This is a genomic window from Dankookia rubra, from assembly GCF_004355005.1.
GTDB classification, from domain to species: Bacteria; Pseudomonadota; Alphaproteobacteria; order Acetobacterales; family Acetobacteraceae; genus Paracraurococcus; species Paracraurococcus ruber_A.
The window spans coordinates 1-109,071 of sequence record NZ_SMSJ01000018.1 but is presented as its reverse complement, the minus strand read 5'-3'; the positions used below and the strand labels follow the sequence as shown (position 1 = coordinate 109,071).

At 71.6% G+C, this 109,071-nt stretch carries 109 protein-coding genes and 1 pseudogene (1 of these 110 only partly in view); 67 read left to right on the top strand and 43 right to left on the bottom strand.

From position 1 onward, the window contains the following. The 8 genes in view from E2C06_RS15665 to E2C06_RS15630 are tightly spaced (at most 3 nt apart) and all read left to right on the top strand, a layout consistent with a single transcriptional unit that may run on beyond the window. On the top strand, window positions 1-1,279 hold the 3' portion of the coding sequence (locus E2C06_RS15665; RefSeq protein WP_133289542.1) for a hydantoinase B/oxoprolinase family protein. 476 nt of this gene lie to the left of the window's left edge; 1,279 of the gene's 1,755 nt are visible here — the last part of the coding sequence; its start codon lies off the left edge, out of view; it ends in the stop codon at window positions 1,277-1,279. Continuing rightward, complete coding sequence (locus E2C06_RS15660; RefSeq protein WP_133289541.1) at window positions 1,276-3,360, top strand: hydantoinase/oxoprolinase family protein; 2,085 nt, start codon at window positions 1,276-1,278, stop codon at window positions 3,358-3,360. The genes E2C06_RS15665 and E2C06_RS15660 overlap by 4 nt, the downstream gene beginning before the upstream one ends. Continuing rightward, window positions 3,357-4,418 carry a TRAP transporter substrate-binding protein gene (locus E2C06_RS15655; RefSeq protein WP_165982419.1) on the top strand — a complete coding sequence of 354 codons (1,062 nt, stop codon included), beginning with the start codon at window positions 3,357-3,359 and terminating at the stop codon, window positions 4,416-4,418. The genes E2C06_RS15660 and E2C06_RS15655 overlap by 4 nt, the downstream gene beginning before the upstream one ends. Further along, entirely contained in the window at window positions 4,415-5,044 is a 630-nt protein-coding gene (locus tag E2C06_RS15650; RefSeq protein ID WP_165982418.1) for a TRAP transporter small permease subunit, read from the top strand. The genes E2C06_RS15655 and E2C06_RS15650 overlap by 4 nt, the downstream gene beginning before the upstream one ends. Next, on the top strand, window positions 5,041-6,405 hold the full coding sequence (locus tag E2C06_RS15645) for a TRAP transporter large permease (protein WP_165982417.1): 1,365 nt from the start codon (window positions 5,041-5,043) through the stop codon (window positions 6,403-6,405). Before E2C06_RS15650 ends, E2C06_RS15645 begins: the two co-directional genes overlap by 4 nt. Window positions 6,406-6,408: 3 nt before the next feature. Further along, complete coding sequence (locus tag E2C06_RS15640; protein WP_133289537.1) at window positions 6,409-8,448, top strand: hydantoinase/oxoprolinase family protein; 2,040 nt, start codon at window positions 6,409-6,411, stop codon at window positions 8,446-8,448. Continuing rightward, on the top strand, window positions 8,448-10,079 hold the full coding sequence (locus E2C06_RS15635; protein ID WP_133289536.1) for a hydantoinase B/oxoprolinase family protein: 1,632 nt from the start codon (window positions 8,448-8,450) through the stop codon (window positions 10,077-10,079). Before E2C06_RS15640 ends, E2C06_RS15635 begins: the two co-directional genes overlap by 1 nt. Further along, window positions 10,076-10,552: a MaoC family dehydratase gene (locus E2C06_RS15630; RefSeq protein ID WP_133289535.1), complete on the top strand. Its 477-nt coding sequence runs from the start codon at window positions 10,076-10,078 to the stop codon at window positions 10,550-10,552. Before E2C06_RS15635 ends, E2C06_RS15630 begins: the two co-directional genes overlap by 4 nt. On the opposite strand, the gene E2C06_RS15625 is transcribed toward E2C06_RS15630, so the two are convergent. Then, window positions 10,549-11,484 (bottom strand): Bug family tripartite tricarboxylate transporter substrate binding protein, encoded by a 936-nt coding sequence (locus E2C06_RS15625; RefSeq protein ID WP_133289534.1) that lies wholly within the window; start codon window positions 11,482-11,484, stop codon window positions 10,549-10,551. The two genes, E2C06_RS15630 and E2C06_RS15625, sit on opposite strands and share 4 nt — an antisense overlap. An 80-nt stretch (window positions 11,485-11,564) precedes the next feature. Continuing rightward, complete coding sequence (locus E2C06_RS15620) at window positions 11,565-12,023, bottom strand: hypothetical protein (protein ID WP_133289533.1); 459 nt, start codon at window positions 12,021-12,023, stop codon at window positions 11,565-11,567. A 73-nt stretch (window positions 12,024-12,096) separates the two neighbouring features. Between E2C06_RS15620 and E2C06_RS15615 the strand changes: the two genes are divergently transcribed. The 4 genes from E2C06_RS15615 to E2C06_RS15600 are packed head-to-tail and all read left to right on the top strand — an operon-like array spanning window position 12,097 to window position 16,012. Then, complete coding sequence (locus tag E2C06_RS15615) at window positions 12,097-12,627, top strand: carboxymuconolactone decarboxylase family protein (RefSeq protein ID WP_133289532.1); 531 nt, start codon at window positions 12,097-12,099, stop codon at window positions 12,625-12,627. Next, entirely contained in the window at window positions 12,624-14,291 is a 1,668-nt protein-coding gene (locus tag E2C06_RS15610; protein ID WP_165982416.1) for a thiamine pyrophosphate-binding protein, read from the top strand. Before E2C06_RS15615 ends, E2C06_RS15610 begins: the two co-directional genes overlap by 4 nt. Further along, on the top strand, window positions 14,292-15,251 hold the full coding sequence (locus E2C06_RS15605) for a 3-hydroxyacyl-CoA dehydrogenase family protein (RefSeq protein WP_133289530.1): 960 nt from the start codon (window positions 14,292-14,294) through the stop codon (window positions 15,249-15,251). It abuts the gene before it with no gap. Continuing rightward, a complete protein-coding gene (locus E2C06_RS15600; RefSeq protein WP_133289529.1) occupies window positions 15,248-16,012 on the top strand; it encodes an SDR family NAD(P)-dependent oxidoreductase in 765 nt (254 codons plus the stop codon). The genes E2C06_RS15605 and E2C06_RS15600 overlap by 4 nt, the downstream gene beginning before the upstream one ends. Window positions 16,013-16,022: 10 nt before the next feature. On the opposite strand, the gene E2C06_RS15595 is transcribed toward E2C06_RS15600, so the two are convergent. Continuing rightward, window positions 16,023-16,238: a hypothetical protein gene (locus tag E2C06_RS15595; RefSeq protein ID WP_133289528.1), complete on the bottom strand. Its 216-nt coding sequence runs from the start codon at window positions 16,236-16,238 to the stop codon at window positions 16,023-16,025. 74 nt (window positions 16,239-16,312) lie between these two features. Then, a complete protein-coding gene (locus tag E2C06_RS15590; RefSeq protein WP_133289527.1) occupies window positions 16,313-17,305 on the bottom strand; it encodes an NADPH:quinone reductase in 993 nt (330 codons plus the stop codon). Between the two features lie 101 nt (window positions 17,306-17,406). Here E2C06_RS15590 and E2C06_RS15585 point away from each other — a divergent pair, with 101 nt between their 5' ends. Beyond that, the gene (locus E2C06_RS15585) at window positions 17,407-17,910 is read left to right on the top strand and encodes a cupin domain-containing protein (RefSeq protein WP_133289526.1); all 504 of its coding nucleotides are present in this window, start codon (window positions 17,407-17,409) and stop codon (window positions 17,908-17,910) included. Here E2C06_RS15585 and E2C06_RS15580 read toward each other — a convergent pair. Further along, window positions 17,892-19,121, bottom strand: a complete 1,230-nt coding sequence (locus E2C06_RS15580) for an MFS transporter (protein ID WP_133289525.1) — start codon at window positions 19,119-19,121, stop codon at window positions 17,892-17,894. The two genes, E2C06_RS15585 and E2C06_RS15580, sit on opposite strands and share 19 nt — an antisense overlap. A gap of 156 nt (window positions 19,122-19,277) precedes the next feature. Further along, entirely contained in the window at window positions 19,278-20,975 is a 1,698-nt protein-coding gene (locus E2C06_RS15575; protein ID WP_133289524.1) for an N-acyl-D-amino-acid deacylase family protein, read from the bottom strand. Between the two features lie 109 nt (window positions 20,976-21,084). Between E2C06_RS15575 and E2C06_RS15570 the strand changes: the two genes are divergently transcribed. Next, on the top strand, window positions 21,085-21,894 hold the full coding sequence (locus tag E2C06_RS15570) for an enoyl-CoA hydratase-related protein (RefSeq protein ID WP_133289523.1): 810 nt from the start codon (window positions 21,085-21,087) through the stop codon (window positions 21,892-21,894). 30 nt (window positions 21,895-21,924) lie between these two features. Here the strand turns inward: E2C06_RS15570 and E2C06_RS15565 are convergent, their stop codons facing one another. The 4 genes from E2C06_RS15565 to E2C06_RS15550 all read right to left on the bottom strand — a co-directional run bounded on the left by E2C06_RS15565 (window position 21,925) and on the right by E2C06_RS15550 (window position 26,632). Beyond that, window positions 21,925-24,219, bottom strand: a complete 2,295-nt coding sequence (locus E2C06_RS15565) for a DUF3141 domain-containing protein (RefSeq protein ID WP_133289522.1) — start codon at window positions 24,217-24,219, stop codon at window positions 21,925-21,927. Window positions 24,220-24,452: 233 nt separating this feature from the next. Then, the gene (locus tag E2C06_RS15560) at window positions 24,453-25,529 is read right to left on the bottom strand and encodes a TonB family protein (RefSeq protein WP_133289521.1); all 1,077 of its coding nucleotides are present in this window, start codon (window positions 25,527-25,529) and stop codon (window positions 24,453-24,455) included. A gap of 9 nt (window positions 25,530-25,538) precedes the next feature. Further along, window positions 25,539-25,910, bottom strand: a complete 372-nt coding sequence (locus E2C06_RS15555; RefSeq protein WP_338324212.1) for a DUF6489 family protein — start codon at window positions 25,908-25,910, stop codon at window positions 25,539-25,541. Window positions 25,911-26,314: 404 nt separating this feature from the next. After that, on the bottom strand, window positions 26,315-26,632 hold the full coding sequence (locus E2C06_RS15550; protein ID WP_369126537.1) for a con-10 family general stress protein: 318 nt from the start codon (window positions 26,630-26,632) through the stop codon (window positions 26,315-26,317). A gap of 128 nt (window positions 26,633-26,760) precedes the next feature. Here E2C06_RS15550 and E2C06_RS15545 point away from each other — a divergent pair, with 128 nt between their 5' ends. Next, window positions 26,761-28,164: a CoA transferase gene (locus tag E2C06_RS15545; RefSeq protein ID WP_133289520.1), complete on the top strand. Its 1,404-nt coding sequence runs from the start codon at window positions 26,761-26,763 to the stop codon at window positions 28,162-28,164. 74 nt (window positions 28,165-28,238) lie between these two features. On the opposite strand, the gene E2C06_RS15540 is transcribed toward E2C06_RS15545, so the two are convergent. Further along, window positions 28,239-30,434: a xanthine dehydrogenase family protein molybdopterin-binding subunit gene (locus E2C06_RS15540; protein WP_133289519.1), complete on the bottom strand. Its 2,196-nt coding sequence runs from the start codon at window positions 30,432-30,434 to the stop codon at window positions 28,239-28,241. Between the two features lie 11 nt (window positions 30,435-30,445). Further along, on the bottom strand, window positions 30,446-30,913 hold the full coding sequence (locus E2C06_RS15535) for a (2Fe-2S)-binding protein (RefSeq protein ID WP_133289518.1): 468 nt from the start codon (window positions 30,911-30,913) through the stop codon (window positions 30,446-30,448). A gap of 121 nt (window positions 30,914-31,034) precedes the next feature. Here E2C06_RS15535 and E2C06_RS15530 point away from each other — a divergent pair, with 121 nt between their 5' ends. Then, entirely contained in the window at window positions 31,035-31,991 is a 957-nt protein-coding gene (locus E2C06_RS15530; RefSeq protein WP_165982415.1) for a Bug family tripartite tricarboxylate transporter substrate binding protein, read from the top strand. Here E2C06_RS15530 and E2C06_RS15525 read toward each other — a convergent pair. The 5 genes from E2C06_RS15525 to greB form a co-directional block, all read right to left on the bottom strand. Continuing rightward, window positions 31,976-32,698 (bottom strand): amidohydrolase family protein, encoded by a 723-nt coding sequence (locus E2C06_RS15525; protein WP_133289516.1) that lies wholly within the window; start codon window positions 32,696-32,698, stop codon window positions 31,976-31,978. The two genes, E2C06_RS15530 and E2C06_RS15525, sit on opposite strands and share 16 nt — an antisense overlap. Before the next feature lies 1 nt (window position 32,699). Beyond that, window positions 32,700-33,677 (bottom strand): tripartite tricarboxylate transporter substrate binding protein, encoded by a 978-nt coding sequence (locus tag E2C06_RS15520; protein WP_133289515.1) that lies wholly within the window; start codon window positions 33,675-33,677, stop codon window positions 32,700-32,702. Window positions 33,678-33,723: 46 nt separating this feature from the next. Further along, window positions 33,724-34,590 (bottom strand): alpha/beta fold hydrolase, encoded by an 867-nt coding sequence (locus tag E2C06_RS15515; protein ID WP_133289514.1) that lies wholly within the window; start codon window positions 34,588-34,590, stop codon window positions 33,724-33,726. A 65-nt stretch (window positions 34,591-34,655) separates the two neighbouring features. Next, a complete protein-coding gene (locus tag E2C06_RS15510) occupies window positions 34,656-35,723 on the bottom strand; it encodes an ROK family protein (protein ID WP_133289513.1) in 1,068 nt (355 codons plus the stop codon). Between the two features lie 41 nt (window positions 35,724-35,764). Then, window positions 35,765-36,292 carry a transcription elongation factor GreB gene (gene greB / locus E2C06_RS15505; RefSeq protein ID WP_165982414.1) on the bottom strand — a complete coding sequence of 176 codons (528 nt, stop codon included), beginning with the start codon at window positions 36,290-36,292 and terminating at the stop codon, window positions 35,765-35,767. 176 nt (window positions 36,293-36,468) lie between these two features. Between greB and E2C06_RS15500 the strand changes: the two genes are divergently transcribed. Next, a complete protein-coding gene (locus E2C06_RS15500; protein WP_165982413.1) occupies window positions 36,469-37,017 on the top strand; it encodes a GAF domain-containing protein in 549 nt (182 codons plus the stop codon). Next, window positions 36,902-39,061 carry a hybrid sensor histidine kinase/response regulator gene (locus E2C06_RS37600; RefSeq protein WP_165982412.1) on the top strand — a complete coding sequence of 720 codons (2,160 nt, stop codon included), beginning with the start codon at window positions 36,902-36,904 and terminating at the stop codon, window positions 39,059-39,061. The genes E2C06_RS15500 and E2C06_RS37600 overlap by 116 nt, the downstream gene beginning before the upstream one ends. A 146-nt stretch (window positions 39,062-39,207) precedes the next feature. Here E2C06_RS37600 and E2C06_RS15480 read toward each other — a convergent pair whose 3' ends face one another. Next, window positions 39,208-40,293, bottom strand: a complete 1,086-nt coding sequence (locus E2C06_RS15480) for an SbmA/BacA-like family transporter (protein ID WP_165982411.1) — start codon at window positions 40,291-40,293, stop codon at window positions 39,208-39,210. Between the two features lie 126 nt (window positions 40,294-40,419). On the opposite strand from E2C06_RS15480, the gene recO reads away from it, so the two are divergent. From recO to E2C06_RS37595, 4 genes are all read left to right on the top strand, one after another. After that, a complete protein-coding gene (gene recO / locus E2C06_RS15475) occupies window positions 40,420-41,157 on the top strand; it encodes a DNA repair protein RecO (RefSeq protein ID WP_133289510.1) in 738 nt (245 codons plus the stop codon). Between the two features lie 38 nt (window positions 41,158-41,195). After that, entirely contained in the window at window positions 41,196-41,687 is a 492-nt protein-coding gene (locus E2C06_RS15470) for a hypothetical protein (RefSeq protein ID WP_133289509.1), read from the top strand. Between the two features lie 70 nt (window positions 41,688-41,757). Continuing rightward, the gene (gene parC / locus E2C06_RS15465) at window positions 41,758-44,073 is read left to right on the top strand and encodes a DNA topoisomerase IV subunit A (RefSeq protein ID WP_133289508.1); all 2,316 of its coding nucleotides are present in this window, start codon (window positions 41,758-41,760) and stop codon (window positions 44,071-44,073) included. Window positions 44,074-44,351: 278 nt separating this feature from the next. After that, window positions 44,352-44,525 carry a hypothetical protein gene (locus E2C06_RS37595; protein ID WP_165982410.1) on the top strand — a complete coding sequence of 58 codons (174 nt, stop codon included), beginning with the start codon at window positions 44,352-44,354 and terminating at the stop codon, window positions 44,523-44,525. Between the two features lie 36 nt (window positions 44,526-44,561). On the opposite strand, the gene E2C06_RS15460 is transcribed toward E2C06_RS37595, so the two are convergent. From E2C06_RS15460 to E2C06_RS15450, 3 genes are all read right to left on the bottom strand, one after another. Beyond that, a complete protein-coding gene (locus E2C06_RS15460; RefSeq protein ID WP_133289507.1) occupies window positions 44,562-44,936 on the bottom strand; it encodes a DUF202 domain-containing protein in 375 nt (124 codons plus the stop codon). 31 nt (window positions 44,937-44,967) lie between these two features. Further along, window positions 44,968-45,735, bottom strand: coding sequence for an arginyltransferase (locus tag E2C06_RS15455; RefSeq protein WP_133289506.1), 768 nt, complete (start codon window positions 45,733-45,735; stop codon window positions 44,968-44,970). An 83-nt stretch (window positions 45,736-45,818) separates the two neighbouring features. Further along, window positions 45,819-48,179, bottom strand: coding sequence for a penicillin acylase family protein (locus tag E2C06_RS15450; RefSeq protein ID WP_241671301.1), 2,361 nt, complete (start codon window positions 48,177-48,179; stop codon window positions 45,819-45,821). 154 nt (window positions 48,180-48,333) lie between these two features. Between E2C06_RS15450 and E2C06_RS15445 the strand changes: the two genes are divergently transcribed. Then, window positions 48,334-49,383 (top strand): zinc-dependent alcohol dehydrogenase family protein, encoded by a 1,050-nt coding sequence (locus E2C06_RS15445; RefSeq protein WP_133289505.1) that lies wholly within the window; start codon window positions 48,334-48,336, stop codon window positions 49,381-49,383. Between the two features lie 43 nt (window positions 49,384-49,426). On the opposite strand, the gene E2C06_RS37590 is transcribed toward E2C06_RS15445, so the two are convergent. The 4 genes from E2C06_RS37590 to E2C06_RS15430 all read right to left on the bottom strand — a co-directional run bounded on the left by E2C06_RS37590 (window position 49,427) and on the right by E2C06_RS15430 (window position 52,730). After that, entirely contained in the window at window positions 49,427-49,588 is a 162-nt protein-coding gene (locus E2C06_RS37590; RefSeq protein WP_165982409.1) for a hypothetical protein, read from the bottom strand. A gap of 429 nt (window positions 49,589-50,017) precedes the next feature. Further along, window positions 50,018-50,338, bottom strand: coding sequence for a hypothetical protein (locus tag E2C06_RS15440; protein ID WP_133289504.1), 321 nt, complete (start codon window positions 50,336-50,338; stop codon window positions 50,018-50,020). Window positions 50,339-50,343: 5 nt separating this feature from the next. Beyond that, a complete protein-coding gene (locus tag E2C06_RS15435; protein WP_133289503.1) occupies window positions 50,344-51,855 on the bottom strand; it encodes an aldehyde dehydrogenase family protein in 1,512 nt (503 codons plus the stop codon). A gap of 179 nt (window positions 51,856-52,034) precedes the next feature. Further along, window positions 52,035-52,730 carry a GntR family transcriptional regulator gene (locus E2C06_RS15430; protein WP_133289502.1) on the bottom strand — a complete coding sequence of 232 codons (696 nt, stop codon included), beginning with the start codon at window positions 52,728-52,730 and terminating at the stop codon, window positions 52,035-52,037. Between the two features lie 179 nt (window positions 52,731-52,909). Between E2C06_RS15430 and E2C06_RS15425 the strand changes: the two genes are divergently transcribed. The 5 genes from E2C06_RS15425 to E2C06_RS15405 all read left to right on the top strand — a co-directional run bounded on the left by E2C06_RS15425 (window position 52,910) and on the right by E2C06_RS15405 (window position 59,109). Beyond that, complete coding sequence (locus E2C06_RS15425; protein ID WP_133289501.1) at window positions 52,910-54,421, top strand: malonyl-CoA decarboxylase; 1,512 nt, start codon at window positions 52,910-52,912, stop codon at window positions 54,419-54,421. 30 nt (window positions 54,422-54,451) lie between these two features. After that, window positions 54,452-55,777, top strand: a complete 1,326-nt coding sequence (locus E2C06_RS15420) for an SLC13 family permease (protein WP_133289500.1) — start codon at window positions 54,452-54,454, stop codon at window positions 55,775-55,777. 72 nt (window positions 55,778-55,849) lie between these two features. Further along, window positions 55,850-57,055, top strand: a complete 1,206-nt coding sequence (locus E2C06_RS15415; RefSeq protein ID WP_133289499.1) for a CaiB/BaiF CoA transferase family protein — start codon at window positions 55,850-55,852, stop codon at window positions 57,053-57,055. A 144-nt stretch (window positions 57,056-57,199) separates the two neighbouring features. After that, window positions 57,200-58,039, top strand: coding sequence for an alpha/beta fold hydrolase (locus E2C06_RS15410; RefSeq protein WP_133289498.1), 840 nt, complete (start codon window positions 57,200-57,202; stop codon window positions 58,037-58,039). 71 nt (window positions 58,040-58,110) lie between these two features. After that, window positions 58,111-59,109 carry an alpha/beta fold hydrolase gene (locus E2C06_RS15405; RefSeq protein WP_133289497.1) on the top strand — a complete coding sequence of 333 codons (999 nt, stop codon included), beginning with the start codon at window positions 58,111-58,113 and terminating at the stop codon, window positions 59,107-59,109. Between the two features lie 140 nt (window positions 59,110-59,249). On the opposite strand, the gene E2C06_RS15400 is transcribed toward E2C06_RS15405, so the two are convergent. The 3 genes from E2C06_RS15400 to E2C06_RS15390 all read right to left on the bottom strand — a co-directional run bounded on the left by E2C06_RS15400 (window position 59,250) and on the right by E2C06_RS15390 (window position 62,433). Beyond that, window positions 59,250-60,041 carry an SDR family NAD(P)-dependent oxidoreductase gene (locus E2C06_RS15400; RefSeq protein WP_133289496.1) on the bottom strand — a complete coding sequence of 264 codons (792 nt, stop codon included), beginning with the start codon at window positions 60,039-60,041 and terminating at the stop codon, window positions 59,250-59,252. A gap of 74 nt (window positions 60,042-60,115) precedes the next feature. Next, window positions 60,116-61,135 (bottom strand): porphobilinogen synthase, encoded by a 1,020-nt coding sequence (gene hemB, locus E2C06_RS15395; RefSeq protein ID WP_133289495.1) that lies wholly within the window; start codon window positions 61,133-61,135, stop codon window positions 60,116-60,118. Then, a complete protein-coding gene (locus tag E2C06_RS15390) occupies window positions 61,132-62,433 on the bottom strand; it encodes an O-acetylhomoserine aminocarboxypropyltransferase/cysteine synthase family protein (RefSeq protein ID WP_133289494.1) in 1,302 nt (433 codons plus the stop codon). Before E2C06_RS15390 ends, hemB begins: the two co-directional genes overlap by 4 nt. A gap of 190 nt (window positions 62,434-62,623) precedes the next feature. Here E2C06_RS15390 and E2C06_RS15385 point away from each other — a divergent pair, with 190 nt between their 5' ends. The 13 genes from E2C06_RS15385 (at window position 62,624) to thiL (ending at window position 73,660) form a co-directional block, all read left to right on the top strand. Then, a complete protein-coding gene (locus E2C06_RS15385; RefSeq protein ID WP_133289493.1) occupies window positions 62,624-63,460 on the top strand; it encodes an acyltransferase family protein in 837 nt (278 codons plus the stop codon). Further along, window positions 63,385-63,708, top strand: a complete 324-nt coding sequence (locus E2C06_RS37585; RefSeq protein ID WP_165982408.1) for a hypothetical protein — start codon at window positions 63,385-63,387, stop codon at window positions 63,706-63,708. The genes E2C06_RS15385 and E2C06_RS37585 overlap by 76 nt, the downstream gene beginning before the upstream one ends. A gap of 201 nt (window positions 63,709-63,909) precedes the next feature. After that, window positions 63,910-64,362 (top strand): ribose 5-phosphate isomerase B, encoded by a 453-nt coding sequence (gene rpiB / locus E2C06_RS15380; protein WP_133289492.1) that lies wholly within the window; start codon window positions 63,910-63,912, stop codon window positions 64,360-64,362. 23 nt (window positions 64,363-64,385) lie between these two features. Continuing rightward, the gene (gene glyA, locus E2C06_RS15375; RefSeq protein ID WP_133289491.1) at window positions 64,386-65,687 is read left to right on the top strand and encodes a serine hydroxymethyltransferase; all 1,302 of its coding nucleotides are present in this window, start codon (window positions 64,386-64,388) and stop codon (window positions 65,685-65,687) included. 91 nt (window positions 65,688-65,778) lie between these two features. Continuing rightward, window positions 65,779-66,231: a transcriptional regulator NrdR gene (gene nrdR / locus E2C06_RS15370; protein ID WP_133289490.1), complete on the top strand. Its 453-nt coding sequence runs from the start codon at window positions 65,779-65,781 to the stop codon at window positions 66,229-66,231. A 51-nt stretch (window positions 66,232-66,282) separates the two neighbouring features. Further along, window positions 66,283-67,311 (top strand): alpha/beta fold hydrolase, encoded by a 1,029-nt coding sequence (locus E2C06_RS15365; RefSeq protein ID WP_133289489.1) that lies wholly within the window; start codon window positions 66,283-66,285, stop codon window positions 67,309-67,311. 257 nt (window positions 67,312-67,568) lie between these two features. Continuing rightward, window positions 67,569-68,546 (top strand): Bug family tripartite tricarboxylate transporter substrate binding protein, encoded by a 978-nt coding sequence (locus E2C06_RS15360; RefSeq protein ID WP_133289488.1) that lies wholly within the window; start codon window positions 67,569-67,571, stop codon window positions 68,544-68,546. A 90-nt stretch (window positions 68,547-68,636) separates the two neighbouring features. After that, window positions 68,637-69,770, top strand: coding sequence for a bifunctional diaminohydroxyphosphoribosylaminopyrimidine deaminase/5-amino-6-(5-phosphoribosylamino)uracil reductase RibD (ribD, locus tag E2C06_RS15355; protein WP_241671300.1), 1,134 nt, complete (start codon window positions 68,637-68,639; stop codon window positions 69,768-69,770). Continuing rightward, on the top strand, window positions 69,752-70,384 hold the full coding sequence (locus E2C06_RS15350; protein ID WP_133289487.1) for a riboflavin synthase: 633 nt from the start codon (window positions 69,752-69,754) through the stop codon (window positions 70,382-70,384). Before ribD ends, E2C06_RS15350 begins: the two co-directional genes overlap by 19 nt. Window positions 70,385-70,400: 16 nt before the next feature. Continuing rightward, entirely contained in the window at window positions 70,401-71,540 is a 1,140-nt protein-coding gene (ribB, locus tag E2C06_RS15345; RefSeq protein ID WP_133289486.1) for a 3,4-dihydroxy-2-butanone-4-phosphate synthase, read from the top strand. After that, window positions 71,537-72,019 carry a 6,7-dimethyl-8-ribityllumazine synthase gene (ribH, locus tag E2C06_RS15340; RefSeq protein ID WP_133289485.1) on the top strand — a complete coding sequence of 161 codons (483 nt, stop codon included), beginning with the start codon at window positions 71,537-71,539 and terminating at the stop codon, window positions 72,017-72,019. The genes ribB and ribH overlap by 4 nt, the downstream gene beginning before the upstream one ends. Beyond that, the gene (gene nusB, locus E2C06_RS15335; RefSeq protein ID WP_277751833.1) at window positions 72,019-72,684 is read left to right on the top strand and encodes a transcription antitermination factor NusB; all 666 of its coding nucleotides are present in this window, start codon (window positions 72,019-72,021) and stop codon (window positions 72,682-72,684) included. Before ribH ends, nusB begins: the two co-directional genes overlap by 1 nt. Further along, window positions 72,620-73,660, top strand: a complete 1,041-nt coding sequence (thiL, locus tag E2C06_RS15330; protein WP_133289484.1) for a thiamine-phosphate kinase — start codon at window positions 72,620-72,622, stop codon at window positions 73,658-73,660. The genes nusB and thiL overlap by 65 nt, the downstream gene beginning before the upstream one ends. A 72-nt stretch (window positions 73,661-73,732) precedes the next feature. Here thiL and E2C06_RS15325 read toward each other — a convergent pair whose 3' ends face one another. Then, window positions 73,733-74,281, bottom strand: a complete 549-nt coding sequence (locus E2C06_RS15325; protein ID WP_133289483.1) for an outer membrane protein assembly factor BamE — start codon at window positions 74,279-74,281, stop codon at window positions 73,733-73,735. A 75-nt stretch (window positions 74,282-74,356) separates the two neighbouring features. Between E2C06_RS15325 and E2C06_RS15320 the strand changes: the two genes are divergently transcribed. From E2C06_RS15320 to E2C06_RS15300, 5 genes are all read left to right on the top strand, one after another. After that, entirely contained in the window at window positions 74,357-74,914 is a 558-nt protein-coding gene (locus E2C06_RS15320; protein WP_133289482.1) for a ubiquinol-cytochrome C chaperone family protein, read from the top strand. Next, complete coding sequence (locus E2C06_RS15315) at window positions 74,904-75,404, top strand: YceD family protein (RefSeq protein WP_133289481.1); 501 nt, start codon at window positions 74,904-74,906, stop codon at window positions 75,402-75,404. Before E2C06_RS15320 ends, E2C06_RS15315 begins: the two co-directional genes overlap by 11 nt. A gap of 115 nt (window positions 75,405-75,519) precedes the next feature. Further along, window positions 75,520-75,720 (top strand): 50S ribosomal protein L32, encoded by a 201-nt coding sequence (gene rpmF, locus E2C06_RS15310; protein WP_133289480.1) that lies wholly within the window; start codon window positions 75,520-75,522, stop codon window positions 75,718-75,720. A 35-nt stretch (window positions 75,721-75,755) separates the two neighbouring features. Continuing rightward, a complete protein-coding gene (plsX, locus tag E2C06_RS15305) occupies window positions 75,756-76,805 on the top strand; it encodes a phosphate acyltransferase PlsX (protein WP_133289479.1) in 1,050 nt (349 codons plus the stop codon). 14 nt (window positions 76,806-76,819) lie between these two features. Continuing rightward, window positions 76,820-77,800, top strand: a complete 981-nt coding sequence (locus E2C06_RS15300; RefSeq protein WP_133289478.1) for a beta-ketoacyl-ACP synthase III — start codon at window positions 76,820-76,822, stop codon at window positions 77,798-77,800. Window positions 77,801-77,809: 9 nt separating this feature from the next. Here the strand turns inward: E2C06_RS15300 and E2C06_RS15295 are convergent, their stop codons facing one another. After that, a complete protein-coding gene (locus tag E2C06_RS15295; RefSeq protein WP_133289477.1) occupies window positions 77,810-79,702 on the bottom strand; it encodes a putative bifunctional diguanylate cyclase/phosphodiesterase in 1,893 nt (630 codons plus the stop codon). A gap of 5 nt (window positions 79,703-79,707) precedes the next feature. Further along, window positions 79,708-80,430, bottom strand: coding sequence for an FIST N-terminal domain-containing protein (locus tag E2C06_RS15290; RefSeq protein ID WP_133289476.1), 723 nt, complete (start codon window positions 80,428-80,430; stop codon window positions 79,708-79,710). A 216-nt stretch (window positions 80,431-80,646) separates the two neighbouring features. Here E2C06_RS15290 and E2C06_RS15285 point away from each other — a divergent pair, with 216 nt between their 5' ends. The 3 genes and pseudogenes from E2C06_RS15285 (at window position 80,647) to folE (ending at window position 82,447) form a co-directional block, all read left to right on the top strand. Next, complete coding sequence (locus E2C06_RS15285) at window positions 80,647-80,961, top strand: integration host factor subunit alpha (RefSeq protein WP_133289475.1); 315 nt, start codon at window positions 80,647-80,649, stop codon at window positions 80,959-80,961. Between the two features lie 46 nt (window positions 80,962-81,007). Then, a pseudogene (locus E2C06_RS15280) lies at window positions 81,008-81,284 on the top strand (MerR family transcriptional regulator); the annotation flags it as partial. A gap of 554 nt (window positions 81,285-81,838) precedes the next feature. Continuing rightward, window positions 81,839-82,447 (top strand): GTP cyclohydrolase I FolE, encoded by a 609-nt coding sequence (folE, locus tag E2C06_RS15275; RefSeq protein WP_133289473.1) that lies wholly within the window; start codon window positions 81,839-81,841, stop codon window positions 82,445-82,447. Between the two features lie 60 nt (window positions 82,448-82,507). Here folE and E2C06_RS15270 read toward each other — a convergent pair whose 3' ends face one another. After that, on the bottom strand, window positions 82,508-83,776 hold the full coding sequence (locus E2C06_RS15270; RefSeq protein WP_133289472.1) for a family 1 glycosylhydrolase: 1,269 nt from the start codon (window positions 83,774-83,776) through the stop codon (window positions 82,508-82,510). Window positions 83,777-83,910: 134 nt separating this feature from the next. Between E2C06_RS15270 and E2C06_RS15265 the strand changes: the two genes are divergently transcribed. The 5 genes from E2C06_RS15265 to E2C06_RS15245 all read left to right on the top strand — a co-directional run bounded on the left by E2C06_RS15265 (window position 83,911) and on the right by E2C06_RS15245 (window position 86,111). Further along, on the top strand, window positions 83,911-84,315 hold the full coding sequence (locus E2C06_RS15265; RefSeq protein ID WP_133289471.1) for an AtzH-like domain-containing protein: 405 nt from the start codon (window positions 83,911-83,913) through the stop codon (window positions 84,313-84,315). A 124-nt stretch (window positions 84,316-84,439) separates the two neighbouring features. After that, entirely contained in the window at window positions 84,440-84,907 is a 468-nt protein-coding gene (locus tag E2C06_RS15260; RefSeq protein ID WP_133289470.1) for a RidA family protein, read from the top strand. A 17-nt stretch (window positions 84,908-84,924) separates the two neighbouring features. After that, window positions 84,925-85,608: an alpha/beta fold hydrolase gene (locus tag E2C06_RS15255; RefSeq protein WP_133289469.1), complete on the top strand. Its 684-nt coding sequence runs from the start codon at window positions 84,925-84,927 to the stop codon at window positions 85,606-85,608. Between the two features lie 45 nt (window positions 85,609-85,653). After that, window positions 85,654-85,908 (top strand): YqaE/Pmp3 family membrane protein, encoded by a 255-nt coding sequence (locus E2C06_RS15250; RefSeq protein ID WP_133289468.1) that lies wholly within the window; start codon window positions 85,654-85,656, stop codon window positions 85,906-85,908. A 2-nt stretch (window positions 85,909-85,910) separates the two neighbouring features. Next, a complete protein-coding gene (locus E2C06_RS15245) occupies window positions 85,911-86,111 on the top strand; it encodes a hypothetical protein (protein ID WP_133289467.1) in 201 nt (66 codons plus the stop codon). A 222-nt stretch (window positions 86,112-86,333) separates the two neighbouring features. Here E2C06_RS15245 and E2C06_RS15240 read toward each other — a convergent pair whose 3' ends face one another. Continuing rightward, window positions 86,334-87,614, bottom strand: a complete 1,281-nt coding sequence (locus E2C06_RS15240) for a M20 family metallo-hydrolase (RefSeq protein ID WP_133289466.1) — start codon at window positions 87,612-87,614, stop codon at window positions 86,334-86,336. A gap of 111 nt (window positions 87,615-87,725) precedes the next feature. Here E2C06_RS15240 and uraH point away from each other — a divergent pair, with 111 nt between their 5' ends. Genes uraH through wrbA form a run of 3 tightly spaced genes read left to right on the top strand, consistent with a single transcriptional unit; the run spans window position 87,726 to window position 89,673 of the window. Next, window positions 87,726-88,082: a hydroxyisourate hydrolase gene (gene uraH, locus E2C06_RS15235; protein ID WP_133289465.1), complete on the top strand. Its 357-nt coding sequence runs from the start codon at window positions 87,726-87,728 to the stop codon at window positions 88,080-88,082. A gap of 59 nt (window positions 88,083-88,141) precedes the next feature. Then, window positions 88,142-88,981 (top strand): arylamine N-acetyltransferase family protein, encoded by an 840-nt coding sequence (locus E2C06_RS15230; protein ID WP_133289464.1) that lies wholly within the window; start codon window positions 88,142-88,144, stop codon window positions 88,979-88,981. A gap of 56 nt (window positions 88,982-89,037) precedes the next feature. Beyond that, entirely contained in the window at window positions 89,038-89,673 is a 636-nt protein-coding gene (wrbA, locus tag E2C06_RS15225; protein ID WP_133289463.1) for an NAD(P)H:quinone oxidoreductase, read from the top strand. Window positions 89,674-89,824: 151 nt separating this feature from the next. On the opposite strand, the gene E2C06_RS15220 is transcribed toward wrbA, so the two are convergent. Further along, window positions 89,825-91,291, bottom strand: coding sequence for an LVIVD repeat-containing protein (locus E2C06_RS15220; protein ID WP_206664552.1), 1,467 nt, complete (start codon window positions 91,289-91,291; stop codon window positions 89,825-89,827). Window positions 91,292-91,573: 282 nt separating this feature from the next. Here E2C06_RS15220 and fusA point away from each other — a divergent pair, with 282 nt between their 5' ends. The 4 genes from fusA (at window position 91,574) to E2C06_RS40310 (ending at window position 96,162) form a co-directional block, all read left to right on the top strand. Then, window positions 91,574-93,685 (top strand): elongation factor G, encoded by a 2,112-nt coding sequence (fusA, locus tag E2C06_RS15215; RefSeq protein ID WP_370451440.1) that lies wholly within the window; start codon window positions 91,574-91,576, stop codon window positions 93,683-93,685. 94 nt (window positions 93,686-93,779) lie between these two features. Then, complete coding sequence (gene rfaE1 / locus E2C06_RS15210; RefSeq protein WP_133289549.1) at window positions 93,780-95,219, top strand: D-glycero-beta-D-manno-heptose-7-phosphate kinase; 1,440 nt, start codon at window positions 93,780-93,782, stop codon at window positions 95,217-95,219. A gap of 119 nt (window positions 95,220-95,338) precedes the next feature. Beyond that, a complete protein-coding gene (locus E2C06_RS15205) occupies window positions 95,339-96,043 on the top strand; it encodes a sensor histidine kinase (protein WP_133289461.1) in 705 nt (234 codons plus the stop codon). Beyond that, on the top strand, window positions 96,031-96,162 hold the full coding sequence (locus E2C06_RS40310; RefSeq protein ID WP_277751832.1) for a hypothetical protein: 132 nt from the start codon (window positions 96,031-96,033) through the stop codon (window positions 96,160-96,162). Before E2C06_RS15205 ends, E2C06_RS40310 begins: the two co-directional genes overlap by 13 nt. Here the strand turns inward: E2C06_RS40310 and E2C06_RS15200 are convergent. Together E2C06_RS15200 and E2C06_RS15195 are read right to left on the bottom strand one after the other, a co-directional pair. Next, window positions 96,152-96,598, bottom strand: a complete 447-nt coding sequence (locus E2C06_RS15200; protein WP_133289460.1) for a MaoC/PaaZ C-terminal domain-containing protein — start codon at window positions 96,596-96,598, stop codon at window positions 96,152-96,154. The genes E2C06_RS40310 and E2C06_RS15200 overlap by 11 nt on opposite strands. 159 nt (window positions 96,599-96,757) lie before the next feature. Continuing rightward, on the bottom strand, window positions 96,758-97,540 hold the full coding sequence (locus E2C06_RS15195) for an SDR family oxidoreductase (RefSeq protein ID WP_241671298.1): 783 nt from the start codon (window positions 97,538-97,540) through the stop codon (window positions 96,758-96,760). Between the two features lie 136 nt (window positions 97,541-97,676). Between E2C06_RS15195 and E2C06_RS15190 the strand changes: the two genes are divergently transcribed. Together E2C06_RS15190 and E2C06_RS15185 are read left to right on the top strand one after the other, a co-directional pair. Beyond that, a complete protein-coding gene (locus tag E2C06_RS15190; RefSeq protein ID WP_133289459.1) occupies window positions 97,677-98,615 on the top strand; it encodes an SPFH domain-containing protein in 939 nt (312 codons plus the stop codon). After that, window positions 98,600-99,025 (top strand): NfeD family protein, encoded by a 426-nt coding sequence (locus E2C06_RS15185; protein WP_133289458.1) that lies wholly within the window; start codon window positions 98,600-98,602, stop codon window positions 99,023-99,025. Before E2C06_RS15190 ends, E2C06_RS15185 begins: the two co-directional genes overlap by 16 nt. On the opposite strand, the gene E2C06_RS15180 is transcribed toward E2C06_RS15185, so the two are convergent. Continuing rightward, window positions 99,022-99,477, bottom strand: coding sequence for an EF-hand domain-containing protein (locus E2C06_RS15180; protein ID WP_133289457.1), 456 nt, complete (start codon window positions 99,475-99,477; stop codon window positions 99,022-99,024). The genes E2C06_RS15185 and E2C06_RS15180 overlap by 4 nt on opposite strands. Window positions 99,478-99,838: 361 nt before the next feature. On the opposite strand from E2C06_RS15180, the gene E2C06_RS15175 reads away from it, so the two are divergent. Then, window positions 99,839-100,558, top strand: a complete 720-nt coding sequence (locus E2C06_RS15175) for a hypothetical protein (RefSeq protein WP_133289456.1) — start codon at window positions 99,839-99,841, stop codon at window positions 100,556-100,558. Between the two features lie 16 nt (window positions 100,559-100,574). Here E2C06_RS15175 and E2C06_RS15170 read toward each other — a convergent pair whose 3' ends face one another. Further along, on the bottom strand, window positions 100,575-102,314 hold the full coding sequence (locus tag E2C06_RS15170; RefSeq protein ID WP_241671297.1) for an L-lactate permease: 1,740 nt from the start codon (window positions 102,312-102,314) through the stop codon (window positions 100,575-100,577). 298 nt (window positions 102,315-102,612) lie between these two features. Here E2C06_RS15170 and E2C06_RS15165 point away from each other — a divergent pair, with 298 nt between their 5' ends. The 3 genes from E2C06_RS15165 to E2C06_RS15155 all read left to right on the top strand — a co-directional run bounded on the left by E2C06_RS15165 (window position 102,613) and on the right by E2C06_RS15155 (window position 104,968). Further along, window positions 102,613-102,975 carry a hypothetical protein gene (locus tag E2C06_RS15165; RefSeq protein ID WP_193560462.1) on the top strand — a complete coding sequence of 121 codons (363 nt, stop codon included), beginning with the start codon at window positions 102,613-102,615 and terminating at the stop codon, window positions 102,973-102,975. 427 nt (window positions 102,976-103,402) lie between these two features. After that, window positions 103,403-104,374, top strand: a complete 972-nt coding sequence (locus E2C06_RS15160; RefSeq protein WP_133289455.1) for a tripartite tricarboxylate transporter substrate binding protein — start codon at window positions 103,403-103,405, stop codon at window positions 104,372-104,374. Window positions 104,375-104,449: 75 nt separating this feature from the next. Next, a complete protein-coding gene (locus tag E2C06_RS15155; protein WP_133289454.1) occupies window positions 104,450-104,968 on the top strand; it encodes a hypothetical protein in 519 nt (172 codons plus the stop codon). Between the two features lie 24 nt (window positions 104,969-104,992). On the opposite strand, the gene E2C06_RS15150 is transcribed toward E2C06_RS15155, so the two are convergent. The 5 genes from E2C06_RS15150 to ppa all read right to left on the bottom strand — a co-directional run bounded on the left by E2C06_RS15150 (window position 104,993) and on the right by ppa (window position 108,746). Beyond that, on the bottom strand, window positions 104,993-106,081 hold the full coding sequence (locus tag E2C06_RS15150) for an LLM class flavin-dependent oxidoreductase (RefSeq protein ID WP_241671296.1): 1,089 nt from the start codon (window positions 106,079-106,081) through the stop codon (window positions 104,993-104,995). After that, entirely contained in the window at window positions 106,078-106,470 is a 393-nt protein-coding gene (gene vapC / locus E2C06_RS15145) for a type II toxin-antitoxin system VapC family toxin (RefSeq protein ID WP_277751834.1), read from the bottom strand. The genes E2C06_RS15150 and vapC overlap by 4 nt, the downstream gene beginning before the upstream one ends. Continuing rightward, a complete protein-coding gene (locus tag E2C06_RS15140; protein ID WP_133289453.1) occupies window positions 106,470-106,724 on the bottom strand; it encodes a type II toxin-antitoxin system VapB family antitoxin in 255 nt (84 codons plus the stop codon). Before E2C06_RS15140 ends, vapC begins: the two co-directional genes overlap by 1 nt. A gap of 41 nt (window positions 106,725-106,765) precedes the next feature. Continuing rightward, window positions 106,766-108,079: a DUF445 domain-containing protein gene (locus E2C06_RS15135; protein WP_133289452.1), complete on the bottom strand. Its 1,314-nt coding sequence runs from the start codon at window positions 108,077-108,079 to the stop codon at window positions 106,766-106,768. A 133-nt stretch (window positions 108,080-108,212) separates the two neighbouring features. Next, window positions 108,213-108,746, bottom strand: a complete 534-nt coding sequence (gene ppa, locus E2C06_RS15130) for an inorganic diphosphatase (protein ID WP_133289451.1) — start codon at window positions 108,744-108,746, stop codon at window positions 108,213-108,215. Window positions 108,747-109,071 lie beyond the last annotated feature (325 nt).

The following is a 109,071-nucleotide window of genomic DNA, read 5'->3' as shown; positions in this document are numbered from 1 at the left end:
GGTGCCGAATGCCACGCTGCACCTGCTGATCGAGCGCAACGTGCGGGTGCCCGTGAAGGTCTTCGGCGACCTGCGGGCGCAGCTCGCCGCCTGCACCATCGCCGAGCGGGCCTTCAAGGACCTGGTGGCGCGCACCGGCCTCGAGCAGACGCGCTTCTACATGAACGAGCTGCTGGACTATGCCGAGCGCCTGACCCGCGCCGCGCTGCGCGACCTGCCGGACGGGGAATGGCGGTTCGAGGACCATATTGACGACGACGGCGTCGAGGTGGGCCGGCCCATCCCGCTCCGCGTCCGCATCGAGAAGCGCGGCGACCACATGCTGGTGGACTGGACCAGCTCGAGCCCGCAGGTGAAGGGCGCCATCAACAACACCTTCAGCTACACCCGTTCGGCCGCCTATTGCGCGGTGAAGTCCATCCTGCCCGCCAACATCCCGAACAACGAGGGCTATTTCCGGGCGATCGAGGTGATCGCGCCCAAGGGCACCATCGCCCATGGCGAGCTGCCGGCGGCCTGCGCGGCGCGCGGCCTGACCGGGTTCCGGATGGTCGATTGCCTTTTCGGCGCGCTGGCGCAGATGCTGCCGGACCGGGTCGGCGCGGCGGGGGACGGCGGCAATATCGGCGTCTCGATCGGCGGCTACACGCCGCAGCGGCAGCCCTTCATCTACGTGGACTTCACCTGCTCCGCCTGGGGCGGCCGGCCCTTCGCCGATGGCTGCGACGGCAACAGCCACATGTTCGCCAACATGGCCAGCCCGAGCATCGAGGTGACCGAGACCGAGCAGCCGATCCAGATCCTGAAATACGAATTCCTGGCCGACACCATGGGCGCCGGCCAGTACCGCGGCGGCGCGCCCTTCTGCCGCGAGTACCGCTTCCTTGAGGCCGAGGGCGTGCTGCAGGTCCGCGCCGACCGCCGCGCCTATCCGCCCTTCGGCCTGCAGGGCGGTGGCGCCGGCGCGCCCTCGATGAACTGGCTGACGCGGGACGGCGCGACCGAAGCGCTGCCCTCGAAATTCTGCATCACGCTGCAATACGGCGACGTCTTCCGGCTGGAGGTCCCGGGCGGCGGCGGCTGGGGCGATCCCTTCGCGCGCGACCCCGCAGCGGTGCTGGCGGACGCGCGCAACGGCCTGGTCTCGGTTGCGGCGGCCCGGGCGGAATACGGCGTCGCCATCGCCGCCGGCTGGACGGTGGACGCCGCCGCCACCACGGCCCTGCGCGCCGGGCCCCGCGCGCCGCTGGCCGCCATCAGCCGGGTGCGCGCGGCATGAGCTGGCGCGTCTCGGCCGATATCGGCGGCACCTTCACCGACCTGGTCGCCATCGGCCCCGGCGGCGCGCTGCGGACGAAGAAGGTCTCCTCCAGCGTCGGCGACTACGGCCGCGCCATCGTCGAGGGGCTCGACGAGCTGTTCGCCGAGGCCGGCTTCGTGGCGGCGGAGGTCGAGGAGGTGCTGCACGCCACCACCGTCGCATCCAACGCGATCCTCGAGCACAAGGGGGCCAGGACCGGCCTGATCACCACGGCCGGCTTCCGCGACGTGCTGGAGATCCGCACGCTGCGGATGCCGCGCCTCTACGACCTGGGCTGGGAGAAGCCGGCGCCGCTGGTGCCGCGCCACCTCCGCCTCGGCGTCGCGGAACGAGTAAACGTGCGGGGCGAGGTCGAGACTCCTCTGGACGAGGCCGGCGCCGTCGTCGCGGTCGATGAACTGCTGGCCGAGGGCGTCGAGGCGATCGCCGTCTGCTTCCTGCACTCCTATGCCAATCCGGCGCATGAACGCCGGCTCGGCGAGATCATCGCCGCCCGCGCGCCGGGCCTGCCGGTCTCGCTCAGCGTCGACGTCCTGCCTGAGATGAAGGAGTACGAGCGCACCTCGACCACCGTCATCAACAGCTATATCGGCCCGGTCCTCGGCCGCTACCTCGCCTCGCTCGCGCGCGACTTGGCCGGCGCCGGGCTGGCGGCGCCGCTGCTGCTGATGCAGAGCTCGGGCGGGCTCATGCCGGCAGCCGAGGCGGCGCGCCTGCCTGTCCATGTCGTGGAGAGCGGCCCCGCCGCCGGCGTCGTCGGCGCGCAGGCCCTGGCGAAGCGGATCGGCGTGCCGGACGCCATCTCCTTCGACATGGGCGGCACCACCGCGAAGGCCGGCGTCATCGAGGGCTACGAGGTCACCCGCGCCGGCGAGTACAGCGTCGGCGGCGGCATCATGGTCGGCTCCCGCCTGCTCTCGGGGGCCGGCTACCAGCTGAAGGTCCCGGCGATCGACCTGGCGGAGGTCGGCGCTGGCGGCGGATCGCTGATCTGGCTCGACGCCGCCGGCGCGCCGCAGGTCGGGCCGGAAAGCGCCGGGGCAATGCCCGGCCCGGTCTGCTACGGCCGCGGCAACGCGCAGCCGACCGTGACCGACGCGAATGTCGTGCTCGGCTATCTCAATCCGCATGCGCTGGTCGGCGGCGCGCTGCCGATCGATGCCTCGGCGTCGCGCGCCGCGATCATCGCCAAGATCGCCGGCCCGCTCGGGCTGGGCGCGGAGGACGCGGCGCACGGCGCGCACCTGATCGCCGCATCGAACATGATCCGCGCGATCAAGGCGGTTTCCTCGGAACGCGGCCGAGATCCGCGCGGCTTCGCCCTGGTCGCCTTCGGCGGCAACGGGCCGCTGTTCGCCGCCGGGATGGCGCGGGCACTGGGCATGACGCGCGTGGTGGTGCCGCCCTCGGCCGGCGTCTTCTCCGCGCTGGGCTTGCTCGCCTCGGATGTCGAGGTGCACCTGTCGCGCTCCTGGCGCCGCCTTGCGCGCGGCCTCGACCCCGCCGCGCTGGAGGCTGCCGCCGCGGCGCTGGAAGCGGAGGCGCGGGCGCGGCTGGCGGCGCAGGGCTTCCCGCCCGCGCGCATCGGGATCCGACGCGCCGCGACGCTGCGCTACCAGGGCCAGTCGTTCGAGTTGCAGGTGGGCTTCGCCGCCGGAGAGGGGCCCGGCGTCGTAGAGGAGCGCTACGGTGCCGAGCATGAGCGCACCTATGGTCACCGCGCCGGCGCCGAGGAACCTGTCGAGTTCGTCACCCTGCAGGTAATCGGCATCGGCCTGCCCGACCGCCCGCGGCTGCCGGACCGCCTTTCGCCGCACGCGATCGCGCCGACGCAGCCCTCGCGTCCCGCCTTTTTCGGCCGTGCGCTCGGCTGGCGCGAGACGGCGGTCATCGCCCGTGGCGCGCTCGTCGCGCCCCGGCCGGGCCCAGTGATCATCGAGGAATACGACTGCACATGCCTGGTGCCGCCCGGCGCGACCGCATCGCTCGACGGCTTCGGCAACATCGTCATCGACATCGAGGGGGAGCCTTCCGCATGAGACACCTGCTTCTGGGCGCCGTCACGGCGCTCGCGCTGGACGCAAACGCATCGGCGCAATCCGTCCCGGCCGGACCCAAGGTCAGCGTCGTCGCGGTGACGCAGCCGCTGCCGACCCAGCCGCAATATACCCGCGTCGATATCCCCGTGCTGAAGGAAGGCCTGGCGGCGAAAAGCGGCGGCCGGATCGAGGTGCAGCTTTCGACCCATGCCGAGCACAACCTTTCCGGCACCGAGCTCGTCCGCCTCGTCCGCTCCGGCCAGGCCGATATCGCCGCCGCCACGCTGACCACGCTCTCGGGCGACGTGCCGATCCTCGACGGGGTCGACCTTGCCGGCCTGGCGCCAAGCATCGACGGCGCGCGCAGGATCGCCGAGGCGATGCTGCCGGTGGTGAACAAGGACCTGGAGCGCTTCGGCGCGCGGCTGATGGTGATCTATCCCTTTCCGGCGCAGGTGGTCTACTGCCGCGCGCCCTTCGCCAGCCTCGCCGACCTCAAGGGCCGCAAGATCCGCACCTTCGGCAACTCGCTGGTGGATTTCTACACCGCGCTCGGTGCCCAGCCGGTCTCGATCGGCTTCCCCGAAGTCTATTCGGCGCTCGAGCGCGGCGTGGTCGATTGCGCCATCACGGGGACCGGCAGCGGCGTCGCCGCCCGCTGGCCGGAGGTGACGACGCATGTATCCAACCTGCCGGTCTCCTGGGCGCTGGCCGGCTACATGGTCAACCTCGCCTGGTGGAACAAGCTGGACCCGGTGGTGCGCTCGGTGCTTGAAGCGGCCTTTGCCGAGGTCAACGACAAGCAATGGGCGCTCGGCGATGCGGCGACGCGCGACGGGCTAGATTGCGCGACCGGCAAGGCGGAAAGCTGCAGGATCCACACCCTGGCGACGCGGCCGATGACCGAGGTGCCGGCGACCGAGGCCGACCGCGCGGCCACGCGGGAGATCCTCGACAAGACCGTGCTGCCCGGCTTCGTCAGGCGTTGCGGCGCACGTTGCGGCGAGGTCTTCAATCAGGTGATCGCGCCGATCGCCGGCGTGCGCTTCGGCGGGTGAGCGGGACGGCCACGCTGCCTGCGCCGCTCCGTGCGGCGCAGGCCTTGCGGGCTGGCGTCTCGACGCTCGCCGCCTTCATGGCGCACGTCGCCGGCTGGAACTACATCGCCTGCGCGCTTTTCATCACCTTCGACGTCGTTGCGCGCAGCCTGTTCGGCTTCTCCTCCAAGGCCACCATCGAGGTCACCGGCTACATGCTGGCCGGCGGCATCGCCTGGGGGCTGGCGCATACCCTTGCGCGGCGGGCGCATATCCGCGTCGATGTCTGGGTGAACCGACTGCCACTCGGCCTCCGTGCCGCCCTGCACCTGGTCGCGCTGCTGCTACTCGGCGGCTTCGCCGCATTCTGCGCCTGGGCCGCCTATGGGCTGGTGGATGAAAGCCTGATGTTCGACGCGCATGACAACAGCGCGCTGCGCGTGCCGCTCGCGGTGCCGCAGGGCATCTGGACCTTCGGCATCCTTGCGTTCTGTGTCATGATCCTGGTGCTGGCGATCGAGTCCGTACTCTCGCTCATCCTCGGACGCCGCGAGGAGCTCGACCGCCTGCTCGGTTCCCGCACCCTGGAGGACGAGACGGCCGAGGCGCTCGAGGCGGTCGAGATGGCGCGGGAGGGTGCGCGGTGATCGCCGTCGTCTTCCTGCTGGTGTTGCTCGCGGCCGCCATTTTCGCCGCGGCAACCGGCGGCCAGGCGGTGCCGGTGGCGGAGATCCTGGCGCTGACCGGCGCCTTCCTCGTCTTCTTCGGCGCCGGCGTCTACATCGCCGCGGTGCTGGGACTGCTCGGCATCCTGATTGGCCTTACGTTCTCCGACCGGCCCTGGTGGGCCTTCGCCGGCCAGACCTTGTGGGGGCCGTCCTCCAACTTCGTGCTGGTCGCGGTGCCGCTTTTCCTGCTGATGGGGGAGATCCTGCTGCGCGCCGGACTTTCGGACCGGTTGTATCGCGCGCTGAACGTATGGCTGAACCGGCTGCCCGGTGGGTTGCTGCACACCAACATCGTCTCCTGCGCGGTGTTCTCGGCGATCTCGGGCAGCTCGGTGGCCACCGCCGCGACGATGGGATCGGTCGCGCTGCCCTACTTCAACGATACGCCCTACAGCCAACGCATGGTGCTCGGCTCGCTGGCGGCGGGCGGCGCGCTCGGCAACCTGATTCCGCCTGGCATCACCTTCATCATCTACGGGCTGATCACCGAGACCTCGGTCGGCGCGCTCTATATTGCCGCGCTGCTGCCCTCCCTGCTGGTCACCGGGCTTTTCATCGGCGTGATCCTGATTCACGGGATGGCTCATCCCATGGAGAAGCCGGCGCGGCTGCCGCTGGCCATGAAGCTTCGGGCGCTGGTCGATCTGGTGCCGACCCTGCTGCTGATGCTGCTGGTACTCGGCTCGATCTATGCCGGCTTCGCAACGCCGACCGAGGCGGCGGCGCTCGGCGTGGTCGGCGCCGCCTTCTTCGCCGCGGTCGAGGGCAAGCTGTCCTTCCGGCTGCTGAATGCCAGCGCCGAGGCGACCGCGCGCAACACCGCGCTGCTCGGGCTGATCATCTTCGGCGCCTACCTGCTGAACTACCTGCTGACCGCGATCAATGTGCCGCAGACCCTGGCCGGCTTCATCGGCGGGCTGCCGCTGCCGCCCTGGGCGATCATGGCCTGCATCCTGGCGCTCTATCTGGCGCTCGGCACCTTCATGGAGGGCTTCTCCATGATCATCACCACGGTGCCGGTGGTCTTCCCCATCGTGACGGCACTCGGCTACGATCCGATCTGGTTCGGGGTGATGGTGACGATGCTGGTGGAGATCGCGCAGATCAGCCCGCCGGACGGCACCGTGATGTACGTGCTGCAGGGGATGCGGCCGCGGCCCGGGCCGATCACCGATGTCTTCGTCGGCGTGACGCCCTTCCTGGCCGCCTATCTGTTGGCGGTGGCACTGCTGATGATCTGGCCGGGGATTGCGCTCTGGCTGCCACGGGTTATGGGGTGAGCCATGAGCGAGCGACCGGTCCGCATCGCCGTCGACATCGGCGGCACCTTCACCGACCTTCAGGTGCTCGACGCGCGCGATGGCAGCGTGCGCGCCTGGAAGACGCCGACGACGCCGGACGACCCGAGCATCGGGCTGTTGCGCGGCGTCACCGAGGCGGCCGAGCGTTTCGGCTTCGCGCTGGCCGATGTCGGGCTGCTGCTGCACGGCACCACCATCGCCACCAACGCGGTGCTGGAGAGGAAGCTCGCCCGCGGCGTGCTGCTGACCACGGCGGGCTTCGAGGACGTGCTGGAGATCACCCGGCACGTCCGGCGCGAGCTCTACAAGGTCGATCCGGATCCCTTTCCCTGCCTGATCGAGCGGGACCACCGCATTGGCGTGCCGGAACGCATGCGGGCGGACGGCACCGCGGAGCAGCCGCTGGACGAGGCTGCGGTGCCGGCGCTGCTGGCGCGGATGGATGCGCTGGGCGCGGAGTCGGTCGCGGTCTGCCTGCTGCATGCCTATGCCAATGCCGCGCATGAACAGCGGCTCAAGGTGCTGATCCAGGCGGCGCGGCCGGCCTTGCCGGTCTCGCTGAGTTCGGAGATCAGCCCGGAGATCCGCGAATACGAGCGCAGCAGCACCACGGTGCTGAACGCACTGCTGATGCCCGTGGTGAAGGTGTATCTCGACAAGCTCGAGGCGCGGCTGGGGGAGGGCGGCTTCCACCCGCTGGTCTTCCTGGTGCAGTCGAACGGCGGCGTCTGCAGCCTGCGACACGCGGCGGAGCAGCCGGCGCGGCTGCTCCTGTCCGGCCCTTCGGGCGGTGCCCTGGCGGCGGGACGCATCGCGCAGCTGCTGGCGCGGCCGAACCTGGTCGCGGTGGACATGGGCGGCACAAGCTACGACGTCTCGGTCGTGCAGGATGGCCGGGTTTCCGTCGTGACGCAGGGCGAGATCGATCGGCTTCCCGTGCGCCTGCCGATGGTGGAGATGCGCACGATCGGCGCAGGCGGCGGCTCGATCGCCAGCGTCGATCATGGTGGGCGGCTGACCGTCGGGCCGCGCAGCGCCGGCTCGCGCCCCGGCCCGGTCGCCTATGGCCGCGGCGGGTTCGAGCCGACGGTGACGGACGCCAACCTGGCACTTGGCCGGCTGGATCCGGAGTATTTCCTGGGCGGCATGATGAAGCTCGACATGCCGGCGACGCGCGTGGCGATCGCGGCAAAGGTCGGGACGCCGCTCGGGCTTGCGGTCGAGCCGGCGGCGCTCGGCATGCTGACGGTGGTCAATGCCAATCTCGGCGCCGCGGTGCGGCTTTCGCTGTTCGAGAAGGGGCTCGATCCGCGCGAATTCTCGCTGCTGTCCTTCGGCGGTGCCGGCGGCCTGCATGCGACCGATGTCGCGGCCGAGATGGGCATCCGCGAGGTGATCTTCCCGCGTGAGCCCGGGACGCTCTCCGCCTATGGCATCCTTTATAGCGACCTGGTGCAGGACATCGCGCGGTCACGCGTCATGGCCGCGGTGCCGGCAAGCCTGCCGGCCATCGCGGCGCTGGTAGCGGAGCTGCGCGCAGAGGCGGATGCCGGGCTCGCGCGGGACGGCGTGCCGCCGGAGCGGCGCGCGATCGCCGTGGCCGCCGACATGCGCTACCACGGCCAGGCCTTCGAACTGCTGGTGCCCTGGCCCGACGCATTGGACCTGCCGGCCTTGCTGGCGCGCTTCCATGCGATGCACCGTCAGCGGTTCAGCTATGCGGACGAGAAGGAGGCGGTGGAGATCGTGACCCTGCGCGCGATCGCCACCGGTCGCCTGCCGAAGCCGGATGCGGCGGAGCCCGCGCCGGCTACGCGTGCCGCGTTGAAAGGCACGCGCCGCGTCTTTGAGGACGGTGCCTGGCGCGACGTGCCGGTCTGGGACCGTGAGGCATTGCCACCGGAGGACCGCATCACCGGCCCCGCATTGGTCGAGGAGCCCTTCGCCACCCACTGGATCGGCCGCGGCTGGACCGCGAGCCTCGGCGCCGCCGGCGCGCTGATTGCCCGGAGTGATGCGTGATGCTGGGACCGATCGAGATCGAGGTCATCCGCAATGCCCTGACTGCTGCCGCGGCGGAGATGGACGTGACGGTGTGGCGGACCTCTCGCAGCACAATCGTGCGCGAGCTGCTGGACTATTCGACCGCCGTTTTCGACGCCGAGGGCAACAATCTGGCGCAATCGGCGCGTATCCCGAGCCACCTGAACAGCATGTCGCATTTCCTGCGCGAGCTTCTGGACAGGTATGTCGACCCTGCGACATGGGGGCCGGATGACGTCGTCATCTCGAACGATCCCTATTGCGGCGGCCAGCACCTGCCGGACATCTGTGCCTTCAAGCCGGTCTTCCATGATGGCCGGCGCATCGCGTTCGTCGGTACGCTTTGCCACCATATCGACGTCGGCGGGCTGGTTGCCGGCAGCTATGCTGCCAAGGCGATCGAGATCTTCCAGGAAGGCCTCCGCATCCCGCCGCTGAAGCTGATCGAGAACGGCGTCCGGAACGAGGGTGTCTGGGCGATGATCCGGCAGAATATCCGGAAGCCCGACCTGCTGCTCGGCGACCTGCAGAGCCAGATCGCCTCGCTCGAGGTCGGCGCCGCGGCCCTGCGCCGGCTGGCGACGCGCTACGGCGCGGAGGGCATGCTGGAAGCCGGACGGCGGATCCTCGACATGAGCGAGGCGGCGATGCGCGCGGCAATCGGCCGCATGCCGGACGGCACCTATCAGTTCACCGACTGGCTCGACGACGATGGGATAGAGCTCGACAAGCCAATCAAGCTGCACGTGGCGCTGACGATCAAGGGCGAGGAGATCTCGGTCGACCTCTCCGGTTGCTCGCCGCAGGTGCAGGGCCCGACCAACGCGACGCTGGCCAGCAGCAATGCCGCGGTGATGTTCGCGGTCATGTGCGCCTGCGACGAGCCCTTCGCCGCCAATGCCGGCTGTTACCGCCCGATCAGCACCTTCGCCCCGGAAGGCCTCGTGGTGAATGCCCGCCACCCCGCCCCGGTGGTGCATCGCATCGCCGTCACGCATCGCCTGCTCAACGCCATGTTCGGTGCGCTGCACCAAGCGGTGCCGGACCGCATTCCGGCCGCCTATTACGGCAATTCCTATGTCTGCACCTTCCAGACCGTCGCGGCCGATGCGAGACGGGAGGTGCTGGTTGAGATCGAGATCGGTGGCACCGGCGCGCATCCCGCGAAGGATGGCGTCAATGCACTGTCCTCGGGCATGCACAACAACAGCAACATCCCGATCGAGATGATCGAGGCGCAGGCACCGCTGACCGTCACGCGCTACGAGCTGCTGGCAGATTCCGGCGGCATCGGGACCCGGCGCGGGGGGCTTGGTTTGCTGCGGGAGTGGCGGGTCGACAGTCCGCGCTGCTTTTTCACCGCCAACATGGACCGCTTCGTCCATGCGCCATACGGGCTGGCCGGCGGTGGCCCGGCCGCGACCGGTCGGCTGGTGCTGACGCGCGATGGCGCCGAAAGCCCGCTGCCGCCGAAGTCGGACAACGTGCCGCTGCAGCGGGGCGATCGGGTGCGGCTGGAAACCTCGGGCGGCGGCGGTTTCGGCGATCCGGCCGCGCGCGACCCGGCAGCGCGGGCACGCGACCTGGCCCTCGGCTACGTCACGCGATGAGCTTCGATCCGCGGGCTCATCGCTTGGTGCCGGAGCAGCGCTGGTTCGGCGACTTCGTCCTCGGCGAACGCTTTCCGCTGCCGAGCCGCACGATGACCAGCGGCTTGTTCGCCGCCTTCCAGGCTGCCTCGGGCGACAACCACCCGATCCACTACGATGCCGAATACTGCAGCGCGCATGGGCTGTCGGGGATGCTCGCGCATGGCTACCAGGTGGCGATCCAGACCTGCGCCGGCGCCGGGCTCTTCCCGCACATGGTTGAGGATTCGCTGAAGGGCTTCCTCGAGCAATCCAGCCGCTTCCTGCACCCGGTGGTGCTCGGCGATACGCTCTATCCCCTGCTGGAAGTGGACGAGCTGACACCGCAGCGAACCACCGGCATCCTCGGCCTGCGGGCGACCGTCCACAACCAGCACGCGGTGCAGGTGCTGGAAGGCCGCCACCGCTACCTGCTGCGGATGCTCCCGGTCTAGTCGGCCTGGCGCAGGCCGGACGCGGCGATCAGCTCGGCGTATTTCCCTACCTCGGCGCGGACGTAGCGGCCGAACTCCGCGCGGTTCAGGTAGCGGATGGGATGGGCGGCGCGGGTCATCGTTTCCACCACGCTCGGCGTGCGCAAGGTGCGCGCGCAGGCGCCGTCAAGGCGGTCCAGCACCGTATCGGGCGTGCCGGACGGGGCGAAGATGCCGGTCCAGAGCGGGAAGACCAGATCATGGCCGAGCTCCCGCAGGGTCGGCGCGTCCGGCGTGTCCGCGCTGCGCCGCTCGGCGAAGACGGCTATGGCGTGCAGCCCGTATTGCTGCACCAGGTTGGCTTCCGCCGTCAGCATCAGCACCGTGCCCTGCTGCATCGCGAGCACGCTGTCGCCCGAGCCGCGGAAGGGTACATGGTTCATCTCGATGCCGAGCGCGCGGGTCAACCCGGTCATCGCCAGGTGGCCGAGCCCGCCGACGCCACCCGAGGCATAGGGCACCTGGCCCGGTGCAGCCCTGGCCCGCGCGGCGATGTCGGCCACCGTGCGGAGGCCGGAGGTCTTCGGCGTCATCAGCGTCGCCGGCGCCTCTGCCACCAGGCAGACCGGGGCGAGCTGGTCGGCCCTGTAGGGCGCGTTGGCGCGGAAGCTCGGCTGGATCGCCACCGCCGCCATGGAGGTCAGCAGCAGGGTGGTGCCGTCGGGCTTGGCACGCACGACCTCCGCAGTGCCGATGGTGCCGGTGGCGCCCCCGACGTTGCGGATGATGAGCTGGACGCCGAGTTCCTCGGCGAGCACCGGCTGCACCAGCCGTCCGATGATGTCGGTGCCGCCGCCGGCCGGCCAGGGGATCACCATCTGGACCTGGGCGCTGGCCTGGCCCGACAGCAGCAGCCCGGCCAGCATGGCGGCCAGGCGCGATGCGAGTGGCACCTTTTCGTCTCCTCTCCCAGCGGGCCCGCTTGTCGCCGCGGGTCCCGTGCGGAGAGGCTACCGAGGGCGCTGCCGGGATATCAAGCAATCAGCTTGCGGACGTAGCGCCGCGTGCCGCGGAACAGCGGCCGGATGCGCTCGCACCAGGCGGTGCTGCGGCCGGCGATCCACTCGGGCGATTGGTTCACCTCCGGCCGCTCGAACCGATAGGCGGCCAGCAGGTTCGGGCGGCCCTCGTCGAGCCGCTTGTAACGCGTGCCGCCGATGCAGCCGGGCACGCTGGTCAGCAGCGGCAGGTGCTCCTTCTCGTACCATTCGTAGACCGCCGGCAAGTCGGCCTCGGCGATATCGAGCTCGACCGTGTAGAGGAAGGGCGCTGGGCGGCTCACGTCGCCGAGCGAGGCGATGAAGGCATAAGGGATGCCGTCTGTGGCGCTGGCCGGCGGGTTCTCCAGCCAGTGCCAGGTATCGGCGGGGTTCTCCAGGTCCTGGTAGCGCGTGCCCGCGCCGCGTCCAGGCTGGATCAGCAGGTCGGCCATCGGGTTTCCTCCTGTCGTTTGTGGGGGCAGTATCGCCGGCAACGCGCAAACGACAAGCGGAGGACACATTGCCATGGCCCGCATCCCCTATGCCGACCCCGAGGCGCCGGAGAACCGCGAGGCGGCGGCCTATATCGTCGCCAGCCGCAAGAAGCTCGGCCACCTCCACCGCATGCTGCTGAACAGCCCGCCCGTGGCGAAAGGCTGGATCGACCTCTATGACGCCATCCGCTGGAAGACCGAGCTTTCGGGCAAGCTGCGGGAGCTGGCGATGTGCCAGGTCGCCGCCATCAACGGGGCGAAATACGAATGGGCGGCGCATGCGCCGATCGCGCTGAAGGAAGGCGCCACACAGGCGCAACTGGATGCATTGCCGGATTGGTCCACCCAAGGCGGGCTGTTCGACGCGGCGGAGACGGCGGCGCTGGCGCTCTGCGACGCCATGACGCGCCACGTGCACGTGCCGGAGGTCATCTTCGCCCAGGTGAAGGCTGCGCTGCCGCCGCGCGAGGTGGTGGAGCTGGTGGTCACCGTCGCCGGCTACAATTGCGTCTCCCGCGTGCTGGAAGCGCTGGAGATCAACGGCGAGGACCCGCTGTCGTGAAGGGCTTCGAGTGGCTGGCGCGCAGCCTGAAGGAATCCGGCCAGACGCATTTCTTCTTCGTCGATGCGGTGCTGCGGCGGACCCTGCTGGAGCTGGAACGGGTCGGCGTGCAGCCGGTGCTGGCGCATACCGAGAAGGCGGCGGTCTACATGGCCGATGCCTATGGCCGTGTCTCCGGCCGGCCTGGCGTGGTGGCGGCGCAATCGGTCGGTACCGCCAACCTCGCGGCCGGGTTGCAGGATGCCTGGCTCGGCCGCAGCCCGGTGCTGGCGCTGACCGGACACAAGCCGACCGGGCACCAGCACCGCAACGCGTACCAGGAAGTGGCGCATGCGCCGCTGTTCGCGCCGGTCACCAGGCACGCGGCGCAGGTGCATGACGCCGCCGATCTGCCGCGGCAGTTCCGCCAGGCCTGGGCGGCCGCGGTCGCCGCGCCGCCACGGCCGGTGCATCTCGACCTCAATGGCCTGATGGGCGAGTTCGTCGAGACCTCAGAGACGCCGGAGCCGCCCGCGGCGCTCGGCGCCTGGACCGCGCCGCGGTACCGGCCGGGCGCGGACCCGGCAGCGGTGCGGGCGGCCGCGGCGGCGCTGCTGTCCTCCCGGCGCGTGGTCATCGTCGCTGGCGACGGCGCGGCGCTGTCGGCCTGCGGGGCCGAGGTGCTGGCCTTGGCGGAGGCGCTGCGGGCGCCGGTCGCGACATCGCTCGGCGCACGCGGCATGATCTCCACGCGGCATCCGCTGCATGTCGGCGTAGTGGGCAACTACTCCGCGCCGCCGGCGAACCGGGTGGTGCATGCGGCGGAGCTGGTGCTGTTCATCGGCTGCGACACCGGCGACCAGGTGACGCATGCCTGGCGGGTGCCGCGACCCGGCACGCGGGTGGTGCAGATCGACGCCGACCCGCTGGAATTCGAGCGCAGCTACGCGACCGAGGTGGCGCTGCTCGGCGACCCGCGCGCGGTGATCACGGCGCTACTGGCGGCACTCGGCACGCCGGCACGCGATGACGGCTTCCTGGCCGAGGCGCAGGCGACCATGGCCGCCTGGCGCAAGGAGATCGCGCCGCGGCTGGCGAGCGACGCCGTCGCCATCGACCCGGCGCGGCTCTGCGCCGAGCTCACCCGGGCGCTGCCGGCGGACGGCATCCTGGTCGCGGATACCGGCTATTCCGGCATCTGGACCGGCACGCTGGTCGAGCTCGAGCCGAGGCAGACCTACCTGCGCGCGGCGGGGTCGCTCGGCTGGGCCTTCCCGGCCTCGCTCGGCGCGAAATGCGCCGCGCCCGATCGCAAGGTCGTCTGCTGGTCGGGCGATGGTGCCCTCTACTACCATCTGCCGGAACTGGAGACGGCGAAGCGGCGCGGCATCGCGGTGACGCTGGTGGTGAACAACAATTCGGGCTTCGGCCAGGGCTGGCCGAGCTACCTGAAGCAGGCTGGCAACCGGCCGGTGGCGGCGGAGCAGGTGCTGCGCTTCGGCCCGACCGACTTCGCCGCGGTCGCGCGGCAATTCGGCCTGAAGGGCATCCGCGTCGAACGGCCGCAGGACCTCGCCGGCGCTCTGGCCGAGGCGATGGCCGGCGACGAGACCTGCGTGGTGGACGTCGTCACCGACATCGATTGCCGCGCGCCCGAGCCCTGGACACCGAAGGAGGAAGTTTGAATGGCACGCATAGCGGTCATCGGCGCCGGCACCATGGGGCATGCGCTGGCGCTGGTTTTCGCGCTCGGCGGGCACCGGGTGCGGCTGACCGACAGCAACCCGGCGACCCTGGCGAAGGCGCAGGTGCTCATGGAGACGGCACTCGCTACTCTGGTGCAGGGTGGCGAGGCACCAAAGGACTGGACCTCGGGCCACCTCGCCCAGGCGGTGACCCGGCATGACAGCCTGGAGGAGGCGGTGGACGGCGCCGAGCTGATCGTCGAGGCGATCATCGAGGTGCCGGAGGCGAAGCGCGAGCTCTATGCGCGGCTCGATGCCTGTGCGCCGGCCGAGGCGATCCTCGCCAGCAACACCAGCCACCTGGACGTCTTCCCGCTGATCCCGGAAGCCCGGCAGGCCAAGGCGCTGATCGCGCACTGGTACACGCCGCCCTACCTGGTCGACCTGGTGGACATGATCCCCGGCCCGAAATGCGAGGCGGCGGCCTTCGACACCGTCTTCTCGATGCTGAAGACCATGGGCAAGCAGCCGCTGGGCCTGAAGAAATTCGTCCCCGGCTATGTCGCCAACCGCATCCAGGCGGCGATCGGGCTCGAGGTGCAGAACCTGCTCGACGAGGGCGTGGCGACGGCGCCCGAAATCGACGCGGCGATCATCCATGGCTTGGCGCTGCGGCTGCCCGTCCTCGGCTTCTACGCGAAGGCGGATTTCACGGGCCTGCCGCTGATGCAGGCGGTGGCGCGGAACAAGAGCTACACGCCGCCGGTACCGAAGGGTGGCAGCCCGGTGCTCGACAAGTTGATCGAGCAGGGCCGTACCGGCGTGCTGGCCGGCGCCGGCTACTACGACTGGCCGGGCGATCCGGCGGCGCTGTTCGAGGCGCGGGACCGGAGGCTCATTCAGCTGAAGCAGGCGATGCGCGAGATTGGGACGATGGCCGGGCTGGAGCGAAGCGAATGATCCGCTACGAACTCACGGGCAAGACGGCGCTGGTGACCGGCGGTGCCTCCGGCATCGGGCTGGCGCTGGTGACGCAGCTGGCACGCAACGGCGCCAAGGTGGCGATCAACCACCTGGCCGAGGACGCGCGCGGGCCGGAACAGGTAGAGCGGCTGCGGGCCGAGGGACTCGACGTGATCGCCGCTCCCGGCAATGTCGGCGACGCCGCGGATGGCGTGCGGATGGTGGAGCAGGCGGTCAAGGACCTGGGCCGGCTGGACTTCCTGGCGAACAATGCCGGCACGCCGGGCAGCCGGACGACGATCGCGCCGAAGGAGCTGGACCGCATCACCGAGGAGCTCTGGGACACGTTGCTGCAGGTAAACCTGGTCGGCGTCTTCCGCTGCACCAAGGCGGCGGCGCCGGCACTGCGGGCGGCGAAGGGCGCGGTGGTGAACACGGCGTCGATCGCCGGGCTGGGCTCGGTCGGGTCGTCCATGGCCTATGGCGCGACCAAGGCGGGCGTGGTGAGCCTCACCAAGAACCTGGCGCGGGCGCTGGCGCCGGAGGTGCGGGTGAATGCCGTGGCGCCGGGTGCGGTCGACAGTTCCTGGATGATCGAATGGTCGAACGAGCAGCGCAGCGGCTCGATCGACAAGGCGCTGCTGAAGCGCCGCTGCACCACCGACGACCTGGCGGAGGTGATGCTCTTCCTGCTGGCCGGTGCGGCGATGGTGACCGGGCAGACGGTCACGGTGGATGGCGGGCTGACCCTGGGTTAGGCCGGAGGGCTCAGCTGCAGCTGCCGCCATCCCCGCAGCTGCTGCTGTCGCCGCTCCCGCCGCCGCCTGCGTAACCGCCGCCGTTCATGCGCCGAAGGCCGGTGCCGGCATAGCCGCCACCGTCCAGGCGGCGGTAGCTGGCCTTGGGATCGGAGCTCGGAATGCCGCGGGTGAGCAGCCAGACCAAGCTGGCGAGGGCGACGAGGAAGACAACAGATCCGAGCATGACGTGCGGGCTCCCATCATTCGTCGTTTCGCCAGCATGACCGAAACGGCGCATGACGAAGCATTTCCGTGCCGTCAGGCCTGAGGCAGCACCACCACCGTGCCGCGCTTGGTGCCGGCTTCCACCGCCTCGTGTGCCGCCGCCGTCTCGGCCAGCGGGAAGGTGGCGGCGACCCGGTGCAGCCGCCTACCCTCCCGCAGCCAACGGGTGATGTCCTCCATCGCCTGCCGCCGCGCCGGGGCCGGGGCGCTGTTCAGCACCACGCCGCGCAGGTTGACGTTCTTCCGCATCAGCGTGCCGGAGACCGGGATCGGCGGCGTCGGCCCGCCGCGGCTGGCATAGCCGATGACGCTGCCGTTCAGCGCGACCACCGCCGACCAGAGCGCGAGGTTGCCGGCGACATCGACCTCGACGATGCGGTCGACGCCGGCACCGCCGGTCGCGGCCAGGATCTGGTCGGCGCAGTCGGGCGCGCGGTAGTCGAAGACTGCCTCCGCCCCGGCCGCCGTCGCATCCGCCGATTTCCAGCCGCCGCTGGCCGTGGCCAGCACCTGCGCCGCGCCGCCCCAGCGCGCCAGCTGCACCGCATAGTTGCCGACCGCGCCACCGCCGCCCGAGACCAGCACCCGGAGCCTCGCGACCGGCCCGTCGGCGAAGAGGCAGCGATGCGCCGTCATGCCGGGGATGCCGAGGCAGGCGCCGACCTCGAAGGGGATGTCCTCCGGCAGGTCGTGCACGCAGTCCGCCGGGACACAGGTGTATTCCGCCGCGGTGCCGAAGGGGCGGAAGCGCTGCGCGTTGTAGAGCCAGACGCGGCGGCCGAGCAGCGCAGGGTCAGCGCCGTCGCCCAGCGCCTCGACAAAGCCGGCGCCGTCGCTGTTCGGGACGATCAGTGGGAATTCGTTGGCATAGGAGGTGCCGGCACGGCGGTAGGTATCCGCCGGGTTGACGCCGGAGGCGAGCAGCCTGACCCGCACCTCGCCCGGGGCGGGAAGGGGCAGGGGGCGCTCGCCGACATGCAGCACCTCCCGCGCCGGGCCGGTCCGCTCGTACCACACTGCGCGCATGCTTCGCCCTCCCGCATTCTTGGCGCTATCCTGCGGCAGGCGCGCGGGGTTTGACATCCCGCCCGTCCCCCGGCTTGCTTGCGCGGAAGGAGGATCCCGCCATGTCCCTGTCCGTCGAGGAATTCGCCCGGCAATGCCGCCAGGCCCTGGTCGCCGATCCCGGCCCCGCCGGCCGCGTCCATGTGGTGGAACTGGTGCAGGCCGCCTTGAAGGATCCCGGCTTCGTTGCCGCCGCCCTGCCCGAGGGCACGCCGGAGCGGAAGGTGCTGTATGAGGATCCCGATCTCGGCTTCACCATCCTCGCGCATGCCTACCAGGGCGCAAAGAACAGCAGCCCGCACGACCATGGTCCCTCTTGGGCCATCTATGGCCAGGCGGAAGGCGAGACGGTCATGACCGACTACGACTGCCTGGCGCGGCCCGAGGGCGACCGGCCCGGCAAGGCGAAGCGCACCCAGGACTACGTCCTGAAGCCAGGCGATGCCTACCTGTACGAGCCGGGCGTGCTGCATTCCCCGCGCCGCGACGGCGCCACCCGCCTGCTGCGGATCGAGGGGCTGAACATGGACAAGGTGAAGCGCCAGCCCTACGTCGCGGTCGAATAGGCAACCGGCTCCGCCTGCTGCGCGCCGCCGCCGCGCAGCAGGGCGATGCCGACCAGCAGCGCCGGCAGTCCGCAGACCACGAAGCCCATGCCGTGGCTGCCGGTGAGGCTGAGGCAGGCGGCGTAGGCCAGCGGCAGCAGGAAGGCGCCGACCTGGCCGAAGGAGAGCACGCCGCCGGTCGCCGCACCGTGCATGTTGGCCGGCGCCAGCCGTGCCGTCTCCGCCAGCAGCACGCCGTGCCAGGACATTGCCGTCGCGCTCAGCACCATCCCGGCGGCGGCGATCGCCCATAGCGGCCAGCGATGGCCGAAGACCCCCAGCAGCCCGGTGCTGGCCGCCATGCCGAAGGCAAGACCCGCCATCATCAGCCGTGGCGCGACGAAGCCGCTGCCGAGCCAGCCCCAGAGCACGCGGCAGGGCAGCGCGACGACCATAGCCAGCGAAAAGATCGCCCCCGCCGCCGCCAGGTCCTGGCCATGCGTCGTCAGGAAGATGATGAAATAGGCGGTGAAGACGGTCTGCAGCCCGTTGAAAGCGAAGCAGGCCATGGACAGCGTCCGCAGGTCGCGCGTCGCGGTGACAGTGCCGAGCGTGGTGCCGAAGTCGCGCAGGTGGAAGCGGCGGCTCGGTTGCCGATCGGAATCGAATTCGCGGCGCAGCGGCTGCAGCACCAGCACGAAGCCGAGGCAGACCGCGGCGGCAACCAGGAAGGTGCCGCGCCAGCCGGTCCCGCCGATCAGTGCCGGGCCCAGCAGCCCCGCCAGCAGCAGCCCGGCCGGCACCGCGGTTTGCTTGATGGAATAAACCAGCGGCGCGGTGCGCGGCGGGCAGTAACGGCCCAGCAGGTGCGAGCTGGCGGGTGTCGAGACCGCCGCCCCGCCGCCGCCGATCACCGCGGAGATGACGAAGAGCAGCACATTGCCGCTGGCCGCGGCGCCGAGGCCGATGCCGAGCATGACCAGCGCCACCTGGCTCATGCGGAGGGCACCATGGCGGATGAGGAAGCTGCCGCAGCCGAGCTGGAAGGTCAGCGCCGCCAGCGCGGAGAGGCTGACATAGGTGCCGAACCAGGCGGAATCGAAATGCAGGTCGGCCATGACCGCGGGCGCCACCACCGCCGGCAGACCGCGGCCGATGGAGGCGAAGGTCTGCTGCGCGAACATCGCCCCGAGCGCCAGCAGCAGCAGGCGGAACTGGCGCTCCATGGCCATTGTTGAACTCCTCAGCAGGATCGGGGAGGGAAACGTATTCCCGCCTCAAACCCCACCCTTCCTTTTTGTGGGCTTGGCACTCGCGGCGCAGAGGGTCTGGACTTGCAGAAATAGATGAGGGGGCCGGGGAGAATACCTGCTCCCCGGCCTTCATTGTCAGGCCGGGCAGCGCACCAGCTTGCCGGGCAGCGCGCCGGTCGCCTCGCCGTGACGGTAGGTCACGGCCCCGGCGACGATGGTGGCGTCGTAGCCGCGCACCGTCTGCATCAGCCGCCGCCCGCCGCCCGGCAGGTCGTAGAGCATCCCCGGCCGGTCCAGCGCCAACGCGTCCCAGTCGATGACGTTGATGTCGGCACGCAGGCCCGGCTTCAGCAGCCCGCGGTCGTGCAGCCCGGCGGCACGGGCGGTGTCGCTGGTCTGCCGGCGCACGAGCTCTTCCACCTTCATCCCGCGCCGCTTGCCCCAATAGGCCAGCAGGTGGCTGGGAAAGCTGCCGTCGGAGATGAAGCCGACATGCGCGCCGCCATCCGAGAGACCGACAATGGTGTTGGGGTGGCGCAGCAGCTCCTCGCTGGCATCGACGGTGTAGTCGGCATAGTTGGTCAGGGCGCAGAAGATGAAGCTCTGGCCCTCATCGGCCAGCAGCATGTCGTAGGCGACCTCCTCCGGCGCCCGGCCCTCGCGCGCCGCCTGGGCGCCGATGCTGCTCTCCTTCGGCGGGGTGTAGTCGGGCGGGTCGCCGAAGGGGAACATGCGGTCGAAGGAGAGCCGGGTCAGCAGCGGGAAGTTGCTGCCGGCGAAGCGGTCCTCCGACAGGATGCGGGCACGGGTCGCCGGGTCGCGCATCGCGGCGACGCGCTGGTCGACCGGCAGATGCGCGATCGCCTTGTAGGAGGGCGCGCCGCTGAACGGGTTCTGGCTGCCGAGCAGCCCCATCAGAATGCCGATCGGCCGCGGCGGGAAGACCGGGCGGATCTGCACGCCGTCACGCGCCGCCTGGTTCGAGAGCGCGAGCAGCTCCTTCCAGACCTCGGTGCGGTCGTGCCGCTGCGTCAGGGAGAAGACCGCCGGCCGGCCGCTGCGTTCCACCACGCGGCGGATCAGGCCGAACTCGGTCGCCGGGTCGGGCTGGTTGAAGTCGGAGACGAATTCCATGAAGCCGCGGCCGACGGCGCGCAGCCCGTCGGCGATGCCGGACAGCTCCTCCTCCTGCGCCCGCAGCGTCGGGGTGAAGTCGCCCTTCAGTGTCTTGTGGCTGATGGTGCGGCTGGTCGAGAAGCCGAAGGCGCCCGCCTCGACTGCCTCGGCGACGAGGCGGCGCATTTCGGCAATGTCGCCCTGGTTGGCATTTTCCAGCGCCAGGGCCCGCTCGCCCATTACGTAGACCCGCACGGCGGCGTGCGGGACGAGGGCACAGATGTCGATGTCACGCGGCTTGGCGTCGAGCACCGCGAGGTATTCGGCGAAGCTCTCCCATTTGAAGTCGAGACCTTGGGAAAGGACCGGGGCGGGGATGTCCTCGACACCCTCCATCAGCTCGATGAGCTGCATCTCGGTGCCCGGGCGGACCGGCGCGAAGCCGACGCCGCAATTGCCCATCACCGCGGTGGTGACGCCGTGGATGGCCGAGGGCGCGAGATGGCTGTCCCACACCGCCTGGCCGTCGTAATGCGTGTGGATGTCGACGAAGCCCGGGGTGACCAGGCGGCCGCTCGCGTCGATCTCCTCGGCACCGCGCGGCAGGCCCTCGCCGATGGCCGCAATCCGCCCATCCTTGATCGAAACGTCCGCCCGCCGGGCCGGGGCGCCGCTGCCGTCGATGACGCTGCCGCCGCGGATTACCAGGTCGTCCATGGTCCGTTTCCCTTTGCCTGTTGTGTAGCAGGCTAGGCTTTTTTGGATGGGGTTCCAAGCCCGGCGGTGGGGGCGTAGCGTCCCGCCCCCTTGACCGAGGAGACCCATCATGCAGCTCGCCGCGCTCGACCGCGCCTTCCATACCCTGCTGGTCCAGGAGCCGGCCGAGCATATCCTGCAAGTGACGCTGAACCGCCCGGAACGGGCGAATGCCTTCACCAGCCAGATGGGACGCGAGCTCATCGAGGTCTTCCAGGCGCTGGAGGCGACCCCCGGCGCCTATCGTTGCGTCGTGCTGACCGGGGCGGGGGAGCGCGCCTTCTGCGCCGGGGCCGACCTGAAGGAGCGGAACGGCATGACGGATGCCGATTTTTCCGCCCAGCATTACCTGTTCGAACGCATGGCCCGCGCCGTGCTGGCCTGCCCGCCGCCGCTGCTCGGCGCGATCAACGGCGCCGCCTTCGCCGGGGGGCTCGAGCTCGCGCTCTGCTGCGACTTCGCCTATGCGGCCGAGACGGCGCGCTTCGCCCTCACCGAAGTGACGCTCGGCATCATGCCGGGCGCCGGCGGCACGCAGAACCTGCCGCGCACCATCGGTGAGCGGCGGGCGAAGGAGGTGATCCTGACCGGACGGCCCTTCTCGGCCGCCGACGCGCTGGCCTGGGGCATGGTGAACAAGCTCCATCCCGCGGCCGAGCTCCTTCCGGCGGTGCTGGAAACCGCGAGGACCATCGCCGCCAATGCGCCGTTGAGCGTCCGGCAGGCCAAGAAGTCGATCACCCAGGGCCTGCAGATGGACCGCGCCAGCGGCATGCTCTTCGAGATCGAGGCATACTACCAGCTGATCCCGACCGAGGACCGGATCGAGGGGATCAAGGCCTTCAACGAGAAGCGCAAGCCCGACTTCAAGGGGCGGTAAGGGGAGGGACGCCGGCGCCCCCCCGGCGGCTCAGTCCGGCACGGCCGCCACCTCGTAGCCGACCGGCACCAGCCCGCCGCTCAGCCCGAGCGCGCTGCGCAGCTGTCGCAGCATCGCCAGCGCCGCGTCGCCCAGTTCCTCCTCCGGCCCGGCCACGTCCTCGACCGAGGCCATGGCACGGCGGCGGTCGGCCAGCTTCGGCAGCAGCCTCGGCAGGGCGGCCAGCGCCTCGGCCGGAGCCATGCTGGCGATCACGGTCTGCTCGCGGATCAGCGCCTGACGGGCGCTGGCGGTCATCTCGCTGAAGGGCGTCTCGTTCTGCATCAGCGCATTGGACCGGGCGAGGCGCGAACGCCGGACGCCGCCGCGGGCCTGGGCCAGCAGGATCATCATCCGCACCACCGCCTCGGCATAGCCGCCGGCGGCAATGCGCGAGAGCGCCTGGCGGACTTCCGGCGCATCGGCCAGCGACGCGGCGGAGGGCGCCTCCTCCGGCGTCTCGCCGCCGGCCACGCCGACCGCGGCCAGCGCGCCATAGACGCCGTGGAAGGCGATCTCCGTCCAGGCATCGCGCCAGTCGCGCCAGGTATCCAGGCTGCGCTCGACGCTCTCGGCCCAGAGGCTCTCCCAGGCGAGGAAGGGATTGTCCGGCCGCGCCGGGCGGCGGTTCCGCTTCACCTGCTCGGCCAGTGCGGGGACCGGCGCCATCAGCGGGTTCTTGTCGCTGACCAGGGTCCGACGTAGCCGCAACGGGTGCATCTGCCGGCGCGTCTCGGCGCTCTCCTCGGTCGCCATCTGCCGCACCACCGGCGCGACGAAGAGGTCGTACATCGACTGGTTCAGCGCCGAGATCTTGGCGACCGCCGGGAAGGCCTCGTTCTTGGCTTCTCCGCTGCGTGCGCGGATATCCGCCATGGTCCTTTCCTTCAGCTCCACCTGCCAGGCGTTGCTGTCGGTCTCGCGGGTGATCAGCATTTCGTAGAGGCCGGGCGCGACGCTGTCGATGATGGTCAGCAGCTCGGCGATCTCGGAATGCTCCTTCAGCGCCACCGCGCCGGAGACGAAGATGCCGAGATGGCCGATGTCGTCATGCATCAGGTAGACGATGGTCTGGCCGAGCGCCTTGATCTCCTGCTCGTCGCGGTAGACGTCGGCGATCCAGCGCAGCGCCTGGCCGGGCGGGGTGATGTTGTCGCCGGCCGAGGCGAAGACCACCACGGGCGAGCGGACGGCGCGCATGTTGAAGGTGGCGCCACCGCCGGCGCTGATCTCGCCGCGGGCGAAACGGTCACCAATGAAGAGGTTCTCGACGATCCAGCGGATCTCGTCGCGGTTCATCAGGAAGTAGCCGCCCCACCAGCGCTCGAACTCGAGGAAGCGCTCGGCCTCGGTATCGGCCTTCTGGAACAGGTTGTAGTACTTTTTGAACCAGGTATTGGCCGGCGACAGGCTCTCGAAGTTCAGCACCAGCCCGGCGCCGTCGAACTTGCCGTTGCCGAGATCGGCCATCAGCGCCGCGGGCCATGACCCGCCGGCGAGGCCGCCGAGGTAGCGCATCGGGTTCCGCCCGCGCTCACCCGCCCAGTAGGAGAGCGGCGCGCCGTTCAGCACCAGCGCGCCGGTGAGCTCGGGCTGCGAGGCGCCCAGCATCATCACCGCCCAGCCGCCCTGGCAATTGCCGATCACCACCGGCTTCGGCGCCTGCGGATGCGCCTCGTGCACCTTCTCAAGGAAGATACCCTCGGCCCGGGTGATGTCGAGGATCGTCTGGCCCGGCTCCGGGTCGCGGAAGAAGATCACGAAGTAGACCGGGTGGCCGCGGCGCAGCGCGACGCCCACCTGGCTGTCCGACTTGAAGCCGCCGATGCCGGCGCCGTGGCCGGCGCGCGGGTCGATGATGACGAAGGGCCTGAGCTTCGGGTCGGTCGGCGGGCAATCCTCCGGCACCTGGATGCGCACCAGGGCGTAGTTGCAGGGCCGCGACAGGGTGCGACCGTCGACCACCATCTCGTAGTCGAAGAACAGCACCGGCGGGCAGCCGGCCTCCTCGTGCTCGGTGAAGGTATTGCCGGCCTGGTGCATGGTGTCCCAGAACAGGACGGCGCGCTGCGCGGCATCCACCGCGTATTCGGCGGCGTCGCGCGCCAGCGTGGCGGGATTGGCGGGCGGCGGCGGCGCCTTCGGCGGGGCGAAACCCGGCCGCAGCGCCTCGGCCTGCCGGCGGGTAACATCCGCCAGGGCGCGGGCCTGGTCCATCACGCGGGACATGGTCTCGGCCCCGCGCATCATGAGCTCGCGGGCCGGGGGCGGAGGCAGCATAGTCATTGGTTAGGCGTTCCTTCCTCGCGGCCTTATGTTGCGCCGCAGCATAAGCCAGGTCCAGACAATTGCACACCCGAGAGGGGCTTGCGGCGGCAAGCAGCCATTCCGGCAACCCGGGCGGCCATCGCACCCTGCCCGGAGCCCTCGCGGTAACGCTGGCCGCGACGACAGGCTCCCGCCTGGTGCACAGCCGATGCGTCCCGCCGCGGCGCCGCCTTGGCGCGCGGTTGGCCGGCCTATTGGCGGATGATGTTCCAGTGGACGGTCAAGTTGATCTCCACTCCCTCGGGATCCGCGCCTGGCGGGAAGGCGGGCAGCACCGCATTGCGGAACGGACCCTCCAGCCCGGCATCCAGCCAGACCGAGCCGGAGCGCCGCACGATGCGCCAGGACTTCACTCGCCCGTCGGGTGCCACCAGCAACTGGATGCGGTTCACCCCCTCATCCCCCACGGCGGCGGCATTGGCGGGGTAGCGCACGTTCTCGTCGAGCCAGCGGCGGAAGCCGCGGCGCCAGTCATCCCCGACATTGGCGCCGCGGACGCTGACCTGCGGCTCCGGCCGATAGCGGCCGATGACGGACAGGGTGTCGAGCGAGAGGTCCATTCCCCGGCGCGCCGGAGCGTCCGTCCGCGGCGCGGGCGAGGGTGCCAGCCTTGCGCCGTCCGGCAGCCAGAGACCGGGCAGGCGTTCGGTGGGCGGCGGCGCCGGCCTGGCCGGGCGCGGCGGGGCAATGACCGAGGCTTCCTGCTGCGACTGCTCCTGGCGGGGTGGCGGGGGCGGCGGCAGGGGCAGGGCATCGGGCTGGGCCGGCAGCGGCGGCGGAGCCTCGGCGACGCGTAGGTCGGGTAACGGTGGAACGGGCACCGGTGGCGCGGCCGGTACGGCGAGGCGCGGCGCCGTCGGCGCCAGCGGCAGCGGCGGGGGGGCCACGTCCCGCTGCGGCTGCGGGGGGCGCGGCGGCGAGGGCGGGGGCGGCGGGGGCGGGACGGACTGGGGGATGGACTGCAGTGGTGCCGGCGGCGTCGGCGGCCCGCCGGGCGGGGCATCCTCGGGCGGCATGAACTCGACCGCGAAGCCCTCGGTCGAACCCGGCTCGCGCGGCGGCGCCCGGGTCATCACCGCCAGCACGATCAGCGCGAAGAAGCCGCCATGTAGCAGGGCCGAGGCCGCCAGCCCCGGCCGCAGGCCGCCGCGCCGGGTGCGCCGGGCGCGCGGCCGCGCCGCGGGTTCGGCCACGACCCGCGGCCAGGCCAGCGGCGGGCGCGGCGCTATGGCGGGCCGTTCGATCGCCGGTGGCTCGGTGGCTCGCACGCCTGGCGGTCAGCCCGGCCCGGACTTGCCGCCGGCGCCGCCACCGGGGGTGAACATGCGGAACATCGCCGCCATGGCGTCGCGCATCTGTTCCGGTGATTGCGGCGCCAGCGGCATCCAGGTCTTCAGCAGGCTCTCGGGCGACAGGACGTTCACGGCGTCCAGCATCTGCTGCTGCACCTTGGCCATGACCGCATCCTGCATCGGCCGCAGGTCGGGCAGGCCAAGAAAGCGCCGGGCCTCCTCCGGGGTGCAATCGATCTCGACATTGACCTTCATGTGTCGCGCGCTCCGCCGCGTTGCGGCCCAGCCCGCCATATGGACCCGACGGCGGGCTGCCGCCAGCACCCGGTCCGCCAGGCGCTGGCGATCGGCGGCCATGTCCGGGCAGCACGCTGCATCTTGCCCGCGGGCGGGAAAGCGCCGGGAAGCGGGACGCGCGCCGCTCCATTGGGTCCTCGGGCCAACGGTGCGGCAGGCCCGGCGCCGCAGTTGAACCGGTGATCAGACCGCCGGCATCCGACCTCAGCAAGGCGGCGAATGCCCGCGGCGCAGGGGTGGATTCATTGCCGCCCGCAACTGAAGCGATTACCGCAAGGGTGAGGATGGCGGGCGCCAGGAGACGATATCTGTCCGCTTCGCCGGCTGGCCGGGGCTTGCGGCGCCGGGCTGTTCCGGCGCCGCGCCCTAGCAACGGCGTCATGCGTCAACACGAGGCACGCCATCCTGCAATGCCCGGGATGCGGAATGACGGCCGTGGCCCGCGCCTGGCTCTGCGATCCGTCCTAGGTCGCAGGTCCCTTGCTGTCGGCCTTTTGCGCGCTGCCATGCCCGCCATGGCTGTGCTGGCCGCCCTTGCGCCCTGCCTCCGCCGCCTTCTGCCGGTCATTGGCGAAGTTGCCGGGATTGGTCGCCTTGCCCTGGTGGGTGCCGCCGGCGCGACCGGCCTCACGCGCCTTTTCCCGGTCATTGGCGAAATTGCCGGGATTGTTCCTGCCGCCACCGCCAGACTGCTGCTGATTGGCCATGGTCGTTTCCATTCGTCTTGCTTCGTGAGGGAAGTGTCGCAACGACGCTTCCACACGTAAAACGCGCAGCGGCATCGCTGTTTCCATCAGTTACTTAGATTATTCGACGTTAGCAGAACGGTTGCAGCGCCAGCCGCCCACGACCGCGCGGGTTCCGGTCGGTGCAGCAGCGTCCTAGGCTCGGTACAGGGCAGGAGGCGCAAATGGCGGGACCGGCGGTACGGGCGATCCTGGACGGGCTTTGGCAGGGCGTGGGGCTGGCGGGCGAGGCGCCTGCCAGGCTCGCCGGGGCCGAGCCGGCGCTGCCCTCCTCCTTCCGCATCGGCGCCGCGGCGCAGGCCTCGATCGCCGCGGCCACCGCGGCGGCGGCCGAGATCCACCGCCGGCGCGGCGGCCCGGCGCAGCAGGCCGAGGTGGACATGCGTCACGCCGCGCTGGAATTCGGCTCGGAGCGCTACCTGCGGCTCGGCGACGCGGCGGCGCCGGCGCGCTGGGACGATATCGCCGGCACCTATCTCTGCGGCGACGGTCGCTGGGTCCGGCTGCATACCAACTTCCCGCACCACCGGGCCGGCGTGCTGCGATTGCTGGGCTGCGAGGCCAACCGCGCCGCGGTCGGGGCGGCGCTGCGCGGGTGGGAGGGCTTCGCCTTCGAGCAGGCCGCCGCCGAGGCGGGGATGTGCGTCGCCGCCATGCGCAGTTTCGCCGAATGGGACGTGCATCCGCAGGGCCAGGCAGTGGCGGCGCTGCCGCCGGTCAGGCTGGAGCGGATCGGCGAGGCGCCGCCGACGCCGCTGCCGCCGCGCGGCGTCCGCCCGCTGGAGGGCATCCGGGTGCTGGAGGCGACGCGGGTCATCGCCGGGCCGGTCTGCGGCCGGACCCTGGCGGCGCACGGCGCCGACGTGCTGCACGTCAGCGCCGCGCACCTGCCGGGCTTCGACGACCTGCTTCCGGATACCGGCCGCGGCAAGCGCAGCGCGGCGCTCGACCTGCGGGACGAGGCCGGGCGGGCGGTGCTGCGCGGCCTGGCCGCCGGGGCGGATGTCTTCGTCCAGGGCTATCGGCCGGGCGCCGTCGCCTCGCATGGCTTCGGGCCGGAGGCACTGGCGGCGCTGCGGCCGGGGATCGTCTGCACCTCGCTCTCCGCCTATGGCGAGGTCGGGCCCTGGGGCGGACGGCGCGGCTTCGACAGCCTGGTGCAGACCGCCAGCGGCTTCAACCATGCGGAGGCCGTGGCCGCGGGCGCCGACCCGGCCGACCCTGACCCGCGCGTGCTGCCGGCCCAGGCGCTCGACCATGCCTCCGGCTTCCTGCTGGCCTTCGGCACGCTGGCGGCGCTGCTGCGACGGGCGGCGGAGGGCGGGTCCTGGAAGGTGACCGTATCGCTCGCCGGGACCGGGCAGTGGCTGCGCGGCCTCGGCCGGCTGGAGGACGGCTTCGGGGTGCCGGTGCCGAAGCTCGAGGAGCTGGGCGACCTGCTGGAAACCGCGCCGAGCGGCTTCGGCCGCCTGACCGCGCTGCGCCATTCCGGCCGCCTGCCGGAAACCCCGCCGCATTGGGCGCTGCCGCCCGTGCCGCTTGGCACGCACCGGGCGGAATGGGCGTGATCCCGGGGGCGGCATCCGACCGGCAAAAGGGCAGCCGGGGGCTCGGGGAGGATGTGCTTAACCTCCCCCCCGCCTCATGCCCCCTGCAGCGCCGCCCGCACCTTGGCCGGGCTGAAGGGCACGCTGCGCAGGCGGACCCCGGTCGCGTCGTAGACCGCGTTGCTCACCGCGCTCGGCACGATCGCCGCGGCGGGTTCCCCGGCGCCCCAGGGCTTCTCCGCCGGGCGGTCGATCAGCTCGACCGTGATCTTCGGGACTTCCGGAAAGGTGATCGTCCTGTAGCTCGCCCAATCGAGGCTGGTGACGGTGCCGCGGTCGAAGGTCAGCTCCTCCTTCAGGGTGCGGCTGAGGGTGGAGACGACGTTGCCCTCGATCTGCGCCGTCACCGCATCCGGGTTGATGATCTGGCCGCAGTCATGCGTGCAGAAGAACTCCGTCACGCGGATCTCGCCGGTGCGGCGGTTCACCTCAACCTCGGCGACGCCGGCGACATAGGTCCGCACCAGCTCGTACTTCACGTAGGTCACGCCGCGGCCGCGCAGGATCTCGCCGGACTGGTCGCGCTGCGGCGAGGGGCGGGCCTGCCAATTTGCCAAGCGGGCGCAGCGTTCCAGCACCTCCCGGCCGCGCGGGTCGTCGAGGTTCTCGAGGCGGAACTGCAGCGGGTCCTTGCCGGCCGCCGCCGCCAACTCGTCGAGGAAGGCCTCGCTGGCATAGGTGTTCTGCATCCGGCCCGGGGTGCGGATCCAGCTTGGGCGGAATGGCGTGCTCTCCAGCCGCAGGCAGGTGGTGCGCACCGCCGGAAAGCCGTAGGGCACCGCCAGATTGTGGACGATGTTGCCGGGGCTGAGCAGGTTTTCCCGCGGCAGCCCGCCGAGCTCGGCGGCGACGAGGTCCACGTTGCCGCCGGCGCCCTTCGGGATGAAGGCCTCGCTTTCCCAGCCCACCACCTTGCCCTGCGCGTCGAGCCCGGCGCGCAGGTCGATCAGCGTCGGTGGGCCCTTCGGATCCCAGCCATGCTCTTCCGCCCGCATCCACTGCACGCGGACCGGCTTGCCGACCGCCTTGGCCAGCAGCACGGCGTCGGCCGCCGCGTCCTCATGCCCGTTGCGGCCGTAGCAGCCCGCACCTTCCTGGTAGATGCAGCGCACCTGCTCGACCGGCTGGCCCAGCATCAAGGCGAGCTGCTTGCGCAGGTTGTGGGTCGCCTGGCTAGCGGTCCAGACTGTCAGGCGGCCATCCTTGAACTCGGCGACGGCGCAGGACGGACCCATCGAGCCATGGGTGTGGATGGCGAAGTCGTAGCTTGCCGAGAGCGTCGTCGCGGCGCCCTTGATCGCCGTTGCCGGGTCGCCCTTCTCGCTGGTCACCTGGCGCTGCGCGACGGGCGTCGCCCGTACATGCTCCCAGAGCTTTGCCTGCTCCGGCAGCCCGGCCCAGGCGGACCAGCGCACCTTCAGCGCCGCCTGCGCCTTGATCGCCGCCCATTCGGTCTTGGCGACGACGCCGACGAAGCCCTTCTCGTGCACCACCTTGACGATGCCGGGGATGCCGGCGACCGAGGCGGCGTCCACCGCCTCCGCCACCGCGCCCATCGCCGGCGGCCGCACCGCGCGGCCGTGCAGCATGCCCGGCAGCTTGAGGTCGTGGACGTAGGCGAAGCGGCCCATCACCTTGTCGGGGATGTCGACGCGCGGCACCGGCTTGCCGACGACCTTGCGCGCCTCGGGCGGCTTGATGGTGGCGCCGGGGTCGACGGCGCGGGAAAAAGCCTTGCCGCCGACCAGGGCGGCATAGGCAATGCGCCGCCCGTCCGGGGCGATCGCCGCGCCGTCCTCGGTCCGCAGCGTCTCCGCCGGCAGGCCGAAGCGGGAGGCGGCCTCCGCCACCAGCAGGGCGCGCGCGGTCGCCGCCGCCTGGCGCAGCTGCACGCCGCCGATCTGGATGCCGAGCGATCCGTAGGTCGGGCCCTGGTCCGGCGTCAGCGCGGTGTCGCCCTCGACCACCGAAACCGCAGTCATCGGCACGTCGAGCTCGTCGGCGGCGATCTGCGCGAAGCCGGTGCGCAGGCCGGTGCCGAGATCGACCTTGCCGACATAGGTGGTGACGCGCCCCTGCGCGTCGATCGCCAGGAAGCTGTCCACCTGCTCGAGCGCCACGGGCTTTTCGGTCCAGGCCGCGGCCGGCTTCGCGCCGCCCAGGGCGAAGGAGACCACGAGCGCGCCGCCGGTTCCGAACAGGCCGCGGCGGGAGAGCTGCATGCCGTCCATGATCGCCTCCCTCAGGCCTGCGCCGCGGCGCGCAGCACGGCGCGCACCACGCGCGGCTGGGTGCCGCAGCGGCAGATATTGCTGGCCAGGGCTTCGCGCACCTGCGCCTCGGTCGGCTTCGGGGTCTGCGCCAGGAAGGACGCGCTCTCCATGATCATGCCGTTGGCGCAGTAGCCGCATTGCACCGCCTGCTCGGCAATGAAGGCGGCCTGGACCGGGTGCGGCTTCCCGGCGGTGCCGAGGCCCTCCAGCGTGGTGATCCGCTTGCCCGCCATGGCGCCGACCGGCAGCTGGCAGGACCGCGCCGCGACGCCGTCCACATGCACCGTGCAGGCGCCGCACTGGCCGAGACCACAGCCGTAATGCGGCCCGGTCAGGCCGAGGTCGTTCCGCAGCGCATAGAGCAGCGGCATCTCGGGGTCGTCCACGGTGACGCTCACGGCACGGCCGTTGACGGTCATGGCCAGTGTCTGGCTCATCTTTTTCCTCCCTCGTCCTCGGATTGAAGCCGGGCTTGCATTCCGGCGCTTAAGGAAGCCTAAAGCGCGGCCTGCGTCCATTGCCGTGGCAACGGGCGCCACCGCCGGGAGGACACGAACCATGACACGACTTGCCCTGGGCCTGCTCGGCCTGCTCGCCGCCCTGCTGCCCGCCGCGGCGCAGACCTGGCCCGACCGGCCGGTGCGGCTGGTCGTGCCCTATACCGCCGGCGGCGCCACCGATGTCGGCGCCCGCGTCCTGGCGGAAGCGCTGACGCAGGTCCTGCCGCAGCCAGTGGTGGTGGAGAACCGGGTCGGCGCGGCCGGCATGATCGCCGCCGAATTCGTCGCCCGCGCCCCGGCCGACGGACATACGATCCTGTTCAACAATACCAGCCACGCGGTGCTGCGCGTGGTGGTGCCGAACGCGCCGATCGACCCGATCAAGCAACTCTCGCCGATTGCCATCCTGTCGGAGATGCCGATGGTGATGCTGGTTTCGAACGACTTCCCGGCCAAGGACGGGCGGGAATTCCTGGCGCAGGTCAGGGCCGCGCCCGGCAAGTTCGACTATGGCAGCACCGGCGGCGGCGGGACGCTCGGGATGGCGGCGCTGCTGTTCCTCAAGACCACCGGCCTTGCGATGAACGAGATCCCCTACCGAGGCGGGGCGCCGGCGACGCTCGACCTGGCGGCGGGGCGGATCCAGTTGGTCTACGACATCGCGCTGACCGGGCTGCAGACCGCGAAGGGCGGTCAAGCACGGGCCTTCGCGGTGACCTCTCCGGCCCGCAGCGCCGCGGCGCCGGATGTGCCGACCTGGCGGGAAATCGGCGTCGATTCCGAGATGGTCGTCTGGCAAGCGGTCTTCGTGCCGGTGGCGACTCCGGCGCCGACCAAGCAGGCGCTGCATGCGGCGATCGCCCGGGTGCAGGGGACCGAGGCGATCCGGAAGAAATGGACCGAGCTCGGCGTCGACCGCGTGCTGGCGACGCCGCCCGAGGAGTCTGAGGGGTATGTCGCCCGCGACGTGGCGCGCTGGGAAGGGCTGATGGCGGGGGCTCAGCCGGCCCGGTAGAAGGCGGCCGCCGTGTCGTGCACCAGGACCGCGCGCAGCAGGTCGATATCGGCCGGCGCGAAGGGACGCGCGGCGCGGACCGAGGGCAGGTCGCTGCCGAACATCAGCGCCTCCCGCGCGGCGGCAGCGATGCGCTCCAGCGCCCGCGGCACGTCGAGCGCGACTCGGCCGAAGCCGCTGGCCTTCACCTTGGCCCCGGCCCGGGCAAGGTCGAGCACCACCGGCAGCCCTGCCTCGGTCATGCCGAGATGGTCGATCACCAGCGCCGGCAGGCGGGCTAGCGCTGCGACCGCCGGGGCCAGCACCGCGGCGTCCGCATAGACCTGGGCATGCAGGCCGCAGCCCGCAGCGCGTGAGGCATGGTCGGCGACGGCATGCGGATCGGCCCATTGGCCGCGATACAGGCTGTAGCGCAGCCCACGCACGCCGGACGCCGCCAGGGCGCGCATCGCCGCCTCGTCCTGCGCTGCGTCCGCCTGCGCCACCACGACGAATCCGGGGCCGAGCGCCGCCGCGGCCTCAAGCAGCGGCCGCGGATCGCCGCCCTGCACGCTGCCGGCGACGTTCACCCCGCCGGTGATGCCGAGCTTCCTGGCCCGGGCGCGGTATGCCTCGACCCCGAAGGGCGGCGGGACGAAGCCGGCATTTCCCGGCATCGGCCCGCCGGCCGCGAAGATGTGGAAATGCGCATCGAAGATCGGCTCCATCTCAGTCAGCGGTGATCTTCGCGTCGCGCACCAGCGTCTCCATGGACGCGCGTTCGGTCTTCAGGAAGGCGGCGAAATGCGCCGGGTCGGTGCCGAGACCGATGGCGCCGAGCGTCGCCAGTCGCTGCTGCACCGCCGGATCGGCCAGCGCGGCCAGGCAGGCGGCATGGATGCGCGCCACCGCTTCGGCCGGCAGCCCGGCCGGGCCATAGACGCCGTTCCATTCGGCCTGATCGTAGCCTGGGAAGCCCAGCTCGGCGACGGTCGGCACGTCGGGCAAGGTCGCGACCCGCTGCGCGGTGGAGACCGCTAGTGCCCGCAGCTGCCCCTGTTGCACCAGGGCGGCGGAGGAGGCGACGGTGGCGAAGCCGAAATCGACATCGCCCGACAGCACCGCCTGCAGCGCCGGCCCGCCGCCGCGATAGGGCGCGTGTGTCAGTTCCACCTTCGCCCGGCTGGCCAGCAGCGCGGTGGCAATGTGATTGGAAATGGCATTGCCCGAGGAGGAATAGCTCAGCCGTCCCGGCGCTGCCCGTGCCTGCGCCAGCAGCGCCTCCAGCGATGCGAGCTTGCTGTCGGCCTTCACGACCAGGATCAGCGGGTAGACGGTGACGCGGCTGATCGGGACGAAGGCGGTGGCGTAGTCGAAGGCCAGGTTGCGGAAGATGAAGGGCGCCACCGCCTGGTTCGCCGCATCGACCAGCAGCGTGGTGCCGTCCGGCGCGGCGCGGGCGACCTCCTGCGCGCCGATGGTGCCGCCGCCGCCGGGGCGGTTCTCCACCACCGCGGGCTGGCCGAGGAAGTTCGTGAAGCTGGGCGCGAAGAGCCGCGCCGTGGTGTCGGCGCCGCCGCCCGGGGTGAAGGGCACCACCAGGCGGACCTGCCGCGGCGGCGCCCATTGCGCCCGGGCCGGCGCTGCGGCAAGCGCGGCGCCGGCGAAGAGGGCACGGCGGCCCAGGGTGATGGCATGCTGCGTCATGCTGGCCTCCCGATCCGCTCAGGATAGGGCAGGGCGGGCGTGCCGCCTACGACCCGATCCGGCGGCGCAGCATGTCCAGCAGCATGGCGGTGAATGTCGCCGCCGCCTCATAGGCGACCCAGTGGCCGGCGCCTGGGACGACGCCGGTCCAGGCCTCCGGCTGCACGCTCCGCAACGCGGCGAAGCGGAGCTCGAGCTCCGGCCAGGCGATAGCGTCGCGTTCCCCATACAGAAGCGCCACCGGGCAGCGCGCCTGGGCGATGCTGTCGCGCAGCCCGGTGCTGCCGGCAAAGCCGCGGCTGACGAAGCGGGCGTGGCGGGTGTTCCATTCCTGGATCGCCAGGGCCAGCGGGTCGATCTTCGCCGGGTCGGCGAACATCAACGCGGCTAGATTGTGACGGTGCGCGGCGATGCGGGCCTCGCCCTCCAGGCTGCGCACCTTGGTCAGCTCCGTCACCTGCCGCTTCGGGCCGAGCGCGCCGGCGCCGACCAGGGTCACGCTGCGCAGTTCCTCGCCCGCCTGCGCCGCGACATGGCCGGATAGCAGCGCGCCGTAGGAAAAGCCGCAGAGGTCGTAGCACTGCGCCGCGCCCAGCACCTGGCCGATCCCGGCGCGGATGATGGCGGCGACCGGGGCGGGGCTCTCGGCCTGCGGCGGCATGGCGCTGTCGCCGAGGCCGGGGATGTCCGGGCAGACCACCATCCGGTGCTGCGAGAGCGGGCCGATGTTGCGCGCCCAGTGCCGCCAGGACCCGCTGCCGCCATGCAGCAGCACCAGCGGCTCACCCTCGCCCCAGATGTGCCAGGCCATGGTGCCGTCGCCGCAGGGCGTCTTGAGCCGCCGGGCATCGGCCTCCAGCCCCGCAAGCCACGCCTCGGGCGCCTCGGTGGTGGTGCTGAGCCCGTCCTGCATCGCGTCCTGGTCCCGCTGTCCCGTGCCTCGGCCGATTTGTCGGCCCGGCGGGGCAGGCTGTCCAGCTACCGCTCCCGGTTGGTGAAGCAGGCATTGCCGAGGCCGGTGCCGATGGTCAGCACGCCCCAGTGCTTCACGTCGCCCATCCAGGGCACCTGGCTCAGCCCCTGCACAACGGCGTCGTTGTGCATGACCACCACCGTCTCCTGGCCGTCGATCTCCGGCAGAGTGCTGCGCAGCCGCTCCGGTAAGTTGAAACGACTGCTCTCCCAGTTCCCGGGCAGGTTCTGGGCGCCCTTTGCGATGCTGCCGTCGGCCTCGATATGCCCGGGACAGCCGACACCGATGAAGGGCGCAAGGTGCAGCCCGCGCTTCTCCGCCTTGCGCAGCAGGTCGCCGAGCATGTCGCAGAGCCGGTCGATCGCCGCCTCCCGCGCCGGCCGGTCGGCGCGGTGCTGCCAGATCTCGCATTCCCAGATGCAGGCGGCCGAAAGGTCGGAAGCCTTCTTCAAGTGCGGCCGCACCAGCCCGGCACGGATGTTGGACCCGCCGATGTCGACTGCCAGCAGCGCGTCATGCCCCTTGAAGATCCAGGGCGGCGCGAGCTGGACGACCCCGATCATCCCGGCTTCGTCCGGATCGTGCCGGATCGGCTGCAGGTCGACGTCGATCTCCTCGCCCTTCAGGATCATCGCGGTGCGGCCGATTGCCAGTTCGCCGACCCGGCTGCTGCGCATGCCGCCGCCGACCACGATGCGCTCGACCTTGCGCCAGTGCTTTTCCTTCAGCAGGGCGCGGACCACGGTCGCCAGGGACTGGGCGAACTCCTCGACCACGCCGTGCACCAGCCCGGCGGCCTCGGTGTCGCCATTGGCGAGCAGTTCATCGAGCTTCCTGCGAGGGATGTCCTTCGTGGGCGCGTCGCCCAGGGGGTCATCCTCGGCGCTGTCGCGGATGCGCTTGCGCCAATGGTCCAGCAGCGCCTTGAAGGCACGGCTGCTGGCGCGGTCGCCGAGGAAGCCCTCCGGCGTGCGCAGCTCGGCGTTGTAGCCGTCCAGGATCACCGCCGGCAGCGTCGCCGCCCCGTGGTCCTGGAAACGGGGCGGGGCGGGGTGGCCGGACGGTTCGCTCATGATACGGCAAACGCAAGCTCGGGCCGGTCGTTCACGCCCGGTCAGGGATCGGGATAGCGGATCGCCACCACCTCGATGCTCTCCGTGCCCTGTGGCGTGCGCAGCTTCGCCTCGTCGCCGACCTGCCGGCCCAACAGCGCGCGGGCGATCGGCGAGACCCATGAGATCCGCCCGGCCGCGCTGTCGGCCTCGTCCACGCCGACGATGGTGACCGTCACCTCACGGTCGTCCTCCCGCGCATAGGTCACCGTCGCACCGAAGAACACCGTGCCGCGTTTGGTCTGCGCCGCCGGGTCGACCACCTGCACCCGCTCGAGGCGCTTGCGGATGAAGCGGACGCGGCGGTCGATCTCGCGCAGCCGCCGCTTGCCGTACTGGTAGTCGGCATTCTCCGAGCGGTCGCCGAGCCCGGCCGCCCAGGAGACCACCTCCACCACCTTCGGCCGCTCGTCGTACCAGAGGCGGCGCAGTTCCTCGGCCAGCGCGGCCTGGCCGGCGGGGGTCATGTAGAAGGGGGTGCCGGCGGGCAGGCCGGGCGGGCCCTCATCGTCGTCGTCGTCGTCGTGCATGGCCATGCCGGGGGTGTAGCGTCGAACCGCTCATGGCGGCAGTCCGCATCGGGTTGGTTGCATGGCCGACCGAGGCGCTCCGGTCCCCGGCTGCAAACCGGCTCCGGGATAGCCTTCCCTGCCAGACGGGTCGGCGTCACCGCAAGGTGCCGGCTTGCAGCGCATGAGAACACGGCTTGACCAGCGCAGACCATGGCTGGAACCCCGACCAGCTTCGACATCATTCCGCACAACAGTCCGCCCTGGCGCGCTTCGGCCAGCAGGCCCTCGGATCCGAGGGCCTCGACGAGATCCTGACCGAGGCCTGCCGCCTGGTCGGCGAGGCGCTCGGCACCGGGCTTGCCAAGGTGATGGAGATCCAGCCGGACGGCGAGACCCTGCTGGTACGCGCCGGCGTCGGCTGGCCGCCCGGCGTGGTCGGGCAGGCGAGCACCAAGGCGTCCGAGCGGAACTCGGAGGGCCATGCGCTGAAGACCAAGCGACCGATGATCTCCCCCGACAGCGCCACCGAGACGCGCTTCAGCTACCCGGAATTCCTGGTCAAGGCCGGGGTCAAGGCGGTGGCCAATGTCGTCATCGGCGTGGCGAAGGGCGACCGGCCCTTATGGGGTGCTGCAGATCGACAGCCGCGTGCCGCGGCAGTTCAACGACAGCGACACCGCCTTCTTCACCACCTACGCCAACCTGATCGCCGCGGCGGTCAACCGGCTGCACGCCAATCGTGACCTGCGCAACCGGGAGACGCGGCTGCGCCGCAGCGGGAAGCGGTTCCGCCGCATCGCCGAGGTCGCGACGGTCGGCGTGGTCTTCTTCACCTTCGACGGCCGTATCACCGATGCCAACGATGCCTTCCTGCGCATGAGCAAACAGGGGCGGGAGGCGCTGGAGGCGGGCCGGCTGCGCTGGGACGAGCTGACGCCGCCGGAGTGGATGCCGAAGACCCTGCGCGCCATGGAAGCGCTGAAGACGGAGGGCCATGGTGCACCCTTCGAAAAGGAAGACTTGCGCCCCGACGGGTCGCGCTGGTGGGGATCTTTTGCCGGCCGCATGCTGGACGACGGCACCGCGGTCGAGCTGGTGCTCGACATCACCGACCGGAAGTGGGCCGAGGCAGCGCTGCGCGACAGCGAGGCGCGGCTGCGCTCGTTGGTCGAGGGCATCCCGCAGCTCGTCTTCCGCTCGCGCAGCTCGGGCGAGCGGATCTGGGGCAGCTCGCAATGGCTGAGCTATACCGGGCAGACCGAGGCCGAGAGCGTCGGCCGCGGCTGGCTCGACGCCATCCACCCCGACGACCGCGCCGCGACCGTGGCCGCCTGGGCCGAAGCGGAGGCGCGCGGGCTCTACGCCGTCGAGCACCGGACCTTCCATGCCGCCGACCGGAGCTGGCGCTGGTTCCAGACCCGCGCCACCCCGGTGCGCGACGCCGCCGGTGATGTCGTCGAGTGGTTCGGCACCTCGACCGACATCGACGACCAGGTGCGCGCCCGCGAATGGCTGGCGCGCAGCCGCGAGGAGCTTGAGGCGCGGGTCGTCGGGCGTACCGCCGAGCTGCGCCGGGCGCTCGACGGCCTGCGGGCGGAGATGGCGCAGCGCGAGCGGGCAAAGGCGGCGCTGCGCCAGGCGCAGAAGATGGAGGCGGTCGGCCAGCTCACCGGCGGCATCGCGCACGACTTCAACAACATGCTGCAGGGTATCGCCGGCAGCCTTGATGGCTCGGCGGCGGGCCGGGGAGGGCCGCCTGGCGTAGGTCGAGCGCCACCTCGAGCCGGCACGGCAGGCGGTGGACCGGGCGGCCGGCCTGACCCGGCGGCTGCTGGCCTTTGCCAGGCGGCAGCGGCTGGAGCCCAAGGCGGTGGATCCGGATTCACTGGTGGCGGGGACGGCCGACCTGGTCCGCCGCACCGTCGGCCCGGCGATCCGGCCGGAGCTGCATCTGCGCGACGGCAAGGCCCGGGTGGTCTGCGACCCCAGCGAGCTGGAAAGCGCCCTGCTCAATCTCTGCATCAATGCCCGGGACGCCATGCCGGAGGGTGGCCGGCTGACGATCGGCACAGAGGACATCGTGCTCTCCGCCGCCGATCTCCTTGGGCAGGAATCCGGATTGGGCAGGAATCCGGGCGGGAGGCCGCGGCACCCGACGAATACGTGGCGATCCCGGTCGTCGATACCGGCAAGGGGATGCCTCCCGAATTGGTGGATCGCGTCTTCGAGCCCTTCTTCAACACCAAGCCGCAGGGCCAGGGGACCGGTCTCGGGCTGAGCCAGGTCTACGGCTTCGTCCGGCAATCCGGCGGGCTGGTGCGGATCGAGAGCGTGCCGGGCCGGTGCACCACCGCGCGGCTCTGCCTGCCGCAGACGCTGCCCTTTGGCGTCAGGGAACAGCCGATCGATGCCCCGGCCCCGGCCCGGGCCGGCGCGCATCGCTCCGTGCTGCTGGTGGACGACGAGCGGATCGCCCGCGAGCTGGCCGCCGAGCGGCTGCGCGAGCTCGGGTACCGGGTGCTCGAGGTGGCAGACGGGCCAGCGGGGCTGGACCTGCTGGAGGGCGGCGCGCAGGTGGACATGCTGGTGACCGATGTCGGCCTGCCGAACGGCATGAACGGCGGTCAGGTCGCTGAGGCGGTGCGGGCGCGGCTGCCGGGCCTGCCGCTGCTCTTCATCACCGGCTATGCCGGCACGGAATTGCTGCCGGGCAGCGCCGCGACCGACAAACCCTTCGACCTCGACACGCTGGCGCGCAAGGTGCAGGCGGCGCTTGCAGACCCGTGAGGGGGCGCCAGAGCGGGGGGGGGAGGGGCACCATCCGCTCCGGGCCGAACCTCGACATCGTTATTCGGCACCCGCGGCACGGCCGATGTCCGAGGCGCCTGAAGGAGGAGAAACTAGGGGGGGATAGGTTTTTCCGCCGAGCCCTCCTACTCCGCGGGCACCGGCAGGGCGGCCGCCGGCAGCCGTGCCTCCTGCTCGGCAAGCGCCGCCTCCAGCGCCAGCACGCGCTCGGCCGAGGCACCCCAGGTGGCGATGCGCTCCATGCTGGTCACCGGCCAGGTCAGCGCCGCGGCCAGCTGCTGGAAAGCCTGGGCGCCCTGCATCAGCCCGCCGAGGGTCATCACGCCCTGAAAATAGCCGGGCAGGCCGGCGAGGATGGGAAAGGTCGTCGTCACCCGACCATGCCCGGCATTGTAGCCGGCCAGCCGCGCCATGCTGCGGGTCTGGCCGTCCCAGGTCCGCCCGACCATGGCGAAGAGCGGCCGCAGCCGGTCCATGCCGCCGCGCCGCGCCGCCGACGGGCTGTCCCGTAGATGCACCAGGGCGACGCGGAACTCGGCCTCGGCGGCCTGCCGCCGGTCCGTCGCCGGCACCAGCGGCCGTCCCAGCGCGAAGGCGGCGACGCCGCTGACCAGGGCGTAGAGCAGCGCCAGCCAGACCAGGTAGCCGCTGATGGTCACGTCGCGGCCGAACAGGTGGAAGGTCGGGCTGCCGGACAGCTCCCAGAGCAGCCCGCCGAAGACGACCAGCAGCAGCGTCGCCTGCCAGAGCGAGCCGCAGAGCTCGACCGCCTCCTCGGTGGCGATGCGGATGTCCTCGGCGATGCGGCCGTCGATGTTGGCGGCGCCCGGGTCGGTCTCGGCCGGGGCGGCGCGGTGCAGCCAGGCGCCGGCCAGGCGATCGGTCAGCCAGCGCCGCCAGCGCAGCTGCAGCGCCCGCCGGCAGGTCAGGTGCAGCCCGGATTGCAGCCCGAAGCCGAGCACGAGGGCGGCGAGCACCGCGCATTGCGCCGGCAATTCCGTCGCGGCGCGGCGGTCCAGCACGTCGAAAAGCTCGCCCAGCCATGTGTTGAACCGGACCGAAAGGGCGATCTCCGCCGCGGTCAGGCTGAACAGGATGGCGGTCAGCGCCACCGCCTGCCAACGGGTCGGGCCGGACCAGAAGCCGCCGGCCAGCCCGGCGAAGCGGAACGGCAGGGGGCGCAGGCGGGCCAGCTCCTCGGTCTCCGCCATCGTGCTCGGTCCCCCGCTCTCCCGAATGATGGAACAATGCGGACCGGCCCCGGGTTGCTCCCGACCGTTGCCGCAATGCAGCGCGCACGGTGTCCTGAAGCGCACGGCTTCCCATATGATCCCGCGATGGAATGGCAGGCCCCCGCCGTGGTGCTGGACGCCCGCCCGCTCGGCGAAAGCGGCGCGGTGGTCTCGCTGCTGACCGAGGCACACGGGCGGCATGCCGGCCTCGCCAAGGGTGGCGCCTCCCGCGCCCAGGCGCCCGTCTGGCAGCGCGGCAACCTGGTGGAGGCGCGCTGGGTGGCGCGGCTGCCCGACCAGCTCGGCGCCCTGACCGGGGAGCTGGTGCACCCCGCCGCGGCGCTGGCGATGGAGGACCCGCTGGCCCTCGCCTTGCTCTCGGCCGCCTGTGCCGTGGCCGAGGCCGCCCTGCCGGAGCGGGAGCCGCATCCGCGCTGCTTCCAGGGGCTGGTCTCGCTGGTTGCCCGCCTCGGCAACGGCGCCGGACCGCTGCTGCCGGACTATGTGCGTTGGGAGGCGGAGCTGCTGACGGAGCTCGGCTATGGCCTCGACCTCGCCCGCTGCGCCGCGACCGGCACGGCGGAGGACCTGGCCTGGGTCTCGCCCCGCACCGGCCGGGCGGTCTCGGCCGTTGCGGGTGAGCCCTGGCGGGACCGGCTGCTGCCGCTGCCGCGCTACCTGCTGGGGCAGTGGGGCGGGGAGGGGCCGCCGGAATGGCTCGCCGGCCTGCGGCTGACCGGGCATTTCCTCTCGCGCGACGTTTTCGGCGACCGGCCGGGCGGGCTGCCCCAGGCGCGGGCGATGCTGGCCGATCGGGTGGGCGCGCTGGGCGCCGGGTTGTGATAAGTTTTCAAAGGTTCACCCGCAGCGGGAGGCGGCGCGTGCCGGCCAGTCGCGTCACACCCTTGCTTTGCCTCGCTGCCATTGGTCTGGCTGACCTCGGCCTGGCTGCCATGCCGGCAGATGCCGCGCCGGACCAGGTTTTCCCCACCCCCTCCGGCACCTTCATCGACCTCGCCCCGCCCGCCGGGCAGGGGCCGGTCCGGCTGGCCGTCGCGCAAGTGGTCCGCATCGGCCGGCTGCAGGGCGAGACGGTGATCGACACCGCCGCCTGGGTGCAGCAGCGCACCACCGAGCCAATGGAGAGCCTGGTCCGGCGCCTCGCCGCCGCCGGGCTGCGGCTGGTGCCGCTGACCGACCCGAGCGGCCAGCGCACCTGGCTGGCGGCCGAGCGCATCGTGCTGATCCGCGGCTCCGAGGCCCGGCATGCCGAGGGCGCGCGGACCGCGCTGGTCATGGTCGGGCTGCTCTATACGCGGGACGTCGCGGTGCGGGAGACGGTCGAGGAGGTCATGGCGGCGCTGGCCCGCTGACGCCATGGCGGTGGCGCCGGGCGCCCCGACCGGCTAGAAGGGAGGGGAACGAAGCGCGAATCCCTGACCCATGCCCGACCAGACCAAGGCCCCGCCCGCGTCGCCGGACGGCGGCACCATCAAGGACCAGACGCTGGCGACCGCCCTGTCGGAACGCTACCTGGCCTATGCCATGTCCACCATCATGTCCCGTTCCCTGCCGGATGTGCGGGACGGGCTGAAGCCGGTCCACCGCCGGCTGTTGTGGGCCATGCACCAGCTCAAGCTGGACCCGGCGGCGGGCTTCAAGAAATGCGCCCGCATCGTCGGCGACGTGATGGGCAAGTACCACCCGCATGGCGACGCGGCGATCTATGACGCCATGGTGCGGCTGGCGCAGGAATTCGCCGCCCGCTACCCGCTGGTCGAGGGCCAGGGGAATTTCGGCAATATCGACGGCGATAACGCCGCGGCCATGCGCTACACCGAGGCGCGGCTGACCGAGGTCGCCCAGGCCATGCTCCAGGGGATTGACGAGAACACCGTCGATTTCCGCGCCACCTACGATGGCGAGGAGCAGGAGCCGGTGGTCTTGCCGGCGGCCTTCCCGAACCTGCTGGCCAACGGCGCCAACGGCATCGCGGTCGGCATGGCGACCTCCATCCCGCCGCACAATGCGGGTGAGCTCTGCGCCGCCGCCCTGGCGCAGCTGCAGGTCTTCCGCGACCGGAAGCTGGGCCTCGAGCAGGTGGCGCTGCATGCGGACGGCACGGCGCGGGCCGAATTCCTCGATGCCTCGCTCGCGCCGATGCTGGCGGCGATCCCCGGCCCCGACTTCCCCACCGGCGGCGTTCTGGTGGAACCGCCCGAGGCGATCCGCGAAGCCTACCGCACGGGACGCGGCGGCTTCCGGCTGCGCGCGCGCTGGGAGAAGGTCGCCGCGAAGAACGGCACCTGGCACGTCATCGTCTCCGAGATCCCCTACCAGGTGCAGAAGGCCAAGCTGATCGAGCAGATCGCCGCCCTGCTGGAGGAGAAGAAGCTCCCGCTGCTCGGCGACATCCGTGACGAGAGCACCGACATCGTCCGCCTGGTGCTGGAGCCGAAGAGCCGCACGGTCGACCCGGCGGTCATGATGGAGACGCTGTTCCGCGCGACGGACCTGGAAACGCGGCTGCCGCTCAACATGAACGCGCTGGACGCCGAGCGCACGCCGCGGGTGATGGGCCTGCCCGAGGTGCTGTGGTCCTGGCTGGAGCACCGGCACGTCGTGCTGGTGCGGCGGACCGAACATCGCCTGGCGGCGATCGCCCGGCGGCTCGAGATCCTCGACGGCTACCTCGTTGTCTATCTCAATCTCGACGAGGTGATCCGCATCGTCCGCGAGGAGGACAAGCCGAAGGAGGCGCTGATGGCGACCTTCTCGCTGACCGAGCTGCAGGCCAACGCCATCCTCGACATGCGGCTGCGCGCGCTGCGCAAGCTCGAGGAGATGGAGATCCGCCGCGAGCACACCAAGCTCAGCAAGGAGCAGAAGGGCCTGCAGGCGCTGATGGGCTCCGAGCCCAAGCGCTGGGCAGCGATCGAGGCGGAGATCGAGACGACGCGGAAGGCCTTCGGCGATGGGCCGCTCGGCACCCGCCGGACCGAGACGGGGCGGCTGTTGCCGGCGGTGCTGGTCGACGAGGCCGCCTTCGTCGAGCGCGAGCCGATCACCGTCATCCTCTCGGAGAAGGGCTGGATCCGCGCGCAGAAGGGCCATGTCGCGCCAGAGGCCGAGCTGCGCTTCAAGGAAGGCGACCAGCTGCACACCTGGGTACATGCCCAGAGCACCGACCGCGTCGTGCTGTTCGCCACCAACGGCCGTGCCTATACGTTGAAGGCCGAGACGATCCCGCGCGGCCGCGGCGACGGCCAGCCGGTGCGGCTGATGGTCGACATGACCAACGAGGACACGATCATCCGCATGTTCGTGCATGCCGAGGGCCACCGCTTCCTGGTCGCCGCCACCGATGGCCGCGGATTCCTGGTGAAGGGCGAGGACCTGCTGGCGGAGAAGCGCACCGGCAAGCAGGTGCTGGTGACCGAGCCGGGCAAGGAGGCCGCGGTCTGCGTCGAGGCCGAGGGCGACCATGTCGCGGTCATCGGCACCAACCGCAAGCTGCTGGTCTTCCCGCTCGACCAGGTGCCGGAGATGGCGCGCGGCCGCGGCGTGCAGCTGCAGAGCTACAAGGACGCGGACACGATCTTGGCCGACGTGAAGGTCTTCACCCGGAAGGAGGGGCTGACCTGGATGCTGGGCGACCGGCAGCGGCTGGAGACCGACCTGACGACCTGGCGCGGCAACCGTGCCGGGGCGGGCAAGGCGCCGCCGAACGGCTTCCCGAAGAGCGGGCGGTTCGGGTAGGCCCGACGCCCTCGCAGCCTTGTTCCGCCCGGCGCGGCGGGGCGGCTGCTGGTCTTGGTCGCCGACGCGCGGTCCCGTCGCCGCATCGCCCACCCGGCGGGCGGTCCCGGCCGCGCCAGGCGAAAGGGAGACGGCGCCAGCCGCATCCGGCGCCGGCCGTCGCCGCGGGTGACGGCGCCCTGTTATCCCGGCTCGCCCGGGACGATCGGCGGAATGCCGGGTTTGCGCGTGCCTGAACGCAAGCACCGCGAGGCGTCGAGCGCGGGGAGCGGGTCCCGATGTTCGGCGACGACGCCGCCTATGCCTTCTCCACCATCACGATCGCGCAGGCCACTGGCGCCTCCCGCCTCGACGGCATCAACGACCACGGCGATATCGTCGGGAATTCCGACATGATGCTGGCGCCCGCCGCCTTCCTCGTCACGCCCGCGCGGCACGGCCACAGGGACTGACGAGCCGCGGGATCGGCGCAGCCTGGCGGGTGGTGTTCAGCCGCCGCCCGTCCGGCCGAACCAGACGCCGAGCAGCGCCCCGAGCGCCACCAGCAGCAGCCCGCCATTCACCACCGCAAGCACCCCGGGCGGGATGCGCCAGACATCCGATCGCGCCGGCGAGTCATGCCCCGGCCGGAGGTCGCGCCAGACCGCGACGGCGAAACAGAAGCCCGAGAACAGCACCAGCAGGGAGGCGAAGAACAGGATCGCCCATTCCGGCAGGGTGCTGCCGAGCGAGGTCTTCGCCCCGACGCCGGCCGCGAGCGAGACCAGCCCGGTGCGGACCCAGGCCGCATAGGTGCGCTCGGCCGCCAGCACCGTGCGGTCGGCGGCATAGGGGACACGGGGGTCGTCGCTGGCATCCGGCATGCGGGGGCAACGCCGCAGCGGCCCATCGGTGCTACCCGGCGGTCACCGGCACCATGGCGCTCTCGGCCGGCACCATGCTGTCCTCCAGCACCCGCCAGGTACCGCCGACCAGCACCTCGCTCGGCCGGTAGCGCGACTTGTAGGACATCTTCCGGCTCTCCGGCACCCAGTAGCCCAAGTAGACGTAAGGCAGCCCCAGCGCCCGGGCCCGCGCGACCAGCCAGAGGATGGCCCAGGAGCCCAGGCTGCGCCGCGCCTCGGCCGGGTCGAAGAAGGAATAGACCGCCGAAAGCCCGTCGCTCAGCCAATCGGTCAGGCAGGCGCCCAGCAACCGGTCCTGGCCGTCGCGGAACTCGATCATGCCGGTGGTGATCGGGGTGTCCTCGACCATCGCCCGGTAGTCGTAGAAGCCCATAGCCGCCATGTCGCCGTCGCCGTGCCGGGCCTGCTGGTAGCGCTGGAAAAGCTGGAACTGCTCGGCCGTGGCGCGCGCCGGCATCTCGAAGCCGGCGACGTCGGCGTTGATCTTGTTCAGCTTGCGGTGCGCCCGGTTGGGCTCGAACTGCGGGACCAGGATACGGATCGGGATGCAGGCGGCGCAGCCGGGGCAGACCGGCGAATAGGCGATGTTGTGGCTGCGCCGGAAGCCGGCGCGCGACAGCCGGTCGTGCAGCGCCTCCGCATCCGGGCCGGTCAGCTCGGTCACGATCTTCCGCTCCGTCCGGCCCGCCAGGTAGGGGCAGGGCAGCGGGGCGGTGGTGTAGAAGAACTGTGGACGGCGGGTGGGGCGGTGCAGCATCGGCCTGGAAGGTTCGACGGGGACAGTGTCGGGGGGGAAGCCGCTGAAATCAACCGCTTCGGCGCAACGGGGTTCGCCCTACATCAAGGAGTGAGCGTAATGCGGCCCTCCAGCGCCTCGGGCGCCTTGCTGAGCGCCTGCATCCGGCCATCCCGCCAGGCTGCCAGCAGGTCGCCCCAATGGCGGGAGGCGGGGTTGCCGGACTGCCCGGTGGCGATGATCGCCAGTGTTGCATCGGGGTCCGCCAGGTCCGCCACCAGCCGCAGCCCGGCGCCATGGACATGGGTGAAGGGGTCTGGCCCATAGCCGCGGATGCCGCCGCGGGAGACGGTCCATTCGTCGCCCCCGGTCGGCGCGGCAAGGCCGGTCAGCCAGCCGAGCCCGGGCAAGGCGCGCAGCAGCGGGTGCTCGAAGCGCGCGACATGCAGGGCGCCCCAGCGCCAGGCGGCGGGATCGGACCCCTGGGTCGCGGCCAGAGCCGCCACCGCCTCCTCCAGCGCCCTGCCGGCCAGCACGGCGCAGTCGCCGGCGCACCAGGCGGCCCCGGCGCCGTCGGGCGAAAGCAGCAGGCGGAGGAAGGCGGCGCGCGGCGTCCAGGCGCCCTCCGGCACCCCGCCCGCTGCCAGGGCAAGGTCACCGAGCCGCTCGATCCAGGCATTGAAGACCAGCCCCTCCGGCCGGTCGGCCCGGACGTTGCCGTCCCAGGCCAGCAGCAGGTCGAGCGCCGTGCCGGCCGCTCCCGCCGGCCGCGGCAGCCGGCGCAGCAGCGCCCGCGGCCCCAGCAGGTCGCGGGCGAAGATCGAGACGGTATCGACCTGCATCGCGGCGAAGCCTGCCGCGTCGTGCCGCGGCCGGTCCCCGAGCATTTCCCCGATGCGGCGGAAGCGCCCGTCATCCGGCCAGTCGCGGCCGAGATAGACCGGGCCGTCCGGCGGGGCGGGGCGGTTGTTGGCATTGGCGATGGCGCCGCCGGCGGGATCCTCGAGATGCGGCATGGCGTCGTAGGGCACCCAGCCCGTCCAGTCATGGCTGCCGTCCCAGCCCGGGGCCGGCAGGCTGCCGTCGCCGGCGCGGCGGGCCGGGGTGCGGCCGGTCAGGAACATCCCGATCCGCCCGGCCCGGTCGGCGACCATCAGGTTCTGCGGCGGGCTGCTGATCAGCGCCGCGGCGCTGCGCGCCTCGGCCAGCGACCCGGCGCGGTTCAGCGCCAGCAGCCCGGCCGCGGCGCTGTCGGCCGGCGCCAGGTTGGCCATGGCGACGGCCAGCACGCGGTCGGCGGGCGGCGCCTCGTCGAGGTCGGAGATCACCGGACCGTGCCGCGTCTCCCGCACGCGGAGCACCACCGGGGCGGCGCCGCGTACGCGGATCACTTCCTCCCGCACCGCGAATGGCTTCGGGCCGTCCGGCGTCTCGTAGGCGTCGGCGCCGGCCAGGCGCTCGATAAAGACGTCCTGGGTATCCGACTGGGTCGTGGTGACGCCCCAGGCGAGGTCGGCATTGCGGCCGATCACCAGGAAGGGCACGCCGGGGCTGGTAGCCCCGGCCAGCATCCGGCCGCCGCCGAGGTCGATCCGCGCGAGGTACCAGAGGACCGGCGCCTGGAAGCCGAGATGCGGGTCGGAGGCCAGCAGCGGCGCGCCGGAGGTTGAGCGCCCCGCGCCGACCGTCCAGGCATTGCTGGCGGAGCCGGGCAGGGTGCCGGGTTCCGGGAAACGCGGCAGGGCGGCGGCGAGGCGGCCGAGATGGCCGGGATCGAGCCCCGCGAGATCGGGCCGGCCCGCGGTCGTGTCCTCCGGCCAGAGCTCACGCTGCCGCGCCTCCGGCAGGATCGCCGCCAGCCGGGCGCGGTCGAGCTCCGCCCGCCAATTGCCCGATAGCCAGATGCCCATGATCTTGGCCCAGTAGAGGCTGTGCTCGGGGCGCCAGGGCTCCGGCGCGCCGAGACCCAGGAATTCGGGCGCGGCGAAACGGCCCCGCTCGGCGATCCAGGCATTCACCCCGGCGGCATAGGCCTCCAGCAAGGCCCGGGTATCGGCCGGCAGGGCCTCGAGGTCGGCGGCCGCGCGGCGGGCAAGGCCCAGCGCGCGGGCGAAGCGGTCGGCCCTGAGCGTCGCCGGTCCGGCGAGTTCCGAGAGCCGCCCGGCGGCGCCGCGCCGCATCAGGTCCATCGCAAAGATCCGGTCGCGCGCATGCAGCCAGCCGAGCGCCATGGCGGCATCCGCCTCGGTGCCGGCGGCGATGCGGGGGATGCCGTGCGCATCGAGCGTGACGGTGACGCGGGCGGCGAGGCCGGGCAACCGCAACGTGGCGTCGCGTGCCGGGACGGTCCACCAGACCGCGCCGGCGATCCCACCCGCGGCCAGCAGCACCAGCACCAGGGCGCCGAGCAGCAGGCGGCGCAGCCAGCGCCAGCCGCGCGGGGCATGGGTCACGCCGCCGAGCACGCGATCGGATGGATCATGGCCTCCGACCTAGCGCAACGGCACCGCCGGCGTCCATGCGCCATGGCTTTCGCCGCGCGCGTCGTGAAGACGGGTTTCGTCCCGCGCCGGGTCGCCCTAGCATTCCCGGCAAGAACCGAAGCCATGGAGGAAGCCAATGCGCGGAGTCTGTTTCACCGGTGACCGTGAGCTGGAGATCCTCTCCTTCCCCGACCCCACGCCGGGCTTCGGCGAGGTGGTGCTGGAGATGAAGGCCTCCGGCATGTGCGGCAGCGACCTGAAGCAGTATCGCCGGCCGCGCGGCGTGCGGCAGAACAACGGCCTGGCGACGCCGGAAGGCCCGACCATCGCCGGCCACGAGCCCTGCGGCGTGGTCGCAGCCATCGGCCCCGGCGTCGACCCGCGCCTAGCCCGCGAAGGCGCCCGGGTCATGGTGCATCACTACCAGGGCTGCACCACCTGCGGCCATTGCCGCACCGGCTGGCAGCAGCTCTGCCAGAAGACCTCGGTCAAGGTCTACGGCAACAACGCGCATGGCGGCCACGCGCAGTACATGTGCGTCCCCGCCAATACCCTGGTCCCGCTGCACGAGGCGCTGACCTTCCAGGCGGGCGCTGCGATCTCCTGCGGCACCGGCACCGCCTGGGGGGCGCTGCGGCGGATGAACATCTCCGGCAACGACACCATCGCCATCTTTGGCCAGGGGCCGGTCGGGCTTTCGGCCACGCAGCTCGCAACGGCAATGGGCGCGCGGGTCATTGCGCTCGATATCTCGCCGCAGCGGCTGCAGCGCGCGAAGGAGTTTGGCGCGGCCGAGACCATCAACCCGTCCAATGCCGACCCGGTCGAGGCGATCCGCGAGCTGACCCATGGCCTCGGCGCGGAGCTGACGCTCGACACCTCCTCCTCGCCACAGGCACGAGTCCAGGCGATCCGGTCGCTGAAGGTCTGGGGCACCTGCTGCTTCGTGGGCGAGGGCGGCGAGGTGACGATCGACGTCTCGCCCGACATGCTGCGGCGGCAGGCGACCGTCGTTGCCTCCTGGACCTTCTCCAGCGTGGGGCAGGAGAAATGCGCGCAGTTCATCGTTGACCGCGGGATCAAGGTGGACGACCTCTTCACCGAAACCTGGAAGCTCGACCAGGCGGAGGAGGCCTACAAGCTGTTCGACCAGCAGAATACCGGCAAGGGCGTCTTCCTGATCTGAGCAGCCTGCGGGCGCCGTTCTTCACGGGCGGCCCGGGTGGGGGTCAATCCGCCACCCGGGCCATCCGCTCCGGCTGGTCCAGCGAGGCGACGTGGTCCGGCAGTACCGCGACACAGGCGCCGACGACGAAGAGCCAGAAGCCGATGGCGCCGGCCGCGAGCAGCGCCGGCTCGGCGGGCTTGCGGCGATGGGAATGCTGGGTCATCCGGGGGCCTCCTTGCGCGGGCAGGATCGCCGGATCCGGCGTGCCTCACCGTGCTGTACGGCACCATCTGACGAGCGGATGCAGGATATCCCGCCCGTCGCTAGTTTCCACCCTGCTGCCCACGGTCATTCGCCGAGCCGGAGCGCTAGATCCATCGCCGCGACGTGCACCGGCGTGGCAACCACTTCGAGGCCGCAGAGCAGAAGCACGACGGGCAGGGCAATCAGGACCGCGAGACGCCGCCCCGGAGCGCGATCCGCTGCTGGCGCGGGTACCGGCGGGCAGGGAACGGGTTGCGGCTTTATCGGTGGCATCTCCATCCCGGTATTCGGAACGGTTGCGATGGATCGGGTCGGGCCGGGCGCGCCGTGCGGCAACGCACAGACGCGCCGCATCACTTGCTGCATGCGCCGGCCCGCGCCCGGTTGGTCAGCCGCAGAGCACCCGGTCGACCCGGCCGTCGCGCAGCAGCAGCGTCGCCCGCTCGGGGCGGTAGTCGCGGGTCATCGGCGCGCCCGGCCCCGCGACCCGCAGTGTGCGGATGCCGGGCATCCGCTCGATCGCGGCGACCGCCGCCGCCTCGGTCAGCCCGGCCAGGGCCGGGAACTCCGATTCATAGGCGGCGCAGCCGCCGCTGCCGGGCGCGCCCTCGGTCTGCGCCGAGGCGGCACCAGCGAGCAGGCACATGGCCGCGGCGAGCACGCCCGGCCGCAGCCGGGGCGCGTCACGCCGCCGCGCGACCCGGGCCATGAGCGTCAGCCCATGTTCACCATGATCGTCTTCTTGTGGGTGAAGTGCTCCAGCATCGCCTCGAGGCTGGCCTCCTTGCCGAGACCGCTCGACTTCACGCCGCCATAGGACAGGTTGGCCTGCACCACGAGGTTCTGGTTGATCTGCACCAGGCCCGCCTCCAGTCGGTGCGCCAGGTCGAGCCCAACCTTCAGGTTGTTGGTCCAGAGGCTGGCGGCCAGGCCGTATTCGCTGTCGTTGGCCTCGGCCAGCACGGCTTCCGGCTCGTCGAAGGGGGCGATGACGGTGACCGGGCCGAAGATCTCCTCCCGCACCAGCCGGCTGTCGGCGCCGAGGCCGGTGAAGATGACGGGCTGGATGAACAGGCCCTTCTTCAGCGCCGGGTCGGTCGGCATGGCGGAGCAGACATGCGCGGTGGCGCCGGCGGTCCCGGTGCCCTCCTCGATGAAGCCGCGCACCTTCTCGAGCTGGCCTTCCGAGACGATGGTGCCGATATCGGTCTTCTCGTCCAGCGGGTCGCCCATGACCATCCGGTTCACGGCATCCTTCATGGCGGCGACGAAGCGGTCGAAGATTGGCCGTTCCACGTAGATGCGCGAGGCGGCGGTGCAGCTCTGGCCCTGGCGGGTGAAGCGCATCGAGGTCAGCGCGCCGGAGACGGTCTTCTCGAAGTCGCAATCGGCGAAGACGATCATCGGCGACTTGCCGCCGAGCTCGAGCGTGACGGGGATCAGCTTCTCCGCCGCGGCGCGCGCCACGATCTTGCCGGTCTCGACACTGCCGGTGAAGGTCACCTTGCGGACCTTGGGGTGGGCCACCAGCGGTGCGCCGCATTCCGGGCCGAAGCCGGACAGCATGTTGAAGCAGCCGGGCGGCAGGATGCGGTTCATCAGCTCGCAGATGCGCAACACCGCGAGCGGCGCCTCCTCGGCCGACTTCACCACCACCGTGTTGCCTGCCACCAGCGCCGGCGCGACCTTCAGCGCCATCAGCAGCATCGGCACGTTCCAGGGAATGATGGCGCCGACGACGCCGAGCGGCTCCCGCACCGTCACGCTCAGCACGTTGGGCGCGAAGGGCACGCTCTCGCCCTTCAGCTCGCTCCCGAGGCCGCCGAAGAACTCGAAGACGTCGGCGACGACGCCGGCCTCGACGCGGCTCTCGGTGCGCAGCGCCTTGCCGGTCTCGAGCGCGATGAGGCGCGCCAGCTCCTCCTGGTGCTCCTTCAGCAGGGCGGCGCAGGCATGCACCATGGCGCCGCGCTTGCGGGCGGGGACCTTGGCCCATTCTTTCTGCGCGCGGGCAGCGGCCTGCACCGCCACGTCGACGTCGTCGGCATCGCCCTCGGCGGCACGGGCAACCTCGATGCCGGTCGCCGGGTTCACCACGGCGAAGCTGCGGCCGTTGCGGCCCGGGACATAGCCGCCGCCGACGAAGTGGAAGCCCGACAACGCCTTGGCCAGCGCGAAGGGGTCGAGGCAGGGATCGGCGGGGGTGGGGTGCGGCCGGTCGAGCATTGGGGGTTCCTCCCGAAACGGAATCTGGCGGTATGGCTGGCCGCAAGATGATCGCGGCGCGCCGGGGCGGCAAGCCTCGGGCGGCGGGTCGCGGCCGTGGTTCGGCATGCCGCCCCAGGGCCGCCGGCATGCACGGCGGATGCACCGCGCCGGGCGGTGCCGCCCGCCGGCGGCCCGCGTCAGCCAGGCGCCCGCATCGTGCTGGCCAGGCTCGCCCCGGCGGTCAGCATGTGCGCCCGCATCTGCCGCCCGGCCTCCTCGCCGTCGCCGCGCAGCACTTGGTACAGCACCGCCTCGTGCTCGGCGAAGCTGCGGCGCAGCCGGTCCTCGCCGAGGAATTGCGCGCGGCGGAAGGGCGCCAGCCGCAGCCGCAGCGCCTGGGCGTGCTCGGCCAGGAAGGCATTGTGGGTGCAGCGATAGATCGCAGAGTGGAATTCCCGGTTCAGCGCGTCGTAGCCGCCGACATCGCCGGCGCCGACCGCGGTGGCGGACCGCTCGTGCAGCGCCTGCAGCGCGAAGCGCTCCGGCGCAGTCATCCGGTGGGTTGCGAGCCGGGCGCACATCGCCTCGGTCTCCGCCATGACCTCGAACATCTCGCCCAGGCGTTCCAGGGTGAGGGCGGCGACCCGGACGCCGCGGCGCGGCTCGATCGTCACCAGGCCAGCGGCGGCCAGTTCGCGCAGCGCCTCGCGGACCGGGGTGCGGGAGGCGCCGAAGCGCTCCGCCGCCTGCTGCTCCTCGATCTCGGTGCCGGGGGCGAGGCGGCCGGTGATGATGTCCTCGCCCAGGGCGACACGGATCGTCTCGGCCAGCGTCGTGGCGGCGGCGGCGAGGGGGACGATGTTGGCGTCTTCGGCGTTACGCCCACGCGACATGAAGCTTGCCTCCCGCTGCCGTCCCGATCGGCCGCCGGGGTGATGATGCCCGCGGCCGGGGCGGTGGTCGAGCCTCGATGAATATACCGAATAGGAGAAATCTGCGGGTTGAGCATACGAAAATCTTGTGAAACATAGTCTGTGAATACTGAGGGGCAATGCCGCCCCGGGGAGAGCGCATGCAGGATGCCGCGACGCAGGTCACGCCGGACCCGGACGCCACGCCGGCCCCCACTGCGGGCCCCACGGGGGTTTCCGAAACCCGGGGCTGGCTGGAACGGCTCTGGTCCAACATCGCCGATCGCGGCCGCGCCTATGCCGATGTCCCGGGCCCCGGCCTGCCGCCGCTGGAGCGCGCCCGCCGGCTGACCAAGGCGATGCTCTCCGAACGTGGCGAGGCCTCGGGCGCCGCCGTAGCGCGGGAACTGCAGGAGAGCCTCGCGGCGCTCGGGCCCGAGGACCGGCTCGCCTTCTTCCGCTTCCTCGCCGAGGGCTTTACCCCGGACGGCGGGAAGCTGCGGAGGGCGGCCGAGGCTTGGCTGGCAACGCCGAGCGCCGAGTCCGCCGCCCGGCTGGCCGATGCCGCCGAGCCGCCGCGCCAGGAGCTTCTCCGGCGAATGAACATGGCTCCCGGCGGCACCGCGGCGCTGGTCCGGATGCGGGAGGAGCTGGGCGGCCCGGCCCGGCAGGATCCAGTGCTGAAGCTGCTCGATGCCGATCTGCGGCATCTGTTCGCGTCCTGGTTCAACCGCGGCTTCCTCGAGCTGCGCCGGATCGACTGGCAGACCCCGGCCGCGGTGCTGGAGAAGCTGATCCGCTACGAGGCGGTGCACGAGATCCAGGGCTGGGAGGACCTCCGCCGCCGGCTGGAGGCCGACCGCCGCTGCTTCGCCTTCTTCCACCCGGCCCTGCCGGGGGAGCCGCTGATCTTCGTCGAGGTCGCGCTGGTCCGCGGCATGGCGGAGGCCGTGCAGCCGCTGCTGCAGCGCGACCAGGCACCGGCCAGCGCGCGGGAGGCCGATACCGCGATCTTCTATTCCATCTCCAACTGCCAGGAGGGGCTGCGTGGCATCTCCTTCGGCAATTTCCTCATCAAGCAGGTGGTGGAGGAGCTGAAGGCCGAGCTCCCCCAGCTCACCCGTTTCGCCACCCTCTCGCCTGTGCCGGGCTTCCGGCGCTGGCTCGAGCGGCAATTGGCCAGCCCGCCGGAGGGCGGTCTGTTCCGGCCGGAAGAGGCCGCGGCCTTTGGCGGGACTGATCCGGTCGAGGGCTTCAAGGCGGTAACGGCCGGCGCCTGGTGGGAGGACGAGCCGCGCCGGGAGGCGCTGCGCGCGCCGCTACTGCGGTTGGCCGCGACCTACCTGACCCGGCCGAACAGCGGCACCGGCGGCATCGACCCGGTGGCGCGCTTCCACCTCGGCAACGGTGCCCGGCTGGAACGCATCAACTGGCTCGGCAATACCGCCAACCGCGGCATGCGCGAAAGCTATGGTGTGATGGTCAACTATCTCTACGACCCTGACGCCATCGAGGCCAACCACGAGGCCTTCGTCCATTCCGGCCAGGTGGTCCGCTCCGCCGCCGTCGACGGGCTGTTGTCGCTGCCGCGGGTGACCCCGGCCGCGCCCTCGCGTTCCGCCCTCGCGCGGCTGCTTGGCGGCGAGGAAAAACCGGCCCCGAAACCCAACTGAGCGACGACGCCGACCCGGGAGGAAACAAGGATGTCCCCGCAGACCGGCTCGATCCTGGGGCTCGTCGTGATGTTCATCGTCGCCACCGCACTGCCGATCAACATGGGCGCGCTGGCGCTGGCGATGGCCTTCATCATCGGCACCCTGGCCGTCGGCATGTCGTCAAGCGCGATCATCGCCGGCTTTCCCGGCGACCTCTTCGTCACGCTGGTCGGCATAACCTATCTATTCGCCATCGCGCAGAAGAACGGCACCATCGACTGGCTGGTGCATCAGGCAGTGCGGGCCGTCGGCGGGCGGATCGCGGCGATCCCCTGGATCATGTTCGCGGTGGCCGCGGCGCTGACCGCGGTCGGCGCCGTCTCGCCGGCCGCCTGCGCCATCCTGGCGCCCGTCGCCCTGCAATTCGCCCGGGCCTATGCGATCAGTCCGCTGATGATGGGCCTGCTGGTGATCCACGGCGCCCAGGGCGGCGGCTTCTCCCCCATCTCCATCTATGGCGGCATCACCAACCAGGTCGTGGCGCGGTCCGGCCTGCCGGTGGGAGAGGTCTCGCTCTTCCTCGCCAGCCTCGGCTTCAACCTGCTCTGCGCGCTCGGCGTCTTCTTTGTCTTCGGCGGCGCGGCGCTGCTGGGGCGACGGCAGGTCGCGCCGGTGGCGGCCGGGGGCGGGACTGCGGTCACCCATATCGAGATCGAGGGCCATGGCAGTGCCGCCGACGCCAGCATCGCCGCGCCGACGCATCCCGCCACGGCGCGGCTCGACCTGCAGCAGATGGCGACGCTGGTCGGCCTCGGAGCGCTGGCGGTGGGTGCGCTGGCCTTCGGGTTGAATGTCGGACTGGTGGCGGTGACCGTCGCGGTGGCGCTGACCCTGCTGGCGCCAAACGAGCAGAAGGGCGCGGTCGACAAGATCGGCTGGTCCACCATCCTGCTGGTCGGCGGGGTCATCACCTATGTCGGCGTGCTGCAGAAGTCGGGCGCGATCGACAGCGTCGGCCAGGGCGTCTCCGGCATGGGGGCGCCGCTGCTGGCGGCCTTGCTGCTCTGCTACATCGGCGGCGTGGTCTCGGCCTTCGCCTCCTCAGTGGGCGTGCTCGGCGCCATCATCCCGCTGGCGGTGCCCTTCCTGCAGCAGGGGCAGATCGGCACGGGGGGGATGATCGCCGCGCTCGCCGTGGCCTCAACCGTGGTGGACGTCTCGCCCTTCTCGACCAACGGCGCGCTGGTGGTGGCGAATGCGGCGCCGGAGGAGCGGGACACGGTCTACCGGCGTTTCCTCATCTACAGCATCCTTGTGGTGCTGGCCGGGCCGCCGCTGGCCTGGCTGCTGTTCATCGTGCCGGGATGGATGTAGGCGGGGTGGCTATGAAGCCGCGGCGCACTGGTGCATGAGACGCGTGAGATTCGATCGAAAGGGGAGTGGACGATGCAGGACAATAGCGGCCCGCTGAAGGGCATCCGCGTACTCGACCTGACGCGCGTGCTGGCCGGCCCGACCTGCACCCAGATGCTCGGCGACCTCGGCGCCGAGATCATCAAGATCGAGCGGCCCGAGGCCGGCGACGACACCCGCGGCTTCGCCCCGCCCTTCATCCCGAACACCAAGGAATCCGCCTACTTCGTCGGGGTGAACCGCAACAAGAAGTCTGTCACCGTCGATATCGGCAAGCCTGAGGGCCAGGCGCTGATCCTGAAGCTGCTCGAGCACTGCGACATCCTGGCGGAGAACTTCAAGGTCGGGGCGCTTGCCAAGTACGGCCTGGGCTACGAGCAGCTGAAGCTGAAATTTCCGAAGCTGATCTACTGCTCCATCACCGGCTTCGGCCAGACCGGCCCCTATGCGCCGCGTCCGGGCTATGACGCGCTGATCCAGGCGATGGGCGGCGTGATGTCGCTGACCGGAGAGCCCAAGGGCTCGCCGCAGAAGGTCGGCGTGCCGGTCGCCGACCTGTTTGCCGGGCTCTATGGCTGCATCGGCATCCTTGCCGCGCTGAACCACCGCAACGCGACCGGGGAGGGGCAGCAGATCGACATCGGCATGCTCGACACCCATGTCGCCTGGCTGGCCAACCAGGGCATGAACTATCTCGCCACCGGCGAGAACCCACCCCGGCTCGGCAACCAGCACCCGAACATCGCGCCCTACCAGGAATTCCCGACCAAGGACGGCTACATCATCCTGGCGGTCGGCAACGACCCGACCTTCGAGCGCTTCTGCAAGGCCACGGGCCAGGAACACCTGTTGTCGGACCCGCGCTTCGCCACCAACCCGATCCGCGTTGCCAACCGCGACCACGTGACGGCCACGCTGACGCCGGTCATGCAATCGAAGACCACGGCGGAATGGATCACGCTGCTGGAGGCGCAGAAGATCGGCTGCGGCCCGATCAACACGCTGGAGCAGGTCTTCGCAGACCCGCACGTCATCGCCCGTGAGATGGTGGTGGAGATGCAGCACCCGACCGGCGAGCCGGTGAAGGTCATCGCCAACCCGGTGAAGCTCTCCGCCACCCCGCCGACCTATCGCAGCCCGCCGCCGGTGCTGGGCCAGCACACCGGGGAGGTGCTGGGCGGCCTGCTGGGAATGACCGAGGCCGAGATCGCCGGGCTGCAGCAGAAGGGCATCACCTGATCCCGGCCGCGCCGGCGTGCCTTCCCGGCGCCCCGACGCCGGGCTAGATACATGAAAAGGGAAGGAAACATCCGTTCGGCTCCCGGCGCGGACTGCGCCGGGGCATCACGGCCGCCGGACAGCCGGGACGAGACGGGGATTTCCATGCGTCGCCACCAACTGCGTTACCTGCTGCCGCAAGGCTTCTTCGCCCTGGCCTGGACCGAATGGGGCCCGGAGGACGGCCTGCCGGTCCTCTGCGTCCATGGCCTGACCCGCACCGGGCGCGACTTCGACTCACTGGCCGCGGCGCTCGCGCTGGAAGGGCGACGGGTGCTCTGCCCGGACCTGCCGGGGCGCGGCGCCTCCGACCGACTGCCCGATCCGGCGATGTACGTCCCGCCGACCTATGTCGCTGCGCTGTCGCACCTGCTGGCGCGGCTGGACGGGCCGGTGGATTGGGTCGGCACCTCGCTCGGCGGCATCTGCGGCATGGTGGTGGCGGCGACGCCGGGCCACCCGGTCCGCCGGCTGGTGCTGAACGACATCGGCGCCTTCGTGCCGAAGGAATCGCTCGCCCGGATCGGCGACTACCTGGGCGAAGTGGGCGATTTCGCCGACCTGCCGGCCCTCGAGACCTATCTGCGGACGGTGCATGCGCCCTTCGGCGTGCTGACCGACGCCGAGTGGCGGCACCTGGCCGAGACCTCCGCACGGCCCGGGGCGGATGGGCGCGTCGCGCTGCACTACGACCCGGCGATCGCCGCGCCCTTCCGCGGCGCCGAGCCGGTGGACATGGACCTTTCGCCGATCTGGACGCGGGTCACGGCGCCGGTGCTGCTGCTGCGGGGGGTCGAGAGCGATCTGCTGACAGCCGAGACGGCGCGGGCAATGGCCAAGCGCCCCGGCGTCCGGCTGGCGGAGATCCCCGGCTGCGGCCATGCCCCGGCACTGATGGACCCGGGCCAGATCGGCCTGATCTCGGACTTCCTGTCGACCGTTTGAACCCGCGGACCCGTCAAGACAGACGGCGGTCATGGGGGAATACCTTCCCCCAGTCCTGCGTTGCCGCTTGCATGGTCCCTTTCCACCCCCGCCCCCCCTGGCTGACCGGTCGTCTGCAGACCATCCGCGCCCTGCGCTGGCCGATCCCCGCATCGCTGCCAGGCGGCCACCGGCTTTGGCTGCCGCTGGCTGATGGCGATGCCCTCGCTGCCATGCTGCATATCCCGGAGACCGCGCATCCAGGGCCGCTGGCGGTGCTGGTGCACGGCCTTTGCGGCTCGGAGGACGACCCCTATCTGCGGGAAGCGGCACAGGGCTTGCTGCGGCGCGGCTTCCGCGTGCTGCGGCTGAACCTGCGCGGCAGCGCCCTGAGCCAGCCGCGCAGCACCAGCCACTACCATCTCGGCCGGTCGGAAGACCTGGCCCAGGCGCTGACGGCGCTGCCGGCCGCTCTGACCGGGGAGGGGGTGGTGATCGCCGGCTGGTCGCTCGGTGGCGCGCTGACGCTGCTGCTGCTGGGCCGGGCGGCGGAGATCCCGGGCCTGCCGCGCATCCTGGGCGGCGCCGCGATCTCCCCGCCGCTGCAGCCCGAGCTGGCGCATGCGACGATCGACGCCGACCCGATCCTCGGCCGCGTCCTGCTGGCGCAGTACCGGCGGGAGGTGCTGGCGGTGCCGGCGCGCGACCTGCCGCCGGTACTGCGCCAGGCGGCGCGGGAGGCTGCCTCTCTGCAGGAATTCGAGGCACGGGTGACCGCGCCGCGCTTCGGCTACCCGTCCTATGGCGTGTTCTGCGAGGTGAACCGCCCGGCCGCGATGCTGCCGCGCATCCGCGCGCCCACGCTGGTGATGCTGGCCGCGGACGATCCGCTGGTGCCGCTCGGCTCGATGGAGGGGATTGCGTGGTCGGGCTGCCCGGCGGTGCTACCGCTGCCGGTCTCCGGCGGCGGGCATTGCGGCTTCTGCGACTGGCGGGCGGAGGCGATGTCGGTCCGGGCGATCGGCGGGTTCTTCGAGGGGGCGGCGGCGGGGCGGGACCTGCCGGTCGCCGCGCTCGGCCAGGCGGCCTAGGCGTCAGCCCATGCAGTGTCGGGGAGACGGTGTTCTCCCCGAACCCTTCACCGGCATGCTGCGAGTTGGCACCCGGCGCGCGACGACAGCCAACGCACCGACAGGAGGGGACATCTTTCCTTCCCGGCCCTTGCCGTCGCTCAGAAGCCCGGCCGCGGGGTCAGCTCCATCATAACCTGATCCAGCCCGCCATCGACCAGGATCTCGCCGCCGTTTACGTAGGAACTGCGCGGGCTGGCAAGGAAGACCACCGCATCGGCGATGTCCTGCGGCGCGCCGATGCGCCGGCTCGGCAGCATCCGCTCGCGCCGCTCCTTCACGTCGGGTTGCTGGTAGAAGGCTTCCGACATCGGGGTGCGGATGAAGCCGGGGCTGACCACGTTGCTGCGGATGCCGTCCGGCCCCCATTCCAGCGCGAGCTGGCGCGACAGCATCGCCGCGGCCGCCTTGGATGCGCTGTAGGCGCCGCTGCGCGGCTGCGGGTTGGTCGCGGCGATCGAGGCGATATGCACCATCGCGCCGCCGCGGCCGATCATCTGGTGGCGGAAGGCCTGGGCACAGAGCAGATAGCCGGTGAGGTTCACGTTGAGCAGCGTGTTCCATTCCTCGAGCGGCAGCGTTGCCAACGAGCCCGGCCGCAGGATGCCGGCATTGTTCACCAGGATATCGGCGGCGCCGAGCCGGTCGGAACTGGTCAGCGCGGCATCGGCGATGCTGCCCTCGCTGCCGGTGTCGCAGAGGATCGCGGTGACCCGGCCGCCGGCGTCGAGCAGCTGGCGCTCGAGCGACTTCAACGCATCGAGCTCGCGGTCGAGCAAGGCGACCGCGCAGCCCGCCTCGACGAAGGAGGTGGCGATGGCGCGGCCTATGCCGCCCGCGGCGCCGGTGACGACGGCGATCTTCCCGCCGAGGCCCAGCCAATCATTGTTCATATTTCCGGCTCCCCATCCCGGCGCATGAGACGCACCGCGACGGGGCAGGTCAAGGGGAGGGGGGCCGCGCCTCCTCAGCCCGTGCGCAGCAGCTGCGCGGCCTGCACGGCGAAATAGGTCAGCACGCCGTTGGCGCCGGCGCGCTTGAAGCCGAGCAGGCTTTCCAGCATGGCCCGGTCGTGCTCGAGCCAGCCGTTATTCACGGCCGCCATGATCATCGCGTATTCGCCGCTGACCTGATAGGCGAAGGTCGGCACGCCGAAGCGGTCCTTCACCCGGCGGACGATGTCGAGATAGGGCATGCCCGGCTTGACCAGGACCATGTCCGCGCCCTCGGCAAGGTCGAGCGCGACTTCACGCAATGCCTCGTCCGTATTGGCGGGATCCATCTGGTAGGTCTTCTTGTCGCCGCGCAGCGCCTTGCCCGACCCGACCGCGTCGCGGAAGGGACCATAGAATGCGCTGGCATACTTTGCCGCATAGGACATGATCCGCGTGTCGATCAGCCCGCGGGCGTCGAGCGCCTCGCGGATCGTACCGATGCGGCCATCCATCATGTCCGACGGCGCGATCACGTCGATGCCGGCCTCGGCCTGGTTCACCGCCTGGGTGACGAGGATCGAGACGCTGTCGTCATTGTGGACATACTCGCCGGCCCGCGTGTCGCGGATCACGCCGTCATGCCCATGGTCCGTGTAGGGGTCGAGCGCCACGTCGCCGACCAGGCCGAGATCGGGGAATTCCCGCTTCAGCAGGCGCGCCGCACGGCACATCAGGTTCTCGGGGTTGAGCGCCTCGGTGCCCTCGGCATCCTTGATGCCGGGCGGCGTCATCGGAAACAGCGCGATCGCCGGGATGCCGAGCGACGCCGCCTTCTCGACATGCCCCGCAAGCCGGTCGAGCGTGACCCGCACGACGCCGGGCATCGAGCCGACATCGGTGGTCTGGCCGCTGCCCTCGCGGATGAAGATCGGCCAGATCAGGTCGTCGACGCTCAGCGTGTTCTCGGCGACCAGCCGGCGGGTCCAGGCGTCCCGCCGGGTGCGGCGCATGCGGGTATTGGGGAAGCTCCCCGTGGGCGTGCCGATGCTCATGCTGCTGCCTTCAGGGCCTGGTCCAGGTCGGCGATGATGTCGTCGATATGCTCGATGCCGATGGACAGGCGGACATAGCCCGGCGTCACGCCGGTCTGCGCCTGCTCCTCGGCCGAGAGCTGGCTGTGGGTGGTGCTGGCGGGGTGGATCGCCAGCGACCGTGCGTCGCCGATATTGGCCACGTGGTAGAACATCTGCAGCGCGTCGATGAAGCGCTTGCCGGCCTCCATCCCGCCGGCCAGCTCGAATCCCATGAGGCTGCCATAGCCGCCCTTCAGGTAGGCATCGGCGCGGCGCTTCGCCTCGCCGCCCTGCAGGCTGGGGTGGATCACCCGCGTGACGCCGGGCTGCTCGGCCAGCCAGCCGGCGACGCGGATGGCATTGGCGCAGTGGCGCTCCATCCGCAGCGGCAGGGTTTCCAGCCCCTGGATCGCCATGAAGGCGTTGAAGGGGGTGGTCGCGGCGCCAAGGTCGCGCAGCAGGCAGGTGCGCATCCGCAGGATGTAGGCGATCGGGCCGAGTGGCTTCACCGCCTCCGTCCAGACCGCGCCGTGGTAGCTCGGGTCCGGGCTGTTCAGCGTGGGGAAACGTGCGCCGCCGGCCTCCCAGTCGAAGTTGCCGCCATCAGCGACGATGCCGCCGATGCTGGTGCCATGGCCGCCGATGAACTTGGTGGTCGAGTGCATCACCACCGCGGCGCCGTGCTGCAGGGGCTTGCAGAGGATGGGGGCGGCGGTGTTGTCCATGATCAGCGGCACGCCGAGCTTGCGGCCGATGGCCGCGACCTCGGCGATCGGGAAGACCTGCAGCTTCGGGTTCGGCAGGACCTCGGCGTAGTAGGCGCGGGTGCGGGCATCGGTCGCCCGGGCGAAGGCCTCGGGGTCCGTCGGGTCGACGAAGCGGACCTCGACACCCATCTGCTTCATCGTATTGGCGAAGAGGTTCCAGGACCCGCCATAGAGGTCGGTCGAGGAGACGATGTTGTCGCCCGGGCCGGTCAGGTTCAGCACGCAGAAGGCGGTGGCCGACTGGCCGGAGGCGACGGCCAGCGCCGCGACGCCGCCCTCGATCGCCGCCACCCGCGTCTCCAGCGCATCCTGGGTCGGGTTCATGATGCGGGTGTAGATGTTGCCCAACTCCTGCAGCCCGAACAGCCGCGCCGCATGGCCGGTGTCCTGGAACTGGAAGCTGGTGGTCTGGTGGATCGGCACGGCGACCGAGCCGGTGGTTGGGTCGGCCCGGTGGCTGCCGCCGTGCAGGGCCAGGGTCTCCGGGCTCGTCCAGACGGGCTTCGACATGCTGGGTCTCCGTATTCTTTCGCGGGATCTCGCGGGCGTTTCCGGCGCAGTCGTCGCATTTCCGGCGGCATCGCGGAAGGGGCGCCGCCGCTCGCCCGGTGGTGTAGCGCACTAATGGCGTCGTGAAGGTACCTGGGGCTGTTACGACCTTAGATTGACCGCACCGAACGGGCCGGCGGGACCGAGGGGAATGGGCGCGGAAAAAGGCGAGCAGGCGGGCGGGGGCGCGGCGCCCCGGGTCCGAAAGGAAAGGCTGGCCTGGCCGGACCTCGCCCGTGGTGCCTGCATGGTGCTGGTGGTGCTGCTGCATATAGACCATGCGCTGCGTCATATCGGTCAGAATGACGAATACCTGCACCTGCTGAACGAGCTCTTGGTGCCGCTGCGCCAGCCGCTGTTCTTCCTGATCTCGGGCGTGCTGGGGGCGGGCATCCTGTCGCGCGGGGCGCGCGGCGTGCTGGTCCACCGGGTCGGCCGCTATCTCTGGCTGCTGGTGCTCTGGTGGGCTTTGGGGCGCTTCCTGCAACTCCGGCTCGACGCCTTCGGGCCGCCGGGGATGGAGCCGATCTTCACCAGCCCGCCCAACCTGGCCCGGTTGTTCGCCACGGCGCAGGACGATCACTGGTTCTTCTATGCGCTGGCGACCTTCTTCGGCCTGGCGGTGGTCCTGTCCCGGCTGCCGGGCTGGCTGCACGCCGCCGTCGCGCTGCTGCTGGCGGTGCCGGGGCTGCTGGACTGGGGCGGGCCAGCGGCATCACCGCCATCGACCAGCTCTGGTACTACCCGTTCTTCGCCTTGGGAGCGAGGCGCTCGGCTTGGCTTTGGGCGCTGGCGCCGCGGCTCGGCGCCTGGCCGGCGCTGCTGGGCATCGGGCTGCTCTGGGCCTTGGCGACGCGTTACGCGGTGCGGGTCGACCCGCTGCTCGGCACGCCGGTCACCGCGGCGCTGGCCATGCTCGCGGTGCCGTCGGGGCTCGGCTTGGCGGTGCGGCTGGCGGCCTGGGGCGGACCGGCGGCGCGCGGGCTGATCCTGGTCGGCCGCAACACCCTGCCGATCTACGTGCTGCACCCGCTGGTCATGCGGGTCTTCTTCCTGGCCTTCCACCGGCCCGAGGCGCTGCCGAGGACCGCCTGGGTCCTGCTGGCGACGGGAACGGCGGTGGCCGTGTCACTGCTGCTGGGGCGGGTCCTGGGCCGGATTCCCGGCCTGTTCGGCCTGCCGCCAATACCCGCCGGGCTGGCCGGGATGCTGCGGCCGGCGCGCGACCCGGCCTGATCCGGCCCAGCTTGGTCCGGCCGAGCCTGGTCCCGGCCGGCGGCGCCGTCGCCTGCATGGCCGCCTTGCGTAGGGCGGCAGTGGCGCAACCGGCATCCCGCTGCCATCTCGCGGGCAACGAACGCCCAGGCCCCCGGAGGGGGAACACAAACCTTGGGGGTTTGCCATCGCCCCACCCCCTGTGCATGGTAGGTCTGCATCATGAGCCCCGCGCCCCTCACCATCGCCATTGGCGGCGACCATGCCGGACTGCCGCTGAAGGCCATCCTGCAGGAAGCCCTGGCCGCCGCCGGGCATGCCGTGGTCGATTTCGGCACCAATGCCACCGCCAGCGTCGACTACCCGGATTTCGCCCACCAAGTCTGCGCCGCGGTCGAGGCGGGCAGGGCCGCTTTCGGCGTGCTGGTTTGCGGCACCGGGATCGGCATGCAGATTGCCGCCAACCGCCATGCCGGTATCCGCGCCACGGTCCTGCACGGCACCACCGAGGCGCGGCTGACCCGCGCCCACAACGACGCCAACGTGGCCTGCTTCGGCGCCCGGACCACCGGGCCGGAGGTGGCGCTGGACGCCCTGGCCGCCTTCCTGGCCACCGCATTCGAGGGCGGCCGCCACCAGCGCCGCCTCGACAAGATCAACCCGCCCGTCTCCTGACCGCTTTTCCCAGGGCCGATCCGATGAACGAGACCACCGCCTACCGCATCCCCGAGCGCTTCTTCTCCGCCTCCCTCGCCGAGGCCGACCCGGAACTGGCCGCCTCGATCGGCCAGGAACTCGGCCGGCAACAGGACGGTATCGAGCTGATCGCCTCGGAGAACATCGTCTCCCGGGCGGTGCTCGAGGCCCAGGGCTCGGTCATGACAAACAAGTACGCCGAGGGCTATCCCGGCCGCCGCTACTATGGCGGCTGCGAATATGTCGACGTCGCCGAGACCCTGGCGATCGAGCGGGCGACCAAGCTTTTCGGCTGCGGCTTCGCCAATGTGCAGCCGCACAGCGGCGCCCAGGCCAACCAGGCGGTCTTCCTCGCCCTGCTCCAGCCCGGCGACGCCTTCATGGGCCTCGACCTTGCCGCCGGCGGCCACCTGACGCATGGCTCGGCCGCCAACCTGTCGGGCAAGTGGTTCAAGCCGGTGCCCTACACGGTCCGCCGGGAGGACCAGCGGATCGACATGGCGGAGGTCCGCCGCATCGCGCTGGAGAACAAGCCGAAGCTGATCATCGCCGGCGGCTCGGCCTATGCCCGGGTCTGGGACTTCAAGGCGTTCCGCGAGATCGCCGACGAGGTCGGCGCCTGGTTCATGGTCGACATGGCGCATTTCGCCGGCCTGGTGGCGGGCGGTGCCCACCCGTCGCCCTTCCCGCACGCGCACGTGGCGACGACCACGACCCACAAGACCCTGCGCGGCCCGCGCGGCGGCATGATCCTGACGAACGACGAGGCTCTGGCCAAGAAGTTCAACAGCGCGGTCTTCCCCGGCCTGCAGGGCGGCCCGCTGATGCATGTGATCGCCGCCAAGGCGGTCGCCTTCGGCGAGGCGCTGAAGCCCGAATTCCGCAGCTATGCCCGCGCCGTGGTCAGCAATGCCGCCGCGCTGGCCGAGGAGCTGAAGCGCCAGGGGCTCGACCTCGTCACCGGCGGCACCGACAACCACCTGCTGCTGGTCGACCTCCGGCCGAAGACGCTGACCGGCAAGGCCTCCGAGGCGGCGCTGAACCGCGCCCACCTGACCTGCAACAAGAACGCGATTCCCTTCGACCCGGAGAAGCCGATGGTGACCTCGGGCGTCCGCCTGGGCACCCCGGCCGGCACCACGCGCGGCTTCGGCGAGGCGGAGTTCCGCGTGGTCGGCAGACTGATCGGCGAGGTGCTGGACGGGCTGGCCCGGGCCAACGACGCCACGGCCAACTCGGCGGTGGAGGAGGGGGTGAAAGCCCGCGTCCTCACGCTTTGCCAACGTTTTCCCATCTACAAGTGAGGCAGGGGCCGGCCGGGTCACGCCGCCGTGCCCTGCGGCGCTCCGGCGATCGGGCGGCCGGCGCCCAGGACCTGACAGGAAGGGCATTGCGATGAGGTGCCCCTTCTGCGGGAGCGACGATACCCAGGTGAAGGACAGCCGGCCGGCGGAGGACAATGCCGCCATCCGCCGGCGCCGGTCCTGCCCCGCCTGCGGCAGCCGCTTCACCACCTTCGAGCGCGTCCAGCTGCGCGAGATCACCGTCCTGAAGACCGATGGCCGCCGCGTGCCCTTTGACCGGGAGAAGCTCGCGCGCTCCATCCGCGTCGCCCTGCGCAAGCGCCCGGTGGACGAGGACCGCATCGAGCGGATCGTCAACGGCATCCAGCGCAAGCTGGAGACCGAGGCGGAGTCCGAGGTGACCTCCCGCCAGATCGGCGAGATCGTCCTGCTGACGCTGAAGGAGGTGGACCAGGTCGCCTATGTCCGCTTCGCCAGCGTCTACCAGAACTTCGGCGAAGCGAAGGATTTCCGGGAATTCCTCGGGAAGATGGACGGCGGCTAGCGGCCGTCCCACTCTCCGGCCGGGACCGACGATCCCCGGGGAGAGACATCCATGGACCAGCCTTGGCGCGAGGGCGTCGTGCGGACGGCGCGCCACACGAGCTTCTACCTCGACTGCGGTCCGGCGGATGGGCCGCTGCTGATCTTCCTGCATGGCTGGCCGGAACTGTCGATCAGCTGGCGCCACCAGCTGCCCTGCTTTGCCGCCATGGGCTTCCGCTGCATCGCCCCGGACATGCGCGGCTATGGCCGCTCCTCCGTCCATCCCGCGCCGGCCGACTACGCGCTGGAGCCGATCGCCGCCGACATGGTCGAGCTGCTGGCGGGGCTGGGGCGGGAGCGGGCGGTCTGGATCGGCCATGACTGGGGCAGCCCGGTGGTCTGGAGCCTGGCGGCGCACCACCCGCACCGCTGCCTGGCTGTCGCCAACCTCTGCGTGCCCTACCTCCCCGCGGGCTTCGCCCTGCCCAACCTGGTCCCGCTCGTCGACCGCCGCACCTACCCGGCGGCCGAGTACCCGGCGGGGCAATGGGACTACCAGTTCTTCTACGAGGAGAACCCGGCCCGGGCGCGGACGGTCTTCGAGGCCGACGTGGACGCGACGGTCCGCGCGCTGTTCCGCCGCGGCAACCCGGCGGCGCGCGGCAAGCCCGGCCGCACGGCCACCATCCGCCGCGACGGCGGCTGGTTCGGTGGCGCCGACCGCGCCCCGGACGTGCCGCTGGACGAGGCGGTGCTGACCCCGGCCGACCACTCCCGCTACGTCGCCGCGCTGTCCCGCACCGGCTTTGCCGGACCGGATTCCTGGTACCTCAACCACGCCGCCAATGCCGCCTATGCCGCCCGCGCCCCGGACGGCGGCCGCTTGGCGGTGCCGGTGCTGTTCCTGCATGGCGCCTACGACACCACCTGCGAGACCATGGATAGCGATCTCGCCCGGCCGATGCGCCAGGCCTGCGCCGACCTGACCGAGGCGGTGGTGCCCTCCGGCCACTGGATGGCGCAGGAGCGTCCGGCGGCGGTGAATGCCGCGCTCGCCCGCTGGCTGGCGCAGCGCGTACCGACGGCCTGGCCGGGCTGAGTACCCGGTCGGAAAGGAATAGAGAAGCCTGGGGAGGAAAGCATTTCCTCCCGAGATCCCTCCCTTGCTTTCCGTGAGGCGGCTGCCACCACGCGGAGGGTGCCAGACTCCCAGGAATAAATGAGGGGGTTCGGGGAGAATACCTTCTCGCCGACCTTGCTTCGCCCGAGGCAAGGACGACAACAGGCACCCGGCGTGGTGCTGGACGCCGCCCCGCGGCTCTGGTCTGCTCCCACGAAACGGGAGGAACCGAGGCCATGCCGCCGCTCCGCCGGCGCGCCCTGCTGGGCGCGCTCGCCGCCAGCCCGCTCGCCGCGCAGGCGGCCGATGCCTGGCCCAGCCGCCCGGTCCGGCTGATCGTCGGCTATCCCGCCGGCGCCTCCACCGACCTCTGCGCCCGCATCCTGGCCGAGGACATGCGCACCCGCATCGGCCAGCCCGTCCTGGTCGAGAACAGGCCGGGCGCCAATGGCAGCCTCGGCGCCGCCGCGGTCGCCGCGGCCGAGCCGGACGGCCATACCCTGCTGGTCAGCAATACCAGCACCATGACGGTCAACCACCTGCTCTACCGCGACATCCGCTACGACCCGTTGCGCGACCTGCTGCCGGTCGCCTCCATCACCCTCAGCCCCTTCATCCTGACGGGCAGTCCGAAGAGCCCGCGGACACGATCGGTCCGCACGGTGTCGGAGTTGCTGGCCCTGGCGCGGGCCAACCCGGGCGGGCTCAGCTACGGCTCGGGCGGCAACGGCAACCTGCAGCATCTGTACATGGAGCAGTTCGCCGCCGTGGCCGGGATCCGGTTGCTGCACGTCCCCTTCCGCGGCGCCGCGCCGGCGGAGAATGCGCTGGTCGCCGGCGACGTGGACCTGGTGCTGGAGACGCCATCCTCGACCCCGCTGATGCGGTCCGGCGCGCTGATCCCGATCGCCGCGACCGGCACCACCCCCTGGCGCGACCTGCCGGAGGTGCCGACCCTGGCCGCGTCCGGCTTCCCCGACTTCGTCGCCAGCTTCTGGAACGGCCTGGTCGCCCCGGCCGGGCTGCCGCCGGCGGTCCTCGACCGGCTGGTCGGGCTGATGGAGGCCGCCGCCGCGGCGCCCGCCACCCGCCAGCTGCTGCTCAGCCAGGGCGAGGTGATGGTGCTGCGGCCGGAGGCCTTCCGCGCCCGCATCGCCGCCGACATCGAGCGCAACGCCGCGGTCATCAAGGCCGCCGGGATCGAGATGCAGTAGGCATGGCCACTTCCTCCAGCGCCCCCTTTCCCGCCGCCCGCGGCTGGGCCAGTTATGCCGGCATGATCGCCTTCCCCGCACGCTGAGCCGATGCCCGACCCCGAGGCCGACCGCGCCCATATGGCGGCCGCCCTGTCCGTGGCGCGGCGCGGCCTCGGCAATACCTGGCCGAACCCGGCGGTCGGCTGCGTGCTGGTGCGCGATGGCCGGGTGGTCGGCCGCGGCTGGACCCAGCCCGGCGGCCGCCCGCACGCTGAGACCGAGGCGCTGGCCCGGGCCGGGGAGCAGGCCCGTGGCGCCACCGCCTATGTTACGCTCGAGCCCTGTTCGCACTGGGGCCGCACCCCGCCCTGCTGCGACGCGCTGATCCAGGCAGGCGTCGCCCGGGTTGTGGTGGCAACCGGCGACCCCGACCCGCGGGTGGATGGCCGCGGGCTGCAGCGGCTGCGCGACGCCGGGGTGATCGTCGAGCTCGGCCTCGGCGGCGCCGAGGCCCGCGCCGTCAATGCCGGCTTCGCCCGCCGTATCACCCGCGGCCTGCCCCTGGTCACGCTGAAGCTCGCGACGACACTCGATGGCCGCATCGCCACCGCGGGCGGCGAAAGCCAGTGGATCACCGGACCCGAGGCGCGGCGGGAGGCGCATGCGATCCGCGCCCGGCATGACGCCATCCTGGTCGGCAGCGGCACCGTGCTGGCGGACGACCCCGAGCTGACCCCCCGCCTGCCGGGGACCGCCCGGGTACCGCTGGCCCGGGTGGTCGCCGATGCCCGCCTCCGCACCCCGCTCGACAGCCGGCTGGTGCTGACGGCGCGGCAGGTGCCGACCTGGATCGCCACCCGGACCAACCAGCGCCCGGGCGTCCTCGCCCCCTACCTGGAGGCCGGGGTTCAGATCCTCTCGGTCCCCCGCACCCGGCCCGGCCTCGACCTCGGCGCCCTGCTCGGGGCGCTCGCCCAGCGCGGCGTGACGCGGGTGATGGCCGAGGGCGGGGCAGGGCTTGCCGCCGCCCTGCTGCGCGGCGGCTTCGTCGACCGCATCGCCTGGTTCCATGCGCCGGGAATCATGGGCGGGGACGGGCTGCCGGCCGTCCAACCCTTGCCGCTGGCCACGCTTTCCGCCATGCCACGCTTCCGTCGCGTGGCAAGCCGCCCCGTCGGCACCGACTGGCTCACCGAGTTGCTGCGCGAGGAGGACCAAGAGGCATGTTCACCGGGATCGTGACGGACCTCGGCACGGTGCGGGAAGTCCAGCCGCTCGGCGATGGCAACGACATGCGCCTCGTCATCGGCACCTCGCCGGCCTTTCTTTCGCAGCCGGCGCCGGCGGTGATCGGCGCCTCGATCGCCTGTTCCGGCTGCTGCCTGACCGCCGTGCAACTCGGCGGCGACTGGTTCGCGGTGGATGCCTCGGCCGAGAGCCTGTCGAAGACGACGCTCGGCCTGCTGCGCGCCGGAAGCCGGATCAACCTCGAACGCTCGCTGCGGCTCGGGGACGAACTCGGTGGGCATTTGGTATCCGGCCATGTCGATGGCGTTGCAGAGGTTCTCGCGGCGGTGCCGGAGAATGCCTCCGTGCGCTGGCGCTTCCGCCTGCCGCCGGGCCTGTCGCGCTTCGTCGCAGCGAAGGGGTCCGTTGCGATCGACGGCGTTTCGCTCACGGTCAACGAGGTTGACGGGGACGTGTTCGGGGTCAACATCATCCCGCATACCGCAGCCGTCACCACCTTCGCGACCCTGCAGCCGGGCGGCCGCGTGAACATCGAGATCGACACCCTGGCGCGCTACGTCGCCCGGCTGGTGTCGGCAGACCAGGGCGCCGTCCCGACGCGCGCCTGATAGGGGAATTCCGAGCATGACCGCCGCCGCGCCGCAACGCGTCAACTTCTCCGACTTCGTCAGCCCGACCGAGGAGCTGATCGAGGAAGCGCGCCGCGGCCGCATGTTCATCCTGGTGGACGACGAGGACCGGGAGAACGAGGGCGACCTGGTCATCCCCGGTCAATTCGCCACGCCCGACGCCATCAACTTCATGGCCCGCTTCGCCCGCGGCCTGATCTGCCTGGCGATGACCCGGCACCGGGTCGACCAGCTCGGCCTGCCGCTGATGGCCGCCGCCAACGGCACCCGACACAGCACCGCCTTCACCGTCTCGATCGAGGCGAAGGAGGGGGTCACCACCGGCATCTCCGCCGCCGACCGCGCCCATACAATCGCCACCGCAATCAACCCGGAGATGGGCCGCGAGCACATCGTGACGCCCGGCCATGTCTTCCCGCTGCTGGCGCGGGACGGCGGCACGCTGGTCCGCGCCGGCCACACCGAGGCCTCGGTCGACATCGCCCGCCTGGCGGGGCTGAACCCGTCCGGCGTGATCTGCGAGATCATGAACGACGACGGCACCATGGCCCGCATGCCGGACCTGGTCGCCTTCGCCCAGCACCACGGCCTGAAGCTCGGCACCATCGCCGACCTGATCGCGCATCGGCGGCGGACCGAGCGCCTGGTGCGGCGGGTGCAGGAAGGCCAGATCGAGCACCAGATCGGCGGCGACTGGCGCCTGGTGGTCTATGCCAATACCCTGGAATACGCCGAGCACCTGGCGCTGGTGAAAGGCGACGTCTCCGCCCCCGGCCCGGTGCTGGTGCGGATGCATGCCGCCAACCTGCTGCATGACATCGTTGCCGGCGACGGCACCGCGGACCTGCATGATTCCATGCGCATGATCAACGCCGCGGGCCGCGGCGTGGTGGTGGTGATCCGCGACTGGCGCCTGACGAACATGAGCGAGCAGGTGAAGCGCAACAAGGATCGCCGGGTCTCGCCGCCCGAGATCCGCGACTACGGCATCGGCGCGCAGATCCTGGCGGATCTGGGCGTCCGCGACATGGTGCGGCTGTCCAACAACCCGCGGCCGATCGTCGGCCTCGAAGGGTATGGGCTGCGGGTGGTCGAGACCCGGCCGCTGACCAGGACGAGCAAGGACATCGCATGAGCACGATCGACGCGCCGGAGCGCGCGGCCCAGCCCATCCCGGGCCCGGCCCCGCGGCTGCTGACCATCCAGGCGCCCTACTACGACCAGGTGGTCGGCGGCATGCGGCGCGGCGCCGAGCGCGTCTTCGCCGAGGCCGGCGCGCTGCACCAGACCGTCGACGTCGCCGGCGGCTATGAGCTGCCGGCGGCGCTGCGCATGGCGCTGTCGCAAGGCGCCGAACGCTATGACGGCTTCCTGCTGCTCGGCGCCGTGGTGAAGGGCGAGACCGACCACTACACCTTCATCTGCGACGCCATCTGCAACGGCGTGATGCAGATCAGCGCCGAGACGGGGGCGGCCATCGGCTTCGGCCTGCTGACCGTCGACACGCTGCAGCAGGCGCTGGCCCGCGCCGCCGACGACAAGCACAACAAGGGGGCCGAGGCGGCGCATGCGCTGCTCGGCCAGGTGGCGCTGCGGCGCCGCTGGGGCCTCTGATGCCCGAGCCAAAGACCGAGATGAGCGAGCTCGACCGGTTGCGGGCGGAGCACGAGGCGGAGCAGCGGGCGCAGCAGACCCCGGCGCAGCCGCCGCGGCCGCCGGCGACCGGGCAAGCCCCGGCAGGTGCCGCGCCCAAGCCCGGCAGGAAGCCCTCCCCGCCGAAGCCGCGCGGCCGGCCTCGCACCGGCGCCCGCGTCGCCGCGGTGCAGGCGCTGTTCCAGAGCGAGCAGAACAACGAGCCGGCCGAGGTCGTGGTCAGCCAATTCCAGCGCCACCGGCTCGGCACCCAGCCCGGCGATGGCGGTTTCGAGGAAGGCCGGGTGCCCGAGGCCGACGCGCCGCTCTTCTCCTCCATCGTCATGCTGGTGGCGCGGAATGCCGAGGCGGTGGACAAGACGGTCGCCGCGCATCTCGACCCGTCCTGGCCGCTCGGCAAGCTCGACCCGGTGCTGCGGGCCCTGCTGCGCGCCGCCTGCGCCGAGCTGCGCGAGCCGCCCGCGGCCGCGCCGCCCGCCAAGGTGCTGATCAACGAGTATCTCGACATCGCGCACGGGTTCTTCGGCGGCGACGAGCCGCGCTTCGCCAACGGCGTGCTGGATGCCATGGCGCGCAGCGTGCGCGCGGAAGAATTCGCCGGCCCGCCGCGCCGCCGCGGTGGCTGAGAACGGGGCGCCGCTGCCGGGCGAGTTCGCCCTCATCGCCCGGCACTTCCGCCGGCTCGCCGGGCCGGGCGCGCTCGCCCTCTCGGACGATGCGGCGCTGCTCGACCCGCCCGCGGGTCGGCACCTGGTGCTGGCCGCCGATGCCATGGTGGCCGGGGTGCATTTCCTGCCCGAGGACCCGCCGGAGACGGTCGGCCGCAAGCTGCTGCGGGTGAACCTCTCGGACCTCGCCGCCATGGGGGCGGCGCCGCTCGGCTACCTCATGACCACGGCGCTGCCGCGCGACCTGCCGGCCGACTGGCTCGGCCGCTTCGTCGACGGGCTGGCGCTGGACCAGGCGGAATTCGGGCTTTCGGTGCTGGGCGGCGACACGGTCTCGACACCGGGGCCGGTCTCGCTGTCGCTGACCATCCTCGGCACGGTGGCGCCCGGGGCGGCGCTGCGGCGGGGCGGTGCGCGGCCGGGCGACGATCTCTGGGTATCCGGCAGCATCGGCGACGGGGCGCTGGGCCTTCGGGTGCTGCAGGGCAGGCTGGCGGATGATTCCGCGGGGCACCTGGCCGGGCGCTACCGGCTGCCGCGGCCGAGGCTGGCGTTGGGGCAGGCGCTGGCGGGCCTGGCGCGGGCGGCGATGGATGTCTCGGACGGGCTGGTGCAGGATCTCGGCCATCTCTGCCGCGCGGCGGGATGCGGCGCGGTGCTGCAGGCGGCCGCGGTGCCGCTCTCGCCGGCCGCGCGGGCCCTGGTCGCCGCCGACCCGGCCCTGCTGGCGCTATGCCTCACGGGGGGCGATGACTACGAGCTGCTCTTCGCCGCGGCGCCCGAGGCTGCGACCCGGGTCGAGCAGCATGCCGCTGCCGCCGGCGTCGCGGTTACTCGCATCGGCCGCTTCGAGCCCGGCGCTGCGGAGGTGACGGTGCTGGACGCCGCACACCTGCCCATGGCGATGCCGCAGGGCGGCTGGAGCCATTTCTGACCGCTGGCCCCGCCGGCGGACCGGGAACCATGGATGCGGACCGGGGAAGTGCCTTCCCCGGCCTTGCCTTTGCTACCGCGCGATCCCGCTGCCGCTGCCGCCACCCGGCGCGGCCGCGGCGCCTGTCGGCAGCCCGCCGCCCGGCCCGAACCGGCCGACATTGCCGAAGAGCGCCTGCAGCAGGGTGCGGTCGTTGCCCGGCGTCGGAGTTTCCCGCGACACCATGGTGACGTCCTGCGCCTGGTCCGCGCCGACCCGCCTGATCTCCTGCACGGTGCCCCGCGCATCGAAGGTGACCACCACGGTTTCCTGGTCGGTCACCGACAGTGCCCGGCCCGGCCGCTGCCTGGTCTTGCTGCTGATATAGTACCAATTGTTGTCGCCGAAGGTGCTGGTCTGGGTCGGCGAGCCGAGCACCGCCTGGACATCCTGCCGGGTCTGCACCCCCGGCGTGATTTCCTTCAGCTGCTCCTCGGTGATCCGGTTGCCGCGCTGGATGGTCGGCGCCTGGAAGAAGCTGCAACCCGGAACTGCCAGGACGGCGGCAAGGGCGAGGACCGCGCCGCGCAGGGCGCGCGGAGAGCGGGGGGGCGCGTTGACCGGGCGAGAGGGGCGATCCATGTCTGCGGCCGAATGCCACCTTGCCGCGCCCCGGTCAACCGCGGCGCGGCCCCCAGCCTGAAGGACCCCGCCCCGATGGGCCTCTCCGCCCTGTTCCGCCGCAAGCCGCATGAGCGGGCCGGATTCGAGCTCTACGGCAAGGCGGTCGCCGCCGCCCGCGATCCCTGGTTCTTCGGCCCGCTCGGCGTGCCGGATTCGCTGGACGGACGCTTCGACCTGGTCGGGCTGCATGTCGCGCTGCTGATCCGCCGGCTGCGGAAGGACCCCGACAGGCGCGGCGCGGCCCTCGCCCAGGCGGTTTTCGACGCCATGTTCGCCGACATGGACATCAACCTGCGCGAAATGGGCGTCAGCGACCTTTCCGTGGGCAAGCGGGTGCGGGCGATGTGGGAGGCCTTCCATGGCCGCGCCCAGGCCTATGAGGCGGCGATCGAGGCGGGCGATGCCGCGGCTCTCGCCGCCGCCCTGCAGCGCAACGTCTGGCGGGCCGAGGGTGACGCCACGCCCGAGGCGCGGCTGCTGGCGGGCCAGGCGATGCGCGTTGCCGCCGCCCTGGCGGAGCAGCCCTTCGCGGCGCTGCTGCGCGGCGAGGCACGCTTCCCTGTGCCGGAGGTGCCCGCCGATGCCGCCTGACAGACTCGAATTCTCACGCCCCCTGGCGCTCGGGCGGGTCGGGCCGGAAGGGCGGACGGAGGTGCTGGAGGCCAGCGGGCCGGAGCGCGCCGCGCTGGCCCGCCGCTTCGGCATCCCCGCGGTCGACAGCTTGCGAGCCACGCTGCGGCTGGTGCCGGAGGAGGATGGCGCCGTCATGGTCCACGGCCGGCTGGAGGCAGCCGTGGTGCAGGATTGCGTGGTGACGCTGGAGCCGGTGCCGCAGCAGGTGGCCGAGGACATCGCCTTCCGCCTGCTGCCGGAGGGGCGGGAGCCCGCCGAGGGCCCGGACGAGCCGGACGAGATCGAGACGGAAGGCGGTATCGCCGAATTGGGGGAGGCGGTGGCGGAACAGCTCGCGCTGGCGCTCGACCCTTATCCGCGGGCGCCGGGGGCGGAGTTGCCGGCCGAGGCGACGGACGAAGCGGCCGGGGCCTTCGCCGCGCTCGCGCCGCTGCGGGGCAAGGTATAGGAAGGGCTGCCGGCCGGTCGTTCCCGGCCGTGATGCTTGCGTATGGGGGGGGGCGGTGCTACAGCCGCCCGCTCCCGCAGACCCCTGCTGTTCGTGACAAGAAAGGCTCGGCACCATGGCCGTTCCGAAGAAGAAGGTTTCGCCCTCCCGCCGCGGCATGCGCCGGGCCCATGAGGCGTTGCCGACCCAGGCACATGCCGAGTGCCCCAATTGCGGCGAGCTGAAGCGCCCGCACCATGTCTGCGGTTCCTGCGGCCATTACGATGGCCGTGAGGTCATCGCCGCCGATGCCGTGAAGGGCGTGGTCCGCACCTGAGCCGCCGGGCCCCGGCCGGCAAGGAAACGCAGATCGTGTCGCACGCTTTCTCCCTGGCAATCGATGCCATGGGGGGTGACAACGCACCCGATATCGTACTGGACGGGCTGGAGCTTGCCGCCGAGCGGCATCCGCAGGCCCGCTTCCTGCTAGTCGGCGACGAGACCCGGATCGGCGGCCTGCTGGCCCGCCGGCCGCGCGCGGCCAAGGCCTGCATGATCCGCCACGCGCCCGACGTCATCTCCGCCGAGATGAAGCCGACCGCGGCGCTGCGGCAGGGCCGCAACAGCTCCATGCGCATCGCCATCGACAGCGTCGCCGCCCGCGAATCCGCCGGCGTCGTCTCGGCCGGCAATACCGGCGCCCTGATGGCGCTGGCCAAGATCGTGGTGAAGTCGCTGCCGGAGATCGACCGGCCGGCGCTGGCCGCCATCATGCCTTCCGCCCGCGGCGACGTAGTGATGCTGGACCTCGGCGCCAATGTCGCCTGCGACGCGCGCAACCTGGTCGAATTCGCTGTCATGGGCGAAACCTTCGCCCGCGCGGTGCTCGGCCTGACGACGCCGAGCTTCGGCCTGCTCAATGTCGGCTCCGAGGAGCTGAAGGGCGACGACCGGGTCCGTGCCGCCGCCGATATCCTGCGGGAGAGCCATATCGGCGCCGGCTTCCACGGCTTCGTCGAGGGCCATGACATCACCGCCGGCACCGTCGACGTGGTGGTGACCGATGGATTCACCGGCAACGTCGCGCTGAAGACCGGCGAGGGCGCGCTGAAGCTGATGCGCGACCTGCTGCGCCAAGTCTTCACCAGCAGCGTCCCGGCCCGGCTGGGCTACCTCCTCGCCCGCCCCGCCCTCGACCGCTTGCGCGAGTGGATGGACCCGCGGCGCTACAACGGCGCCATCCTGCTCGGGCTGAACGGCGTTGTGGTCAAGAGCCATGGCGGGACCGATGCGTTGGGCTTCGCCCATGCCGTGGACGTTGCCATGGACATGGTGACGCACCACTTCAACGATCGCATCCGGGAAGGCCTGTCCCGGCTTTCCACCGTGCCGGCCGCGCCGCTGGCACCCGCCCGGCCCTGAGGATAGAGACCGCCATGGTGACCCGCGCCATCATCGCCGGCTGCGGCGGCTACCTGCCGGAACGGGTCGTCACCAACGACGGGCTGGCCGAGGCCTTCGGGATCGAGACCTCGGACGCCTGGATCATGGAGCGCACCGGCATCCGCCAGCGGCACATCGCCGGGCCCGAGGAGACCGCCTCCTCGCTCGGTGCCATGGCCGCGAAGCGGGCGCTCGAGCGGGCGGGGATCCCGGGCGAGGCGGTCGATCTGGTGGTCTGTGCCACCGCGACGCCGGACAGCGCCTTCCCGGCGACGGCCGTCCGCATCCAGGCCGCGCTCGGTTCGACGCGCGGCTTCGCCTTCGACGTCTCGGCCGCCTGCACCGGCTTCGTCTACGCGCTGGGCCTGGCCGATTCGCTGATCCGCACGGGACAGGCGCGCTGCGCCGTCGTCGTCGGGACCGAGGTCTTCTCCCGCATCCTCGACTGGACCGACCGCGGCACCTGCGTGCTGTTCGGTGACGGCGCCGGCGCGGTGGTGCTGGTGGCCGGGGAGGGCCGGGGCGACGCGTCCGACCGCGGCATCCTCTCGACCCACCTGCATTCCGACGGCCGCTTCGGCGACATCCTGCTGGTCGATGGCGGCGCCGGGTCGAACGGCGAGGCCGGCCGCCTGCGCATGGCCGGCAAGGAGGTCTTTCGCCATGCGGTCTCGAAGCTCGCCTCGGTGGTCGACGAGGCGCTGGCGGCCAATGCGCTGGTGCAGTCCGACATCCGCTGGCTGATCCCGCATCAGGCGAACCTGCGGATCATCGACGCCATGGGCAAGAAGCTCGGCCTGCCGAAGGAGCGGGTGGTGGTCACGGTCGACCGCCATGCCAATACCTCGGCCGCCTCGATCCCGCTGGCGCTGGCCGATGCCGATGGCCGCGGGCTGATCGAGCGCGGCGACCTGATGGTGCTGGAGGGCATCGGCGGCGGGCTCACCTGGGGCGCGGCGCTCGCCCGCTTCTGAGCTGCGGCGTCAGGCGGCGTTCGATTCGACGACCCCGGGCGCGGCCTGCAGCAGCGACCGGACCGCGCTGGCCGGCAGCGGCCGGCCGAACAGCCAGCCCTGGCCCTCGGTGCAGCCATCGGCGCGCAGCTGCTCCAACTGCTCCGGCGTCTCCACCCCCTCCGCGCTGGTCCGCATGCCGAGGCTGTCGCCGAGGCCGGAGATGGCGCGCACGATCGCCCGCGCATCGCCGCGCTTTTCGATGTCCCGCACGAAGGACTGGTCGATCTTGATCTTGTCGAAGGGGAAGCTGCGCAGGTAGCCCAGCGACGAGTAGCCGGTGCCGAAGTCGTCCATCGAGATGCGGACCCCGAGGTCCCGCAGCCGATGCAGTACGGCCATGGTCTGCGCCGTGTCCTGCAGCATGATCGCTTCCGTCACCTCGATCTCCAGCCGCTCGCCCGGCAGGCCGGCGGCGGCGAGCGCCTCGGCCACCGCGTCGACCAACCGCGCGCTGCCGAACTGCACGGCGGAGACATTGACCGCGACCGAGATCTCGGGCGGCCAGCCGGCGGCCTCGGCGCAGGCCTGCCGCAGCACCCATTTGCCGAGCGGCACGATCAGCCCGGTCTCCTCCGCCAGCGGGATGAAGTCGGCCGCGGAAACCAGGCCGCGTTCCGGATGGTGCCAGCGCAGCAGCGCCTCGAAGCCGGTGATGCGGCGGGAGGCGAGGTCGATTTGCGGCTGGTAGAGCAGCTGGAAATCCCCGGCCGCCAGCGCCCGGCGCAGATCGAGCTCGAGCTGCCGCCGCGCCTGCATGCGCGCATCCATCTCCGGCTCGAAGAAGCGCCAGGTGCCGCGGCCATCCGCCTTGGCGCGATAGAGCGCGAGGTCGGCCGATTTCAGCAGCAGGTCGGCGCTGCTGCCATCCTGCGGCGAGAGCGCGATGCCGACGCTGGCGCCGACCACCACCTGATGGCCCTCGATCATGTAGGGCTCGGCGAGCTCGGCGATCAGCCGGCGGGCGAGGGCGGTGGCGGCGTCGGGCTGCGGCAGGCTGGCCTGGATGATGGCGAATTCGTCGCCGCCCAGGCGGACCACCGTGTCGGTCTCCCGCACCAGGCGGCGGAGCCGGAGCGTGACGGCGCGCAGCAGCTCGTCCCCCACCGGATGCCCCAGCGTGTCGTTCACCGCCTTGAAGCGGTCGAGGTCGAGGCAGAGGACGGCGAATTGCTCGCCGCGCCGGGCGCGCGCCAAGGCTTCCTCCATCCGGGTGCGGAGCTGGGCACGGTTGGGCAGGCCGGTCAGCGCGTCGTGCCGGGCCAGGTGCTCGACCCGCGCCTCGGCCTCGCGGCGCTCGGTCATGTCCTGGAAGGTCAGGATGCAGCCGCCGTCGTCGAGCGCCCGGCCGGTGACGGCGACGATGCGGTCGCCGCGCCGTTCCTCGAAGGCATAGGCGCTGCCGGGGGCGAAGATGCGGCGGCGGGCGGCATAGACTTCCGCGGCGCTGGCATCGGCGAAATGCCCGGCCTCGGCGCAGGTGGCCACCACCTCGGCATAGGACATCCCGGCCCGCAGCGCGCCGGGCGGCAGGCTCAGCACCTCGTTCAGCCTCGCATTGGCGACGACCAGCTGCTCCCCGGCATCGTACATCGCGAGGCCCATCGGCATGTTGCCGAGCGCCGCCTCGAACCGCCGGTTCTGCGTGCTGAGCGCCTGCACCAGCGCCTCCAGCCGCGCATTGGCGGCGGCCAGCTCCTCGGCCATCAGCCGCATGGCGCGCTCGGCGCGACGGCGGTCGTGCTCGGCTTCGTCATAGGCCGCGCCGACCAGGGTGCCGAGCAGGGCGACATCCACCGCGCCGGAGGCATCGGTCGCCCGGGCCAGCTGCTCGGCGACGAGGCGGTGCAGGGGAGCGGGCATGCGGCTCAGGCCGCTTCCGAGAGCAGGGTGACGGTCATGGTCTCGGTTTGCAGCCCGGCGGTGCCGGAGTCGGGTCGGGGTGCGCCCTCGCCATCGCAGGAGAAACCGATGCGGTGGGTCCCGGGCGGCAGCCGGCCGGCCATGGCCTCGATCGCCTCACGCGCGCCCTGGCCCAGCGCCAGGCGGCCGATGCCGTTGCGCCGCAGCGCCGCGTGGTCCGCTGCCGGCACGCGATCGCCGGCGGCGCGGGCCGCGGCCGTTGCGCCGGCGACCAGCCGGTCGGCGCCACCGCTCACCCGCACGGCGGGGCCGAGCGCGGCCGCCAGCCCCCCGGCCAGCGCGCCGCCATTCACCTGCGGTCCGACCGCCAGCACGAACCCCCCTGCAAGGCCCGGCCCCGCCAGGGCCCGGCCGGCCGCAGTGCCGGGGCCGCACGAGCGGGGCGGGGCGCAGTGCGGCTCGGCCGCCGAGCACCGCCAAGTGGCGCGGAAGGCGGGGGTCAGGGCGGCGACGCCGTTAGCCTCCGTCGCCCCGCCGCCGATCTCGCCGCCGGGGCTGCAGCCCGGCACCGGCGCGGCGGAATGGACCGCCAGCAACTCGCGATACCGGGCACCGTCCGTGATTGCCCTGCGCGCGCCGGAGTAAAGCACCAGCCCTGCCGCATCGTTCAGGGGTTCGTGGCCATGCCAGCCGGCGGCCGGGGTCCAGACCATCTCCGCGCAGCGCATCCGCATCCTCCGCCCGGCCCTCCGCGGGGCCGGGCGGAGGATGCGGCGAAGGGGATAAGGCCCGGTTAGCGTCGGCGGGAATGCCGGCGGGCGTGCACCGCAACCCGAAGGCCACGCCCGGCCAGCTTCGATGCGCTGGCGCGATACCCCGCTTGACCGACGCAACCGATGCAGCTTTCCTAAACTCCAGAAGGGCTTGCGGGACCCAGTTGCACCATGAACACGCTGACGCGTGCCAGCCTCGCGGAGGCGATCTACAGCCAGGTGGGGCTCTCGCGGAACGAATCCGCGGCGCTGCTCGAAGCCGTGCTCGACCGCATGGCCGGGGCGCTCGAGGCTGGGGAGGCGGTGAAGATCTCCGCCTTCGGCACCTTCATGGTACGGCAGAAGGGCCAGCGGGTCGGCCGCAACCCGAAGACCGGCATCGAGGTCCCGATCCTGCCGCGCAAGGTGCTGTCCTTCCGCCCGTCTCAGGTGCTGAAGGCCCGCATCAACGGCCAGGCGGCGGGCGCCGCGGACGACGAGGCATGAGCCGGGGCTTGGGCCGGGTGTGCCGAGGCATGCGCCCGGCGTGCCGATGACCGATGATCATGGCGAGGCCGGCCGGCTGCGGGCCCGCAAGGCGCCGACCGCCTTCCGCACCATCTCCGAGGTGGCGGACGACCTGCACATCCCGCAGCACGTGCTGCGCTTCTGGGAGACGAAATTCCCCCAGCTCAAGCCGCTGAAGCGCGGCGGCGGCCGGCGCTACTACCGGCCGGAGGACATCGCGCTGCTGCGGCGCATCTCCGACCTGCTCTACACCCAGGGCTATACCATCAAGGGCGTCCAGCGGCTGTTGCGCGAGGGCGGGCTGGCCGAGGGCGAGCAGGAACTGCCGCTGGGCGACCCGGACTCGGCGCCCGGCAGCGTGAAGGCGCTGCTGGAGGAGCTGGAGGAACTGGCCGAGGAACTGCACGCCCTGGCCGGACGGTAGGAGTCAGAGGCGCCCGTGCGGCGCAGCGAAATCGTGCCGCAGCCCAGGCTGGGCATGGCCGTCGCCACCACCCGGACGGACATGGCGGAGTAGCGACGGAATGCGGGACGCCGGGCCGCCCGGTGCCGGAGCGGGTGTGGCTGCCGATCCCCATAGCGCAACCCGACTTCCGGAAGGGATCGGGACGTGCGGCACGGGGGATGGGCACGCCGCCGCCGTTGCTTACGCCCCGGGCCGGCCATCCCGGCCTGCGACGCGGACGGTGCCGCGTGGATCGCCGGACGCTGCGGGCGGGACCTGGGTGGAGCAGGTTGGTCTCGCGGGCGGGCAAGCGCAACCGGCAGCGGCGTCAGGCGCAGGCCGAATGGCGCGCGGGGGATACCGCGGGCCGCCCGGGCGTTGCGGTGGCGAAGCTCTTCAGGGAGGTCCCCCATGGTTGCCAAGCCGCTTGCCGAGACCCCGATCCCGATTGCCCGCCCGAGCCGCGCCGAGGCGGAAGCCGCCGTGCGGACGCTGCTGCGCTGGGCCGGGGACGACCCGGCACGGGAGGGGCTGCTGGACACGCCGGCGCGGGTGGTGCGATCCTACGAGGAATTCTTTGCCGGCTATGCGGTGGACCCGGTCGCGCTGCTGGAGCGGACCTTCGCCGAGACCGAGGGCTACGACGAGATCGTCCTGCTCAAGGACATCCGGCTGGAGTCCTATTGCGAGCACCATATGGTGCCGATCATCGGCCGCGCGCACGTCGCCTATCTGCCAAGCAATCGCGTGGTCGGGATCAGCAAGCTGGCGCGGGTGGTGAACGCCTACGCCAAGCGGCTGCAGATCCAGGAGAAGCTGACGGCGCAGATTGCCAATACGATCGAGGCGGTGCTGCAGCCCCGCGGCGTCGGCGTGGTGATCGAGAGCGAGCACCAGTGCATGACCACGCGCGGCGTGCACCAGCACGGCGCGAGCATGGTCACGAGCCGCATGCTCGGCGTCTTCCGCGACGACGCGAATACCCGCCGCGAGCTGATGGCTCTGATCGGAAGAAGCTGACCCGCGGACATGCGGCAAGGCCCGGGGGAGTACCGTCCCCTGGCCTTGCCTGCTGTCCTGTCAGGCCGTCACCGGCAGCCGCAGGCAGTGGCTCTCGGCCTGCAGCACCGGCTTCCAGGTCTCGATCAGCCGCTTGTAGGCGCGCCCGACGGTGCGGATGTTGCGGTCGAGGTCGTAGAGCCCGCGCGGATTGACGTCGCCCCGCTGCTCGCGCAACGCATGGCTCCAGTCGACCTGGTCGGTCAGCGAGTACCAGGTGAAGCCCAGCACCGGCACGCCGTCCTGGCGCAGCCGCATGATGCCGGACCACTGCTTCCACAGCCAGCGCTCGGCCTCGTCGCCGCGCGGGCCTTCGTCCATGTTGGTCTCGGTATGCATCACCGGCAGGCCGTAGCGGGCGTGATAGTCGCGGGTGACGGTGTCGTAGCCGAAGACTTCGCCGGCCCAGCGGCTATGGCCGTCGCCGCCGATCAGGTGCTCGTTGGTGACGTACCAGTCGTTGCCCATGACACAGTGGCGGCGCAGCTCCTTGCCGCGCATGAAGAAGTGGTATTCCTCCCGCGTCATGCCGTTGTCGGCCAGATACTCGTACATCGCGGAGCAGACGCGGCGGCCGTAGTTGAGGTCAAGCGTCAGGAAACGCTCGGCGTTGCGGTGCTCGGCATGCGGCAGGGCCAGCGGGCATTCCGGGTGGAAATGCTCGGTTGATTCCGACTGGATAAAGATTGCGTCCGGGCGGATCCTGAGGATGGCGCGCATCGCCAGGACATTGGCGCGGACGATATGCTTGATCGCGGTGACGTAGCTGCGGTCGTCGCGGCGTTCCTCGTTCCACCAGCCGTACTTGGCGCTGAAGACGGCGGTGATGAACATCTCGTTCACCGGGGTATAGAGCTGTACCCAGGGGAAGCGGGCCGCGAAGGCCTCCGCGTAGTCGGCGAAGAGCTGCGGGAAATCCGGGTTCTGGAAGTCGCCGAGGAAGTCCGGCAGGCCGAAATGGCAGAGGTCGACCACCGGGACGATGCCGAGGCGGCGAATCTCGGCGAAGCCCTCGTCGGCGAAGGACCAGTCGTGCACGCCGGGCGCGCGCAGCGTGGTATGGATCTGCGGGCCGTAGCGCAGGACGCTGCAGCCGATCTCCTTCACCAGCGCCAAGTCCAGCTTCCAATTGTCGTAATGGCCGCATTCGGCCATCTGGTCGCGGCGGACGCGGCCGCCCTGAATGGTCGGGGCGCTGTTCTCGATGCCGGTGGCGAAGAGGAAGCCCTGGCTCGCAAGCGCGTGCAGCGAGAGGGAGGGGGCGGGAACGGAGGAGAGGGCATCCAGCATCGGGTGGGTCCCAAGGAATCGTGATAATCCATTGTATTCAGTATTTCGCGAGCAAAGTCGCATGAAATCCTTGTAATCTTTGCCGACTTGCGGCGACCGCGGCATCCTGGCGGCGACGCCAGGAGCCATGCCGCATGCAGATCGACGACCCCTCGGTCATCGCCGAGGCCCGCACCGTCTTCGACCGCTACGAACGAGCGATCGCCGAGAACGACACGGCAGTTCTGGACGATAGCTTCTGGGCCGACCCGCGCACCGTGCGCTTCGGCACGACCGAGATCCTCTATGGCATCGAGGCGATCCGCGCCTTCCGCGCCGGCGTCGCCCGCTATGCGCCGCGCGCCATCCGCCGCGTCCACATCACCGCCTTCGGCCAGGACGTCGCCTGCACGCATCTCGAGTACGAGCGGACCGACACCGGGCTGATCGGGCGCGAGACCAAGATCATGGCGCGCATCCCCGGGCTTGGCTTCAAGGTCGTCTCGGCGCATGTCTCGCTGCTGGCGGGCAACGATCCAGGCCGAATGCAGAAGGTCTAGCGACCCGATGACCGGAGCGCCGGAAGGCGCGAAGGGCTCAATCGTGACGCTGAACACGTTCGATGGGCGGGGCGTCGCAGGGTACGGCGGGCCGGAGCGGGACGTCGAAAACAGGAGCAGAACAATGACGGGCAGGATCGAGGCGCGGCTGCAGGAACTCGGCATCACGCTGCCCGCGCCGGCGGCGCCGGTGGCGAACTACATCCCCTACAACCTCAGCGGCAGGCTGGTGGTCGTCTCCGGCCAGATCCCGCTGCGCGAGGGCAAGATCGCCTTCACCGGCAAGGTTGGCGCCGGTGTCTCGATGGAGGATGGCCGGGCTGCGGCGCGGCTCTGCTTCATCAACCTCGTGGCCCAGGTGAAGGCGGCCTGCGGCGGCGATCTCGACAAGGTCACCCGCGTCCTCCGGCTCGGCGGCTTCATCGCCGCGGGGCCCGACTTCACCCAGCATGCGGTGGTGATGAACGGGGCCTCGGACCTCGCGGTCGAGGTCTTCGGCGAGGCTGGGCGGCATGCCCGCACCACCATCGGCGTGCCCTCGCTGCCCGGCGACGCGGCGGTTGAGGTCGAGGGAATGTTCGAGATCGGCTGAACCCGCGAGGCACCGGCATGGCCACCTACCTCATCTGCCACGGCGCCTGGTCCGCCGGCTGGGCCTGGAAGAAGCTCCGCCCGCTGCTGCGGGCGGCGGGGCACGAGGTCTTCACGCCGAGCTATACCGGGCTCGGCGAGCGTGCCCACCTGGCGCATCCGCTGGTCGACCTAGAGACCCATGTCCAGGACATCCTGGCGGTGATCGAGGCCGAGGGGCTGCGCGACATCCTCCTCGTCGGCCACAGCTATGGCGGCATGGTCGCCACCGGGGTGGCGGACCGCGTGCCGCAGCTCATCCGGCATCTTTGCTACCTCGATGCCTTCGTGCCGCAGGACGGCCAGTCGCTGGACGACTTGGTGGGCAGCGCGCCGGTCGCGGCGCCTGTCGCCGGCTGGCTGGTCCCGCCCAACCCCTCGGCGCCGGATACCGCGGAGGCCGACCTCGCCTGGACCCTGCCGCGCCGCGTCCACCAGCCGGCCCGCTGCTTCAGCCAGAAGCTCCGCGTCGCGCATGCCGCGCCGGCCGTCCCGCGCAGCTACATCCATTGCACCCGGAAGCAGGGGCCGGACGTTTTCGCCCAGTTCGCCGATCGCTTCCGCGCCGACCCGGCCTGGCGCTTCCACGCCATGGATGCCAGCCACAGCCCGAACATCACCGCGCCGGAGGCGCTGGCGGCGCTGCTGCTCGGCCTCGGCTGACGCGGCGCCCGCAACCATCCGGCATCCCGAAGGTTTCGCTGCGTGATGATCCTGCTCGCCCTGCTGATCCCACCGCTCGCGGTGCTCCTGGCCGGCCGTCCCTTCCAGGCGGTCTTCAATGCGCTCCTCTGGCTCTCCGGCTTGGTCCTGATCGTGCTGCCCTTCGTGCCCGGGCTGATGACCTGGGGCCTGGCAGTCGTCTGGGCCGTGCTGGTCGTCCGCGGCCGGCAGCGGGAAGCGCGCGACCGGAGACTGATAGAGACGGCGCTGGCCCAGGACCGGGCCCGGGGCCCGCGCTGAGCATGGCCCGCTGGCTCTCCGCGCTCGGCAGCCTGCTGGTGCTGCTGGGCCTCGCCGCCGCCTGGATCGGCTGGGACGCCTTGCTCTGGATCCCCGAGGCCGCGGTCGCCGCGGTCCGCCGCAACCCGGAGACCTATGGGGTGGTGGCGGCCGGACTGGTGCTGATGATGCTGGCCCGCATGATCGGGCGGCGGGGCAGCTAGGGCAGGTCGCGGGACGGAGGAACCGCCCGGACGCGTAAATCCGCCCGGAAATCAGTGACCGTCAGCGGTTTGGCGGCCATTTTCGAACGCAAACCGCGGTAGCCCGGAAGCGCCCTGACCCGGTCGGGCCGGCCACGGTGCAGCCCCGGCCGAGCCAGGCGTCACGCCCTGAGCACGTCGCCCCGGGACACGATTGCCGACCGGGCGCGTCGCCGGCCGGCCTCAGCTGTTCGCCAGTTCCGCCAGCACCTGCGCCAGCACGCGGGCACCCTTGGCCAGCTGCTCCGGCGAGGAATACTCCGCCGGGTTGTGGCTGATCCCCCGCCGGCTCGGGACGAAGATCATCCCGCTGGGGCAGAGCGGCACCATGAACTGCGCGTCGTGGAAGGCGCCCGACGGCATCCGCTCCGCGCTCAGCCCCTGCGCCGCGGCGGCGCGCTCGATCGCTCCCGTCACCTCGGGTGCGAAGGCCACGGGCAGGGCGTGGAAGCGCTCGGTCACCGCCACGCCGCAGTTCTTCACCGCAGCCTTGACCGTCGCCTCGATCGCGTCGCCGCGCGCGGTCAGGACTGCGGCATCGGGGTGGCGGAAGTCGATGGTGAAGCGGACGGTCTCGGCGACCGAATTGGAGCTGTTCGGCGCCACCTCGATCCGTGCCACGGTGAAGCGCAGCACGTCGGTCGGGTCTTCCATCAGTGCGTTCAGCGCGTTGATCGCCCGGACCATGTCCTGCACCGCGTCGCGCCGGGTGGAGACCGGGGAGGTCCCGGCATGCGCGCTCTCGCCGGTCAGCTCGACCAGGAACCAGCGGCTGCCCTGGATGCCGGTGACCACGCCGATGTCGATCCCCTCGTCCTCGAGGATCGGGCCCTGCTCGATATGCGCCTCGACATAGGCGTGCGGCTTCGGCCCATCGACCACGCCGAGCCCGCGCCGCGGCAGGTCCGCCTCGCTGTCGAGCAGCGCGCGCAACTCGGCGCCGAAGGTCATGCCCTCGCCATCCGTCACCGCGTCCCAGGTGTCGGGCGCGCTGTGGCCGGCAAAGGCCATGCTGCCCATGCAGCCCGGGGCGAAGCGGCTGCCTTCCTCGTTGGTCCAGGCGACCACCTCGATCGGGCGCTTCGTGGCGATGCCCGCCTCGCGCAGCGCCTGCACCGCCTCAAGCGCGGCGATCACCCCCCAGATCCCGTCGAACCGCCCGCCGGCGGGCTGGCTGTCCATGTGGCTGCCGGAGAGCACCGGCGCGGCGCCAGGCTCGGTCCCCTCATGCCGCAGGAAGAGGTTGCCCAGCATATCGACCGAGGCTGTGAGGCCGATCGCCTCCGCCCAGCCGACCACCAGCCGGCGGGCGGTGCGGTCGAGCGGGGTGAGGGCCTGGCGGTTGACGCCGGGCGAGCCGTCGGCGCCGGTGATGGCGCCGAGCTGCGCCAGCTTCATCAGCCGGTCCCACTGGCGCGCCTCGCTCACCGCCGCCACCGCATTCGGCGCCACCGTCCTGTCCATTATGTCCTCGTCCCGATCCATCTCTGGGGCTAGAGCGCGGGTCGCCGCCCGCCGTCAAGCCGGCGCGTTTCGTGCTAGGCCTGCATCGTCCCAGCGGGAGCCCGGCCGACCATGGCGCATGACAGCTACCTCAGCACCCATATCCTCGACACCGCGCGCGGCCGGCCGGGCGCCGGGATCACCGTGGATCTCTGGCGGCTGGAGCCCGACCCCGCCCATATCATCACCACGGTAACCACGAAGGACGGCCGCAACGCCGAGCCGTTGCTGCCTGAGGCCGGCTTCGTCCCTGGCCGCTACGAGCTGCGCTTCCATGTCGGCGCCTATTTCGCCGCGGCCGGCCTGGCCAGCGACCCGCCCTACCTGGACGTGGTGCCGGTGCGCATTCACCTCGCGGCCGGGCAGGGGCACTACCACGTGCCGCTGCTCTGCGCGCCGTTCAGCTACACGACCTATCGCGGGTCCTGAAGCCTTCCCGGCCGTGTCGGGCGCGCCCTAAGCTGCGCCCGTGCAGGGGACGCGCCATCATGGCTGACGATTTCGACCTCGACGGCTACCTCGCGCGGATCGGCTGGGCGGAGCCGCTGGCGCCCGACCTGGCGACGCTGCGCGGCCTGCTGGCCCGGCACACCGCCGCAATCCCCTTCGAGGGGATCGAGGCGCTGCTCGGCCGCACCCCGGCGGTGGATGCGGCGGGGCTGCAGGCCAAGCTGGTCGTCGCCCGGCGCGGCGGCTGGTGCTTCGAGCAGAATTCGCTCCTCGCCCTGGCGCTCGGGGCCATCGGCTTCCGGGCGCGGCCGCTGCTGGCGCGGGTCGTCTATGGCCTGCCGCCCGGCGAGGTGCTGTCCCGCACCCACATGGTCCTTGCGGTCGACTTGCCCGAGGGCGCGCAACTGGTCGATGCCGGCTTCGGCGGCATCACCCTGACCGGCCCGATCGCGCTCGGCAGCCGCGCGGTGCAACCGACCCCGCACGGCCCCTTCCGCCTGGTCGAGGTCACGGACGGCCTGCTGCTGCAGGCATTGCTCGGCCGCGACTGGGTCGGGCTCTACGTCGTGGCGGCGGGCCCGCAGCTGCCGGCGGATATCGAGGCGGCGAATTGGCTGGTCGCCAACCGCCCCGGCGGGATCTTCACCGCCAACCTCGTCGCCTCCCGCGCCCCGCCTGGGCGGCGGCTGGTGCTGCTGAACCGCCGGCTGACGCTGCGCGAGGCCGATGGCGCCGAGACGATCACCCTGCTGGCCGGCAAGGCGCTCGGGGAAGTGCTGCGGCGAGAGATCGGCCTGCCCTTGGGCGACGCCGACCTCGCCGCGATCGAATCGGCGCTGGCCGCGGCGCGTCCGGGGCACATCCCGATCCCCGCCTGAGGCAACCGGGGCGGGTCGCCGCGCGTCATGCCGCGGACAGCGGAAAGGTCCCGGCGATGGCGCGCGTTCTCGTCCTTTACTACTCGATGTACGGCCATGTGGAGACCATGGCAGGCGCCGTGGCCGAGGGCGCCCGCGGCGCCGGCGCCGAGGTGACCATCAAGCGGGTGCAGGAACTGGTCCCGCGCGAGGTGGCCGAGAAGGCCCACGCCAAGCTGGACCAGGCGGCACCGGAGGCCAGCCCGCAGGAGCTCGAGCACTACGACGCCATTATCCTCGGCTGCCCGACCCGCTACGGCAGGATGGCGGCGCAGATGGCGCAATTCTGGGACCAGACCGGCGGGCTCTGGGCGCGCGGGGCGCTGATCGGCAAGGTCGGCAGCGCCTTCAGCAGCACGGCCTCCCAGCATGGCGGGCAGGAGACCACCCTGATGGCCATGCACACCATGATGCTGCACCACGGCATGGTGCTGGTCGGCCTGCCCTACAGCGCGCCCGGGCTGACCGTGCTGGACGAGGTGAGCGGCGGCACGCCCTACGGCGCCACCACCATCGCCGGCGGCAAGGGCGAGCGGCAGCCGAGCGCCAACGAGCTGGAGCTGGCGCGCTTCCAGGGGCGGCACGTGGCGCAGATCGCGGCGAAGCTGGCGCGCGCCGTGCAGGATGCGGGAGAGGGCGGGTCGCCATTGTGAAAGGAGGAATACTGGGGGAGAAGGTATTCTCCCCCAGGCCCCCTCATTTATCTTCCTAGGTCCGGCACTCGCCGCGCGGCGGCACCCTACTCAGGAGAAGGAAAGGAGGGGTTCGGGGAGGGAATAGCTTTCCCTCCTCGACCTTGCTTGTTCAACGCAGCCCAGCAATCTCCCGTGCCTCGCCTGTCACCTCCAGGACGTGGACGCCGGTATTTGCGCGGTCGACGATATAGACATAGCCGCGCTCGTCCGATTCGACGTTGTTGGTCTGGATCGCCCGCTTGCAGCGCGGCTGGCCGTCCACGGTGACGCAGCGCGGCGCGGTCCGCTCGGTGATCGCCGGGATGTAGAAGCCGACCTCTCGGGGGCGGTAGGGGTTGCGGATGTCCAGCGCCCGGACCCCGGCATTGAACCAGGCGATGAAGGCCAGCTTCTTGTGAAAGACCGGCGCCATGCTCTCGTTCGAGGAATGCGAGCCGAACCGCCCGCCGCGCGAACAGAAGCCGCCCGGGGCCTCCGGCACCGTGAAGTTGGAGACGACCATCGGCTGGCTCTCCACCGTGACGTCGGCGAACCAGACCATCTGCCGAGCCTCGTCCCGGCACTCGTTCTTCAGCGCCTCGTCGACGATCATGACCATGTCGCGCGTGGCGCCCTTGGCATCCCTGGCGAAGTCGGGGATCGCCATCCCCGGCAACGGATAGGCGGTATGCGCGCCGACCAGCGGCGACATCACCAACCGGCCGAGCTCGGGCGCGCGCAGGTTCTCGTCGCTCGGCGCCGCCGGCCCCTCGATCAGCTTCTTGCGGTCGACGATCTGCACGATGCCGCCCGCGTTTGTTCCGTATCCAAAATAGATACGGTTGCCTTCGGGTCCGGTGGAGATCCCGCCATGCAGCTCGGTCGGGATGGCGCCGTGCTCGCCATGCTGCTGGCTCGGCGCCTCGCCTTCCTTGATCTGCTGGCCGGGCAGGCCGAAGTCGCGGATGTGCTTGGGGTGGGCCGGGTCGTTCAGGTCGAAGACCTGGGTCATCCGGCGGACCCGCCAGGGCGGCTGGTTGCCGGAGACGAGGTAGGCGATGCCGGTGTCGCATTCCCACCAGTTCTTGTGGGTATGCCCGGCGGGGATGCGGGCGAGCAGCCGGGGCTTCGCCGGGTCGGAGACGTCGAAGACCTGGTGCCCGGCATTGCCCTGGGTACGAAGCATGTAGAAGGCCGCCGGGTCGGCCCCTTTCAGCCCGCGCCCGTCGCAGACCCGGACCATCTGCGCCCCGCCATCCTCGTCGAGGCCTGGCTCGCCCGGGATATGCGCCAGGTAGACCGGCTTGGCCGGGTCGGTGACGTCGAGGATCGAGGTGCCGTTGAACTCCTGCTGCCCGGTCAGCGGGTTGAGCGGCTTCGGTTCGGCCTCGGTGCCGCCGTGGTGGCCGACATAGAGGATGAAGCGGCTCCCCTGCCGGTGGATGGTCGGCTGGTAGGCGCTGCGGGCCTGCAGGTCGTGCGACCCGACCAGGCGCATGTTGGCCGCCTCGGGCGCGGTCTGGGCGGCGGCTGGTGGGTCGAAGGCGGCGGTGAGCAGGCCGGCGATCAGCGGAAGCGCGAGCGTCTGGGGTCGCATGGATGATCCTCCGTCCGCCCTTGGGGGGCGGTTGCTGCCATGCTAGCGGCGCCCCGGCGCGCCTGCCCATCCCTCCGGCCGGGATCCTGGAGGGTGGCTCATCGTCCGGCGCTGCATGGCCGCCCGGCCCGCCATGCGGCCGGTCAAGGGCGAAACCCGCTTGCAAAACCGGGCGGAAGGGGGCATGTGCCGCGCGATACCACACCGACGACAGAGACCGTTCGGCGGGCGGCGCGGGGAACCCCAACCTGGGGTGCTACGCGGCTGGGCCCGCTCTCGCCTATGGAGGCCCACGTGGCGCATACCCCGCTCGAGAAGATCCGCAACATCGGCATCACGGCGCATATCGACGCCGGGAAGACCACGACGACCGAGCGGATCCTCTACTACACCGGCAAGTCCCACCGCATCGGTGAGGTCCACGACGGCAACACCACGACCGACTACATGGCGCAGGAGCGCGAGCGGGGGATCACCATCACCTCGGCCGCGGTGACCGCGCGCTGGAACGACTACCAGATCAACATCATCGACACGCCCGGCCACATCGATTTCAACATCGAGGTGAACCGCTCGCTGCGCGTGCTCGACGGCGCCATCTTCATCATCGAGGGCGTGGCCGGCGTGCAGCCGCAGTCCGAGACCAACTGGCGCCTGGCGGACCGCTACAACGTCCCGCGCATCATCTTCGTCAACAAGCTCGACCGTACCGGCGCCGACTTCTACAAGGCCTGCGCGACCCTGACCGAGAAGCTCGGCATCAACTGGGTGACGCTGCAGCTGCCGATCGGCATCGAGGACACGATGAAGGGCCTCGTCGACCTGGTCGAGATGAAGGCGATCATCTGGGAGGGCGACGACCTCGGCGCCTCCTACCACGAGGAGCCGATCCCCGAGGACATGGCCGAGCTGGCCAAGGAATACCGCGCCAAGCTCGTCGAGACGGCTGCGACCGCGCTCGACGAGGCGATGGACGTCTACCTTGAGACCGAGGACCTGCCGACCGACCTGCTGAAGAAGTGCATCAAGAAGGGCACGATCTCGGGCGAGTTCCGCCCGGTGCTCTGCGGCACCGCCTTCAAGAACAAGGGCGTGCAGCCGCTGCTGGACGCGGTGATCGACTACCTGCCGAGCCCGACCGAAGTGGCCGGCATCAAGGTCGCGCCGGAGGAGGGCCAGGACGAGACCGCCGAGCGTGAGACGATCGAGGCCGACCCGAACGGTCCCTTCGCCGGCCTCGCCTTCAAGATCATCAACGACAAGTTCGGCAACCTGACCTTCGTCCGGGTCTACCGTGGCACGCTGAAGACGGGCGACACCGTCATCAACACGACCAAGGGGACCAAGGAGCGGATCTCCCGCATGTACCAGATGCATGCGGACAAGCGGGAGGAGATCAACGAGGTCATCGCCGGCGACATCGCCGCCTTCGTCGGGCTGAAGGATACCGGCACGGGCGACACGCTGACGACGCCGAACCTGCAGGGCTCGAAGGCGAACGAGGTCGTGCTCGAGCGCATGGCCTTCCCGGTCCCGGTCATCGACATCTCCGTCGAGCCGAAGACCAAGGACAGCGTCGAGAAGATGACCCTCGGCCTGCAGAAGCTGGCCGGCGAGGACCCCTCGCTGCGGCTGAAGACCGACCAGGAGACCGGCCAGACCATCCTGTCCGGCATGGGCGAGCTGCACCTCGAGATCATCGTCGACCGGCTGAAGCGCGAATACGGCGTGGATGCCAATATCGGCGCCCCGCAGGTGGCCTACCGCGAGACCATCACCAAGGCGCATACCGAGACCTACACCCACAAGAAGCAGTCGGGCGGCTCGGGCCAGTACGCCGAGGTGAAGATCACCTTCGAGCCGAAGGAGCGGAACACCGGCATCGAGTTCCACAACGGCGTGGTCGGCGGCGCGGTGCCGAAGGAATACATCCCGGCGGTCGACAAGGGCATCAAGGTGCAGGCCGAGACCGGCGTGCTCGCCGGCTTCCCCACGGTGGACTTCAAGTTCTCCCTGGTCGACGGCAAGTACCACGACGTCGACTCGTCGGCCCTGGCCTTCGAGATCGCCGGCAAGGCCTGCTTCCGCGAGGGCATGAAGAAGGCCGGTCCGGTCATCCTCGAGCCGATCATGGACGTCGAGGTGACGACCCCGCAGGACCATGTCGGCGACGTGGTCGGCGACCTCAACCGCCGCCGCGGCGTGATCCAGTCGCAGGACATGGCCGGCACCTCGGTCATCGTCCGGGCACATGTGCCGCTGAAAGAGATGTTCGGCTACATCTCCAACCTGCGGGGCATGACCAAGGGCCGCGCGAGCTTCTCGATGCAGTTCCACCACTACGATCCGGTGCCGCGCAACGTCGCCGACGAGATCATGAAGAACTCCGCCTGAGGCTGCGGCCCCAGGACCCGGGTTCGGGACGCGGCGCGGGGGGCAACCCCCGCGCCGTTTGCTTTTGCGCCCCGCGCGGGTCTATTCCGGCGGCATGTTCGACTTCTCCGCGCTGCGCATCCTGGTCCTCGGCGACGTCATGCTCGACCGCTTCCTCTACGGCGCGGTGGAGCGGATCTCGCCCGAGGCGCCGGTCCCGGTGGTGCGGCTCGGCCGGACGCTGGCCATGCCGGGCGGTGCCGGCAACGTCGCCCGCAACCTTTCGGCGCTCGGCGGCCAGGCGGTGCTGGTCGGCCTGGTCGGGCGCGACGCGGCGGCGGCCGAGACGCGTGCCCTGCTCGCCGCCGACCCGCGCATCGCCGACGCCCTGGTCGAGAGCGCCAGCCGTCCGACCATCTGCAAGATGCGGGTCATCGCCGGCAACCAGCAGGTGGTCCGCCTCGACGACGAGACCGCCGCCCCCGCCGATGCCGCCGAGCAGGCGGCGCTGGTCGCGGCCGTCGAGGCGGCGCTGCCCGGCTGCGCCGCACTGGTTCTCTCGGACTACGCCAAGGGCGTGCTCACCCCGGCCGTGGTCGCCGCCGCCATCGCCGCGGCGAAGCGCCGGGGCATCCCCGTGCTCGCCGACCCGAAGAGCGAGGACGTTTCGCTCTACCGCGGCGCCGATTGCCTGACACCGAACGCGCGGGAACTCGGCCGCGCCGCCCGCATGCCCGTCGGCACCGAGGCCGAGGTCGCCGCCGCAGCGCGCAGGGTCATGGCCGCCGCCGGCCTGCCGGCGCTGCTCTGCACCCGGGCGGAGAAGGGCATGACCCTGGTCCGCGCCACCGGCGAGGTGGACAGCGTCCCGGCCGAGGCGCGCGAGGTCTTCGACGTCTCCGGCGCCGGCGACACCGTCATCGCCGCGCTCGCGCTCGCCCATGCCGCGGGGCACGGCTTGCCCGAGTCGATGCGCATCGCCAATGCGGCGGCCGGCATCGTCGTCGGCAAGCTCGGCACCGCGACCGTCACGGCGGACGAGCTGGCGCATGCGCTGCGCGCCGGCAGCGGCTCGACCCCGGGGGAGGAGGCGTTGCTCGACCACGATGCCGCGGTGCGGCTGGTGCGGGACTGGCAGGCGCACGGGCTGCGGGTCGGCTTCACCAACGGCTGCTTCGACATCCTGCATGCCGGGCACGTCTCGCTGCTGCGCGCCGCGCGGCGGCGCTGCGACCGGCTGGTGGTGGCGCTCAACACCGATGCCAGCGTGGCGCGGCTGAAGGGGCCGACGCGGCCGATCAACGGCCTGGCCGACCGCGCGGCGGTGATCTCGGCGCTCGCGGCGGTGGACGCCGTGGTTGCCTTCGACGCGACGACGCCGCTCGAGCTGATCCGGGTGCTGATGCCCGACGTGCTGGTCAAGGGCGCCGACTATACGATCGAGACGGTGGTCGGCGCCGACATCGTCCAGGCCGCCGGCGGGGAGGTGGCGCTGATCGACCTGGTCCCGGACCGTTCGACCAGCGGCCTGGTCGCGCGCCTGACCGGGCGATGAGGCGCGCGCCCCGGCGAAGCGTCCGCGTGGCGACCGACGGAAGTATAAACTTGAAATTGTAAATTCCTGGGCGATCGCAAGGCACGGGCGATCCGGGACGGTGGGTCGGGGGTAACGGCATGGCGCACCGGCCGGATGGCGGGGCGGAGGTGGTGGGCCACATCCTCCACATCCATGCCGCGCGCGGAGCCGCGGCGCGGGCTGCGGCCTCCGGCCGGCTGGCGACGCTCGGCGAGATGGCGGCGGGCCGGGCGCATGAGCTGAAGCGGCCGCGTGCCGTCATATCGCTGGCCGCCGCGAACGCCGGCCGGGCGCTGCGCGCCGGCAAGCCGGCCGAAGCGACCGGCCGGCTCGGCCGCATCGCCGCGCAGGCGGCCCGGGCGGGGGCGCTGATCGGGCATCTGCGGCGCTACCTCCGCGGCGCCGAAGCCGGCGAGGTGCCGGGGCCGGTGCCGCTGCGCCGCGCGCTGGACGGCGCGCCCGCGCCGGTCGGCGCCTCGCTGCGGGATGCCGGGGTGACGCTGGAGGTGGCGCCCGGACCGCTGGTGCTGGCCCGGCTGGTGCCGCTGGAACAGGTGCTGGTCCCTCTCATCGGCAATGCGCGGGAGGCCTTCACCGGCCGGCCGGGGGGGGCGCCGCGGCGGCTCCGGATCGCCGCGGCGACGGGGCAGGTGCGGATCACGGTTGCCGATACCGCCGGCGGCATTCCCCGGCCGGTGCAGGCGCGGCTGTTCGAGCCCTTCGTCACCGCCAAGGACGCCGCGAAGGGCACCGGGCTCGGCCTGTCCTTCTGCCATGGGCTGTGCGCGGCATGGGCGGGGTGATCGAGGCGCGCAGTGCCGAGGCGGGGGCGATCGTCACGATCACCCTGGCGGCCGCGCCGGATCCGGCGACGCCGCCCGAAACCTCGACCGAGATTGGGCCACTGCCGCTCAGCGCCTGAGGATGTGGGTGCCGAGAATCTCGAGCACCACCACGCCGTCGGTCAGGCGGCGCCCGGTATAGAGCACCTTCACCACGCCGCGGTCGGGCTTGCTGCGGGACGGGTTCAGCGCCTCGATCCGCGCCGAAACGGCGATCTCGTCGCCCGGCCGCACCGGGGCCGGCCAGCGCACGAGCTGTTCCGCGCCGCCCATCGAGACCTGCGCCACCCAGCCGCTGCGGATGATGTGGCTGAAGCAGGCGGCCTGGGTGTGCAGCCCGCTGGCGATGATACCGCGGAAGGGACCGGCGGCGGCGGCGTCCGGATCGATGTGGAAGGGCTGCGGGTCCCAGCGCCGGGCGAAGTCGACGATCTCGTCGAGCTCCATCCGGATGCTGCCGAACTCGAACTTCTGGCCGACCGAGAGGTCGTCGAAGGAAGCGAGCGGGGTGATCATGCGGGTGGCCTCCGTCCCGGGTCGAAGGGGAGGGCCGGGGGACAGGTATTCTCCCCGGGCTCCTCATGCATTCTTCAAGAGCCTGGCACTCGCCGCGCGGCGGCATCCGACGCGCGAAAAGCAAGGGAGGGGATACCTCTCCCTCCACGGCCTTCCGTTTCACATCAACGACTGCATGTCCCCGTCCACCGCCAGCGACTGTCCGCTGATGGTCGCGCCGAAGGGGCTGCAGAGGTAGAGCGCCATGTTGGCGATATCCTCCGGCGTCACGTAGCAGCGCAGCGAGACCGGCTTCAGCGCCTCTGCCTCCTGCTCGGCGAAGGACCGGCCATTCGCCTGCGCCTTCGCTTCCAGCACCCGGCGGATGCGGTCGCCCGCGACCAGGCCGGGCAGGATGGCGTTGACCCTGATGCCGTCCGGCCCCAGCTCGATCGCCAGCGACTTGGTGAAGCCGATGACGCCCCATTTCGCCGCGGCATAGGGGCTGCGGAGCGGAAAGCCGAAGCGCCCGGCGGCGGAGGAGAGGTTGACGATCGAGCCACCCCCCGCTGCGCGCAGCGCCGGCACCGCCCGGCGGGCGCAGTGGAACATCGCTTCCAGGTCGATCTTCAGCGTCCGGGTCAGCGCCTCCGGCGTCACGTCCTCGACCCGCGCGGTGGGGCCGGCGATGCCGGCGTTGTTCACCAGCACGTCGAGGCCACCGAGATGCGCGACCGCGGCATCAACAAAGCTTTCGCAGCCCTCGACCGCTTCCATGTCCGCCGGCATCGAGGGATGCGGGCAGGCCGCCAGTGCCTCCCGGTCGACGTCGCAGAGGAAGACCCGCGCGCCGCAACTCACGAATCCATCCGCAAGCGCCCGGCCGATCCCGCCCGCGCCCGCGGTGATCGCCACCCGAAGCCCGTCGAGCCGCACCGTCAGCGGCATCCTGTTGGCCTGCATCGACCCGCATCCTCCCCGTTCGGCGCGATGGTAGGCGGCGGCGGGGCGGGCGCAAGCCGGGCTTCCCCGAAGCGTGCCTGCCGCCGGGATGGCCGGTGTGCTATACGGACACGCAACGATTGCCTGGAAGGACATTATGACCGGTACCGAGATCGTCCTCCTCGTCCTGCTGCTGCTCGCCGTCCTCGCCGTCTCGAAGGGCATCCGCACGGTGCCGCAGGGCGAGGTCTGGACGGTCGAGCGCTTCGGCGCCTTCACCCGGCTGCTGCAGCCCGGGCTCAACCTGGTGATTCCCTTCATCGATCAGGTCGGGCGCAAGCTGAACGTGCAGGAGGTGGTGCTCGACATCCCCGAGCAGTCCGTCATCACCCGCGACAATGCTTCGGTGCTCGTCGACGGCATCGTCTATTACCGCGTCATGGACCCGGCCAAGGCGGCCTATGCGGTGCAGCGGATGGAGCAGGCGCTGACCGCGCTGGCGATGACCAACATCCGCGCCGTCATCGGCGAGATGGACCTCGACCAGACCCTGAGCAGCCGGGAACGCATCAACTCCTCCCTGCTGGTGATCCTCGACGGCGCGACCGATCCCTGGGGCATCAAGGTCAGCCGCGTCGAGCTGCGCAAGGTGGAGCCGCCGGAGAACCTGGTCCGCGCGATGAACCTGCAGATGACCGCCGAGCGCGAGCGGCGCGCGACCGTGATGCGGGCTGAAGGCGACAAGCAGGCGCTGATCCTCGCCGCCGAGGGCCGCCAGGAAGCTGCCCAGCGGGACGCCCAGGCGCGCGAACGCCTGGCCCAGGCCGAGGCCGCGGCGACCCGGATGGTGAGCGAGGCCGCGGCCGGCGCCGGCGAGCAGGCGCTGCGCTACTTCATCTCCGACCGCTACGTGAAGGCCTTCGAGGCGCTGGCCGGCAACCCCAACAGCAAGCTGGTGGTGGTGCCCATGGAATCGGCGGCACTCGCCGGGGGCGTGGTGCAGGCCCTGGAACTGCTGCGGCCCGCGGGCGGCGCCCGCCCGCCGGCGCCGCCCGCCGCGACCCTGCCGGGGGGCGGACCGTGGAACCAGGGCTGATCTGGATCCTCGGCGGGCTGCTGCTGCTGATCGCGGAACTCGGCCTGCCCGGCATCTTCCTGCTCTGGGTCGGGCTGGCGGCGATCGGCACCGGCATGGTGGTGCTGGCGGTGCTGCCGCCCTTCCCGGCGGTGGTGGCGATCTTCCTCGGCCTGTTGACGGCGGGCATCGCGCTCGCGCTGCGGCTGAAGGCGCGGCGGCCGGCGGTGCGGGTGAACACGCCGGATGCCGGGCTGGTCGGCCGGCACGGAATGCTGCTGCCGATGGAGGGGCCGGAGCTGCGCGTCCGCATCGGCGACAGCGACTGGCCGGCCCGGCTGCCGGCCGACGTGAAGGTGCCGGAGGCGCCGCTTCGGGTGCGGGTGGAGGGCGTCGCCGGGACCGTGCTGGTGGTGCGGCCGATTGCCTAGCCGGGGGCAGGCGCGGACGCTGCTTTCCGCTTCGGCACTTCGCGCCGGGTCAGCTTGCCGTTGCGATCGGCATCCCGGGCGCGGAACCAGGCTTCCGACATCGGCCGCAACTCGTCGATGGTGACGCGCCCGTTGCGGTCGGCGTCCGCCGCGCGGAAGCCTGACTGCGCCTGCGGGTGGGCGGGGATCTCGGCTGGTTCCAAGGTGCCGCTCCGGTCGCGGTCCGCCATGTCGAAGCGGCGCCGCAGCCAGGTCCAGACCTCGTCATGGGTGACCGTCCGGTCGCGGTCGGCATCGGCCTCCAGCGGGTCGCCACCGAACATCCCGCCCGGGCTGTCCGGCCCGCCCCAGGGCGACCAGCCCGGGGTGCCGCCGGCGCCGATGGGCTGGGCCGATGCGACGCCGGGCGCGAGCAGTGCGGCGCCAAGCGCCAGGACCAGGATGGATCGCATCGAACCTCGCCGAAGAGTTGGGATGGCAACCTAGCCCGCGTTGGTCCTGGCTGGTTCGCACGGGGCCGTGACGCGTCAGCGGCGGGCAGGATGGGCCGACGGGGTTGCCGATCGGGTGGTATCCGCCGAAGCCGCCCGGGGACGTGAACCTGGCGTCCGGCGGACTGGTCCGGGCACCGCGCCGGGCTGCCTCCGGCGCGCCCTAAGCCGCATCCCGGCTGCCGTCACCCTGGCACGTTCGTCGCGCTCATCCCTCCGTCCGGCCGGGGAAAGCCGGAGCGAGCGGAGGATCGCCGATGCCGCATGCCTATGACCCGCAATTCGCCCTGGAACTGGGACGCCGCGTGCGGCGGTGCTGCACTTGCCCCTGCTTGCCGCGATCCTCCTCGCGGCGATGCTGCTGGGCGCCGCCGAGCCGGTCCAGCCGACACAGGACAAGCTGCTGGCGGTGCGCGTCGCGCTGAGCCTGGCGATCGGCGCGATGATGCCGGTCTTCGCCTCGCGCCAAGCCATGCCGGTGCCGTCGCCACGCGGCATGCTCGGCCTCGCCTTCGGCGCGGCGCCGGCGCTGTCGGTCGCCGCGGTGTCGGTCTGGCCCTTCTCGGCGGATGAGTACGGCTACGTCTACCTGGCCGATACCCTGCTGCGGGGCCGGCTGTGGAATGCGCCGCTGCCGGTCGCCGAGATCCTCGACCTCCCCTACATCGCCGCGCGCGACGGCAAGGTGGCGAACCAGTACCCGCCGGGCTGGTCCTGCCCCTGGCGCCCGGCACCGGCTGGCGGGGAGGCGCGGCAGGCGGTCTTCCGGCCGCAGCCGGAGACGCGCCCGGCCATCGTGCTGGTGCCGAGCCGCCGGCTCCGGCTCGGCCCCTGGCAGCGCCACCCGCAGGAGGCCGCGGGCTACGACCTCATCCGCAACGGTCAGGACCTCGCGAGGGAGGTGCTCCACCGCCACGCCCGGACCGAGGCGGCGGCGCGGCAGGCCTGCCGCCTGCCGGGCTACCGCGCCTATCGCTGGGTCGAGCCTGGGCGGCTCGACCCGATCCCCTGCGACGCTGACCCGCCCGGTGCCCGGGCGTAACAGCGCCGCGGCCGGCTCAGCCGCCCACCACCATCGCGGTGAAGGGCGGCACATAGGCCTGCAGCGTCACCAGCAGCCCGACCAGGCAGGCCAGGGCGATGCTGTGGAAGAAGACGTAGCGCAGGATCTCGCCCTCATGCCCGAACCAGCCGGTGGCGGTGGAGGCGACCACGATGCTCTGCGCGTCGATCATCTTGCCCATCACGCCGCCCGAGGAATTCGCCGCCGCCATCAGCACCGGCGAGAGGCCGATCTGCTGCGCGGTGATCTTTTGCAGCCCGCCGAACAGCACGTTGGACGCGGTGTCGGAGCCCGTCAGCGCCACGCCGAGCCAGCCCAGCAGCGTGCCGAAGAAGGGGTAGAGCACCCCGGTCGCGGCGAAGGCCAGGCCCATCGTCGCATCCAGCCCGGAATAGCGCGTGAGATAGCCGAGCCCGAGCATCGCCGCGATGGTCAGCAGCGAGTAGCGCACCACCCAAATCGTCCTGCCATATTCGCGGATCATCGCGACCGGGCCGAAACCCATGGCGAAGCCGCCGAGCAGCGCCGCGAAGAGGATGCCGGTGCCGGTCATCGACAGGATGTTGAAGGCGAAGACCGCCGGCTCCGGCACCGGCGCGGCGACCACCGGCGGCACCTTGATGACGGCGCGGTGCAGCCCCTCGATCGGGAAGGAGAGGTTGTACACCCCGTTCAGGAAGGCCTTGATGTCGCCGAGGCCCCAGAGGAAGACGAAGACCGTCAGGACCAGCCAGGGCATCCAGGCCAGCAAGGTGCTGCCGTCGAAGGCGACCGCCGCGCCGCCCGCGCCGCCGGCCGGCGAGGGGCCGGTCCCCTGGGCAGTGGCTTCCTCGACCGCCGCGGCGCGGCCGCCGAGCTTGGCGCTCGTCCAGATCTCCTTCGGCTGCCAGACCCGCAGGAAGCCCGTGAGGCAGGCCAGCGAGACCAGCGCCGCGATCACGTCGACGAGGTAGGGACCCATGTAGTTGGACACCAGGAACTGCGGCACGGCGAAGGAGACGCCGGTGACCAGGATGGCCGGCCAGATCGCCAGCATCCCGCGGAAGCCGGCGAAGGCCCAGATCAGCCAGAAGGGAACAATCAGGGAGAAGAAGGGCAGCTGCCGGCCGATCATCGCCGACAGGTCCATCAGGTCGAGACCCGTGACGCCGGCCAGCGCGATCACCGGCGTCCCCAGCGCGCCATAGGCGACCGGGGCGGTATTGGCGATCAGCGAAAGGCCGGAGGCCGCCAGCGGCGAGAAGCCGAGGCCGATCAGCACCGCGCCGGTCACCGCGACCGGCGTGCCGAAGCCCGCCGCGCCCTCGAAGAAGGCGCCGAAGGCGAAGGCGATCAGCAGCAGCTGCAGCCGGCGGTCCGGCGTGACGCCGGCGATCGTCTCCTGCAGCCGCTTGAATGACCCGTTCGCCACCGTGAGCCGGTAAAGAAAGATGATGTTCAGCACGATCCAGCCGATCGGGAACAGCCCGCTGGCGATGCCCAATCCGGCCGCCCGCCCGGCGATGTCGGCCGGCATGCCGAAGACGAAGACCGCCACCAGCAGCGCCACCACCAGCGCCGCGATCGCCGCGACATGCGCGGCGATGTGCAGGAAGGCGAGGGCGATCAGCATGGTCGCCACTGGCAGGGCGGCGACGAGGGCGGATAACAGGATCGACCCGAAGGGATCGTAGAGCTGGTTCCAGGTGGCCATGGCCGGGTACTGCGCCTCCTTGCGCGTCAGGCTGCTGGACATCCCCCCCCAAAGCCGGCCCCTCGGCCCGATGTGCCGCTGGCGGATCGCGCCGCGGTGGCAGCGGCGTACATGCCCTCGGCGTTGCTTCGGGCCGGAATGGCCGGGCGGGGTTCCTTGTTCGTGGTGCCCGGTCTTCTGCCGGGCCTCTCTGCCGCCCTGTTAGATGAAACATGATGGGAAGGCGATACGGCCAGGTGACCGAACCTCGCCGCGCAAACATTCGGGCCGATACGCTTCGTTGCGCCGCGCGCGCCGCGCTGGGCTTGAACCGGCGGCCGGCCTGGGCAACATCCCTCCCATGGACACGCACCGGCGCCCGGGCTCGCCCTTCCAGGACCCGACCCCGCCCATCCTCGACATGACGCCGGACGGCGAGTTCCGCGACGCGCTGCCGCCGCCGCGCGGCGGCTTCGACCGGGCGCTCGGCAAGGTCGGCGGCGTGGCGCTGCTGCTGACGCTGGCCGCCGGCGGGCTGCTGCTGGTGGCGCTCGCCATCCTTTTCGTCGGGCTGCTGCTGCCGGTCGCCATCGGCGCCGGGCTGGTCGCCTTCGTCTCGCTCTGGTGGCGGCTGCGGCGGCTGCGCCGCGGCGGCACGCCGGGCGCGGGGCCTGGTTCGCCGCCCGGCGCGGGTGCCGTCCGCTTCGTGGTCCTGCGCCGCTGAGCCAGCGGTGACCGGCGGAGGTGCCGCCTGTCCCAGCCCTTCGAAGTCGATCCCAACCGCCTCTATGACGTCGCGCCGGACGGCACGCCCCGCACCGATCGCAGCAGCCCACCCGCTTGGCTGGATGCCCGGCACCGGCGGCTGATCGGCTGGGCGGCGCTGGGCAGCGCGGCGATCGGGTCGCTGGCGGGGCTGACCGTTCTGGCCTTCGCGCTCGGCGCCCGGCTGTTGGCGGCCGGGCTGGCACTGGCGACGATCGCGGCGACGCCGCTGCTCGGGGTCGGACCGGTGCTCGACTGGTGGCGGCACCGTCGGCCGCACCGGCGCCGGCACGCCTTCCGGCCCGACGATTTCCCCCGAGGCTAGGGGCCTGCGCAAACCGCTGGGTTGCTGTAGAGGATGGCCAATCCAAGGGGGAAGCAAGTCGATGACCCACCGCATCACCCGCCGCACGGCGCTCGGCCTGGCCGGTGCCGCACTCGCCGCCCCGGCGCTGCGCGCCCAGGGGCCCGGCGCCATCCGCATCGTCGTCCCCTTCGCCCCGGGCGGCTCGACCGACGCCGTCGCCCGGCTCGCCTCGGTCGGGCTGGGGCAACGACTCGGCCAGCCCGTGGTGGTGGAGAACCGCTCCGGTGCCGCCGGCGCCATCGGCACCGAGGCGGTGGTCCGCGCCGCGCCGGACGGGCAGACCTGGCTGTTGACCTTCGACAGCCATGCGGTGCTGCCTGCGCTGCTGCCGAACCTCGGGTTCAACCTGACCCGCGACCTCGACCCGGTGATGCTGATCGGCGGCGCGCCCTATGTCATCGCCTGCCGGCCCGACCGGCCCTTCCGGGACCTCGCCGGGCTGGTCGCGGCGGCCAAGGCGAAGCCCGACGCGGTCTCCTACGGCTCGACCGGCAACGGCACGATCGGCCACCTGACCATGATGCTGCTCCAGTCGCGTAGCGGCACGCGCATGCCCCACCTTGCCTATCGCGGCGGCGGGCTGGCGGTGAACGACACCATTGCCGGCCATGTCGACGTGATGATCGGCAGCGCCGCGCTGCTGGCGCCGCACGTCGCCGGCGGCTCGCTGCGCGCCATCGCCCAGTTCGGCCCGGCCCGGCTGCCCGCCCTGGCCCAGGTGCAGACCGCGGCGGAGGCCGGCTTCCCCGGGCTGGAGGCGGAGGCGTGGTGGGGCGTCTTCGCCCCTGCCGGCACGCCCGCCCCGCTGGTCGCCCGGATGAACGCCGCGCTGCGCGAGAGCCTGTCGGAGGACCGCGTCCGCCGGCAGATGGAGGAGACGCAGCAGGCCCGCCTGGTACTGTCCGACCCGCCGGCGCTGCAGGCCTTTGTCGAGCAGCAGATCGCCACCTGGGGGGCGGTGGTGCGGGAGAACGCGATCCGGCCCGACTGACCGCCCCCCTGCGCCGCCCCGGCAACCGCCTCGCCCCGCCTTGCGTTCGCCGGGGGAGCGATGGAGGAGGCGACGATGCGCGTATTCCCGGCCCTGGCCGCCATGGCCCTGCTGGCTCTGCCCCTGGCCCCGGCCTGCGCCCAATCGGTGCAGGAGACCGCCCGTGGCGCCACCCCCGCCACCGGTCCCGGCGCCGCGCTGCAATCCTATGCGCTGCAGCTGCAGGCGGCCGAGACGCGCCTCGCCAGGGCACGCGAGGCGCATGCCGCCGGCCGCACCGAAAGCCAGGCGGGCGCCGCCTCGCAGGAGCGCATCGAGCTGATGCAGGTGCTCCGCGCCGCCTGGAGCGACATGCAGAAGGTGCCGCAGTCCTTTTCCGAGACCGTCGCCTACCAGCAGGCGCAGCGCCGCATGCAGCACGACCTGTCCGAGGTGGGGCCGGACCGTTCGCTGTCGAAGGAGAAGGCCGATACCGCCGCGCAGGACGCGCTGCAGGTGCTGTCCGAGTTGCGCGGCCATGTCGTCTCGGCCGCCGGCCAGGCCGGGGCCAGCATGCCGGCGCCGGCGGTGCAGGGCGGCGGCGCGAACCGCTGAGGCCTACTCCGCCGCCAGCGATACCTACTCCGCCGCCAGCGGCAGGGGCGCCTGCCGCAAACCGAAGGCCTCCGCTAGCAGGCGGTAGCTGGCCTGCCGCGTCGCCGGATCATGGCAGGGGGTGAGCACCGCGACTTCCTGCACCCCATGCGCCGCCGCCAGCGCCTCGAGCTTCGCCCGCACCTGCTCCGGCGCGCCGACCAGGGCCTTGGCGCGGAGCGGCGCCAGGTGCGCCCGCTCGGCCTCGGTAAAGGGATAGGCCTCGGCCTCGGCGACGCTCGGCAGCGGCGGGAAGCGGCCGGTGTCGCGGTAGAGCCGCCAGAGTTCGCGCGACTTGTAGAGCCGCCAGGCCTCCGCCTCGGTCTCCGCGGTCAGGGCGAAGACGCCGAGTGCGCAATGCGGCGCGGCGAGGCGTCCGGCGTGGCCGGGATGCGGCCGGAAGCCCTCCCGGTAGAGCGCCGTCACCTGCTCCGAGGCGCGGTCGCTGATGAAATGCGCGAAGCAGTAGGGCAGGCCGAAATAGGCCGCGACCTGGGCGCCGTAGTCGCTGCTGCCCAGCATCCAGACCTGCGGCCGGCCCGGCACCTGCGGGTTGGCGGCGACGGCGCGGAAGGGGTGCCCCTCCGGCAGCCCGTCGCCGAGCCAGCCCAGCAGGTCCATCACCTGGTTCGGGAAATTGTCGGCGGCCTCGCGGGCGTTGGGGTTCAGCGCGAAGGCGGTGCGGCCGTCGCTGCCCGGGGCGCGGCCGACCCCGAGGTCGATCCGCCCGGGCGCGATCGCCTCGGCCACCTTGAACTGCTCGGCCACCTTCAGCGCGCTGTAGTGCGGCAGCATGACGCCGGCGGTGCCGATGCGGATCCGCGCCGTGGTGGCGGCGATCGCGGCGACCAGCATCTCCGGTGCCGAGCCGGCATGGCTGTCGCTGTTGTGGTGCTCGGCCAGCCAGTAGCGGCCATAGCCCCATCGGTCCGCGAGACGCGCCAGCGCCAGGGTCTCGCGGATCGCCGCATCGGCGCCGCGGCCGGAGGCGATGGTGGACTGGTCGAGGATCGAGAGGCCGAGGGTCATGCCGGAAGTGTAGGCCGGACCGCCGGCAGGGGAAGGGGCGTTCATGCCGCCACCAGCTGCAGGCCGAGATGCTCGGCCATCAGGGCGAAGTCGCGGTCGCGCTGCAGCAGCGGCACCGCATGGGCGATGCACCAGCTGGCGATGACGAGGTCCGCGATGCTGCGCGGGGTGACGCCGAGGCCGCGCAGGCGGCGGCAGTGCGCCGCGGCCTGCGCGGCCAGCGCGTCGTCCAGCATGGCGACGACCTCGAAGCGGCGCAGCCAGGCTTCCGCCTCGCGGGCCCGGCGCTCGCTCGAGGATCCCTGCAGGACCTCCAGCAGCACGATGTCGCCGATCACGAGGATCTCGGCATCCGCGAGCCGGGCGAAGGCGCGCGCGGCGGGCGTATCCGCCCGCCGGATCACGTCGACCAGAACGCTGGTATCGACGGCGATCAGCGGGGAGGCGCCTGGTTGCCCCCGCGGAGGGGCGCCTGGGTTTCGTGCAGCGCCGGGTCGCGCGGCGCGTCCTCGGGCGGCACCAGGTAGTCGGGGTCGCTGCCCCAGAGCGCCGCCGCGGCCTCCCGCTGCCGCGCCAGGCGCACCAGCAGGTGCAGTCCTGCCTCGACCGCCGCCTTCTTGGTCGGATGGCCGCCGCGCGCCATGGCCTCGGCGATCAGCCCGTCGTCGATCTCGATATTGGTGCGCATGATATTCGTGTGTACCGCGGGACGGATGGATACACAACAGATCAAAACGCCACCCGACCGAAGACCGCCGTCAGCAGCGCATAGAGCGCCCCGCCGACGAGGAAGCCGACCAGCGTCCCGTTCATCCGCACGTATTGCAGGTCGCGGCCGACCCGGAGCTCGATCTTCTCGGTCACCTGCGCAGTGTCCCAGCCCGCCACCACCTGGGCGATGAAGGCCGCGAGCTGCGCCCGCGCCGCCGGCATCAGCCGCACCAGCGCCCGCTGGACGGCGTGATTGAGCCGCGCCCGCGCCGCCGGGTCCTCGGCCAGCAGGGTGCCGGCATTGGCGAAGGCGCCTTCCAGCAGCGCCACCGTGCGGCCCTGCGGATTGGCCGCGTCGGCCTCGAGCGCCCCGCGGAGGCGGGCCCAGACATCCTCCACCCAGGCGGCGACGGTCGGGTGCGCCATCGCCTTCCGCATCGCCCGGCCGAGCGCCGCGGCGCGTTCCGGGTCGGTCTCCAGCCGCTCGACCTCGGCCTTCAGCCAGACCTCGAAGGCGCGCCGCAGGTCGCTGTCGGCCGCCTCCATCCGCGCCAGCTCGGCATTCACCCCGGCGAGCACGCGCCCCGCCACCGTGGCGCCCAGCGCCCAGCCCACGAGGCGGCCGCCTTCCTCCCGCACCTTGGACTCGATGGTCTGGCGGAGCTGGCTTTCCTTCTCGACCAGCAGGCGGCGCAGCTCGGCGATCGCCAGGTCCACCACGTCCTGGTGCCGGCCGCCCTCGACCAGGCCGCGCAGCGCCCGCGCCACCACCCGCGCCCCGCCGGCGCCGCCCGCCAGCCGCGGCAGCAGCCGGCCGAGCAGCCGGCGGGCGCGGCCATCCTCAAGGCTCGCCAGCAGCCGGGGCAGGGAGGTCGCCAGCGCCTGCGCCGCCGGCCGTGCCGTCTCCGGGTCCGCCAGGAAGCTGCGGGCGATGCCGGCCAGGTCCAGCCGGCCGAGCACCCGGGCCACCTCGGCCTCGGTGAAGACGTGGTTGGCGACGAAGCGGCCGAGCCCCTGGCCGAGCCTTTCCTTCTGCGCCGGGATGATGGCGGTATGCGGGATCGGCAGGCCGAGCGGCCGGCGGAACAGTGCCGCTACCGCGAACCAGTCGGCGACGCCGCCGACCACGCCCGCCTTGGCCGCGGCCTGCAGCAACTCGGTCCAGTAGCCCGGCGGCAGGGCATAGGCGCCGAGCATCAGCGCCGCCATCCCGGCCAGCAGCCCGGTGGCGATGGCGCGGTGCCGCGCCAGCGCCGCGCGCAGCGGGGCCTCCGGGTCGGCCGGGCGCGGGGCCAGGCCGAGGGCGGGGTCGGTCGGGGGAAGCGCGTTCATCGGCCGCCCAGATGGGAAGGCGAGGTTGCCGCCGCCAGCGGGCCGGACGCCAAAGGACGCGGAGCGGGAAGCGGCGGGCGCGGCCTCCCGCTTCCGGCCATGCGGGCGCGGGGCAGGCGGCGGCCGTCCAGCCTCAGCCCTGCGCCTTGGCCCGCTCGATCGCCTCGACGATCAGCCGCTTGGCTTCGTCGGCATCGCCCCAGCCGGCGACCTTCACCCACTTGCCGGGCTCGAGGTCCTTGTAGTGCTCGAAGAAGTGCTGGATCTGGTCGAGCGTGATCTGCGGCAGGTCGGTGTAGTTGAACACCCGCTCGTAGCGCTTGGTCAGCTTCGGCACCGGCACGGCGATGATCTTCTCGTCGCCGCCGCCGTCGTCCTCCATCTTCAGCACGCCGACCGGGCGGACCGCGATCACCGCGCCGGGGATGATCGGGCGGGTATTGGCGATCAGCACGTCGATCGGGTCGCCGTCGTCGGACAGGGTATGCGGCACGAAGCCGTAATTCCCGGGATAGCGCATCGGCGTGTAGAGGAAGCGGTCCACCACCAGGGTCCCGGCGTCCTTGTCCATCTCGTACTTGATGGGCTCGCCACCGATGGCGACCTCGACGATGACGTTGACATCCTCGGGCGGGTTCTTGCCGATGCTGATGGCGTCGATACGCATGTGTCTCTCCGATGAAGCGCCGCGTGGCCCCTGGGGCGCGCGGGCGGACGGGCCTCGCCGACCCGTGCCGCACCGCAACATAACAGGATCCGGGCCGGGGCCGAAGCCCCGCCCTGCGCCGCCGGCGCGGCCCCTCATGCCACCAACCGCCGCCCTCGTCACGCGCGGCGCGGATTCCCGCGGCGCGCGCCGGCCGCGCCGGGCGCCCCGCCCTGCTCACGGCGGCTCCATCCAGCCGGCGATGCGGGCGCGCCCGCCCATGGCGCGGTGCATGGAGGCGATCAGGCGGAGGTTGGCGGCCCCCAATCGCCGGCCCCAGTGGTCC

What these genes read in the sequence shown, in the direction of transcription:
- uraH (WP_133289465.1), top strand. Translation starts at nt 87,726, where the DNA reads ATGGCGCATGACAGCTACCTCAGCACCCATATCCTCGACACCGCGCGC.
- E2C06_RS15160 (WP_133289455.1), top strand. Translation starts at nt 103,403, where the DNA reads ATGACCCACCGCATCACCCGCCGCACGGCGCTCGGCCTGGCCGGTGCC.
- E2C06_RS15140 (WP_133289453.1), bottom strand. Translation starts at nt 106,724, where the DNA reads ATGCGCACCAATATCGAGATCGACGACGGGCTGATCGCCGAGGCCATG.
- E2C06_RS15385 (WP_133289493.1), top strand. Translation starts at nt 62,624, where the DNA reads ATGGGCGCGGAAAAAGGCGAGCAGGCGGGCGGGGGCGCGGCGCCCCGG.
- E2C06_RS15550 (WP_369126537.1), bottom strand. Translation starts at nt 26,632, where the DNA reads ATGCCGCTGCGCGTTTTACGTGTGGAAGCGTCGTTGCGACACTTCCCT.
- E2C06_RS15240 (WP_133289466.1), bottom strand. Translation starts at nt 87,614, where the DNA reads ATGGACAGGACGGTGGCGCCGAATGCGGTGGCGGCGGTGAGCGAGGCG.
- E2C06_RS15445 (WP_133289505.1), top strand. Translation starts at nt 48,334, where the DNA reads ATGCGCGGAGTCTGTTTCACCGGTGACCGTGAGCTGGAGATCCTCTCC.
- E2C06_RS15230 (WP_133289464.1), top strand. Translation starts at nt 88,142, where the DNA reads ATGGCTGACGATTTCGACCTCGACGGCTACCTCGCGCGGATCGGCTGG.
- E2C06_RS15365 (WP_133289489.1), top strand. Translation starts at nt 66,283, where the DNA reads ATGGACCAGCCTTGGCGCGAGGGCGTCGTGCGGACGGCGCGCCACACG.
- nusB (WP_277751833.1), top strand. Translation starts at nt 72,019, where the DNA reads ATGCCCGAGCCAAAGACCGAGATGAGCGAGCTCGACCGGTTGCGGGCG.
- E2C06_RS15195 (WP_241671298.1), bottom strand. Translation starts at nt 97,540, where the DNA reads ATGCAGGCCAACAGGATGCCGCTGACGGTGCGGCTCGACGGGCTTCGG.
- E2C06_RS15265 (WP_133289471.1), top strand. Translation starts at nt 83,911, where the DNA reads ATGCAGATCGACGACCCCTCGGTCATCGCCGAGGCCCGCACCGTCTTC.
- E2C06_RS15640 (WP_133289537.1), top strand. Translation starts at nt 6,409, where the DNA reads ATGAGCGAGCGACCGGTCCGCATCGCCGTCGACATCGGCGGCACCTTC.
- greB (WP_165982414.1), bottom strand. Translation starts at nt 36,292, where the DNA reads ATGCACGACGACGACGACGACGATGAGGGCCCGCCCGGCCTGCCCGCC.
- E2C06_RS15325 (WP_133289483.1), bottom strand. Translation starts at nt 74,281, where the DNA reads ATGGATCGCCCCTCTCGCCCGGTCAACGCGCCCCCCCGCTCTCCGCGC.
- E2C06_RS15620 (WP_133289533.1), bottom strand. Translation starts at nt 12,023, where the DNA reads ATGGCCGACCTGCTGATCCAGCCTGGACGCGGCGCGGGCACGCGCTAC.
- nrdR (WP_133289490.1), top strand. Translation starts at nt 65,779, where the DNA reads ATGAGGTGCCCCTTCTGCGGGAGCGACGATACCCAGGTGAAGGACAGC.
- wrbA (WP_133289463.1), top strand. Translation starts at nt 89,038, where the DNA reads ATGGCGCGCGTTCTCGTCCTTTACTACTCGATGTACGGCCATGTGGAG.
- rpiB (WP_133289492.1), top strand. Translation starts at nt 63,910, where the DNA reads ATGAGCCCCGCGCCCCTCACCATCGCCATTGGCGGCGACCATGCCGGA.
- ppa (WP_133289451.1), bottom strand. Translation starts at nt 108,746, where the DNA reads ATGCGTATCGACGCCATCAGCATCGGCAAGAACCCGCCCGAGGATGTC.
- E2C06_RS15300 (WP_133289478.1), top strand. Translation starts at nt 76,820, where the DNA reads ATGGTGACCCGCGCCATCATCGCCGGCTGCGGCGGCTACCTGCCGGAA.
- E2C06_RS15430 (WP_133289502.1), bottom strand. Translation starts at nt 52,730, where the DNA reads ATGTCGCGTGGGCGTAACGCCGAAGACGCCAACATCGTCCCCCTCGCC.
- E2C06_RS15575 (WP_133289524.1), bottom strand. Translation starts at nt 20,975, where the DNA reads ATGGACGACCTGGTAATCCGCGGCGGCAGCGTCATCGACGGCAGCGGC.
- E2C06_RS15390 (WP_133289494.1), bottom strand. Translation starts at nt 62,433, where the DNA reads ATGTCGAAGCCCGTCTGGACGAGCCCGGAGACCCTGGCCCTGCACGGC.
- E2C06_RS15165 (WP_193560462.1), top strand. Translation starts at nt 102,613, where the DNA reads ATGGACACGCACCGGCGCCCGGGCTCGCCCTTCCAGGACCCGACCCCG.
- E2C06_RS15545 (WP_133289520.1), top strand. Translation starts at nt 26,761, where the DNA reads ATGGCGGGACCGGCGGTACGGGCGATCCTGGACGGGCTTTGGCAGGGC.
- E2C06_RS15290 (WP_133289476.1), bottom strand. Translation starts at nt 80,430, where the DNA reads ATGCGCTGCGCGGAGATGGTCTGGACCCCGGCCGCCGGCTGGCATGGC.
- E2C06_RS15205 (WP_133289461.1), top strand. Translation starts at nt 95,339, where the DNA reads ATGGCGCACCGGCCGGATGGCGGGGCGGAGGTGGTGGGCCACATCCTC.
- E2C06_RS15540 (WP_133289519.1), bottom strand. Translation starts at nt 30,434, where the DNA reads ATGGACGGCATGCAGCTCTCCCGCCGCGGCCTGTTCGGAACCGGCGGC.
- E2C06_RS15260 (WP_133289470.1), top strand. Translation starts at nt 84,440, where the DNA reads ATGACGGGCAGGATCGAGGCGCGGCTGCAGGAACTCGGCATCACGCTG.
- E2C06_RS15600 (WP_133289529.1), top strand. Translation starts at nt 15,248, where the DNA reads ATGATCCGCTACGAACTCACGGGCAAGACGGCGCTGGTGACCGGCGGT.
- E2C06_RS15170 (WP_241671297.1), bottom strand. Translation starts at nt 102,314, where the DNA reads ATGTCCAGCAGCCTGACGCGCAAGGAGGCGCAGTACCCGGCCATGGCC.
- E2C06_RS15440 (WP_133289504.1), bottom strand. Translation starts at nt 50,338, where the DNA reads ATGGCCCGGGTCGCGCGGCGGCGTGACGCGCCCCGGCTGCGGCCGGGC.
- parC (WP_133289508.1), top strand. Translation starts at nt 41,758, where the DNA reads ATGCCCGACCAGACCAAGGCCCCGCCCGCGTCGCCGGACGGCGGCACC.
- E2C06_RS15360 (WP_133289488.1), top strand. Translation starts at nt 67,569, where the DNA reads ATGCCGCCGCTCCGCCGGCGCGCCCTGCTGGGCGCGCTCGCCGCCAGC.
- E2C06_RS40310 (WP_277751832.1), top strand. Translation starts at nt 96,031, where the DNA reads ATGGGCGGGGTGATCGAGGCGCGCAGTGCCGAGGCGGGGGCGATCGTC.
- hemB (WP_133289495.1), bottom strand. Translation starts at nt 61,135, where the DNA reads ATGAGCATCGGCACGCCCACGGGGAGCTTCCCCAATACCCGCATGCGC.
- fusA (WP_370451440.1), top strand. Translation starts at nt 91,574, where the DNA reads ATGGAGGCCCACGTGGCGCATACCCCGCTCGAGAAGATCCGCAACATC.
- E2C06_RS15630 (WP_133289535.1), top strand. Translation starts at nt 10,076, where the DNA reads ATGAGCTTCGATCCGCGGGCTCATCGCTTGGTGCCGGAGCAGCGCTGG.
- E2C06_RS15595 (WP_133289528.1), bottom strand. Translation starts at nt 16,238, where the DNA reads ATGCTCGGATCTGTTGTCTTCCTCGTCGCCCTCGCCAGCTTGGTCTGG.
- rpmF (WP_133289480.1), top strand. Translation starts at nt 75,520, where the DNA reads ATGGCCGTTCCGAAGAAGAAGGTTTCGCCCTCCCGCCGCGGCATGCGC.
- E2C06_RS15660 (WP_133289541.1), top strand. Translation starts at nt 1,276, where the DNA reads ATGAGCTGGCGCGTCTCGGCCGATATCGGCGGCACCTTCACCGACCTG.
- E2C06_RS15605 (WP_133289530.1), top strand. Translation starts at nt 14,292, where the DNA reads ATGGCACGCATAGCGGTCATCGGCGCCGGCACCATGGGGCATGCGCTG.
- E2C06_RS15155 (WP_133289454.1), top strand. Translation starts at nt 104,450, where the DNA reads ATGCGCGTATTCCCGGCCCTGGCCGCCATGGCCCTGCTGGCTCTGCCC.
- ribD (WP_241671300.1), top strand. Translation starts at nt 68,637, where the DNA reads ATGCCCGACCCCGAGGCCGACCGCGCCCATATGGCGGCCGCCCTGTCC.
- folE (WP_133289473.1), top strand. Translation starts at nt 81,839, where the DNA reads ATGGTTGCCAAGCCGCTTGCCGAGACCCCGATCCCGATTGCCCGCCCG.
- E2C06_RS15570 (WP_133289523.1), top strand. Translation starts at nt 21,085, where the DNA reads ATGCAGCTCGCCGCGCTCGACCGCGCCTTCCATACCCTGCTGGTCCAG.
- E2C06_RS15535 (WP_133289518.1), bottom strand. Translation starts at nt 30,913, where the DNA reads ATGAGCCAGACACTGGCCATGACCGTCAACGGCCGTGCCGTGAGCGTC.
- E2C06_RS15525 (WP_133289516.1), bottom strand. Translation starts at nt 32,698, where the DNA reads ATGGAGCCGATCTTCGATGCGCATTTCCACATCTTCGCGGCCGGCGGG.
- thiL (WP_133289484.1), top strand. Translation starts at nt 72,620, where the DNA reads ATGCCATGGCGCGCAGCGTGCGCGCGGAAGAATTCGCCGGCCCGCCGC.
- E2C06_RS15350 (WP_133289487.1), top strand. Translation starts at nt 69,752, where the DNA reads ATGTTCACCGGGATCGTGACGGACCTCGGCACGGTGCGGGAAGTCCAG.
- E2C06_RS15295 (WP_133289477.1), bottom strand. Translation starts at nt 79,702, where the DNA reads ATGCCCGCTCCCCTGCACCGCCTCGTCGCCGAGCAGCTGGCCCGGGCG.
- E2C06_RS15220 (WP_206664552.1), bottom strand. Translation starts at nt 91,291, where the DNA reads ATGCGACCCCAGACGCTCGCGCTTCCGCTGATCGCCGGCCTGCTCACC.
- E2C06_RS15530 (WP_165982415.1), top strand. Translation starts at nt 31,035, where the DNA reads ATGACACGACTTGCCCTGGGCCTGCTCGGCCTGCTCGCCGCCCTGCTG.
- E2C06_RS15565 (WP_133289522.1), bottom strand. Translation starts at nt 24,219, where the DNA reads ATGACTATGCTGCCTCCGCCCCCGGCCCGCGAGCTCATGATGCGCGGG.
- E2C06_RS15555 (WP_338324212.1), bottom strand. Translation starts at nt 25,910, where the DNA reads ATGGCCGCCGATCGCCAGCGCCTGGCGGACCGGGTGCTGGCGGCAGCC.
- ribH (WP_133289485.1), top strand. Translation starts at nt 71,537, where the DNA reads ATGAGCACGATCGACGCGCCGGAGCGCGCGGCCCAGCCCATCCCGGGC.
- E2C06_RS15585 (WP_133289526.1), top strand. Translation starts at nt 17,407, where the DNA reads ATGTCCCTGTCCGTCGAGGAATTCGCCCGGCAATGCCGCCAGGCCCTG.
- E2C06_RS15415 (WP_133289499.1), top strand. Translation starts at nt 55,850, where the DNA reads ATGCAGGACAATAGCGGCCCGCTGAAGGGCATCCGCGTACTCGACCTG.
- E2C06_RS15480 (WP_165982411.1), bottom strand. Translation starts at nt 40,293, where the DNA reads ATGGCGGAGACCGAGGAGCTGGCCCGCCTGCGCCCCCTGCCGTTCCGC.
- E2C06_RS15315 (WP_133289481.1), top strand. Translation starts at nt 74,904, where the DNA reads ATGCCGCCTGACAGACTCGAATTCTCACGCCCCCTGGCGCTCGGGCGG.
- E2C06_RS15180 (WP_133289457.1), bottom strand. Translation starts at nt 99,477, where the DNA reads ATGCGATCCATCCTGGTCCTGGCGCTTGGCGCCGCACTGCTCGCGCCC.
- glyA (WP_133289491.1), top strand. Translation starts at nt 64,386, where the DNA reads ATGAACGAGACCACCGCCTACCGCATCCCCGAGCGCTTCTTCTCCGCC.
- E2C06_RS15580 (WP_133289525.1), bottom strand. Translation starts at nt 19,121, where the DNA reads ATGGCCATGGAGCGCCAGTTCCGCCTGCTGCTGCTGGCGCTCGGGGCG.
- E2C06_RS15320 (WP_133289482.1), top strand. Translation starts at nt 74,357, where the DNA reads ATGGGCCTCTCCGCCCTGTTCCGCCGCAAGCCGCATGAGCGGGCCGGA.
- E2C06_RS15245 (WP_133289467.1), top strand. Translation starts at nt 85,911, where the DNA reads ATGGCCCGCTGGCTCTCCGCGCTCGGCAGCCTGCTGGTGCTGCTGGGC.
- recO (WP_133289510.1), top strand. Translation starts at nt 40,420, where the DNA reads ATGGAATGGCAGGCCCCCGCCGTGGTGCTGGACGCCCGCCCGCTCGGC.
- E2C06_RS15510 (WP_133289513.1), bottom strand. Translation starts at nt 35,723, where the DNA reads ATGAGCGAACCGTCCGGCCACCCCGCCCCGCCCCGTTTCCAGGACCAC.
- E2C06_RS15655 (WP_165982419.1), top strand. Translation starts at nt 3,357, where the DNA reads ATGAGACACCTGCTTCTGGGCGCCGTCACGGCGCTCGCGCTGGACGCA.
- E2C06_RS37585 (WP_165982408.1), top strand. Translation starts at nt 63,385, where the DNA reads ATGCTCGCGGTGCCGTCGGGGCTCGGCTTGGCGGTGCGGCTGGCGGCC.
- E2C06_RS15410 (WP_133289498.1), top strand. Translation starts at nt 57,200, where the DNA reads ATGCGTCGCCACCAACTGCGTTACCTGCTGCCGCAAGGCTTCTTCGCC.
- E2C06_RS15515 (WP_133289514.1), bottom strand. Translation starts at nt 34,590, where the DNA reads ATGCAGGACGGGCTCAGCACCACCACCGAGGCGCCCGAGGCGTGGCTT.
- E2C06_RS15200 (WP_133289460.1), bottom strand. Translation starts at nt 96,598, where the DNA reads ATGATCACCCCGCTCGCTTCCTTCGACGACCTCTCGGTCGGCCAGAAG.
- E2C06_RS15420 (WP_133289500.1), top strand. Translation starts at nt 54,452, where the DNA reads ATGTCCCCGCAGACCGGCTCGATCCTGGGGCTCGTCGTGATGTTCATC.
- E2C06_RS15135 (WP_133289452.1), bottom strand. Translation starts at nt 108,079, where the DNA reads ATGAACGCGCTTCCCCCGACCGACCCCGCCCTCGGCCTGGCCCCGCGC.
- E2C06_RS15150 (WP_241671296.1), bottom strand. Translation starts at nt 106,081, where the DNA reads ATGAACGCCCCTTCCCCTGCCGGCGGTCCGGCCTACACTTCCGGCATG.
- E2C06_RS15455 (WP_133289506.1), bottom strand. Translation starts at nt 45,735, where the DNA reads ATGCTGCACCGCCCCACCCGCCGTCCACAGTTCTTCTACACCACCGCC.
- E2C06_RS15405 (WP_133289497.1), top strand. Translation starts at nt 58,111, where the DNA reads ATGGTCCCTTTCCACCCCCGCCCCCCCTGGCTGACCGGTCGTCTGCAG.
- E2C06_RS37595 (WP_165982410.1), top strand. Translation starts at nt 44,352, where the DNA reads ATGTTCGGCGACGACGCCGCCTATGCCTTCTCCACCATCACGATCGCG.
- E2C06_RS15270 (WP_133289472.1), bottom strand. Translation starts at nt 83,776, where the DNA reads ATGCTGGATGCCCTCTCCTCCGTTCCCGCCCCCTCCCTCTCGCTGCAC.
- E2C06_RS37590 (WP_165982409.1), bottom strand. Translation starts at nt 49,588, where the DNA reads ATGACCCAGCATTCCCATCGCCGCAAGCCCGCCGAGCCGGCGCTGCTC.
- E2C06_RS15615 (WP_133289532.1), top strand. Translation starts at nt 12,097, where the DNA reads ATGGCCCGCATCCCCTATGCCGACCCCGAGGCGCCGGAGAACCGCGAG.
- ribB (WP_133289486.1), top strand. Translation starts at nt 70,401, where the DNA reads ATGACCGCCGCCGCGCCGCAACGCGTCAACTTCTCCGACTTCGTCAGC.
- E2C06_RS15285 (WP_133289475.1), top strand. Translation starts at nt 80,647, where the DNA reads ATGAACACGCTGACGCGTGCCAGCCTCGCGGAGGCGATCTACAGCCAG.
- E2C06_RS15435 (WP_133289503.1), bottom strand. Translation starts at nt 51,855, where the DNA reads ATGCTCGACCGGCCGCACCCCACCCCCGCCGATCCCTGCCTCGACCCC.
- rfaE1 (WP_133289549.1), top strand. Translation starts at nt 93,780, where the DNA reads ATGTTCGACTTCTCCGCGCTGCGCATCCTGGTCCTCGGCGACGTCATG.
- E2C06_RS15590 (WP_133289527.1), bottom strand. Translation starts at nt 17,305, where the DNA reads ATGCGCGCAGTGTGGTACGAGCGGACCGGCCCGGCGCGGGAGGTGCTG.
- E2C06_RS15425 (WP_133289501.1), top strand. Translation starts at nt 52,910, where the DNA reads ATGCAGGATGCCGCGACGCAGGTCACGCCGGACCCGGACGCCACGCCG.
- E2C06_RS15250 (WP_133289468.1), top strand. Translation starts at nt 85,654, where the DNA reads ATGATCCTGCTCGCCCTGCTGATCCCACCGCTCGCGGTGCTCCTGGCC.
- E2C06_RS15190 (WP_133289459.1), top strand. Translation starts at nt 97,677, where the DNA reads ATGACCGGTACCGAGATCGTCCTCCTCGTCCTGCTGCTGCTCGCCGTC.
- E2C06_RS15635 (WP_133289536.1), top strand. Translation starts at nt 8,448, where the DNA reads ATGCTGGGACCGATCGAGATCGAGGTCATCCGCAATGCCCTGACTGCT.
- E2C06_RS15400 (WP_133289496.1), bottom strand. Translation starts at nt 60,041, where the DNA reads ATGAACAATGATTGGCTGGGCCTCGGCGGGAAGATCGCCGTCGTCACC.
- E2C06_RS15460 (WP_133289507.1), bottom strand. Translation starts at nt 44,936, where the DNA reads ATGCCGGATGCCAGCGACGACCCCCGTGTCCCCTATGCCGCCGACCGC.
- E2C06_RS15520 (WP_133289515.1), bottom strand. Translation starts at nt 33,677, where the DNA reads ATGACGCAGCATGCCATCACCCTGGGCCGCCGTGCCCTCTTCGCCGGC.
- E2C06_RS15255 (WP_133289469.1), top strand. Translation starts at nt 84,925, where the DNA reads ATGGCCACCTACCTCATCTGCCACGGCGCCTGGTCCGCCGGCTGGGCC.